Source organism: Aquitalea aquatica, from assembly GCF_013911085.1.
Lineage (GTDB): Bacteria > Pseudomonadota > Gammaproteobacteria > Burkholderiales > Chromobacteriaceae > Aquitalea > Aquitalea aquatica.
In genome coordinates, this window is record NZ_JACERN010000024.1 from 112027 (window position 1) to 203066 (window position 91040).

A 91040-nucleotide genomic window follows, 5' to 3' on the forward strand; every position below is an offset into this window, starting at 1 on the left:
ATGGCCGCCCGCTGGAAACCCTGCTGGCTACCTGGGGCATCAGCCTGATGCTGATCCAGGCAGTACGCATGTTGTTTGGTGCGCAAAACGTGGAAGTGGCCAACCCGTCCTGGTTGTCCGGTGGCTGGGTCATCACCCCGGCACTGACCTTGCCGTACAACCGGCTGGCCATCATTGCCTTTGTCGCGGGCGTACTGCTGCTGACCTGGCTGGCGCTCAACAAGACCCGGCTGGGCCTGTTTGTGCGCGCGGTCACGCAAAACCGCCGCATGGCCGATAGCGTGGGCGTGCCCACCGGCAAGGTGGACATGCTGGCCTTCGGCCTGGGCTCCGGCATTGCCGGGCTGGGCGGGGTGGCACTAAGCCAGATCGGCAACGTCGGCCCCGAACTGGGCCAGGGCTATATCGTGGACAGTTTCATGGTGGTGGTGCTGGGCGGGGTGGGCCAGCTGGCCGGTACCGTGACCGGGGCCATGGGCCTGGGCATCGTCAACAAGATTCTGGAGCCGTCGCTGGGGGCGGTGCTGGGCAAGATCCTCATTCTCGGCTTCATCATCCTGTTCATCCAGAAGCGTCCGCAAGGCCTGTTTGCCCTCAAGGGCCGGGTGCTGGACTAGGAGCACTATCATGCAATCCGCACTTTCCCTGCGGCTGGCCCACCGTATCGGGCCACTGCCGCTGAAACTGGCAGGTGCTGCGGCACTGGCCGTGTTGCTGGCCATGCCCGCCCTGCATTTATGGACCGACCCGGCCAGCAGCCTGCATGTGTCGGCCTATACCCTGACGCTGGTGGGCAAGATCCTCTGCTACGCCATCGTGGCGCTGGCCATGGACCTGGTCTGGGGCTACACCGGCCTGCTCAGCCTGGGCCACGGCCTGTTCTTTGCCTTGGGCGGCTACGGCATGGGCATGTATCTGATGCGCGCCATCGGCCATGACGGCAATTACCAGAGCGACCTGCCCGACTTCATGGTGTTTCTCGACTGGAAAACCCTGCCCTGGTTCTGGCAGGGCAGCGAGCACCTGGCCTGGGCGCTGTGTCTGGCGGTGGGCGTTCCCGGCCTGCTGGCACTGGTGTTCGGCTGGCTGGCTTTCCGTTCGCGTATCAAGGGTGTGTACTTTTCCATCATGACCCAGGCGCTCACCTATGCCGCCATGTTGCTGTTCTTCCGCAATGAAACCGGCTTTGGCGGTAACAACGGCTTTACCGACTTCAAGCGCATCCTCGGCTATGGCATTGCCGAGCCAGCCACCCGCGCCACGCTGTTCCTGCTGACCGTGCTGCTGCTGGTGGCAGCGCTGGCTGCCGGTTTCTGGCTGGTCAACAGCAAGTTCGGCCGCATCCTCACTGCCATTCGCGATGCCGAGTCGCGGCTGATGTTCTGTGGTTACAACCCGCTGTATTACAAGCTGTTCATCTGGGTGGCCTCGGCCATGCTGTGCGGCCTGGCCGGCGCACTCTACGTGCCGCAGGTGGGCATTATCAATCCGGGGGAAATGTCACCGGCCAACTCCATTGAAATCGCCATCTGGGTGGCGGTGGGCGGGCGTGGCAGCCTGATTGGCCCGGTATTGGGCGCGGGTTTCATCAATGCAGCCAAGAGCTGGTTCACCGTGGCCTTTCCCGAGTACTGGCTGTTTTTCCTGGGGGCGCTGTTCATTGCCACCACGCTGTTTTTGCCGCGCGGCCTGCTGGGCCTGCTGCGCCGTCACAAGGAGAATGCATGATGTCCGCCACTACTTCGCAATCGGTACAGCGCGAAAGCTGGGACGGCGATACCGCTGCCAGCGGCCGGCTGTTGCAACCGGGGCTGGATGTCACCCATGGGCAGATCCTGTATCTGGACGACATCAGCGTCAGCTTTGATGGTTTTCGCGCGCTCAACCGCCTGTCGCTGTCGATAGCCGTGGGCGAACTGCGCTGCATCATCGGCCCCAATGGCGCGGGCAAGACCACCATGATGGACGTGATTACCGGCAAAACCCGTGCCGATAGCGGCTCGGCCTTTTTCGGCCAGACCATCAATCTGGCCCAGCATTCCGAGGCGGAAATCGCCCAGCTGGGCATAGGCCGCAAATTCCAGAAGCCCACCGTGTTCGAGGCGATGACGGTGCAGGAAAACCTGGAACTGGCGCTGGCCGGACCGCGTTCGGTGTGGGCCAGCCTGCGCGCCCGCCTGACCGGTCAGCAGCGCGACCGTATCGACGAATTGCTGACGCTGATCCGCCTGGGCGAGCAGCGGCAGCGGCTGGCCGGGCTGCTGTCGCATGGCCAGAAACAGTGGCTGGAAATCGGCATGCTGCTGGCGCAGGAGCCGCAACTGCTGCTGCTGGACGAGCCGGTGGCCGGCATGACCGATGCCGAAACCGAAAAGACCGCCGAGCTGCTGCTCACCCTCAAGGGCCGGCATTCGCTGATGGTGGTGGAACACGATATGGATTTCATCGCCAGCATTGCCGGCAAGGTGACGGTGCTGGCCGAGGGCGCGGTACTGGCCGAGGGCAGCCTGCAGCAAGTGCAGGCGGATGAACGGGTGATCGAAGTCTATCTGGGGCGCTGACATGCTGGACATACAAGAAGTGGAACAATACTACGGCGGCAGCCACATTCTGCGCCGTGTCAGCCTGCAGGCCGAAATCGGCCAGGTTACCTGCCTGCTCGGCCGCAATGGCGTGGGCAAATCCACCTTGCTGCGCTGTCTGATGGGGCAGCTGCCAGTCAAAAGCGGCAGCATCCGCTGGCAGGGTGAGGACATCAGCCGCTGCGCGCCGCACCAGCGCGTGGCGCGTGGTATTGCCTATGTGCCACAGGGCAGGGAAATCTTTGGCCGGCTGACGGTGGAAGAAAACCTGCGCATGGGGCTGGCGCGATTTGGCGGCAAGGCCGGGCGCGAGATTCCGGCCTCGGTGTACGAGATGTTCCCGGTGCTGTACGACATGCGCCAGCGCCGTGGCGGCGATTTGTCCGGCGGCCAGCAGCAGCAACTGGCCATCGGCCGGGCGCTGGTCAGCCAGCCCTCGCTCTTGGTGCTGGACGAGCCGACCGAGGGCATCCAGCCCTCCATCATCAAGCAGATCGGCGAAGTCATCCGCAGCCTGGCGGCGCAGCGCGACATGGCCATCCTGCTGGTGGAGCAGTACTACGACTTTGCCGAAGCGCTGGCCGACCGCTACCTGGTGATGTCGCGCGGCGAGGTGATCTGCAGCGGGCAGGGCAGCCAGATGGCCAGCGATGGCGTGCGCGAACTATTGGCCATCTGATGACGGCCCCGGCATGGTAATTGCTGATTCAAGTGCATTCGCCTTGCTGGTTGACTGCTGATGAACATGAACGAGCTGCCCTCTGCCAGCCCCTTGCCGAGCGAACTGCTGGCCGGCTGGCCGGCTGCACTGGAATTGGGCTATGCCGTGGTGCAAGGGCGCACCGTGCCGGTGCATCGCCGCCATCAGGGGCCACTGCGGGTGCAGAAACACTTTATCGATGGCCACGGCCAGTGCCAGCACATTGTGGTGCATCCGCCCGGCGGCATGGCCGGGGGCGACCGGCTGACGCTGGACATTCATCTGGCCGAGGGCAGTGCAGTGTTGTTGACCAGCCCCGGTGCGGCCAAATGGTACGACGGCTTCGGCCGTGCATCCTCCCAGCAGCTGCGGGTGGAGCAGCTGCCGGGCAGCCTGCTGGAATGGCTGCCACAGGAAACCATTCTGTATGCCGGCAGCGTGGTGGCGCTGGACAATCACTTTCGGCTGCAGGGCGATGCCCGCCTGCTGGCCGGCGAGGTGATGTGCCTGGGCCGGCCGGCCAGTGCCGAGCGCTTTGATCGCGGCTGCTGGCAGCAAAGCGGCGAAGTGTGGCGCAACGAACAGCTACTGTGGTGCGAACACAGCCATGTGCCGGGTGACAGCCCCTTGCTGGCCTCGCCGGTGGGCATGGGCGGCCACAGCGTGCTGGCCACCTTGCTGTGGGCCGGGCCGGACTTGCCGCCCGAGCTGCATCAGGCTTGTCTTGATCTGCCCTGTGCCGGGCGTGCTGCGGCCAGCCAGTTGCCTGGCGTGTGGCTGGCCCGTTTCATCGGCGACAGTGCCGAGGCAGGCCATCACTGGCTGCGTGCCTGTCGCGACCTGATCTATCCCTTCAGCCACGGACGTGCGGCCAGCCAGCCGCGCATCTGGGCAAGCTGACACGAAAGCATTCCATGGAACTGACCCCCCGCGAAAAAGACAAGCTGCTGATCTTCACCGCCGGACTGGTAGCCGAACGCCGGCTGGCGCGTGGCCTGCAACTGAATTACCCCGAGGCCGTGGCCTATATCAGCGCCGCCATTCTGGAAGGCGCGCGTGATGGCCGCAGTGTGGCCGAATTGATGCACTACGGCACCACGCTGCTCAGCCGTGCGCAGGTGATGGAGGGCGTGCCGGAGATGATTCCGGACATCCAGGTGGAAGCCACTTTCCCGGACGGCACCAAGCTGGTCACCGTGCACCAGCCGATAGTCTGAATTCGCCGCTTACCTGACAGGAGCAACACATGATTCCAGGAGAAATCCGCGTGCAGGACGGCGAGATCGATCTGAATGCCGGCCGCGCCACCATCAGTCTGGTAGTGGCCAATCGTGGTGACCGGCCGATACAGGTGGGTTCGCATTATCACTTTGCCGAAACCAATGACGCACTGCTGTTTGACCGTGCCGCTGCGCGTGGCTTCCGGCTGAATATTGCCGCCGGCACCGCCGTGCGTTTCGAGCCGGGCCAGACGCGCACGGTAGAGCTGGTGGCGCTGGCGGGGGCGCGCCGGGTGTTCGGCTTTCAGGGCCGGGTGATGGGGGACTTATGAAAATCAGCAGACAAGCCTATGCCGAAATGTTCGGCCCCACCACGGGCGATGCGGTGCGCCTGGCCGATACCGGCTTGTGGGCGCAGGTGGAGCGCGACTACACCGTTTACGGTGAGGAAGTGAAATTCGGCGGTGGCAAGGTAATCCGCGACGGCATGGGCCAGGGCCAGGCGTTGGCGGCCGAGGTGGCCGATACCGTGATCACCAATGCGCTGATCATCGACCACTGGGGCGTGGTCAAGGCGGATATCGGTCTGAAAGCCGGCCGTATCGCTGCCATCGGCAAGGCTGGCAACCCGGACATCCAGCCCGGCGTGGACATCGTCATCGGCGCGGCAACGGAAATCATCGCCGGTGAAGGCATGATCGTCACCGCCGGCGGCATCGATACCCATATCCATTTCATCTGCCCGCAGCAAATCGAAGAAGCGCTGGCCTCCGGCATCACCAGCATGATAGGTGGTGGCACCGGCCCGGCCACCGGCACCAATGCCACCACCTGCACGCCAGGGCCGTGGCATATGGCCAATATGCTCAAGGCGGCGGAAGGCTTTGCCATGAACCTGGGCTTTACCGGCAAGGGCAATGCCAGCCTGCCGGAAGCACTGCGCGAACAGGTACGTGCCGGGGCCATCGGCCTGAAGCTGCATGAAGACTGGGGCAGCACCCCGGCCGCCATCGACAACTGCCTGAGCGTGGCCGACGAGATGGACGTGCAGGTGGCCATTCACACCGACACCCTGAATGAATCCGGTTTTGTCGAGGCCACGCTGGCGGCGTTCAAGGGCCGCACCATCCACACCTATCACACCGAGGGGGCCGGTGGCGGCCACGCGCCGGACATCATCAAGGCCTGCGGCTTTGCCAATGTGTTGCCCAGCTCCACCAATCCCACGCGGCCGTTTACCGTCAACACCATCGACGAGCATCTGGACATGCTGATGGTGTGCCACCACCTGGACCCGGCCATTGCCGAGGATGTGGCTTTTGCCGAAAGCCGCATCCGCCGCGAAACCATTGCCGCCGAGGACATCCTGCATGATCTGGGTGCGTTTGCCATGATGTCTTCCGACAGCCAGGCCATGGGTCGGGTGGGGGAAACCATCCTGCGTTGCTGGCAGACGGCGGACAAGATGAAGCAGCAGCGCGGCCCGCTGGCAGGCGATGGCGAGGGCTGCGACAACGCCCGCATCAAGCGCTATATCGCCAAGTACACCATCAACCCGGCCATCACCCATGGCATCAGCCACGAGGTGGGCAGTATCGAGGTGGGCAAGCTGGCCGACCTGGTGCTGTGGAAGCCGATGTTCTTTGGCGTCAAACCTTCGCTCATCCTCAAGGGCGGCATCATCGCCATGGCGGCCATGGGCGATGCCAATGCCAGCATTCCCACCCCGCAGCCGGTGCATAGCCGGCCGATGTTCGGCAGCTTTGGCAAGGCCATTGCCGATGGCAGCGTCACCTTTGTCTCCCAGGCTGCGCTGGATGCCGGCATCGGCCAGGCGCTGGGGCTGAGCAAGCGGCTGGTGGCTGTGCAAAACTGCCGCAGCGTGCAAAAGACCGACCTGATCCACAACGACTATCTGCCGCAGATCGAGGTGGACCCGCAAAACTATCAGGTGAAGGCCGATGGCCAGCTGCTGTGGTGCGAACCGGCCACCAGCCTGCCCATGGCGCAGCGCTATTTCCTGTTCTGAGCGTGGAGCAATCAGGACGTGGCAAGTAGTGTTTCTTTGGATGGAAAAGAAGAAAGAGAGGCAGGAAAATGCTGATCATCAATCAACGGTTGGAACAGGCCGCCGGCTGGGATGCCGAGCTGCGGCTGACCTTCGAGCTGCGCAGCAAAACCCGCTTGCGTACCCGCGCCAGTAATGGCGAAGAAGTTGGCCTGTTTCTGTCGGCAGGCGCGCCACTGGCCGATGGTCAGCTGCTGCTGGCCGAAGACGGGCGGGTGCTGCGGGTGCTGGCGGCCGACGAGCCGCTCATGCATGTGCGCTGTGCCAATGCCCAGGAGCTGTGCCGTGCTGCCTACCATCTGGGCAATCGCCATGTGCATCTGCAGGTGGGCGATGGCTGGCTGCGGCTGCTGGACGACAGCGTGCTGGAACAGATGCTGCAACAGCTGGGTGCCGAAGTGAGCCGCCTGCAGGCACCATTCCACCCGGAAAGTGGTGCCTACGGTGGCGGCCATCATCATTCGCACGGCAAGGATGCGGCCTTCCAGTACGCGCCGAAGCTGCATCTGTTTGGCCAGCCGGCATGACGGCACTGCTGCCCCTGTTGCAACTGCTGCGGCTGGCTAGCCCCGGCCTGCCGATTGGCGGCTTCAGCTATTCGCAAGGGCTGGAAAGTGCGCTGGAGCTGGGCTTGGTGCACGATGCCGCCAGCGCCCGCCGCTGGCTGGGGGATGTCTTGCAAGGCCCGGTGTGCGAGTTTGATGCCACCGTGTTGGTGCAGTCGCTACGGGCGCTGGCTGCCGCTGATGCAGTGGAACTGGCCCGGCTCAACCAGCGCTATCTGGCCAGCCGCGACAGCCGCGAACAGCGACAGGAAACCGTGCAGATGGGCTATTCCCTGCGCCAGCTGCTGGCCAGCCTGCCGGAAAACCAGGCCATGTGCTGGCCTGCGGGCTTGGCGGGCGAGGAAATCTGCCTGCCCACGGCCTGGGCCGTGGCGGCGCAGATGCTGGGTATTGCCGAGCGCGAAGCGGTCACCGCTCTCTTGTGGAGCTGGCTGGAAAACCAGGTCATGGTGCTGCTCAAGGCCATGCCCATGGGACAGACTGCCGGCCAGCAACTGCTGTCTGCGCTGTTGCCGGCGCTGGCCACTGCGGTAGAGCGCGCCATCAGCCTGCCCGCAGCACAACACAGCAATTTTGCCCCCGGCCTGATGTGGGCGGCGATGAAACACGAAACCCAATACAGCAGGTTGTTCCGATCATGAGCCAGTGCACGGCCTGCTTTCCTGTTACGCGGTTGTGGCAAGGTCTTGGCCCTGTGTTTCCGCATTCTGAAAAAGCCTGACACCATGCAAATCATCATCGATGACCTGACCGACCCGCGCGTGCATGCGCTGCTGCAAGAGCATCTGGCCGGCATGTATGCCAACTCGCCAGCGGAAAGCGTACACGCGCTCGACCTGTCCGGCCTGAAGGCCGCAGCGCTCACCTTCTGGACCGCGTGGGAGGGCGAGGAGGTGCTGGGTTGCGGCGCGCTCAAACAGCTGGACCCCACGCATGGCGAAATCAAATCCATGCGCACCGCTGCTGCCCATCTGCGCAAGGGCGTGGCGCAGTGCATTCTGGCGCAGATCCTGCACACGGCGCAGCAGCGTGGCTATCAGCGGCTCAGCCTGGAAACCGGCAGCACTACGGCATTCCTGCCCGCCCTGGCGCTGTATGAAAGCTTTGGCTTTAGCCGCTGTGGGCCGTTTGCCCATTACCGTGAAGATCCCTTCAGCATCTTCATGAGCCTGCAAATCCAGGCTCCCTTATCCGCCACCGTATCACCACAACAAAAAGGACATCCGGCATGAAACAGAGCGCACTTCGCGTGGGCATTGGCGGGCCGGTCGGCTCGGGCAAGACCCATCTCACCTGGGCGTTGTGCAGCGCCCTGCGCGACATCTACAACGTGGCCGTGGTCACCAACGACATCTACACCCAGGAAGACGCGCAGTTCCTGGTGAAGAATGAAGCCCTGTCACCAGACCGCATCATCGGTGTGGAAACCGGCGGCTGTCCGCATACTGCCATCCGCGAGGATGCGTCCATCAATCTGGAGGCCGTGGCACGGCTGAATGCGCGCCATCCGGGGCTGGACGTGATCTTCATCGAAAGCGGCGGCGACAATCTGGCGGCCACCTTCAGCCCGGAGCTGTCCGATTTCACCATCTACGTGATCGATGTGTCCGCCGGCGACAAGATCCCGCGCAAGGGCGGACCGGGTATTTGCAAGTCGGACCTGTTGGTGATCAACAAGATCGACCTGGCACCGCTGGTGGGTGCCTCGCTGGACGTGATGGAGCGTGATGCGCGCAAGATGCGCGGCGAGCGGCCGTTTGTGTTCAGTAATCTGAAAAGCGGGCAGGGGCTGGCCGACATCATCGCCATCATCGAAGAGAAGGGCATGCTTAAGCTGTAAGCCAGCCGGGCAGGGCGACGTGTTGGCGAGTTAAGCGCCGCTGACAAAAACCTGCGGCTGCGTTGCGCCTCCTTGCCGTACACCTTGTACTGTCTGCGTCGGCGCGCCTTGCATCAGGGAAACAGCGCTATTTTGTTTGCAGTCCTAAACGTAACAAGGCCGGGCAAAGCCCGGCCTTGTTACGTTTACTGGGAACTCACTTGGTAGCGTGTGGCCCGTCTTCCGGCGGTGCCAGCGGGCGCAGCGGCTTGGCCAATAGCATGCCATCGTAGGGTTGGCAGATGGCGGGAATACTGTCGCCATGCAGATACACGGTGGTTTTGGCTCCCACTTTTTTGCCAAGGCAAGCTTTTACCGCGGCCAGCGGTGGTTCGTGCGGCGGCGGGGGCGGTTGGTGGCCGTGCTCATCCGCGGCATGCGGACCATGTTGGGCGCAGTGCGGGTGTTCGGCGGCCGAGGCATCACGGTGTTCGGCCGGGCAGTGATGAGGAGAGGGCGCATCGAACGGTGCGGATGTCTCGGCGGCTTGGCTGGTGCTGCTCAGCAGCAGGGCGAGGCTGGCGCTGGCAAACAAAAACAGGGAGGGGCGCATGATGGACCTGCATTCATGGTGAACAATGTGCTCACCTTAGTCAGGCCGGCCTGGCGCTACAAGCCGGCCGCTGCCGGCTTTACACCGCTTTGAGTGAAGTGAAGCCAATTAGCCCCGTTTTACATGCTTTACATGCCATTCGCCGGGGCCGACTGCCTGTCATGGGCAGGCAGTTGGTATGAGGTGTTAGCGGCTTTGTTGCACACATCAGCTGCAGGTCGAACTACCCCAATCCCCAGACGGATTTATCCCATGCGGACCGTTTGCGGCGTACCCAGTGCTGTGAAGCGATTTAGAATCGCTGCACAGATTTGAAGCTCCACACCTGCCGGTCAAAGTCCCGTGACTTAACTCGGTCTGCCAGCAATTTGAAACAGTACATCTTCGTTTCGACTAGACTGCGGCGATGGTAGCCGCTCCACTTTTTCCAGAGTGTGCGCCCTAGATACTTCACTGAGCGTAGTGACTCATGGCGAGCCTGATTGCCCCGTGAATTCCCTTTCCAGAATTGGCCGTTTCGGCGCGGGGGAATGATGGCAGCTGCTCCGCATTCCGCAATCGCTGTGTGACATAGACGTGTCTCGTGCGCCCCATCTGTGATCACGGTCACCAGTCCCTCCGTCGCCGGAATTTGCGATAGCAGCTCTGGCAGCATCGTGGCATCACCGGTGTGATTGTCGGTCACATCCATGGCACGGATTTCCAGAGTTTGCGCATCTATGCCCAGATGCAGCTTACGCCATTGGCTACGGGTAGTCAGCACCATGCTTTTCACTTTCCACTCGCCTTCACCCATCATCTTGATGCCGGTGCTATCCGCTAGGAGATGCAGACAACTCTGCCTTTTCTGTACCGGTGTATAGACGGGCCTGTCCGAATTTTTGTGTAAACGGGGTTTGGGTTACGCCTGTGGAATGCGTTCCTCGAACTGAATGGTAAAGCGAGTCAGCGCTGCCTTCTAATCCCGAATCGGCATGGTCCACTTCTGGCTGATGTTCCTCAGCGCCAGATAGAACAGTTTCAGCAACGCCTCATCACTCGGGAACGAGCCCCGATTCTTGGTCAGTTTTCTCAAACCCATATTTACCGACTCGATGGCGTTGGTGGTGTAGATCACTTTCCTGATCTCCGGCGGGTAGTCGAAGAATGGTGTCAACCGAGCCCGGTAGCGCCGCCAGGACTGACCAATCGGCAAATACTCCTCATCCCACTTGGCCTCAAACTCACCTAGCCGCTGCTCAGCTTCATCGAGGGTCGCAGATTGGTAGATTCGCTTCAGGTCGGCGGCCACTTCAGCACGCCGCTTCCACGACACGTAGTTCAGGCTGTATCGCACCATGTGCACGATGCACAACTGCACCGCTGCTTTCGGGAAGACCGCCTCGATCGCTTCCGGGAAACCCTTCAGGCCATCGACGCAGGCGATAAAGATGTCCTGTACGCCCCGGTTACGCAACTCGGTCACGACCTGAAGCCAGAACTTGGCTCCCTCCGTCTGAGCCAGCTACATCCCCAGTACCTCCTTCTCTCCAGCCAGGGTAATGCCGATGGCGAGGTAGACGGCCTTCACGCGCACAGCCCCCTCACGCACCTTCACGTGGATACAGTCGAGGTAGATGATTGGATAAACCGAATCGAGAGGGCGAGCCTGCCAGGCTTTGACCATCCTCGCTGACAGCATCTGTGATGGAGGAAATCAGGCTGGGGGGACGTCGCATCTCTTCCAGATGGGCCTGGATTTCCCGAACAGTCATGCCCCGGGCGTAAAGCGAGATGACTTTGTCGTCGAAGCCGGTCCAGCGGGTCTGGTGTTTGGGGATGAGTTGTGGCTCGAAGCTGCCCTGGCGGTCGCGTGGTACCTCGATAGGCAATTCGCCGAACTCGCCCTTGAGGGTCTTGCGGCTCTTGCTGTTCCGGGTGTTGCCGGCGGGATTGAGCACTGGTTCGTGTTTGCTATGACCAAGGTGTGCGGCCATCTCGGCATCCAGGGCTTTCTCGACCAGCAGCTTGGTCAACTCCTTGAGTAGGCCGTTCTCGCCGATGAGGTCTTCGGGCTTCTGGTAATTAGCCAGCAAGCTGTCCAGTAGTGTCTCAGGTACGTCGTGTTTCTTCGAGCTCATTGTGTCTCCAGACTAGGTGGCAGTTTCCTGCCAAATATCCGTTTACACAAAATTCAGTACACGCCCGCCAATGTATGTGCATGTCATGAGAATTTTTAAACTCGGCATATCCATTTGTGGGATGGTGTCTTGTGGCGAATACTTATCGAACGCTATTTTAAATCAGTTTACTGACAGCCAATGGTTGCCGAGTAGACAACTCTTCTAAACTCTTTGATTGATCTTTTTTTGTAGGCATCGACTACTTTATTTTCCTCTTCAAATGAGACAGATCCTGCATTAATTTCTATATCTGATGTTTTTCCTATTATTCTTGCAATATAGCAAAGTCCAGTCCCCGATGTGCCATTTTTGTAAGTTATGCCGCATGCGTCTGTTGTCTCATAGATGGAAAAGCCATTTTCCATGGCTAGTGAGGCAGGCCCAGAGGTTCCTGCTACACCGCCTAAATACCAGACCCCTTTCTCTCCAAGCCCTTCCTGGACGTCTGATTCTGATATGGGCCTTATGGCTGGATTGTTAGGGTCGGTATTGCTAATTATAAGGCGCTGTGTAGTAAGGCTGTTTTTTCTTATTAACTGGTTGTTCTTTTTAGCCCATTTTTTATCCGTATATGTGAATTGCACATTGCCAATGCATATTGCCCCCTTGGCGAAGGAAAGTCCAGGGAGAAGAATTAATAATGTAATAAATTTATTTACTTGTTGCATTCAGAAGCTCCCTTGAGATTCGAGTGGTTTGCTTAATTCTATCGTCAAGGTCCATGCTGCCGCCATTTAGGGAAAAGAGACGGAGGTAATAGTCTGCGCTGATATGTCATTTTCTTTTATTATTTTATTTATTGATTTATATCCTGCTTGAGATGTCCGTGGTTGTGCGCGTAAATCATGAGTTGCTCTATATTGGAAAGACGTCATTCCTGATGCCAGTCGCATCTTTAGTATTTCATAACGACCCTGCAGGCTTTATGCTTGGACTGCTGAGGTCCTTTTATAAGATCTATTGGAGTAATGGCTACTTACTTTGCTCGAATATTTTAATTTTATATTCTTTTAAAAATCTCGAAATAAATGAAAATCTTTCTTTGGCGAGTTTCTGCCAGCACATGCTATCTGGCCTGCACTTTGAGGCGCGACCTAAGTAGGAATTGTAAACAAACTTCTTATTTTCATTTTGACCCGTTATAGTTAGACACTGTCCCCCCATGGAAACCTCTCCCCCTGCATTACTTATTTGGCACAGATTGAATGCCGTGTAAATATTATTCCCATCCAATTTTGTGGTATTTACTTCAGAGTAAAGTGAGCTGTTAAAGTAATCAGCTCTGCCGATTAGAGTCCAGTCATCTTTTGCACACTTTTCAGCAGATACGCAGATTTGCATGGAATCTGTTTCATAACCATCACGGCTTCTTGCTAAAAATAAGTCAATATAAATCGCCCCGTCATCTTTGCTAAATTTTATATTGCGATACAAATTACTACTTGTTTTGCTTACTTGCTGCTTGTTTTTTAATGTAATGGACTCTGCCAGTGATGTGGAGTTGACATAAAAAAGGGCAAGGAAAATTACAAATAATGATTTTTTATTCATTAAACTAAGTCCGTTAGTATTTTTGCAATTCTGATGGTATGGTATTGTCTATTCTCCAATCCATTAGTTCCACCATTAATTTCTACACAAACCGTCCTTGCAATCGAACTAAGATCACCTTGGAATTCGTCAATAATTTTATTAATTGTACTGCTCTTCCTTGGCTCACCTCTTCTTGGTCCTGACTCCCAATACCATGCCCCTGCATCTATTGTTGCATAATTGTCATTGATTAAGAAGTCAGGGTTGTTGATTTCGGGTTTTCTAGCATTTTTTTTAGACCACCACGCAGGGTCAAATGAATTCCTTGTTATCTTTCCTCGATAAACCCAATAACCAGCATAGTTGGATTTTCCTGTAAGCTGCTTAATTCCCCTGCCCCTGTATTTATAACCATCGCCAGGAAGATCATTGCCAAGTTTGCCACCATACAGATCGTTGCATGATTTTTCAGATCGTGACTCACTCATCCATGTAAGCGTACGGGATTCTTCCGCTGCTTGCGCAAAAAAATTAGTCATTCGCAAGCCAGTTTTATTAATTAGATGCTTTCTGATTGCGATGCAAATCTGTTTCCTATACTTTTCTCGAATGGAGTCGTTCAATCCATTTTTAGCAGTCTGAATTTTTCCTTTATCCATCTTCTGGATGTCATCAGGATAGATTCTTTTTAATTCACTCTTATCTATCCAGTTGCATTGTCTGAAGTGCTCAATAAACACCATGGGGTGAAAATGCCAGTGAGCACTAGGAATCTCCAACCCAGCCTCTTCCCAAAACGATAAAGATTCAATATGCCCCTTGAATTCAGCATATTTCTTCTCATCCATTGGATCGTCCAATACGTCACTTTTACTTTTTAGCCAAGCATATTGCGTATCGATTTGGGATTTTTGCCACTCGGTTGGAAATTTACAAATCGCTCGCGAAAGTCGTGACTGAACTTTGATATCGCTCAGTGCGGCTGCTAGTACGTCTTTATCCAACTTCTTCCCGCTATTTCCAGTAAGCCATTTCTCAAGTGTTGGGGAGTTACATTGGCTATCCGGTGTAGGATCATCGTCAACCAACGTACACCCTAGCCAATGAGGAAAATCAGCATCGCTGAATTTCTTGATGCCTACTGCATTCAGATTTACCCAGCCTTGGCCGCCTGGGTAATTGACTTTGTGCCAATGCGGGACTGAGCCAGCAGGGATAGGGGTTTCATTTTCGGTATTAATGACCCGACCAAATCGAAGCAGTTCGTAAGCAGCGCTCGGGGCAATATGAAAAGCATCTCCCAGAGTGGTCGCTTTGCTGTAAAGACTGTACTCATACTTGTCGTCGCTATCTGCTAGTGCTGAGCCGACCTCAACGAATACACCCTCTTGTTGAGTATCTTCTTGCCGAGTTGTTAGCAGGCATTTACCGCGTTCAAAACGCATCGTCACAAACAGAGGAACCGTGGAGGTATGAACGGCTGTGCCACTTCCTGCGGGAGCTTGCGCTGATGCAATAGAAGCAAAAAATGGTGTGCCTGGCGGTAGATGGAAATGCATATCACCATAGACGATCTTGTCCCGCCCATCCTTGCTGATATCGAGCTTGCCTGAGCTTCTACCGACGATTTTTTTCAGATTGGCATCGTCACAGATTATTTCCAGATGCATCGCATTGTTACCGTTGCAGCTACCTACGCTGCCCAAGCTATCCTTGCGATTGACTGGCTGCTTCTTTTTGACAAAAACCTGTTTGAGATGCATATAAATCGAGTAGTACTCGATCTGCCCATCCGGACCTTCACCAATTTCAGTGCTGTGCTTGATGACTACACAGCCGTTGTCAGTTGTTCCCTGATAGGCCAAAGGTTTTTTGTCTGCATTAGGAGATGGGTCGCGCTTATATATCACCATACCGTCGGCGATTGCACGCACCGGCTCCCCCTGTGCTCCGGTATCGGTATACTCGATATGCTGTCCACCGTGCCAAGCCATACGACTGGCAATTGGAAAACTTCCACGAGTGGTAAAGGGCATCAAAGCAGCTAGCCACTGTTCATCACTGGCATTACCCTGAGGTGTTTTGAGAATAGGTGGACTGATAATCATGTTATTACCCGCTTATTCTGAGAAAGGATGGGTATTGGGTGGGGTGTATTTGTCTTTTGGCAGGTTGGGTAGTGGGACATTCATGCTATCCGGCCCGCTCAAGTCATGGCTTGCCCCTTTTACCGTTACCGTACCCGGGCAATGCACCTCGATATTGCCGCCAGCAATGCGGATATAGCCGCCACCTGCCGTCAGTAATATTTCCTGCTTGGCATTGACCACAATCTTCTCCTTGCAGGAGGTGATGGTCACATCTTTGTCTGCGGTGATCTCCATCGCATCGCTCTGCGCTTGCACCTGCACCTTGCCCTTCGCCGCAATCAGTTTCAGCGCGATCTGGTCTTTTACTCCCGCCACAAACAGGCTGATGTGCTGGCCGACGTTGTGCAGCCAGCGGCGGCCTGTGGTGTGGTTAGCGTCGCGCTGGGCGATGAGGTTGAGGTTGCTGCCGGCAGAGAGGGTCTGGCTTTGTTCGGTGAGGCTGGCGATACCGGCCGGGGCGGACAGGATGAGTAGCGGCTGCTGGCCGGCCTGGTCTTTGGCTGTCTTGCCGTCCTTGTCGGTATTGCTGCCGGCTTCCCAGGCTTTCACGGCGGCGGCGTGGTGTTGCAGGTGGTCGCTGTCTTTCTTGCCGTCTTTGCTGTTGTCCGGCTTGATGCCATCCGGCCCGGTTTCCATGGTGTCGGCCAGTTGTCCGCTGGCCACTTCCGCCAGGCTCTGGCTGAGGCTGAGGGCAGCATCGAGCTGGCTTTGCGCATGCTCGCGTGCCAGTTGTTTGCCACCAGCGCCGTTTTGCGCTTCGGTACTGATCAGCAGGCCGTGGCCGGCGCGGATGGCGCCGTGCTGGTCGGTGCGCAGTTCGAACCCGTCGCCGCGTGCTTGAGCTTTGCCATTGCTGCGCGGGTGGGTGAGGTAGCCCTGGTTGAGCTGGGTCTTGCCGGGTTCGCTACTGAGCTTGGCCCGTACTTCGCCGGGGGTGTCGTCGAACAGCAGTTCGTTGTATTGGCCGCCCTGGTGCTCTTTGGATTTGATACCGGACAGGGTCTTGTTGGCCGGTAGTGCGCCCGCGCCGCTGAAAGCCGGAGTGGCGTGGCTGCCGTTATAGAGCACACCGACGATGACCGGGCGGTCGATATCGCCTTCGATGAAGTCGACCAGCACTTCCTGGCCGATGCGCGGGATGAACTGGTGGCCCCAGCCCGCGCCAGCGCTGGGCATGGCCACACGCAGCCAGCAGGAGGATTTATCGTCCAGATTGGCACCGATGCTGGGGTGTTCGTCCGGCCGTTGCCAGTGGAACTGCACCTTGATGCGGCCCAGTTCGTCGGTGTGGACTTCCTCGCCGGCCGGGCCAACTACAGTGGCGGTCTGTACACCTTTAGATGTCGGCTTGGCCTGCGTGCTGTGGGCATAAGCCGGCGTCAGCGGAATACCACGACGCTGGGCGGTGATCTGGGTCTGGAAGGGGCTGCTGTTCTGGCTATCAGTTGTTGTGGAGTCAGCACCGTTTGCCAATAAATTACGCAGGCTGCTGGCCAGATCGCCCGGCAGATTGTTGTTGGCACGGAAGGTTTGGCCGGTGACGACAAATTCACGCTGTTCGCTGCTGTCGCCTTCGTGTGCCGGGTGTTCATCCAGCCGGAACCATTGGCCAGCGAGCAGGCTGCGCACACTGCCGCTACCAGAGAACTGCTTGGCCTGCACATCGTGCGCCTGCTGACGCAGCTGGGCGTACTGGCTCAGCTGCTCGGCATCGCTGGCGTAGTACAGCGACTGCGGGTCGTAATCCTGCAGGGTGGATTGCAAAGCATCGCCACTGCGGCCTTGCTGGATGCGGGTCTGGTCGCCGGTGTGCTGGGTGGACACCGGCTGGTAATCAAAGCTGGCCAGCGCCACAGTACCGGACACTACCTGCCGCGCGGCCGACCAATCGGTGAGGCCGTCCTCTTCCTCGGTGGCATCGCTACGGTGAAAGCGCACCCGTTCGCTGGCGGCCGGCGGCAGGCTGAAGGCATCGTCGAACACCACCAGCTTGACCTGCGGATGTTCGCCATCGATATGTTCAAATCTCCATGCATAACCCTCTTCGTGCAGCAGGTGCACGATGAAATCGAAATCGCTCTCGCGATACTGCAGACAGTAACTGCGCGGGCTGGCCGTGGCGGTGTGGAATTCCAGCGTCTGCACCTGGGCGAACACCGGATTATTGGCCTGATGCTCGGCCAGGATCTGCTTGACGATGTCGGGGACGGACAGGTCCTGAAACACCCGCGAAGTGCGGCGCAGCCGCAGCAGGGCAAACGGCGGCTCGATGGTCAGGCCGTACTTGGCAAAGCCGCCATCAGAACCCAACAGCTCGGCGCGCGACACCACGCCACAGCGCACTACCTCGTTGCCATCGGCATCCAGCACGCCAAGGCGGGCGGCGACGCCCAGCAGCGATTTGAGTTCGATATTGCCATCCGGCGACAGACAGCTCAGCTGATAGCGATAGGCTTCCGACACGCCCTCGCTGCCGTCCAGGGTGTGGGGCAGCAGCTGCTCGGTGGCGATCTGCCCGCCATCCAGCTGCAGGGTAAGCAGGCGCTGGTGCTGGGAAAAGGCGGCGGCGAAGCTGGCGAGCAGAGCGGAAAAGTCCATGGCGCTTCATCACGTGGCTGGGCGTGATGCCGATAAACTATTGAAAGCTAAAGAGACTATGCTTTTAACATGGTTTGGGCAAGGCAAGGTGGCGTGAATGCCTCGTTCTACTGGGCTTTTGAATTGCTTGTGATGTTCGCAGCGGAGTGCTGCCTGTCATGGGCAGGCAGCCAGTGCGGAGTATTGCTTGCTCAGAAGTTGTAATGCGCGAAGGTAAACAGCACATTGCCATTGCCCTTGCCGCCGGGGATGTAGGTACTGTTGATGGTGAACTTGCCATAGCTGATGCCAACCAGAGGCAGTACGCCGGGGAAGGGGAAGGAGTGCAGGGTATCGGTGCGCGAGGTGATGAAGGCGGTATAGCCGATTTCGGCACGCCATTCTCCGGCACGGGCAAAGGGGTGGGTATAGGCGTAGCCGACGATGGGCTCTACTTTTTTGTGTGAGTCCAGAAAGGCCATGGCATACAGCGCATGCCAGTTGTCCTTGTCGTCGCGCAGGCTGCGACCCAAACCAAAGCCCCAGGGGTTTTCGTTGAACTCGGCAATTTTCTCCTGGGTATAGGCCCAGCGCATGTGGTAGGTGTTCAGCGGCAGGTAGGCATCCAGCGTGCCGTTATCCCAGATATGCTGTACTTCGTTGCGGGCGCTGTCCCACAGCGAGTCGGCGTGCGCCTGGGTGGGCAGGCTACAGGACAGCACGCTGCCAAGGGCAAGTGCGGTGGTCAGGCGGATGTGTGAAAGCATGTGATTCGGCTAGCAGCAAGCCGCACTGGGCGACATTGCGATTTCAGGAGTTGGGAGGGTGTGGATGTTACCTGTCCGATAGTACAGGTCAAGTCAGGACGGCAGACTCGTTGATCACATGAGAAGTTCCCGTGCGGCCCGGTCAGCTGCGCGCATATCGCCAGTTAGCCGCTGCAGGCCGGCGGCGGCGCTGGGTGAATGGGCATGCAAGCGCTGGGCTGCGGCTTCCAGCAGGTTCAGCGCCTTCTGCCATTGGCCAAACTCCAGATACAGGCAAGCGCGTTCGTAAAGATTCATGCTGTCTTCGTTGCGGGATGACAGCATGTTTGCCGGATTGCCTTGCCATGCGTCCAGCCGCTGGCGGCACTGGGCCTGCAGTACGGGCAGAAACTGTGCACACAGGCGGCTTTCGCTGGCGCGGTCCAGTTCGGCTGGAGCCTGACGACGGGATAGCAGGCGGACAATCAACTGGCGCATGAAACAGGAACTCCTTGCCGGTACTGCCACCGGGTATCCGGCAGCTCTGGGCGGCAGAATACTCCGGCGGGCTGTCAACTTGCGGCAAGAAACATCAATTCCTGTAATGGCCTGCGGCAGCGCACGTTGCGTGGCTGGGCAAGCCTGGCGGGCCGGTGCCGTCGTGGAGAGGGGTGACCGGCCCTAGTCCTGCATGGCCGGGCTGAGTGCACTGCGCACCGTGCTTTCATCCAGTGCGGCCGAGCACAACTCGATAAAGCGGTAGGCATAGCTGCGCAGGTAGTGGCCACGGCGGATGGCGATGCGGGTGGTCTGCTGGCCGAACAGCGGTTCGCCGGCCACCACTTTGACTGCCTGGTCGCGCAGCGGGTCCACCGCCATCGAAGCGACGATGCCCACCGCCAGCTCCAGCTCGACATAGGTCTTGATCACGTCGGCATCCAGTGCCGACATCACGATGTCCGGTACCAGCCCGGCGCGGGCAAAGGCACGGTCGATCTGGGCGCGGCCGGTAAAGCCCTGGTGGTAGGTGACGATGGGGTATTCGGCCAGCGTGTCCAGCGACAGCGTCTGCTGGTGCAAGGGGTGGTGGGGTGGGGCAATCACGCTGTGATACCAGCCGTAGTAGGGAAAGGACACCAGTTCCGGCACTTCGGCCACGGCCTCGGTGGCGATGCCGATGTCGGCGTCACCCGATTGCAGCAGGCGTACCAGCTCTTCCGGGCTGGCCTGATGCAGCACCAGGTGCACCTTGGGGAAGGCCTTCTTGAAGGCGGTGACCACTTGCGGCAGCGCATAGCGTGCCTGGGTATGGGTGGTGGCGATGGTGAGCTGGCCTTCGTCGCGCTGGCTGAATTGTTCTGCCAAGCGCTTGATGTTGCCGGCGTCCAGCAGCATGCGTTCGACGATGATGAGCAATTCCTTGCCCGGATCGGTCAGGCCGAGAAAACGTTTGCCCTTGCGCACGAACAGCTCCACGCCCAGTTCGTCTTCCAGGTCCTTGATGTGTTTGCTGACCCCGGATTGCGAGGTGTACAGCGCATTGGCCACTTCGGTCAGGTTGAAATTCTGCCGCACGGTTTCACGGATGATGCGCAGTTGCTGGAAGTTCATGCCACGGCCTCCTTGCGAGACAGCGACAGAGTGGTGTGCGGCGGCGTGCTCGCTGAACGGAGGAAGAAACTGGCCATGATGCTATCCTGATTTATATAACTTAAAACAGGATATTTCTGTTTTTAATATAACAAAAATAATGTTTTCTTGTTTGCATATGCCATCTTGATCTCAGCGGGGCCGGCGCGATCACACCAACCAGACTTCTCCGGTCAGTGCCGCCAGTTCCAGGCAGGCCGGCATGCCGGCTGCCTTGCGGTTGCTGATCAGCAAGTCGATATCGCTGGCCGCGCAGGTGCTGATGCGGCTGCTGATGCCCAGCTTGCTGAAGTCGGCCAGCATGTATACCTGATCGGCCTGGGCGCACATGGCGCGGGCTACTTCTGCTTCGCGCGGGTCGTAATTGCTGGCCCCCATGGCCGCACTGATGCCGACTGGCGACAGCAGAGCGATGTCGGCGTGGTAGCGACCGATTTCCGCTACTGTGCTGCCCCCCACCGTGGCCGGGGCGCGTTCGCCTAGTTCACCGCCCAGCATGATGACCTGATGGCCGCCACCCAGAGCTGGCTGGCGCAGGGCCAGTGCCACGTCGAAGGCATTGGTGATGATGGTCAGGCCGCTGAGTGTGGACAGTTCGCGTGCGAGCAGGGCGGTGGTGGTACCGGCGTCGATGAACAGTGTCTGCCCCTGGCGCAGCCGGCTGCAGGCGGCGCGGGCAATGGCCTGCTTGTCCGGCACTTGCTGCTGGGCGCGCTCGGCAATCGGCGCTTCCTCGCCGCCGCGGGCAATCACGCCGCCGTGGGTGCGGCGCAGCTCGCCCATGGCTTCCAGTGCCGCCACATCACGCCGCACCGTTTCCCGCGATACCTGCAATGCACTGACCAGTTGCTCGGTGCTCAGGCGTTGTTGCGCGGACAGCAAGGCGCGTATGCGCTGGTAACGCTCCTGTTGCCACATGGGCTTCTCCTGCGGGCAGACGGTGGAAGAAAGGCAGTGCACATTGCGAGAGAGTGCGGGGCACTGTCAAGTCGTTTGCCGTGCTGGCAGGCGGCGTCGCATTTGGGCATTTTGTGTACTTTTGTGGCAAAGTTGTAATATTGGGTGTTTATTATGCTGGTCATGCTGACGGGCAGACTGCCTGCCCGTCTACCTCTATACCACCCCGGGAGAGACCATGCAGCGTCGCCAGTTCATCCACGCCCTTGCCGCCGTATCCGCCAGCAGCCCCCTGTTGCTGGCTTCTGCCACCGCCCGTGCCGCCAGCGGCAAAGTCACCGTGCCGCTGGATGCTGCGCGCTGGTCGCCGCGCAATGCACAACGGCTGCAATTGCTGCTGAGTCAGCATGGCAGCGCCAGCGCAGCTTACCGTGCCGATCGCAAGCCGTATGCGGTGTTCGATTGGGACAACACCTGCATCATGAACGATTGCGAAGAAGCGCTGCTGATGTACCAGATCAACCATCTGCAATACAAGCTGACGCCGGATGAGTTCGCCCGGGTGTTGTGGCGCGATGTGCCGGATGAAACTTTCATGGCCGATTACAAAACGGTAGATGGCAAGCCGGTGCGTATGGCGGATATTGCGGCGGATGTCGAGTCCGATTACCGCTGGCTGCATGCCAATTACCAAGGGCTGGCCGGTAGTCGCAGCCTGGAGGAGATCCAGGCCAGCGACCAGTTCAAGGATTTTCGTGCCAAGCTTTACTTCATGTATGACGCCATCTGTGACAGCTTCCCGCTGGAAATCGGCTACAAGTGGATCATCTACTTCTACAAAAACATGAGCCCGGTGGAATTACAGGCCATGGCCTTGGCTTCCAACAAGGCGGCACTGGGCGATGGCCTGCGCAAGGTGCGCTACGAAAGCCCGCGCAGCCTGCCGGGCAAGGCCGGCGTGGTGGCGGATACCCATTTTCACGGCATTCGCGTGCACGAGGAAATCCGTGGCCTGATGCATACCTTGCGTGCCAACGGGATTGATGTGTATGTCAGCACCGCGTCTATTGACGATGTGGTACGGGTGTTTGCCGGGCATGAAGATTTTGGCTACGGGGTGCCGGCGGAAAACGTCATCGGCCTGCGGCTGGACATGGCCGATGGCAAATATACCGACCGCTATCTGCCGGGCTGGCATTTCAACTGGGGCCCGGGCAAGACCGTGGGCATTCGCCAGCAGCTGCAGGCGAAAAAGGGCTATGGCCCCATCCTGGTGGCAGGCGACAGTGATGGCGATGCCTGGATGTTGCGCGATTTTGCCGATACCTCGGTGGGACTAATTGTGAACCGCATGAAGAAAGGCGAGATTGGTGCCGATAGCAAACTGGCGGCCGAGCAGCTGGGACAGGCTCAGGCTCGTTTCATTCTGCAGGGACGGGACGAAGGCACCGGCCTGATGCTGCCGGATGAAAAGTCGCTGAAATACGGCAAGAGCGAGCGCAAGCTGCTGGCCTGAGCCGCCGCTGCCTGCTGCCCATTCAGCGGCGAAGCCAGATGGCGCGGTAAGCTTGCTGATAGGGCAGGGCTGCGTCGATATCCTGATTACCCAGCTGTTGCAGCAAGTCGCGGGTGACCAGGATGGGCTTGCTGACATAAGCACTGGGCTTGGCTCCGGCAAAGGCCCGGTTCATTTCATCGGCCAGTTGCCAGCCCTGTGCACCCAGCGGTTCGGCCACGGTGGCCAGTTGCTGTGACAAGCCGGCGCGGATGCGGTGAATGGCTTTGCTGGAGCCATCGCCGGCCGACACATTGCGGATGTCTGCCCGCCCAGCATGCAGCAAGGGGTAGTTCATCTCATCAAAATAAACATCGTTGATGGCCAGGGTGTGGGTCCAGCGTCGTCCGTGACGCTGGTTCAGCTCCTTCACCACGGCATCCATGCGCTGGTCGGCATGATTGAGTGGCAGGTTTTGTACCTCCAGCATCTGGCAGCCGCTACAGTGCTGGATCAGCTGTTGCATGAAGCGGGTTTTGGCATTGGCAATGTCAAAACGCGCGTCATTGAAAATCACCACCCCCGCCTTGCCGTGGCTGTCCTGGATCACATGCTCGGCAGCGCGGCGCGCCACGGCCAGCGGGTCGCTGCTGACATTGAAAAACAGCCCCGGCACTACGCCGGGTTGGGCGGCGGCATGCCAGCCTACCAGTACGATGCGTGCACGCTGTGCTGAGGCGATTTCGGCTGCCAGATCGCTGGCCTGAAAACCACCCAGAATGATGCCATCGCTGTGCGAGGCCATGGCTTCGGCAAAACCCTTGCGCAGCAAAGCGCTGCTGCCCTGCGCATCCACCACCTTTATTTGCCAGCCCAGCAAGCCGGCCGCACTGGCAAAACCGCGATAACTGCCGGCGATGCCACCATTGCGCAAATCCTGTGCGATGAAAGTCACCTTGTGCACGCCACCCTGGCGGCCAGGGCCGTCACGCGGGCCATCCCAGCTTAGTGCCTGAGGCGGCGCTGCTTGCGCCAGTCCCAGTGCAAACAGCAATAGTAAGCCCGGTATTTTCATCGCCATGGCAACTTTCCGGCTGCAGGGCCAGTGTGTCGGTCGGAATCGGGAAGCAGGGCAGCCGTGGCTACCCGATCAGTTGATGCTGATCTGCTGTCATTTTATACAGTAATCCAGCATTGAAAGCCTTTATGTTGATTGCATTTGCGTCAGCGCAGGAAGCTGCAATGCAAAACCGCCCGGCAAGCGGGCGGTGTGCAGGCGGCGAAAGGGGAGGATTTACAGTCGTTCGAAAATGACTGCAATACCCTGGCCACCGCCGATGCACATGGTGGCGAGGGCATAGCGGCCCTTGATGCGCTGCAGCTCGTACAGGGCCTTGGTGGCGATCACGCCGCCGCTGGCACCCACCGGATGGCCCAGTGCGATGGCTCCGCCATTGGGGTTGGTCTTGTCGGCGTGCAGGCCCAGCGCCTTGCTCACTGCCAGCGACTGTGCGGCAAAGGCTTCGTTCGATTCGATCACGTCGATCTGGTCCAGGCTCAGCCCGGCACGCTGCAGTGCTGCCTGGGTGGCCGGAATCGGGCCTTCACCCATGATGTGGTTGGGTACGCCACACACGGCATAGGACACGATGCGGGCCAGCGGCTGGTGGCCGGCGGCTGCGGCGGCATCTGCGGCAGCCAGTACCAGGAAGGCGGCACCGTCATTGATGCCTGAGGCATTGCCGGCGGTGACCGAGCCGTCTTTCTTGAAGGCCGGTTTCATCTTGGCCAGTGCGTCCAGCGTGGTGGCGCGCGGATGTTCATCGGTATCGAATACCACTTCGCCTTTGCGGGTCTGGGTGACGATGGGGACGATCTGAGACGCGAAACGGCCATCCGCGATGGCGGCAGCGGCACGCTGCTGCGAGGTCAGCGCGAAGGCATCCTGTTCTTCGCGGGTCAGCTGCCATTTGTCGACCAGGTTTTCTGCGGTGATGCCCATGTGGCCGACGCCGAAGGGGTCGGTCAGTGCGGCGGTCATCATGTCGATTGCCGTGGCATTGCCCATGCGCGCACCGCTGCGCAGTTGCGGCAGCAGATAACCGGCGCGCGACATGACTTCGACCCCGCCGCCAATGGCGTAATCACAGTCGCCCAGCATGATGGCCTGGGCGCTGGACACCACGGCTTGCAGGCCAGAACCACACAGGCGGTTTACCGCCATGGCAACCGATTCCATCGGCAGGCCGGCTGCAATCGAGGCCAGGCGGGCTACGTAGGCGTAACGCGCTTCGGTGGGAATGCAGTTGCCCACGGTAACGTGGTGGATGCGCTCGGCCGCCACGCCGGAGCGGGCAATGGCTTCCTTCATGACCAGACCACCCAGTTCGGCCGGCTCCAGGTGGCTGAGCGCACCGCCAAAGGTACCAATGGCAGAGCGCACCGCACTCAGTACCACGATTTCGCGTTGTTTCATCTTCTGTTTCTCCCGTTTTGTGCTGCTTGTGCAGTGCATCAAATGTGCCTGCCAACGATACCAGCGTCCCCCGGGCTTTGCCAGCCGTCCTAGCTACCCGCAGCCGTGGCCAGGCGCTGGATTGCCTCGCGTGGCGGCAGCCCGAACAGGCGCTTGAATTCGCGGCTGAACTGCGATGGGCTGGCATAACCCACGGCATAAGCCGCCTGGCTGATGTTGTGACCATCTTGCAGCAATAAATGGCGTGCCTGATGCAGGCGGGTGTTTTTCAGGTACTGGATGGGCGCATAGCCAGTGACGGCCTTGAAGCTTTCATGAAAAGCACTGCTGCTCATGCCGGCCAGTTCGGCCAGCAGGGCCACGCTGAGCGGCAAGGCGTAATGGCGGTGAATGTGCTCGATGCTGCGTTGGATCTGGCGCAGCCGTCCATGACGGGCAAACAGCGCCCGTAGGGTTTGTCCGGCATCTGCCAGCAGGATGCGGTAGAGGATTTCCCGCACGATGTCCGGCCCCAGAACCCGGCTTTCCTGCTCCTGCTGCAGGCTGTGCAGCAAACGCAGCGCCGCCTCCTGTAGTTCTGCAGTCATGGCGCAAAGCAGCATACCTTGTGGCTTGCCGCTGGTTCTGGGCTGGGGTGGGTCGTCCATCAGCCGCAGTAGCTGATCTAGCAGGCTGGGATCGATGCGTATCACCAGTGCCAGCAGGTGCTCGCCTTGCCGCAGGCTGGTATCGCATTCGAACTGCATGGGGGTGGCCACCACCAGGCAATGCGCGGGGTCGACACTGAGCACCTGTTCGCCCAGATAGCCACGCTGGCAGCCCTGGCCCACGATGACCACGCTGGCCTCATGCAATACCGGGGTAGGGGGGCTGTCGCTGTCCTGGCGTAGCAGGCTGACACCGTCCAGCCGGCTGGGGTGCCAGCCTGGCTGCGCTGCCAGTTGCAAAATACGGCTGGCCAGATCGATTGCCTTGTTCGCAGTCATCATCATTCCCCTTCTCTCACGGCCAGCACGATAGCGGCGCTGTACGGCACCTTATGGCTACCCGGCTCGCTCGTCCGCGACATGGCTTTGCGTGCGGTGCCTGCCGGGAACTGCCGTCGCCGGTAGTGGCTGCTGTTCAGTGGCAAAACGCGTAGGAATAGGCAAGGGTGGCGGAGTTTGTGTACTTGTTCTGCTCTGCCCGATCTTCTACATTGCCTGCATTGGGTATTTTATTTACTACAGTTTAAATCGATTGCGAAGTCAATACCGGTGTGCAGGGCAGCTGGCAAGCCGATAAAGGGTCCGGGCATGAAAAAAATACTGATGGTGGTGACCAGCTTTGAAAAATATCCGCAAACAGCCAGGGCCTGTGGGCTATGGCTGGGGGAAGCCGTCCATTTTGTCAGTCGGGTAGAAGCGGCGCGCTATGAAGTGGACATTGTCAGTCCGCGTGGTGGTTATACGCCGATTGATCCGCTCAGCCTGGCCCTGGCCGACGAGCTGGATTGGGAGTGGTATCAGAACAAGAGCTTCATGAACCGGCTGGGCAGCACGCTGAAACCCGCTGCGGTGAATCCGCAAGACTATGCCGCCATCTATTACGCCGGCGGTCACGGTGCGGTGTGGGATTTTCCGGACAATACCGCGCTGCAAGCCATTGGCCGGCAGATCTACCAGCAAGGTGGGGTGGTCAGCGCGGTGTGTCACGGTGTGGCTGGCTTGCTGAATATCCGTCTGGACGATGGCAGCCTGCTGGTCGAAGGCAAGCAGATGAGCTGTTTTTCCAATACCGAGGAGCGGCTTTCCGGGTTGGCGGGGCAGCTACCCTTTCTGCCAGAAAGTGAACTGGTCAAGCGTGGTGCCAGCTACCACAAGGCGGTGGAACCATGGGAGCCATGTGCGTTGGTCGACCAGCGTGTTCTCAGCGGGCAGAACCCGGCTTCAACCGCGAGGCTGGCCGAACTATTACTGGAGGCATTGCGCACGCATTCCTGGCCGTGATGCCCGACCGGTGCTGTGTCGGCGTAAGATAGGTCTGTTCCGGCCCGTGGCCGCAGTCAGCACAAGGAATCGTCATGAGTGTATTCATCTTTGCCACCCTGCAATGCCAACCAGAAACCACTGCCGCAGTGTGCGCGGCCATGCGTGACATGCAGCAAGCCAGTCGGCAGGAGCCCGGCTGCCTGCAATACCAGGTATTGCAGGCGACTGATCAGCCCCATGTGCTGCATGTGTTCGAGGCCTATCAGGATATGGCGGCAGTCGAGGCACACCGGGCGGCGGCACACTATCTGGCTTATCGCGAGTGGGTGGCGGACAAGCTGGCCGCGCCGGTTGAGATAAAGCTGTTGCAGCCGCTGGACTGACCAATGGCTCAGCTGTGACAAGGCCCGCTTACCGCGGGCCTTGTCATTGGTGTTGCGCTTGCTTCATCAGCGACGAGCGGGCGCTACTGGCGGTTCTGCAATGGCTTCGATCCGTCCCAGCAGGAAGACAAAGGCCAGCATGCCAATAATCAGCATCACCCCGGCCACCAGGAAAGCATTGGTAAAGGAGTGGGTGCTGCCCACGATATAGCCGGTGACGATGGGGGCTACCGCGCCCATCATGTTGTTGGCGAAGTTCATGATGCCGCCCACCGTGCCGGTGCCGCCATGCGGTGCAATCAGCGAGGGCAGCGACCATCCCACCGGTGCAGCAGCCGCCAGCCCGCTGAGCGCGATGGTGATCCAGATGATGGCGATGACCGGGTCGCTGGTGGTGGTCGCACCGAAAACTGCCAGTCCCAGCAGCATGCCGCTCAGCAGCACGCCTTTGCGCACAAGCGTTTCATCGTGACCACGGGCAATCAGGTGGTCGATCAGCCAGCCGCCTACCAGCAGGTCGGACAGGGTGGCGAATATCCACGGGATGGCGGCATAGCTGGCTGATTTCAGAATACTCATATGCATGGTCTGCACCAGATAGCCGGGCAGCCAGGTCAGAAACAGGTAGAACACATAGCCATACGCAGCGAAACCGATGGACAGCCCCCACACCTTGCGCTGCCGCAACAGGTAAGCCAGCATGGCCAGCGATCCGCTCTGGCCCACGCCCTCGGGCGTGGCTCCGCCGTCCACGATATGGCGGTATTCCTCTGCCGACAGCTTGCTGTCCTGGCTTGGATCACGATAGATCAGGGTGAAGGCGACGAAGTAGGCCACGCTGAGCAGGGCCGTGAGGCCAAAGCCCCAGCGCCAGCCCAGATGGACCACGGTGAGCGCCACCAGCGGCACGCCGATTACATTGGAAAACTTGGCGGCAGCATCAAAAATCGCCGTTGCCATGGCCCGTTCGCGACGCGGGAACCAATAGCCGGTGGCCTTGGCGCTGACCGGAAAGCCTGGTGCTTCCGCCACACCCAGCAGGGCGCGTGCCAGGAAAATACCGCCAAAGCCGCCGGCACAGGCGGTCAGCGTAGAGGCCACTCCCCACAGCAATGCTCCCCAGCGTCCCACCCGGGTAACACCGAAGCGATCCAGAATCATGCCTGTTGGAATCTGCAGTAGCGCATAAGTCCAGAAAAAGGCACTGAACAACAGGCCCAGATCGCTGTTGGACAGATGAAATTCCTGTTGCAGCTGCGGGGCGGCCACCGACAGGCTGATGCGGTCGAAATAATTGACCAGTACGCCAATGCCCAGCAGGCCACCAATGCGCCAGCGCCGTTGCGGCATGGTCGTGGAGTGGAGTGTTGTCACCTGAATTCTCCTTGTTAAGGATGTGTTGTTATTTGTCTTGAACCAGCTGTGGCAGCAGCTGCTGCAACAGGCTGTCTACTGGCTGGCTGACATCGCAGCGGATGCAGCTTTCATCGGCAGCCGGCTCTTCCAGATCGTGGAACTGGCTGTCCAGCAGAGTGCCGGGCATGAAATGGGCGCTGCGTGCAGCCATGCGCTCGGCAATCAGCGCTTTGCTGCCGGCAAGATGAACGAACAGCAAATTCGCATCGCCACGGCGCAAGGTGTCGCGGTAGCGACGCTTGAGTGCCGAGCAGGCCAACACCATGGGTTGGCCCTGGGCCACACCTGTGGCCAACCGTTGTGCCAGCAGCTCCAGCCAGCTCGCACGGTCGGCATCGGTCAGCGGAATGCCGGCTGCCATGCGTGCAATATTCTCAGCCGGGTGATAGCTGTCGCCTTCGATGTAGCTGGCGTTGAGTGCATTGGCCAGGGCCAGGCCCAGGCTGCTTTTGCCGCAGCCTGCTACCCCCATGACCACAATATTGGGAATATTCATGTTAGCGCTAACATATTGCAGTGAAAGAAAGCCGCCGAAGCGGTGAGTGCGGGATGTTAGCGCTAACAAATTCATGGCAGCAACGTCTTTTCATGCTGCATGGCAGCAGAGCATGCTGGTTCAGTCTGCAGATGGTGGGGCGCTTAGCCTACGGCGGGTGGTTTGTACGGTTTTTTGTAGATGAAAGCACATTGGAATCAATGGCTTGACTTGTAGGTGCGGCTAGCCTGGGTTGGCTGGTGGACGGGAAAAGGACTGTGGCGCAGGCCACCACAGCCGCTGTGCTCAGGTACTGCCGCGCTGTTGCAGCTGGAAGCCCAGATCAAGGCAATGGCTGGCGCTGGCGTCCTGCTGCCCCTGTAGCTGTTGCAGCAGCAGGCGGGCTGCGGCTGCGCCAATGGCAAAGCGCGGGGTGGCGATGGTGCTCAGTGCCGGTGTGGTCCAGGCCGCAGCCTGCAAATCGTTGAAACCGGCAATGGCCAGTTGCGTGGGAACAGCAATGCCGCGCTGCTGGCAGCGGGCAATGGCGCCGATGGCCAGGTCGTCATTACAGCAGAATACGGCGTCGCAGTCGGGGTGGGCGGCCAGCAGCTGATCGAGCAGGTCCGCCCCCAGCTGCATGCTGGACGGGGCCGGGTTCAGCCACTCCAGCGCCGGGTCATGACAGCCGGCAGCGGACAGTGCCTGGCGGTAGCCTTGCAGCCGTTTCAGCACTCGTTCGTCCAGCTGGGCGGCCAGATAGGCGATGCGCCGTCGGCCACGCTCCAGCAGATGGCGGGTCATGGCTGCGCCGGCCGCTTCCTGTGACAGCCCGACGCAGGGCCTGCCGTCATCACTCAGATCCATCATGTATACCGCCGGCAGCTGTCGCTCCTGCAGGATGCGGCTGAATGCCTCGGCCTGCTGCAGCCCGGTCACCAGCAAACCGTCCGGGCTGTGTTGCAGGTAGGCCCGTAACAGCGCCAGTTCCTCGCTATCGCTGTAATGGGTATTGCCGATCAACATCTGGTAACCGGCCGGCTGCAGCACCGATTCGATGCCGGCCAAGGCGTCGATGAACACGGTGTTGCTCAGTGAGGGGATCAGCACCAGTACGGTGTGCGAGCGGGCTGATGCCAGCTGGCGTGCCGAGCGATTGGGTACATAGCCGAGTTGTTCGACTACCTGCAGGATTTTTTCACGCAGGGCCGGTGTGACCCGCTCTGGCGAGTGCAAGGCGCGGGACACGGTAATGGCGCTGACACCGGCCGCCTGGCCGACATCATGCATGGTGACGCCGGTGCCGGAACGAAGGCGCGGTTTTCTCGACATGCTCTACCTGCTGTGAAAGCCGGGCGACGCTGCCCGGTGGCGGAATTGTAACGCAGTCAGGCCCGCTCACGCTGTTTGCCGCTTGCTCTGCCCTGTTTGAAAATGCGGCGGCGGCGGTTATAGTGCCCCTCCCCAAAGTACAGGAGTCGACCAAGCGCGATGACCCGCGGTGGTGGCACGGTAGAAATGCAAAAACTGTTTTATGGCTTGTTGTTGCTGGCATTGTGCGGCTGCGACAAAGACGGTGGCGTCAAGCTGCCGCGTGAAGTGAAAACGCTGGCCCAACTGGGCGAAACCGTAATGCGGCAGCTGCAAGCGGCCAGTGGCCAGGGGCCAGGGCCGGTGGGCGGGCAAAGCGACAAGGTGGTGCTGTCTGCACTGGTGCGGGGTGACAAGGCGGTGGGCCACCGCGATTTCAATGGGGCCAAGCGGGTACTGCCCAAGATATTTGCCGGCATGCAGGAGGATTTTTATTGCGGCTGTGCTTACGAGGGCAAGGCGGTGGACTGGCTATCCTGCGGTTATGTGCCGCGCAAGAACGCGGAACGCGCCCGACGCATCGAGTGGGAGCATGTGGTGCCGGCCTGGGTGCTGGGCCATCAGCGCCAGTGCTGGCAGCAGGGCGGACGCAAGAATTGTTCGAGCAATGACGACGTTTACCGGCTGGCTGAAGGTGACCTGAACAATCTGGTGCCGGCGGTGGGCGAGGTGAATGCCGATCGCAGCAATCTGTCTTACGGTGCCTGGGCCAAGCAGCCAACGCGCATTTACGGCCAGTGTGGCACGGTCGTCGATTTTGCTGGCAAGCGGGTTCAGCCGCGTGAAGAGGTGCGCGGCCGTGCAGCCCGCATCACCTTGTACATGCATCAGCGTTACGGGCTGAACATGAGCCGGCAGGACCGGCAGCTAATGTGTGCCTGGGCAAGACAATACCCGGTGGACAGCTGGGAGGCGCAGCGCAATGCCCGCATTGTCGGTTTGCAGGGGGAGGGTAACTTCCTGGTCAGTCAGCCGGCGCGGCTGGCGGATGTCTGCGGTTAAGACCGGCTGACACAAGCCCCGCTCCGGCGATGCGCCTCCTTGCCGTACTGCTGATACTGTTGTCAGTGGTGCCAGGAGCTGCTGTTCAGGCAGCGGGGGTGTTCTTGCGCCGGCTGCGAGCCGGTTTGGCTACGCTCTCGGCCGCAGGCTGTTCTGCCGCGGCCGGGGAGGACGGGCTGTCAGTGCTGGCCAGGGGTGAGGTGCTGTCTTCCGCCACGCGCAGATCGGGGGCGATTTCGGTGAGCAGTTGTTCCAGCAACTTGCTACGGGCCGCGATGTGATGATCGAAGCGCCAGTCTTTCAACAGATCCAGAGCCACTTCGAAATAGCGCATATCGATCTGGTATAGCGCCCCCAAGTCAAAGGGCCGTCCCATTTCCAGTGCGGCGGCCAGGTCCTTCAATACCTGGACTTGCTCATGATCCTTATTTTCTTCGATAAAACGGCGGATTTTCTTGGCGGCGTTCATGATGGCATTCCTCGGTGTCGCAGCGCTGACTTAATCATGTCAAGTAACAACAGCTGAACTTAAGTATTGTAAAAACCGGGTACAGTCTGCCACAGGCTTTGTTTGAAAATGATGACCAATTTATGACAGTGAGTGAAGCTGTCATCTGCGCTCAGGGTTAATACTGCCACCTGGCAGTCCGCAAGCGCCCTGAACAGGCGGGCGGCTTGCTGGCTTTTTGCTATGCGGCTAAGCGCCGTGATTGGCGTCGAAGCGCACATTCAGCACACCTTCCTGCACATCCAGGCAGTACTGTGGCCAGCGCATGTCTGGCCACAGTAGTTCTGCCATCAGGGTTTGCGGATGGTAGGCCGCCGTATACAGCGTGCCATAGCCACGGCCATAGGCGGTCTGGAATAGCGGCGGCCGTAGCAGCGTGCGCAGTACGCTATCCGCTGTTTCTGCCTTGCGTACCCCCTGGTTCAGCATCCATTCCCGTTCTTCAGACAGTGTGGCACGAGCATGCGCCTGCCATTCCACGCCGTGCTGATGGTTGGCCACAGCCGGGCGGTAGACCACTTCGGTCGGCCGGTCTGGTGCCACGAAGACGGTTGCCCACTGGCAATGGCGATCCAGCAGGGTGATGTTGTAGGTCATGTGCACCGGTAGGCGTTGCAAGATGGCCACGGCTTCGCTGGTATTGCCAGCCGTTTCCAGCACATAGCGCATCACCAGCGGGATACCGAAGCCCTCGCCAACGGCGGTGCGGCCACCAAAGGATAGCGAAGCGGCCAGGCCGTCTTCGTTGATGCCGTCCAGCGCGCCCCACAGGCAGTCGCTCATGGCCAGCACCTGGCGGCCCAGCCAGCGGGTGGACAGCCAGCTCCCTTCCAGCAGTAGCGGAGCGTAGTCGTAATTGCGTGCCAGCAAGGGGCCTTCTACGCCGTAGGGGTCGATCCATACCGCTTGCGAGCAGCCGGAAATATACGATGGCGGACACCATTGCGACAGAAAACGCGCTTCCAGATCGCCGCCCCCGGCCAGTTCGCATAGTTGTAGATACAGCCCAGCCAGCTCAGGCATGTGCTGGCGCAGCGCACGTCGCCCAGCCAGATAAGAGGGCCGGGCACGATAGCCATCGCGCAGAAACCATTGCTGATAGGCCGGCCACCGTAGCTGGAACAGCGCCTGCCAGCGTGCTCCCGGCGTGTCTTCCCGGATTGCTTCGAATGTACAGCGCATGTGACTCACTAGGTTGATGGCCGCCACCGTCTTGCCGGCGGCGACCTGGGGTGGCGCTGAGGAGATTATAGAATCTTGAAGGCGCCGGGGGCGGGAACTTGCTCTTCGTGCACGGCCATGATCGGCTTGGCGGCATAGTATTTCTTGATGCCGGCTATCCAGTTGCGTGCACGCTCGTTGAGGGCGAAATCATCGGTCATCGAACGGCCGCGCGTGATCAGGATACCCAGGTCGGCACCTTCGTAGCGGTAGTCGCCCGGCCCGCCGATGCGCAGGAAGAACGCCTCGTTTTCCGATTCGATATCCTGACGCTTGTAGTCGAAGCGGTGGTAGGACACCGAGCCATCGTCTGCCATGCGGTAGATGCCGGTGGCCGGGGCGTGGGTGATGATGTCCACATTGTTGGCGGTGTGCTTGATCACCAGCTGGCTCCAGCTGTCGATGAAGGCCGGGTTGGCCCAGCGCGCGTTGAGTTCTTCCACGTCCAGTTCGAACTCGATGCCGGAGAATTCCAGCAGGTGGAACAGGAACAAGGGCACATCGGCATAGGCGAAGGCAGCGTGATTGGTCATCGGGCTGGCACCGCAGATGCGCGGGTTCAGTTCGCCCAGATAGACTTCATCGGTGTCCTTGTCGATGAGGAAATCCAGGTCGAAGTAGCCGCGATAGCCTTCGGCCATCAGCTGGTTGCCGAAGCGGTAAGCCATGTCACGTGCCTTGGCGCGGACTTCTTCGCTGAAGGCTCCGGGGAAGATCTCGTTGCCGCACCAGCCGCCGCGATAGGGGGTCAGTTCTGCTTCGCCGACAACTTCGGTCAGCAGTGGGCCGACCAGTGTGCCGCTGCGGGTGGCACAGGCTTCCAGGGTGGCGCCGCGGCAGTTGATGCGCTTCATGATCTTGACTTCCGGGTCCTGGATGATTTCCTCGGCATGCCGGTCGAAGTCTGTTTCGCTGGAAATGAAGAAGGTGGTATGGCCGGAGTCGCCGAAGGCGGTCTGTACTACCAGTTGTTCGCCCAGACCATGTGTTTCGGCAATCTCGCGCAGATGGGCATAGCTGTCCACCTTGCACAGGGCATTGGGGACCGAAGGCACGCCAGCCTTGTTGCCGATGCGCACGGTTTCCATCTTGTTGTCACAGCGTTCACGTAAGGCCGCGCTGGGGAACCACACCTCAATGCCCAGTTCTTCGCACAGCCGTTCGGTTTCGGCATCGAACATCAGGAATACTGCCACCGGGCGGCCGCCGGCGCGCTCGACATAATCCACCACATCCTTGTGTTGCAGCAGATAGTTGTTGATGTCTTCGATGGACTGGAACTCTTCATGCGGCAGTTGCGGCGGCACGAACACATTGGGGTGGCGGCCATCGAGGCAGTCGATGTAGTTGATGTATTTGAAGCGATTGACCCACTGGTCTATGCCCAACAGGTTGAAGTTGGTGGCACTGATGAAGTAGATCGGCCGTTCATTGCGGTGAAACAGCAGGCGTAGATCGGAAATATTGCTGACTTTTTGCATGGGGTGCTCTCCCTGAGCGGCTCGCGGTGGGGTCTGGGGTTTCTGTGGCTGCAAGGTGGCTTGCCGCCAGCTCTGCAGCCATTGCCGGCAATAGCGCAGCCAGCCTATTGCCAGGATGCTGGTCATGACTGGCTCTGGCTGGCGGCCAGTGCATCGCTGTCAGCCTTGATTTCAGCCATCGGGCCGCCGGGGCCGGACAATTCACCCTGATGGTGGTCTTCTGGTTTGGTCAGCGGGCCCAGCTGGTACAGATAACTGTCGAGGCCGCTGTCACGCTGATACACCGGGAAGTCGCAGCGCCGGTCGCGGAAGCTCTTCAGTGGCTGGCCCAGGCCACGCAGGCCGCGTTCGCGTTCGTGCCGGACACGCTCAAAGTCGATTTCCACCGGAATGATTTCCGGGCCATTGCCCGCCTGGTGCAGCACGTAGCCCGCAGGGTCCACCACGATGGAGCGGCCGACGCCGCCATCACCCACCCCGTTGATGTCGAGGAAATACACCTGGTTGGTGACGGCGGAGGCCCGGGCAATGGCCAGTTCCACTTCGCGGTCTATGGTGTCGGTCATGGTCGGGTGCAGGATGACCTCCGCACCCATGGCTGCCAGCGTGCGGGTGGTTTCCGGGAACCACATGTCGTAGCAAATGGAGATGCCGATACGTCCGGCATCGGGCACGTCGAACACCACGAACTGGTCGCCGGCGGTAATGCCTTTTTCGTAGGGCAGGAAGGGGAACAGCTTGCTGAAGCGAGCGATGACCTCGCCTTGCGGATTGATCACCGGGCTGGTGTTGAAAACCTGGCCATCGCGCAGTTCGAACAAGGAACCGGGGATCAGCCAGATACCGTGCTGGGCGGCGATCTGGCACAGCCGCTGTTCGGCATCGCCCGGCATGGTTTCCGCTTTCAGCGGGCTGGGGCCGTAAGCGGCCAGCTCGGAAAACAGCACCATGTCGACCCAGGGAAAGCGGTGTTTGACATGGGCGACGTAATGCCCCATGCGCGTGATGTTTTCTTCGAAGGCAGAAACCGACATCTGGATGCCGGCAATGGCGAAGCGTTTCAAGGTCTCTCCCGTATGGATGCACGCGCTGCTGAGTGGCCAGGCGTGAAGCACAAGCCAAGCGTGCAATGCAGCGCGAGGCGATGTTGGTGGGAGAGCAGTCTACAAATGTGGGAAGGCGGCCAGAAATAGCCGATTTCTGATTCAGTAGCCAGGAAATGGACTATCCATTTGACTGGAAATTTCCAGGTTATGCCGGATGGGAGGGAGGGGCTGCCGCAAAATGCGTTTTGCGGCGTGTGGCCGGGAGGGGGCGGCGCTACGGGCCTGGGATGGGGGCTGGCTGCCGCGACCTGCTAGGCGGCAAATCCGCCAGCGGGATCAGCCTTCCAGCAGGCGGTAGCCGACGCCGGTTTCGGTAAGAATATGCTGCGGCATGGCCGGATTGTCTTCCAGCTTTTGCCGCAGATGGCCCATGTAGACGCGCAGGTACTGGTTATGCTCGGAGAAGGATGGCCCCCATACCGCCAGCAGCAGTTCGCGGTGGGTGATGACCTTGCCGGCATTGCGGATCAGCGTGGTGAGCAGACGGTATTCGATCGGGGTGAGGTGCACCGTGGCCTCGCCCTTGTGCACGCTGCGCGCTACCAGATCGACCCTGATGTCACCAAAGGCAAAGGTCTGGGCCGGGGCGGCACTGCCATTGCCACGCCGGCGCAGCAGTACGCGGATGCGCGCCATGCATTCGGCCACGCCAAACGGCTTGGTCAGGTAGTCATCGGCACCGGCATCCAGTGCCTGCACTTTTTCCGCTTCCTGGGTGCGAGCGGACAGCACCAGGATGGGCAGGTCGGTCCATTCGCGCAGCTGGCGAATGACCTCGATGCCGTTCATGTCTGGCAGGCCCAGGTCCAGTATCACCAAATCCGGTTTGCGGGTGGCCACTTCGATCAGGCCCTGCTTGCCGTTTTCTGCCTGGTGTACCACCCAGTTGTCGCCATCCAGCGCCGAGGCCAGAAAGCGGCGGATCGGTTTTTCGTCCTCGATGACGACCAGCTTGACTGGGTTGTCGCTCATGGCTTGATCTCCTCTTCGCAGGGCAGGGCCGGCATGGCGCGTACCGGCAGGGTGAAGCTGAAGGCAGCACCATGTGGCCGGAGATTGGCCGCCCGGATGACGCCGCCGTGGGCTTCGACGATGCTGCGGCAGATGGCCAGCCCCAGTCCCACGCCCGGTGTGGTGGATTCGCTGTTGCCACGGCTGAACTTGTCGAACAGCTTTTGTTCCTGGCCTGCCGGCAGGCCAGGCCCGTCGTCCTGCACGCAAACACGCATTGTAGCGCCCTCGCAGCTGGCACTGAGCGTGATATGACTGCCGGGCGGGGTGTATTTGGCGGCATTTTCCAGCAAGTTCACCAATACCCGTTCGATCAGCACGGCGTCGTACTCCAGCACGGGCAGTCCGGCGGGCAGTTCGATCTGCAGTTGGTGCTGCACCAGGCTGCGCTGGCAGGCGCGCACCGCGCTGCCTACCACATCGTCCAGCAGCTGCCATTCGCGGTTGAGCTGCACGCCGGACTGCAGCTTGGCCATGTCGAGCAGATTGGTGACCAGATGATTCATGCGCAGTGATTCTTCCTGGATAGACTGGGCAATATCAGCCTGCTTGGCGGCATTCACCTGGCCGGTGGCCAGGATGCTGGACAGCCCGACCAGGGTGGTGAGCGGGGTGCGCAAATCGTGCGAGATCACCGCCAGCACGCTGTTGCGCAGGCGCTCCGATTCCATGGCGACGATGGCGTCTTGCGCTACCTCGACATAATGCACGCGCTCCAGTGCCAGGGCGATCTGGGCGGCGCAGGTTTCCAGCAGGCGTTGCTGTTCGGGCAGGAAAACCTGATCAAGCTGCTCGGGCAATACGGCGAGTACGCCGCGATTGCGCATGGGTGCTTTCAGCGGCAAATAGAGCATGGCATTGGCCGGCAGGGTCTGGGTGCCCAGGCCTGCTGGCTGTTGCTTGTCATACACCCACTGCGCCACGCCGGGATCGGCCTGGGCATGGCTGTCGTTTTCAGCGCGCAGTTCTTCATTACTGTTGGGGGTGAATAGCACGATGCTGGCATTGAATAGCGGCTGCAGGCGGCTGACCGCGGTGTCGATGATCTGGTTGGCGGTGAGCGCACCGGCCAGCTCACGGCCCAGATCATACAGGGCGCGGGTGCGGCGCTCGCGATAGGTGGCAATGGTGGCCTCAAAGCGCAGGCGGGCGGTGAGCTGGCTAATGATGAGGGCCACGGCAAACATCACGGCAAAGGTCAGCAGGTATTGGGTATCTGATACCGAAAACGACATGCGCGGCGGCACGAAAAAGAAATCGAAGGTGGCCACTGCCAGCAAGGACGCCAGCACCCCGGGGCCACGGCCAAAGCGCACGGCAACCAGTACCACCGCCAGCAGATACACCATCACCACATTGGAGAGCTCAAAAAACGGCGCCAGCAGGCTGGCCAAGCCCGTGGTCAGCAAGCAGGCCAGCAGCGCCGCCAGATAGCCGTGCCGCTGTTGCTGACGGCGGGCTTCGCCAAACAGCAGGCTGTTGAAGCCGTCACGTGTCTGCGGCTGTTGATCTTCCAGCTCGTGGGCCACCACGTAGACATCGACATCATTGGCCTGCAGCGACAGTTGCTCCAGCAGTGGCCGTCGCCACAGCCGCTGTAGCTTGCTGCCGGCGGATTTGCCCACCACCAGCTTGGACACATTGCGAGTACGGGCATAGGCCAGCAGGGTAGCGGCCAGGTCGCTGCCGCCGAGTACGGTGGTTTCCGCGCCCAGTTCCTGCGCCAGCTTCAGGCCTTTCATGATGCGGCTGCGCTTGGTTTCCGACAGGCCTTGCAGCTCGGGTGTTTCCACGAAGACGGCAATCCAGTCGGCATCCAGGCTGGCGGCCAGCCGTTTGCCGCTGCGTACCAGCTTTTCGGTGCCGGGGCCATGCCCCACGCAGATCAGCAAGCGTTCGCGGGCATGCCATACCGGCTTGATCGACTGGTCGGCGCGGTAGGCGCGCATTTGCGCGTCCACCCGGTCGGCGGTGCGGCGCAGGGCCAGCTCGCGCAGGGCCAGCAGATTGCCCTTGCGAAAGAAGTTTTTCACCGCGCGTTCGGCCTGATGGGAGATATATACCTTGCCGGCTGCCAGGCGGGCCAGCAGCTCGTCCGGCGGCAGGTCGACCAGCGACACTTCTTCAGCCTGATCGAATACATGATCCGGCAGGGTTTCCCGTACCACGATGCCGGTGATCTGGCCCACTACATCATTCAGGCTTTCCAGATGCTGCACATTCAGCGTGGTATAGACATCGATGCCGGCGGCCAGCAGCTCTTCCACGTCCTGCCAGCGTTTGCTGTGACGCGAACCGGGCACATTGGAATGGGCGAATTCGTCCATCAGGATCAACTGCGGATGGCGGGCCAGCGCAGCATCCAGATCAAACTCGGCCAGACTGCGGCCCTTGTACTCGATGCGGGTGGCTGGCAGCACTTCCAGGTCTTGCAGCTGGGCCTCGGTTTCCTTGCGGCCATGGGTTTCCACCACGCCCACCAGTACCTTGCAGCCTTCCTGCTGGCGCACGCGGGCGGCACTGAGCATGGCATAGGTCTTGCCCACGCCAGCGCAGGCACCAAAGAAAATTTTCAGCCGGCCGCGTTGTGCGGCCAGCTCTTCCTGCTTCAGTTCATCCAGCAGGGCATCGGGATCGGGGCGGGTATCCGTCATGTTCAGTCCATCAGCGCGTATGGCGGTACAGCATAATGCCCTGCCGGTAAGGGCAGGGCGTCAGGGGGGCGCATCCGGCCGGGGCCGGACGCGCAGATCAAACGGCTAGCGGGTTTACTTCACCGCATCCAGTGCCAGATTCAGCTCCAGCACATTGACCCGAGGTTCTCCCAGCAGGCCGAAGGTTTCGCCAATGATATGATCATCCACCAGTTGGTGCAGGCGTGCCAGCGGCATGCCGCGTGCCTGGGCGACACGCTCCAGCTGGTAATAGGCGGCAGCCAGCGATATTTCCGGGTCCAGCCCGCTGGCGGATGCGGTGACCAGATCAACCGGCACTGTGGCGGTTTGCGTGGGGTGAGCCTGGCGCAGGTGGTCGAGATTAGCCTTCACCGCATCCAGCTGGGCCTGGTTGGTGGGGCCGAGGTTGGAGCCGCCGGAGCTGCCGGCATTGTAGGCCATGGGGCTGGTGGCCGACGGCCGGCCCCAGAAATACTTGTCGCCGGAAAACTGCTGACCAATCAGGCGGGAGCCGATGATCTGGCCGTTTTTCTCGATCAGGCTGCCATTGGCCTGTTGCGGAAACAGCGCCTGGGCTAGCGCCGTGGTCAGCAGCGGATAGGCCAGGCCGGTCAGCAGGGACAACATGGCGAACAACAGCAGTGCCGGACGTAGGGTTTTAAGCATGTTGATTTCCTTCAGGTGAGGGCGCGGTTCAGACCAAGCCCACGCTGCCCAGCAGCATGTCGATCAGCTTGATGCCGGCAAAAGGCAGCAGCAGGCCGCCCAGGCCGTAGATCAGCAGGTTGCCGCGCAGCAGTTCGGCTGCGCTTCTGGCGTGGTATTTCACCCCCTTGAGGGCCAGCGGAATCAGCACCACGATGATCAGCGCATTGAACACCACCGCCGACATGATGGCCGAGGCCGGGCTGTTCAGGCCCATCACGTTCAGCGCATTCAGCTGCGGATAGGTGCTGGCAAAGGCCGCCGGGATGATGGCGAAGTACTTGGCCACGTCGTTGGCGATGGAGAAGGTGGTGAGCGAGCCGCGGGTCATCAGCATCTGTTTGCCGATTTCCACGATCTCGATCAGCTTGGTGGGGTTGGAATCCAGATCCACCATATTGCCGGCCTCTTTCGCCGCCTGGGTGCCGGTGTTCATCGCCACCGCCACATCGGCCTGGGCCAGCGCCGGTGCGTCGTTGGTGCCATCGCCGGTCATGGCCACCAGCTTGCCTTCGGCCTGATGGCTGCGGATCAGCTTGAGCTTGGCTTCCGGCGTGGCTTCGGCCAGGAAGTCGTCCACGCCGGCCTCTGCTGCAATGGCGGCGGCGGTTAGCGGGTTGTCGCCGGTGATCATGATGGTTTTGATGCCCATCTGGCGCAGCTCGGCAAAGCGCTCCTTGATGCCACCCTTGACAATGTCCTTGAGCTCGATCACTCCCAGCGCGCGGTTGCCTTCGGCCACCAAGAGCGGGGTGGAACCACGCCGCGCCACTTCATCGGCGCTCTTGCTCAGCGCATCGGGGAAGACCCCGCCTTGCTCGGCGATATGACGGCGAATGGCGTCGATGGCCCCCTTGCGGATTTGCCGGCCATCGTAGTCGATGCCGCTCATGCGGGTTTGCGCGGTAAACGGGATGAAGGTGGCTTCGTGGCTGGCAAGCTCGCGTTCGCGCAGGGCGAATTTCTGCTTGGCCAGTACCACGATGCTGCGCCCTTCCGGGGTTTCATCCGCCAGTGAAGCCAGCTGTGCGGTATCGGCCAGCTGTTGTTCGCTGATGCCCGGTGCCGGCACGAATTGCGAAGCCTGACGATTGCCCAGGGTGATGGTGCCGGTCTTGTCCAGCAGCAGCACGTCCACGTCGCCTGCCGCTTCCACGGCACGGCCGGAAGTGGCAATCACATTGGCCCCCATCATGCGGCTCATGCCCGCCACGCCAATGGCCGACAGCAGGCCGCCGATGGTGGTGGGAATCAGGCAGACCAGCAGCGCCACCAGGGTGGTGATGCTGATGGGCGAGCCGGCCTTGGCCGCCTCCACGCTGAACAGCGAGTAGGGCAGCAGGGTGACGGTGACGATCAGGAAGACAATGGTCAGCGCCACCAGCAGGATGGTGAGGGCGATTTCATTGGGCGTTTTCTGGCGCTTGGCGCCTTCCACCATGGCGATCATGCGGTCGAGGAAGGTTTCGCCGGGATTGGCGGTGATTTTCACCACGATCCAGTCCGACAGCACGCGGGTGCCGCCGGTGACCGAGGAGAAGTCGCCGCCGGATTCCCGGATTACCGGCGCGGATTCGCCGGTAATGGCCGATTCGTCCACCGAGGCCACGCCATCGATGACTTCACCATCTACCGGGATGACATCGCCGGCTTCCACCAGCACGATGTCGCCCTTTTTCAGGCTGTGGCCATCGACAATGGTGACGCCAGCGTCGCGGCGCGGGCCGGACAGCTTTTTGGCCACCACGTTTTTCTTGGCCGAGCGCAGGCTGGCGGCCTGGGCCTTGCTGCGGCCTTCGGCCAGTGCTTCGGCAAAGTTGGCAAACAGCACGGTAAACCACAGCCATAGGGCAATGGCCAGGATGAAGCCGGGCGCGGCCTCGCCCTTGCCGGCCAGCGCCTGCAGCCACAAGGCGCTGGTGAGGATGCTGCCTACATAGACGACAAACATCACCGGATTGCGCCACTGGGTACGTGGCGACAGCTTCTTGAAAGAGTCGATGATGGCCGGTTTGATCAGGGCCGGGTCAAACATGCCCTTGCCCGGTTTGCTGTGCTGGCTGGCTGTGTTGTTTGTTGCCGCCGACAGATTGGAATGATTGCGATCGTTCATCTTGTTTTCCTTGATCCTGTTGCGTATCCACGCCCAGGATTAATGTCCGCTCACCATGTGCAGATGCTCCACCACCGGCCCCAGCGCCAGTGCCGGAACGTAGTTGAGCGCCCCTACCAGCAATACCGTGCCGATCAGTAGCACCACGAACAGCGGGCCGTGAGTGGGCAGGGTGCCAGCGTTAACGGCCAGGCGTTTCTTGGCTGACAGCGAACCGGCAATGGCCAGAATGGGCACAATCATCAGAAAGCGGCCAAAGAACATGGCGATGCCGGTCATGATGTTGTAGAACGGCGTATTGGCAGACAGGCCGGCAAAGGCGCTGCCGTTATTGTTGGCAGCGGAGGTAAAGGCATAGAGGATTTCACTGAAGCCATGCGCGCCGGGGTTGGCAATGCCAGCCTTGCCGGCATCTACGCTCACCGCAATGGCGGTCAGCACCAGCACCAGGATCGGCGTCACCAGAATGGTGATGGCCGTCATCTTCATTTCATAGGTTTCAATCTTCTTGCCCAGATACTCCGGCGTGCGCCCCACCATCAGGCCGGCAATGAACACCGCCAGAATGGCGAATACCAGCATGCCGTACAGGCCGGAGCCCACACCGCCGAAGACCACTTCCCCCAGCTGCATCAGGAAGGTCGGTACCATGCCGCCAATAGGGGTGAGCGAGTCATGCATGGCGTTGACGGCACCGCAGGAAGCCGAGGTGGTGACCACGGTAAACAGCGCAGTGTCGATGATGCCGAAGCGGCTTTCCTTGCCTTCCATATTGCCGCCGGACTGCAGGCTGCTGGCCTGCTGGTCCACGCCCATGGCGCTCAATTGCGGCACACCGGCCTGCTCGGCGCTGGTTTCCACCACCACGGCGGTGGCAAACATCAGCAGCATCGCGGCCAGAATGGCCCAGCCCTGACGGCGATCACCCACCATGCGGCCAAAGACAAAGCACAAGGCTGCCGGAATCAGGAAGATGGCCAGGTCTTGCAGGAAGTTGGACAGCGGTGTCGGGTTTTCAAAAGGATGGGCCGAGTTGGCGTTAAAGAAACCGCCACCATTGGTCCCCAGCATCTTGATCGCTTCTTGTGAGGCAACCGGGCCCATGGGCAGGGTTTGCTGCTGGGTTTGGCTATCCACCATGATGGGTTTGCCGTCCTTGTCCTTTAGCGGATTGCCTTGCGCATCCAGCTTGGCCTGTTGGAAGTGGGTGGCTTCCACGGTATGCGCTGTCTGGTAGGGCAGCAGGTTCTGGATGACGCCCTGTTGGGTCAGTGCCAGCGCGAATACCAGCGACAGCGGCAGCAGGATATATGCGGTAAAGCGGGTCACATCAACCCAGAAATTGCCTATCCGGGCCGAGCTGTGACGGGCAAAGCCGCGAATCAGCGCAATCACCACGGCTGCACCTGTTGCGGCGGACAGGAAGTTCTGTACCGTCAGCCCCAGCATCTGGGTTAGGTAGCTCATGGTGGTTTCGCCGCCATAGCCTTGCCAGTTGGTATTGGTGACAAAGGAAATGGCGGTGTTGAAGGACGAATCAGGCGTCACCGCCGCCATGGCTTGCGGGTTGAACGGCAGCGCGCCTTGCAGGCGCTGCAGCCCGTACACGGCCAGCACGCCCAGCAGATTGAATACCAGCAGGGAAATGGCATAGGACTTCCAGCCCATTTCCTCGTCCTGGCGAATGCCCGCCAGGCGATAGAGCAGTTTTTCCAAGGGCGCGACAAAACGTAGCGGGCCGGGATTTTCACCCTGCATGATGCGGGTGATCCAGCTGGACAAGGGCCAGGCCAGCGCCAGCAAAACCAGCAGGAACAAACCGAGTTGGAGAATGGCAGGTGTGCTCATGTCAGAAATTCTCCGGTTTGAACAGGGCGTACAGCAGATAGGCCAGCAGCCCCAGGGCCAGCAGGGCGCTGATGACGTAGAACAGGTTCATGGCTATTTGCCCTCCGCGTGTTGGCAGAGCTGCACGAACGTGAGCGTCAGCGCAGTGAATCCCAGAGTCAGGCCCAGATAGACCAAATCCATTTTGCATTTCCTTTACGAGGCGATATGTGCCAGTGAAAGGTACGCAATCGGACGTCAAAAACCTGATAAAAAGCCGAGAGGGGGGATAAAGAAACTATAAAGACGCTGCCAAGGACGCCTGCGCAGGGGCAGTGGCCAGCAGAAATGGGGGATTTTTGACGACAGAAAAGGCAGCAAGCGCCAAGAAAGTGGCGCTTTGACAGAGTGAGGTGATACTGCGCGGCAGCGCTAGAACAGATCGTCTTCGCTGCGCTCCGCCATGAAGCGGGCGTCATCACGGTCATGGGCACGCTGGCGGACTTTTTGTTGCCGGCAGCGTTCGGTGTCGCTCAATTGCGGCTTTGCTACCGCGTACAGAAAACTTTCATGCTGATCGCGTGCCTGCTTGCGGCGGACACTGAGAGGAATACGGGAAATCATCCTTGCACCTCCAGATTGGGTACATCACATGCGGTCGGTTGTGCCAACCATTAAAACTTGACTGTATTTCAAACATTTGTAAAGTCTGAAACGTCGCGCAATACGCAAAATGTTGTGTGTTTGCCGCGACAGTCTTCACTAGCTATGGTTATTTTTAGCAGATTTGTTGCTGGATTGCCGGCCAGCATTGGCTATGGCACGTCATAGATTTATATCGAATATTGATTAAATCAAACAATCTAGTTGGTTATATATTGTGTGCAGTAGGATAGCGCCAGAACTTAGTTTGGAGCTGTCATGGAGTTGGGATACGCAGTGGCTGGCCTGGTGGTGGGCTTTATCGTCGGGCTGACCGGGGTAGGGGGTGGTTCCCTGATGACCCCAATCTTGCTGTGGTTCGGCATTTCGCCGGCCACCGCAGTCGGTACCGATCTGCTATACGCTGCCCTGACCAAGGCCGGTGGCGTGTTCGTCCATCACAAGCAGAAACATGTCGACTGGAAGCTGACTGCCTGGCTGGCTGCCGGCAGTGTGCCGGCATCGCTGCTGACGCTGGGTATGTTGTCCTGGCTGCATTTGTCCAGCCACGCGCTGGACTCTGTGTTCAAACTGGTGCTGGGTGTGGCGCTGCTGTTGACTGCCGCTTCCATTCTGCTCAAACCCCGCCTGATCAAGCTGATCAATCCGCAGGGCCATCCGCCGGCCGAATTTGTATTGAAACCGCTGCCTACCGTACTGATTGGCGTTGGCCTGGGGGTGCTGGTTACGCTTAGTTCCATCGGTGCCGGCGCGCTGGGTACGCTGGCCTTGTTCCTGCTTTATCCGGCCCTGCCCACCACCCGCCTGGTCGGTACGGAAATCGCCCATGCCGTCCCGCTGACCCTGGTTGCCGGCTTGGGCCATGCCAGCATGGGCAACCTCAACTACATGCTGCTGCTGAATCTGCTGATGGGCTCCTTGCCGGGCATCTGGCTGGGCAGCAAGCTGACCCGTCGCCTGACCGATGCCTGGCTACGGCCGGCGCTGGCGGTGATGTTGGCGGTAGTGGGAGCCAAGCTGGTGATGTAATGCCCTGTTTGCCGCAATGAAAAAGAGCCGCTGCTGCGGCTCTTTTTCATTATCACCCGCCCGACTCAGTCCGGGCTTGCTGGGCGTGGCTTGCGCCCACGTTTGCTGCTGGGGGGGCTCTGGTGGGCCAGATACCAGGCTTCCAGTGCTTCTTCGGCATGCATGATGTGCTGCTTGAGAAAGGCGGCGGCAGTGATGGCGTCTTTCTGGCGGCATAATTCCAGTAGGTGGTTGTGCTCCAGATGCGCGCGGTCGTTGAAGCCGGTCAGCAGAATCTGCATGCGGGTGTAGCGGTCGGTGCGGTTATGTAATTGTTCGATCAGTGCCAGGGTTTGTGGTCGTCCTGCTGCCTGATACAGCGCCAGGTGAAAACTGGCATTCAACAGGCCCCAGGTGGCGACATCCTGATTGTTCAGCGCAACCTCAAAGCGCGCCAGCAGCGCTTCGGCGACCGCGATGTCCGCAGCAGTCTGGCGCGGTATGGCTTCCAACAGCATGTCGCATTCCAGCAGCACCCGTACGCGTAGCAGTTCGACGATTTCCGGCAGGGATAATTGGCTGACCACGGCACCGCGCCGTTCGATGATCCGTACCAGTCCTTCGGCTTCCAGCTGGCGCAAGGCCTCGCGTACCGGTACCCGGCTGACGCCCAGTTCGCGTGACAGCGCTTCCTGACGCAACTGGGTGCCATCCGGCCATTCGCCGGACAGAATACGCTGGCGTAGGGTATCGGTTGCCGTGGCAGTGAGGGTTTGTTGTGGGGATTCTGTTTTTCTGGCTGGCATGTTGTGGCTCCCGTCTGGCGCTACAGTAGCACAAGCGGCAAGTTCACCACAAAAACGCCGTGGGTGGTCTTTGCCCTATCCGGCGGGGAGGCAGAAAAAATGAGCCCCGCCTTGGGGGACGGGGCTCCAGCTTGCACCTTCGCTCAGGTGACTGGCAGCCAGGCAGTAGGGGGGGATCCACCCGCGCTGGCGGACAGTCATGCTGCCGCTGTATTCAAACAATACCGGGGCAGCCGTGGCAGTATGTCGGGTTCTGATTGCCTGGTTTGACGTGATTGCATGGTTTTTTTGTGACGGACTTTGACGGCAGCGTTATGATGCAATACAACATGACGTTAACGTAAGGAGTGCTGTCTTGGAAAAGTCCTATCCCATCATCGACCGCCAGACCATCACCATGCGCTGGGGCGATATGGATGCGGTCGGTCATCTCAACAATACCTATTATTTCCGCTATCTGGAGCAGATTCGCCTGAATTGGCTGGAGGCGCTGGGGCATGGTATCGACCCGCAGAGCACCGGTCCGGTGCTGGCCAGTACCTCTTGCACCTTTCGCAAGCAACTGACTTATCCCGCAGTGGTGGAAATCACCATCGAGCTGGAAAAGCTGGGCCGCAGCAGCCTGCAGCTACGCCATCATTTCTATCGCCTGGGCGATCCGGACACCGTGTACGCCTATGCCGACGTGACGCTGGTGTGGGTGGATTATCAGGCGGGTGTGCCGGTGGCCATTCCGGATGACATCCGTCAGGCCATCGAGCGCGCCATCGCGGCTTGAGTATTGCTTGTGGCGGGGCTGATCAGTCCTGCTTGCGGATCAGCTTGCGCAGCAGGAAACGGCTGGGATGCACCGCCTGCATCAGCGCCTGCGGTAGCGGTGCCGCTTCATTGTCCAGATAGGCCGCCAGGATTTCGCCAGAAAGCGGAGCGGTAATCATGCCGCGTGAGCCGTGGGCGGTATTGACATACAGGCCGCTGATCCAGGGTGAGGCAGTATCCAGCTTGAGCGTGGCATCGTTGGCCAGTTCGCGATAGCACTCGGCAAACTGGCGGCGATCGGTCACCGGGCCGATCAGCGGCAGGTAGTCCGGGCTGGTGCAGCGGTAGGCGGCGCGGCCGCCAATGGCTTGCAGCTTGAGTTCTGCCGCACCCACCGCCTGATGCATGGCCGGAGCAAGCCCCGCCAGCATGTCCAGGTTTTCCTGGTGCTCCGCTTCATTGGGTAACAGGTTGTCTGCCTCGAACTTGAAGGTGGCACCCAGGCAGTGTTGCTGCTGCCGTACCGGCGAAATATAGCCTTCGCCACACAATACGGTTTGCAACTGGCTGCTGGCGGCGGTAGCCGCTACCGTGCTGACCTGGCCGCGAATCGCCTTTAGTGGCAGGTGGCTGGTGCTGTCGAAGCGTGCCGTGTCGGCCGCCGCCGCCAGGATGACGGCACTACCCATGGCCAGTGGGCCTTCTTCATTGCTGGCCAGCCAGCATTGTTCTAGCGGGTTCCAGTCCAGCTCCAGTACCGTGCTGGAGGTCCGTAGCTGGATATTGGGATGGCTGCACAGTGCATGGACCAGGCTGGGTGGATTCAGCCAGCCGCCCTGCGGGAAAAACAGTCCGCCTGCCGGTAGTGGCAAACCAGCGATCGTGCTGGCCTCCTGCTGGCTGACCAGGCGTAGCAGGCCGTCGGGCAAGCCGGCGCCTGCCAGCTGTGCTTGACGCGTGGCTTCCTTGTCATCCTGTGCCAGTTGCAGCACGCCACAGGCGCGCCAGCTCTCGTCCCCTTGTTCCAGCAACTGGTGCAGCAAGCGCAGCGAGTAGGCATAGCCGGACAATACCAGCCGGGTCAGCGGGGTGAAGTGGGGGGAGAGCTTGGTATACAGCACGCCTTGTGGATTGCCCGAGGCGGCCTGCGCCAGCTGTGGCAGCCGTTCCACCAGTGTCACCTGCCAGCCGCGCTGGGCCAGGCTGTAGGCGGTGGAGGCACCGGCGATGCCGCCCCCCACCACGATGGCTGAACGTTCCTGCCCCGGCTGTGCTGCCGGGCGGGCATACCAGGGAGGCGTCCATGGCTGGGCCGGAGCGGTGACCAGCTGACCGCAGCTCATCTCACGCTTCTGGCCGTGGCCGGCTACCTTGCTTACGCGGAAACCTGCTTCTTTCAGACCGCGCCGGACAGCACCAGCACAGGTGAAGGTGGCGAAGGTGGCGTCTGCTGCCGACAAGCTGGCCATGGCCTGAAACAGCGCTGGCTGCCACATGTCCGGGTTTTTCGATGGGGCGAAGCCATCCAGAAACCAGGCATCAATGCGAGCGTCCAGCTGTGGCAGCACCTCGAGCACATCGCCTACCAGCAGGGTGAGGATGATGCGGCCACCCTCCAGCACAAAGCGGTGCCAGCCACTACTCAGCACATCGTATTGGCGTAGCAGCTGCTGCGCCTGGCTGGCCAGCTCCGGCCACAAGGCCAGCGCTTGGCCAAGATCCTGCGCGGTCAGCGGGTATTTTTCAGCACTGATGAAGTGCAGCCGGGCGGTGGCAGGGGCATGTTGCAGGAAGTATTGCCAGGCACAGAGAAAGTTGAGGCCAGTGCCGAAACCGGTTTCGCCTATGCTGAACTGGCCGTCGGGCGGCAGGGCGGCAAACCGCTCGGCCAGCTGATTGTGCTGGAGAAAAACATGGCGGGTTTCTTCCAGCCCGCTGCTGCGGGAGAAATAGACATCACCAAAGGCGACCGAGACGGGCTGGCCGTCCAGCCAATCGAGTTGTGCGTATGAGCTCATGCCAGCTGCGAGATGAATGCGATAAGGAAGGCTGTCATTCTACTCTGTCTGCGGCTGCACTAGCGCCGGATTGCATGGAAAAGATTGCAGCTGTTGCTGGTAAAACTTGTAAGGAGTGGTCTTATTCGCGAATCACGCTGGCTACAGCATCCAAGAGGGCTGGGCTGAGGCCGGGCACCCTCAGCAACTGTGATTGTTGCAAATGAGTGTAGTGGCGGTTCATCGAACGGAAATACAAAGGGTCGTAATGCTGGATCAGCAGTTGTTCCACCAGGCTGGCAAACTGGCCCTGTTCAATCATGTCCTGCCATTGCTGTAGCTGCTCACGTGAGTGGACCGCCTTGAGAAAGCCTAGCTGGGTAACCAGTCTGTCTGGTTGCTGCAGATAGAAATCATAGTCTTCCAGCAAGAAGCGCACGCGTTCCGCCAGGGCAACCTCCATGCTCAGGCATTCGCTGGCGTGCATGCGCGAAAACAGGCTGTCCGGCAGGCTGAGTGTGCCGATTTTGCGGCTTTCGGATTCGATGAACACCGGGCGCGCCGGGTCCAGCTGCAATATGGCCAGGCGCAGCATGCTGTCGAACCACTTCTGCGAGGGTTGGGGTTGATCGGGCAGGCGCCCCAGCACCGAGCCACGATGCACGGCCAGGGCTTCCAGATCCAGCACCTGTTTGCCGTTGCGCTGCAGGGCATGCAGCAAGCGGCTCTTGCCCGAGCCGGTGGGGCCGCAGATGACCTTGAGCCGCAGCGTGGCCGGCAGGCTGGCCAGATCGGCCAGCACCTGATGGCGATAGCTTTTGTAGCCGCCTTCTAGCTGGTGGGTATTCCAGCCGATCTGGCTGAAAATGATGGCCATCGAGGCCGAGCGTTGACCGCCGCGCCAGCAGTAAATCAGCGGCTTCCAGGCTTTCGGCTTGGCATGGAAATGCTGCTGTAAGTGACGGGCGATATTCTGTGCCACCAGTGCAGCGCCCAGCTTGCGTGCCTCGAAAGGGCTGACCTGCTTGTAGAGAGTGCCTACCCGGATACGTTCTTCATCATCCAGTACCGGGCAATTAATGGCGCCAGGCAGGTGATCTTCGGTGAATTCGGCTGGCGAGCGCACGTCGATGATCTCGTCAAATTCAGCCAGCTGTGATAGTTTCGCGACCTTGAAAAGCATGGTGGGAGTTGCCCTGAAATGGCTGAAATCAAACTGACGCAATTATCCCACGGCGGTGGCTGTGGCTGCAAAATTGCTCCTGCGGTACTGGAATCCATCCTCTCCACGGCACGGGAGAAAATGGTGTTCCCGCAACTCATGGTCGGCACGGAAACCAGCGACGACGCCGCAGTGTACCGCCTCAACGATCAGCAGGCGATTGTTGCCACCACAGATTTCTTCATGCCCATCGTGGATGATGCCTTCGATTTTGGCCGCATCGCCGCCACCAATGCGCTGTCCGACATCTACGCCATGGGTGCCACGCCCATCATGGCGCTAGCCATTGTCGGCATGCCAGTCAATGTGCTGCCGGTGGAGACCATACGCGCCATTCTGGATGGCGGGCAGGCGGTGTGCGCGGACGCTGGCATTCCCATTGCTGGCGGCCATTCCATTGACTCGCCCGAGCCGATTTACGGTCTGGTGGCGCTGGGGGTAGTTCATCCCGACCAGCTCAAGCGTAATTGCGATGCCCGCGCCGGCGATGTGCTGATCATGGGCAAGGCGCTGGGCGTGGGCATTCTGGCGCAGGCGATGAAAAAAGGCGTGCTGGATGAGGCCGGCTATCAGGCGCTGATTGCCACCACCACCCAGTTGAACAAGGTGGGTGCCACGCTGGCCAGCATGGACGGCGTGCATGCGCTGACCGATGTTACCGGCTTTGGTTTGCTCGGCCATCTGCTGGAGATCTGCAAGGGAGCTGGCTTGCAGGCCCAAGTTGAGATGGCGGCGGTGCCGCTGATCCCCGCAGCGCGCCCGTTTGCCGAGCAAGGCTACGGCCCTGGCGCCATTGAGCGTAATCAGGCCAGCTTTGGTCAGCATGTCCGCTTTGCCGCTGGCCTGCCCGACTGGCAACAGCGCGTGCTGGCTGATCCGCAAACCAGTGGTGGCCTGCTGGTTGCCGTGGCGGCAGAGCAGGCGCCTGCCGTATTGGCCGCTTTCCAGGCAGCAGGTTTTGACCACGCCGCGGTCATCGGCCAGTTACAGGCTGGTGAGGCCGAGATAGTCGTCCGCTGAGTGCTGCTGTAGGCGGCAAGCAATATGTCCAACCCGGCTCCGGCCGGGTTTTTTCATGGCCAGTGCTTTGGCTTGGCGCGGTGGCGGTAGGTAGCAGGTTCTCGTAGCAAAAGCGGTCTATGCTGTGAATGCAGCCAGTCATGCTGCCACGCATAAAGCAGGGTTGATCTGGCGTTGTTCTTGCTTTGACATCGTGACATGGGCGCGAGTGATTGCATTGACAAGTGCATGTTTCTCGCGCATTTTGCTGGTTCGCATCTATAAAGCCAGCATTTCAAAAAGACGCTGAATTATAAATAAACAATCCCGTACAGCGGGTGCTGCAGTGGAGAGGGTGAAGCGAATGAAGCGAGGCATGAGCATCGGGTCGCGACTGGTGTCGACCCAGGTAGTGTTGATGATCGTGGTGGCCATGAGCTTGGCGCTGCCACTGTACGTCTTCACCGGACGGGTCATGCAGGAACGCACCGAAAAGGTCCAGTCACAGTTGCTGACCCAGTCCATCAACATGATTGACGCGTTCAACGAATCGCTGAAAATCACCACCCGCCAGTTTGAAAAAGTGCTGCTGGGTGAGATCGGCGGCGCCTTTGCCCTCAATCCGGCCAGCAAGATCGACGTCTCCGGCACCCCGACACCGGCCCTGCTGCTGGGCAGCACGGCAGTCAATGGCAATAACGATATTGTCGATCGCTTTTCTTCCAAGACCGGTAACGTGGCCACGCTGTTCGTCAAGGATGGCGACGATTTTGTCCGTATTGCCACCTCGGTGCTAAAAGAGGATGGTGGCCGGGCATTGGGCACCAAGCTGGATCATGCCAGCCCGGCCTATGCCCAGCTGATGAATGGCGAAAACTATGCCGGCCGGGTCGACCTCTACGGCCGTGACTACATCACCAGTTACAGCCCGATCAAGGACGCCAGCCAGAATGTGATCGGCGCCACTTTTGTCGGTGTCGGCGCTACCGAAGGCATTGCCGGCCTGCTGGTGCGCCTGTCCAAGGTGAAACTGGCCGAGGGTGGACATATCGACATTGTCGATATCAACAAAAACTCCAAATCATTTGGCCAATACGTGCAGCACCCGAAACTTTCCGGCAGACCGGTCAGCAAGGACCTGGATGCAAGCGGCAAGGCCTATGTCAACGATCTGCTTGCCTCCGGGCAGGGTGCGCTAACCGTCAAGCTGCCGGGTGAAAACGGCGCGGCCGAGCATATGTTGTCCTATGCCACCTACAAGCCGTGGGGCTGGATGATCATCAGCAACGAGACCCGCAGCGAGTTGGAAAAGGAAAATCACCAACTGCTGTTGTGGTTGGCTGGCGGTGCCGGTTTGCTATTGCTGATCCTGGCGCTGGCCCTGCTGCTGTTTACCAACCGTCTGGTGGCGCGCCCGGTGCGACAACTGGTGGAGGAAGTGGGCGGCATTCGCGACAGTCGGGATTTGACACGGCGGCTGGCCATCAAGCGCAAGGATGAGGTGGGGCAGGTGGCCGATGCCATGAACAGCCTGCTGGACAGCTTTCAGCAGGCGCTCAATCGCACCAGCTCGCATGCCATCGACCTGGACCATGCTGCGCAGGAACTGTCGGACAAGGCCTGCTCTGCTGCTGCCAGTTCGGGCGAGCAGCGTACCAGCGCCCAGGCCATGTCTGAGCACACCGGCATGCTGATTGCCGGGGTGCAGCAGATTGAAAAGGTCGCCAGCGAAGCCAGCGATGCCGCACGAGCCTCCAGCGAAGCGGCCCAGGCCGGTAGTGAAAGCCTGGTGGCGGCGGTAGATGGCGTCAGCCATATTTCGGCGACACTCAGCCAGGCGGCCGACAGCCTGAAGGCGCTGGAAAGCAGTGCGCAGCAGATTACCGCCATCGTCAACGTGATTCACGATATTGCCGACCAGACCAATTTGCTGGCGCTCAATGCTGCCATCGAGGCTGCCCGGGCGGGCGAAATGGGCCGTGGCTTTGCCGTGGTGGCCGATGAAGTGCGCAAGCTGGCCGAGCGCACCAGCGTGTCCACCCAGGAAATCAGTGGCATGATCGGCAAGATCCAGTCCGCCACCGATGATGCAGTCAAATCGATGCGCCAGTCAGTCGTACAGGCGTCGGAAGGCGCTGCCATTACCTCCGGTGCTCGCGTGGCTATTGCCTCGATTGTGGAGGACTCACGCCGCGCCATGGAAGTGGTGCAGCGCATCAACCGCGAACTGTCGCAGCAGCGCGATATCGTGCAGCAGATGGCCGAGCGGGTGAATTCGGTGGCCAGCCAGGCAGAAAGCAGCAATCAGGCGGCCGAGCGTTCGGCCGAAACCGCCCGCCACATGGCGGGACTGGCCGACTCGCTGAAAGAAGAAGTGCGCGCCTTCCGTACCTGAGTCGGTGGCAGTGACATAAACAAGGGGATGCTAAGAGCGTCCCCTTGTTTATTGGTATGAGCGATTCAGAAGCTCCAGCGCAGGCTGAAAGTGGTGACATTCACTCGCTTATGCTGGCCGACGGTGTTGGTTTTGGGGGCATAACCGATTTCTAGTGCCACGTTCTTGCTCCCCAAACTGATGATGGGCAGCGCGGCCAAACCCTTTATGCCAGAGCCATCCAGATAACCGGTTTGCACCCCGGCTCCCAGGTAAACCGGGCCTATGATCTGCCATTCTTTGCGATAGCCTACCGACACATACCAGGCCTGCTGCTCGAATGAGTCGCGGTAAGTTGCTGCCCGAGTGAACCAGCGGCCATTGTCCTCATTTCCGGCAAAAGCCCACTCCAGTCCAAGCCCTGGGTTGTTGTTATTGAACTCACAACTTTTCGCTTTCTCCCCCTTGCCCTGCTGACAGCCACTGTGGATGGACGCACCGCTGAGCAGTAGGGAAAAACTGCTGTCGGCATAGACTCCGACACAGCCTAACAGCCCAGCAAACATCATGATGAGTTTGTGCATACCTGGCTCCTTGTCTGGATTTCATCACATGTTTGGCGTGATGAAGTGATATGGAAAGTTCACTTGGCATGGCTGGAAAAATGAAAATAAATGCCAAGAAATTTCCATAAGACTAGGTGATAGTCATCGGGAATATTCTGTTCCAAAGGCGGGTTGCATTACTTGCTGTTCCGACCGGCCAGCCGGTATTGGCCTACCGCAATAAACGTGTAGGTTCTGCGCGGATTGTTCAGATATTTATCTTGTAGTGCTCAAATCCGCCCACATATCTTGGTTAACACCGTCGCGTATTCCGATAGGACGGCACGGCGGATCATTATTGAAAATGCAAAAGAAATCAGAGTCATATTCTTGAAGGAGCTTCTCTATGCGATTTGAAAAGCTGACCACGAAATTCCAGCAGGCCCTGGGCGATGCACAAAGCATGGCCTTGTCTGAAGACAATGCCTATATCGAAGCACAGCACCTGCTGCTGGTGATGATGGATGACAACGACAGCGGTATCGGTGGCCTGCTGGCCCGTGCCGGTGTCAATGTGCCGGGCCTGAAGCTGGCACTCAAAAGCGCCATCCAGCGCCTGCCGAAAGTGCAGGGCACCAATGGCGAGATCACCGTATCGCGCGACCTGGGCAACCTGCTCAATGTCACCGACAAGATCGCCAGCAAGCAGGGCGATGAATATATTTCCAGCGAGTCTTTCTTGTCCGCACTGTCGCAGGACAAGGGTGAAACCGGCCGCCTGCTGAAAGAGCATGGCGGCAACCACAATGCCATCCAGGCCGCCATCCAGGCGGTGCGTGGCGGTCAGACCGTGGGTAGTCAGGATGCGGAAAGCCAGCGTGAGGCGCTGAAAAAATATACGACCGACCTGACCGAACGCGCCCGTAATGGCAAGCTGGACCCGGTGATTGGCCGCGATGACGAAATCCGCCGGGCCATCCAGGTGCTGCTGCGCCGTACCAAGAATAATCCGGTGCTGATCGGCGAACCGGGCGTGGGCAAGACCGCCATTGTGGAAGGCCTGGCACAGCGCATCGTCAATGGTGAAGTGCCGGAAAGCCTGAAGAACAAACGCCTGCTGGTGCTGGACCTGGCCGCGCTGATTGCTGGTGCCAAATTTCGTGGCGAATTCGAAGAGCGCCTGAAAGCGGTGTTGAATGATCTGGCCAAGGATGATGGCCAGACGCTGATCTTCATCGACGAAATCCACACCCTGGTGGGGGCGGGCAAGGCCGAAGGTGCCATGGACGCCGGTAATATGCTCAAGCCGGCGCTGGCGCGCGGCGAGCTGCATTGCATCGGTGCCACCACGCTGGACGAATACCGCAAGTACATCGAAAAGGACGCCGCACTGGAACGCCGCTTCCAGAAAGTGCTGGTCAGCGAACCGACGGTGGAAGACACCATCGCCATTCTGCGCGGCCTGCAGGAAAAATATGAAATCCACCATGGCGTGGACATTACCGACCCGGCCATCGTGGCGGCGGCTGAGCTATCCAACCGCTACATCACCGACCGCTTCCTGCCAGACAAGGCCATCGACCTGATCGACGAGGCAGCCAGTCGCATCAAGATGGAGCTGGATTCCAAGCCAGAATCCATGGACAAGCTGGATCGCCGGCTGATCCAGCTGAAGATTGAGCGCGAGGCCGTCAATAAGGAAACCGACGAAGCCAGCCAGAAGCGTTTGCAACTGATCGAAGAGGAAATCCAGCGACTGCAGCGCGAATACGCCGACCTGGAAGAAATCTGGAAGGCCGAAAAAGCTGCGGCACAGGGCAGCCAAACCATCAAGGAGGAAATCGACCGCCTCAAGGTGGATATGGAAGACCTCAAGCGCAAGGGCGACTGGCAAAAGCTGGCCGAACTGCAATACGGCAAGCTGCCGCAGCTGGAAGCACAGCTGCGCGAAGCGGAAGCCGCCGATGCTGGCACTGACAACAAGCCCAATCGTCTGCTGCGTACCCAGGTGGGTGCTGAGGAAATTGCCGAAGTCATCAGCCGGGCGACGGGTATTCCGGTGTCGAAAATGCTGACTGGCGAGCGGGAAAAGCTGCTGCACATGGAAGACGTGCTGCACCAGCGTGTGGTGGGGCAGGACGAAGCGGTACGTGCGGTAGCCGATGCCATTCGTCGTTCCCGTTCCGGCCTGGCCGACCCCAATAAGCCTTATGGTTCCTTCCTGTTTCTCGGGCCGACCGGCGTGGGCAAGACCGAACTGTGCAAGACGCTGGCTGGTTTCATGTTCGACAGCGAGGATCACCTGATCCGCATCGACATGTCCGAATACATGGAGAAGCACTCGGTGGCACGGCTGATTGGCGCGCCTCCCGGCTATGTCGGCTATGAGGAGGGCGGTTATCTCACCGAGCAGGTGCGCCGCAAGCCTTACAGTGTGATTCTGCTGGACGAGGTGGAAAAGGCGCATCCGGATGTGTTCAACATCCTGCTGCAGGTGCTGGATGATGGCCGCCTGACCGATGGCCAGGGCCGCACCGTGGACTTCAAGAACACGGTAGTGGTGATGACCTCGAACATGGGCAGCCAGCAGATCCAGGCCATGGCCACCGATGACTATCAGGTGATCAAGCTGGCAGTGATGGCTGAGGTGAAGACGCACTTCCGCCCCGAATTCATCAACCGTATCGATGAGGTGGTGGTGTTCCACGGGCTGGACGAGAAGAACATCAAGGCGATTGCCCGTATTCAGCTCAAGGGTCTGGAAGGCCGGCTGGCCAAGCTGGAGCTGAATTTGCAAATCAGCGAAGAGGCCTTGTCCTTGTTGTCCGAAGCAGGCTTCGATCCGGTATATGGGGCGCGTCCGCTCAAGCGTGCCATCCAGAACGAGCTGGAAAACCCGCTGGCCAAGAGCATTCTGGCCGGCAAGTATCCGCCCAAGGCCACCATTCTGGTGGAGGCGCGCAACGGGCAGCTGGTGTTCGCCTGATCACCGTGCAGTCAATAAAAACCGGCCCGCGTGGCCGGTTTTTATTGGGCGCTAGGTAGTTTCAGTAATGGAGCTACTGACAGAGGCGGCAGGATAATCAGGTTTTCATCCTGGAGCACCCGCCATGTCGAATGCCCTGCCTCAGGCTGTGGATTACCCGTTTCGCGACCAGCATCAGCAACACTGCCAGAACGCAGAAGTGGGCGCAGAGCAGCTGCTGGTGGCGTTCTCTAGTGCCGCACCCGCTTGGGCGGTCACGCTGATGGCATGGCGTAACCGCTTGGCGGCCCGTTTTGGTCTCAAGACCGGCCCCATGCAGCAAGCCGGAACGCTGTCCTTGCAACCAGGCAGCCATATCGGCATGTTTCGCATCATGCATCTTGGACCGCAACTGGCGGTGCTGGGCGAGGATGACCGCCATCTGGATTTTCGCATTCTGCTGTCGGTCAGCCCCGAGGCCGGTGGCAGTCGCCTGCAGGTGGAAACCTGGGTAAGGCCGCATCACTGGGGTGGCTGGCTGTATCTGGCCTTGGTGATGCCAGTGCACTGGTTGCTGAGCAAGCTGATGCTGCGCACTATGGCGCAGCGGCTGGGCAAGTCTGGCCCCGATGCTTAGCTGCGGCGATAATGGCCGCTTTCATCTGCAGGAAATGAACTGTCATGGCTGCCATTACCCATTTTTCCCAAAGCGTTATGCCGGTGGCCGACCAGCCGCGTGCGGATCGTCTGCTGGAGGGCAATCCGCAACGCCATACCTGGACCCATTACGAAACCGCCGATGAGGCGCTCAGTTGCGGCATCTGGGCTTGTGAGCCAGGAGCGTGGCGCATTCACTTTGCCGCTGACAAACACGAGTTTTTCTGTGTGATGGAAGGCTTGGTGCGCCTGCATGACGAGGCTGGCAAGGTCGTGGAAGTGCAGGCTGGCGAGGCCGCCGTGATCCCGGCCGGCTTTGTCGGGGTGTTCGAGGTGGTGCAGGCAGTGCGCAAATACTTTGTGGTGTGTCAGACAGCGGCTAGCTGATGGCGTGATATCCGGGATGTCATCATGAGAAAGGGCGACTTTGGTCGCCCTTTTGTTTGCCCTTTAGTTGCGTAGTGGGTCTTCAGTGTCATCCATGGGCTGGACCGGTGGCGGTGTAAAGCCGTTGATGTCGCGCGAGGACTTTTCCAGTACCAGCACGATGGCGGTGTTCAGTGCGCCAAAAGCCCAGCTGATCAGGAAAAATACCGAATAGGCTGATAACTTGTCGGCAAACAGAGCATTGCCATGCAGCGTGAGTTCGGCAGGGTCGAAAATCGAGAAAAACACGCTGGTGGCCAGTACGGCGATGATAAAGGACGGCCAGAACAGCAAAATGCCTTTTTTCATGAGCGCTCTCCGGTGTATGCGTTTGTGCTTGAAGTAGGACTGGGCAAGTTGCCACATGGTTCAGCCCCTGGCACGGATGCCTGCCTGCTCTTGCAGGATATGCCATTTGTCTCCTCAGTGTCGCTGCGAGTGGCAGCTTGTTGTTTTGTCGGGTTTGCAGCGCAGCAAGCTGGCAGATGGTGGTAAACTTTGTCCCGGACAAAGATTTTCATCAATCAGCCGCGGCCCGCTGCATGTGCCAGCGCCCCGGTTGCGGCTGTTCTGCAAAGCAAATGGAGCCCCTGCATGACCTCTTCGATCTTCGCCGCGGTAGAACTGGCCCCGCGCGACCCGATTCTTGGCCTGAACGAAGCTTTCAACGCCGATACCCGTCCCTTCAAGGTGAACCTGGGTGTGGGTGTATACAGCGACGATAATGGCAAGATTCCGCTGCTGGCTGCGGTCAAGGCTGCGGAAAAGGCCCGTGTTGATGCCATGCTGCCGCGTGGTTATCAGCCGATCGAAGGCCCGGCCGCTTACGACAGCGCCGTGCAAAACCTGCTATTTGGTGCCGACAGCTCGCTGATCAGCAATGGTCAGGTGGTGACTGCCCAGGCGCTGGGCGGTACTGGTGCACTGAAAATCGGTGCCGATTTCCTCAAGCGTCTGAACCCGGAATCCAAGGTTTATATCAGCAACCCGTCGTGGGAAAACCACCGCGCGCTGTTCGAATCTGCCGGTTTCGAAGTAGAAAATTATCCGTACTACGACGCAGCCACCCGTGGTGTCGACTTTGCCGGCATGAAGTCCTTCCTGCAAAGTCTGGCTGCTGGTTCCGTGATCGTGCTGCACGCCTGCTGCCACAACCCGACCGGTGCCGATCTGTCCGACGCCCAGTGGGCTGAAGTCGTAGAAGTGTGCCGCGCCCAGGGCCTGGTTCCTTTCCTGGACATGGCTTATCAGGGTTTTGCCGATGGTATCGATGCCGATGCCGTGGCAGTACGCCTGTTCTCTGCTTCTGGCCTGCAGTTCTTCGTGTCCAGCTCTTTCTCCAAGAGCTTCTCGCTGTACGGCGAGCGTGTTGGCGCGCTGTCCATCGTGACCGCCAGCAAGGAAGAAACCGGCCGCGTGCTGTCGCAGCTGAAGCGTGTGATCCGCACCAACTACTCCAACCCGCCTATCCATGGTGCGGCCATGGTGGCTGCAGTGCTGTCCAGCCCTGAGCTGCGCCAGCAGTGGGAAGACGAGCTGGCCGGCATGCGTGACCGCATCCGCGCTATGCGTACTGGTCTGGTTGATGCCATCAAGGCGCAGGGCGTGGAGCAGGACTTCTCCTTCGTGGCGCAGCAGCGCGGTATGTTCTCCTACACCGGCCTGACCGCCGCTCAGGTGGAAGTGCTGCGCAGCGAATTCGGTATCTATGCTGTTTCCACCGGCCGTATCTGCTTGGCCGCACTGAACAGCAAGAACCTGCCGTATGTGGCCGAAGCCATTGCCAAAGTCGTCAAGGGCTGATTTTTTAGCCTTGATACGAAAAACCCCGCTACGGCGGGGTTTTTTCATGGCTGTCAGTCGGGGGCAGGCTCGGCCGGAGGGGGCTGGCTACGCCCCAAGCGGATACGCAATTGACCGGGGCTGGTTTCGATGGCCTTGATGATCAAGTGCTCACCCAGTGGCTTGCCCAGCAGCGGGTAGTCCAGCCATGGTTGCAGGGCTGGCAGCCGGGTGAGGTCTATCATGGCGATATCCTGCTCCAGCGTCAGCCAGTCCAGCGGCTTGGCCAGTTGCTGCAATGCCTTGTGGCCAAACGCACCTTCCAGCACGCCCAGTAGCAGCCCGCCCAGCAAACGGAGAGTGGTGGAAGGCGCGATGGCCTCGCCCTGTACGTGATAACGCAAGCAGATCTGCCGGCTGTTCCAGTCTATGGGCAAAAAATCGAAATGCAGGGTCAGCCGGGCGGCCAAGGGTTGATGTGCAGTCAGATGCAGGGTGCTGTCGCGACTGAGCAGCGACAGGCCGTCAATTTGCAGGCTGTCACCATTCAGGGTTTGCTGCAGCTTGCGTAGCAGCCAAGCCTCCTGCAGGGAGACGCCATCCCGATGCAGGTTGGGGCGCTGCTGCCAGCTGCGTTGCAGCCGGCTGGCCCAGGAACTGGCCATGCTCAGGCAAACAGCGTGCGTGCGCCCTCAAAGCGGGCGGCGAAGTAGCTGTTGTCCAGCCGGTCGATGCGGATGGCGCTATTGGTGCGCGGGGCATGGACGAACTTGCTGTCGCCGATATAAATGCCCATGTGCGAGAAGGAGCGATTCATTGTGTTGAAAAACACCAGGTCGCCCACCTGCATCTGGCTATTGCTGATGGGGCGGGCCAGGCCGGCGATCTGGGCGGCATTGTGCGGCAGGCGTACACCTACGGCATTCTGGTAGATGTAGCTGACCATGCCACTGCAATCCAGCCCGGCTTCCGGGTTGGCCCCGCCAAACTTGTAGTCCAGATCAAGCAAGCCCAGCGTGTACATGAGAATCTCCCGGCCCGCCCCGTCCGCCTTCAATGCGGACAGCGTCTTGTCCTGTGAAGGACGGGGGCGCACCTGGCTGGTTTTGCGGGGAGGTGTGCCGCAGGCACTCAGCCACAGGGCCAGTGAACTCAGCATGGCACCGCCAAGAAAACGGCGACGTTCGGGCGAGGTGGGCCGGTGGATACTCATTTCTGTTTTGCCTCCAGTTCTTCCCAGCGGGCCAGCTTGTCCAGCAGCAGTTCATCGATGGCCTCGATGCGCTGCTGCCAGGCAATGGCGTCCTTGGGGTGGTCGCGATAGCAATTCGGGTCCAGCAATTGCTGGTTCAGGCTGGCCTGCTCGGTTTCCAGTGCGGAGATTTCGTCCGGCAAGGCCGCCAGCTCACGACCTTCATTGTAGGAAAGCTTGCTGCGAGCCGGTTTGGCTTTGTCCTGACGCGCCGGTGCGGCGCTGGGGGCTGCGGCAGGCTTGCTGCTTTCCGCCGGTTTCATCGCGGCCATGCGGGCACGGGTGTCGATCCAGTCCTGATAGCCGCCCGGATATTCTTCCAGTTGGCCTGCGCCTTCAAAGGCAATCACCTGGGTGACCACATTGTCGAGGAAGGCGCGGTCGTGGCTGACCAGGAAGACAGTGCCGCTGTATTGGGCGATCACATCTTCCAGGAGTTCCAGCGTATCGATATCCAGATCGTTGGTGGGTTCATCCAGCACCAGTACATTGGCCGGACGGGTAAACAGCCGGGCCAGCAGCAGGCGGTTGCGTTCGCCACCAGACAGCGAGCGGACCGGGCTGCGCGCACGCTGTGGCGAGAACAGGAAGTCTTCCAGATAGCTCATCACATGCTTCTTGACGCCGCCGATCTCGACGAAGTCGTTACCCTGGCTGATGATGTCGGCCACGCTGGTGTCTTCATCCAGCTGCTCGCGGAACTGGTCGAAGTAGGCGATATCCAGCTTGCTGCCTTGCTTGATGCTACCGCTGTCAGCCTCCAGCTGGCCGAGGATCAGCTTGAGCAAGGTGGTTTTGCCGGCACCATTGGGGCCGATCAGTCCGATCTTGTCGCCACGCAGGATGCGGGTGGTGAAGTTTTTGATCAGCGTGCGCCCTTCGAAGCCCTTGCTCACGCCTTCCAGTTCGGCCACCAGCTTGCCGGAGCGTTCGCCCGGGTCCAGCTGGAAATTGACCTGGCCTACGCGCTCGCGGCGGGAGCTGCGCTCACGGCGGATGGCCTCCAGCCGGCGTACCCGGCCTTCATTACGGGTGCGGCGCGCCTCGATGCCCTTGCGGATCCACACCTCTTCCTGAGCGTGGAATTTGTCGAAGATGCGGTTCTGTTCTTCTTCGATGGCAATTTCTTCGGTCTTGCGTACTTGATAAGCAGTGAAGCTGCCCGGGTAGCTGCGCAGAATGCCACGGTCCAGTTCGATGATGCGGGTGGCTACGTTATCCAGAAAGCGCCGGTCGTGGGTAATCAGCAATACGCTGCCGGCAAAGTTCTTGATCAGGCCTTCCAGCCATTCGATGGCGGAAACGTCCAGGTGGTTGGTCGGTTCGTCCAGCAGCAGCACTTCCGGTTTGGCTGCCAGTGCGCGGGCCAGCGCCACCCGTTTTTTCCAGCCGCCGGACAACTCGCTGATCAGCGTGTCCGGGTTCAGGTTCAGGTGGGACAGGGTGGTGGCAATCAGGGCGTCGAACTGCCAGCCGTCGCGGGCTTCCAGCTCATGCTGCAGGGTTTCCAGGCGTGCCAGCGCAGCGGTATGGTCGGCATCGGCCAGGGTCAGTTGCTGGGTGATGTGATGATATTCGCTCAGCAGCGCTTGCAGATCACCCAGGCCTTCGGCAACCGCTTCGAATACGGTTTGCTCCGGATTGAATTCCGGCTCCTGCGCCACGTAGGCCACGCGCACATCGCCCTTGATGTTGATGCGCCCGTCGTCCAGGGTAATGGCACCGGCAATGCCCTTGAGCAGGGACGACTTGCCCGCGCCGTTGCGGCCGATCAGGCCGACCACTTCGCCAGGCTCCAGTGCAAAATCCACATTATCCAGCAGGGCGTGGTGGCCAAAAGCCAGGCAGGCCTTTTCAACAGAAATCAATGACATTGAGGCATCTTGTAATCGGGTGACAATGGCCGCAATTGTAGCATGCGGCGTGCTGGCCCTTGCCGACTTGGGTTACAATGCGCGCCAACTCGGAATGGAAAGGATTGCCATGTATTTTGTTGACCGCTCGGTGGCTGTGATCAAGCCCAAGCAAGCGTTTCTGGACTGGCTGAATGCCGTGCCCGGCAACGATATGGTGGATTTGACTCTGGACAGCCTGCGCAGCGACTGCACGGTGATCCTGCTGCCGGAATTCAACGAGCCGGAAGAGGCGGTTGCCCATATCGACGAGCAGTACGAGCAGCTGTTCAAGATTGAAGTGGCTTCGTGGTATGACGACGAAGACCTGTGGCCCAAGGATATGTCGCTGAAGGCCTTCTGGGAGTGGTTTGACGTGGAGATCCACTCCACCGTGCTGGATACCGTCGACGCCGACATCAGCAATACCCCGACCAGCGAGCTGTAAGCGCGCCGGCCATGCGCGCGCGCCAGTTGCTGCCGCCTTTTGCCCTGATCATCCGCCCGTCGCGCTACTGGCTGGGCTTGTTGTCCGGCCTGTTGTTGCTGTCTGCGGTGCTGGTGTTGGGGTATGTCGAGAATTTGTGGTGGCTGCTGCCCTTGCAGTGGGTGCTTGGCTGGCTGGCCTTGCGCGCCAATGGCTGGTGGTGGCGCGGCCGATTGCAAGGTATCGCGGTGGATGGCGTGGGGCGCATGCATTGGCACTATGCTGATCGCACGCTTGAGGTATTACCCAGGGACGACTGCTTCATCTCGCCGTTGTTCATTATTGTCAATGTGATGGCCGCAGGCCGTCGTCACAGCTGCCTGTTGTTGCCAGATAGTGCTGAAGCAAAAGCATTGCGGCAGTTGCGGGTTTATCTGCTGTGGTTTCATGCAGGCGCGGAGACTGACCCGCCTGCTGTCGTAGAGCATCCATGACGCAAAAAACAACTCTGAACGAATGGCTGAACTGGCTCGAGGGCCTGCACGCCAGCGCCATCGACATGGGGCTGGAGCGGGTACGCCAGGTGTGGGATGCCATGCAACTCAAGCCGGCCTTTCCCGTCATCATGGTGGCAGGTACCAATGGCAAGGGTTCGGTCTGTGCCATGCTTTCCACCATGTACCAGCGCGCCGGTTTCAAGGTGGGTTGCTACACTTCCCCGCACATCCACCGCTATAACGAGCGGGTGGCCATCGACCTGCAGCCGGTGAGTGACGAGCGAATCATGCAAAGCTTCGCTGCCATCGATGCCGCCCGTGGTGATACCTCGCTGACCTATTTCGAATTCGGCACGCTGGGCGCCATGCACAGCTTCATCGAAGAAAAGGTCGATGTGGCCATCATGGAGGTCGGTCTGGGCGGGCGGCTGGATGCGGTCAATATATTTGAACCGGATGTGTCGGTGGTGGTCAGTGTGGATATCGATCACGCGGCCATTCTGGGAGACAACCGCGAAGACATCGGCTATGAAAAAGCCGGTATCTATCGCCCAGGCAAGCCAGCCATCTGTGCGGATCCACAGCCGCCGCAGCGCTTGCTGGAGCATGCCGCGGCCATCGGTGCCGATCTCAAGCTGGTCGGGCGGGATTACAGTTACCAGCGCATGGAGAACCAGTGGTCTTTCCAGATGGGTACTTCACGGCGACATGCCTTGCCGATGCCGGCCCTGCGCGGCGGCTATCAGCTGGGTAATGCCGCAGCGGCGCTGGCGGTGCTCGACTGCCTGCATGAGCGCCTGCCGGTCGGAATCGGTGCGCTCAAGCAAGGTTTGGTCGAGGTGGACTGGCCGGGGCGTTTCCAGGTATTGCCAGGCCGTCCGCTGGTGGTGCTGGATGTCGGCCACAATCCGCATGCGGTCAAGGCCATGGTGGCCAGCCTGCACCAGCTGCCGTTTGCCGAAAACCGCTATGCAGTGTTTTCCATGCTGGCCGACAAGGATCTGTCGGCTGTGGCAGAACTGGCGCGTGGCGAATTTGACGGCTGGTTCGTTGCCGGGCTGGATATGCCGCGCGGGCAGAGTGGGGCGGATATTGCCGCACGCCTGCAAGCACTGGGTATTGGCAAGGTGCAGGCTTTCGTCGATGTGGCCTCGGCCTGGCAAGCTGCCTTATCGGCAGCGGGTGAGAATGATAGAATTACCGTTTTCGGCTCTTTCCACACCGTGGCCGAGGTGATGGAAGCCCGTCAGCAACGAATTTGAGGATTGCATGGCTCTGTCTGCTCACGATGAACTGATTCTGTTGCGCAAGCGCGCCAGGCGTCGCCTGGTGGGGGCGGTTGTGCTGGTCACGGTTTCCACCGGCGTACTGTGGAATGTCGTTGGCCACCTGCCCGAGCAGCAAATGCGCCCCGAGTCGGTGGAGATCGCCAGCGAGGCCTCCGGCACACCGGCGGATGCAGCCCTGCCGCCGGCAGAAACGGTAGCAGGTGCCAGCTCGGCGCCGCTTGCCAGCAAGGTGCAAGCTTCGGCGGCGCATCTGGCGGCAGCCTCTGCCCCTGCGGCCAAGCCGGCGGGGACACAGTTGCCGGCAGATCTGGCTTCGGTCGAGCCCGACAGGCCTGCCGCTGCCGCCAGTCATGCCGCACCGGCAGTGGCGGCAGTCGCTGCTGTCGGCGCCGTGGCCGCAGTACAAGCCAGCAAGCCCAAGCCGGCTGAAACAGCCAGCCAGCCGACTGTACATGAGCCGGTGAAGAAAAAGATTGCCAGCAAACCTGCGGAGTCCAAGCCTGTGGTGGCGCATGCGGAAAAACCGCCCAAGGCTGACAGCAAACCACTGAGCAAGCCGGAGCAGCCCAAGCGCAAGCAGGCTGACCCTGCCGCCATTCTGGCTGGGCATTTCGACGAAGAGCCGGCTGCCAAGACCAGTCCGGCCAAGACTAGCCCGACAAAGAAAAGTGAGTCCAAGCCGGAAAAAGTGGATAATGTCGCCAGCGGCAAGTCGAGCATTCAGTTGGCAGCCCTGTCTGACCCAGCCAAAGCCGATGCACTCAAGAGCAAACTGGCCGGCCTGGGGATAGCAGCCCACTTCAGCAAGGTGGAAACCAGCAAGGGCGAAGTGACCCGGGTGCGGGTGGGGCCGTTTGCCTCGCGTGCCGAAGCGGAAGCCGCATTGCACAAGCTCTCACAAGCTGGCGTGTCCGGCATCATCGTCAACAAGTAAGCGCCGATGACCGTCTTCGACTACATTGTGATAGCCATCGTGCTGGGTTCGGTGCTAGTGGCGCTGGTACGTGGCCTGGTGGCCGAAGTGCTGTCGCTGGGTTCCTGGTTGCTGGCCTTCTGGTGTGCCAAGGAGTTGTCGCCCCTGCTGGCAACTTTCATGCCGAACGAGCTGCCCAGCCAGGGCTTGCGTCTGGTGGCCTCGTTCGTGCTGCTGTTTTTCCTGTCGTGGCTGGCCACGGCTTTATTGCGCATCACCCTGACCAGTTTGCTTGACTCGACCGGCCTGGGTGGTTTGAATCGATTGATGGGTGCTGTGTTCGGTCTGGCTCGCGGGCTGGTGCTGGTCACGGTGCTGGTGCTGGTGGGCGGTCTGAGTGATCTGCCGCGCCAGCCTATGTGGAGGAATGCGGTATTGGCCGCTCCATTTGAATCATTGGCCTTGTCATTAAGGCCCTGGCTGCCGGCAATGCTGGCAGACAACCTGCATTACACGGGATAGTGTGATGAAACAGGCGGAATATCTTGATATCTTCACTTCAAGATTTCCGCCTTTTTCTTTGGCTGTATGTTTTGTTTGAAAATCCAGGTAGTTGGGAAGAGAGAGTAGAGCAATGTGTGGAATCCTAGGCGTGGTAGGGCAGTCTCCCGTCAACCAGTTGTTGTATGACGGACTGCAAGTGCTGCAGCACCGTGGACAGGATGCGGCGGGTATTGTCACTTCCAGTGGCAAGACCTTTCACATGCACAAGGGCAGCGGCATGGTGCGCGACGTGTTCCGCACCCGCAATATGCGTTCGCTGATGGGCAATGCCGGTATCGCTCATGTGCGTTACCCCACGGCAGGCTCTGCTTCCAGTCTGGCGGAAGCCCAGCCTTTCTATGTCAACTCGCCGTTTGGCATCGTGCTGGCGCATAACGGCAACCTGACCAATACCGAAGAGTTGAAGGCGGACATGTTCCGTCACGACCTGCGCCATATCAACACCAACTCTGACTCGGAAGTCCTGCTCAACGTGTTTGCTCATGAGCTGGCAGCGCGGGTGGAAGGTTTCGAGCTGAGCGTGGAGGCCATCTTTGGTGCCATCGAGGCCGTACACCGCCGTGTGCGTGGTGCCTATGCCGTGGTGGCGCTGATCGCCGGTTATGGCTTGGTAGCCTTCCGTGACCCTAATGGCATCCGCCCGCTGGTGATCGGCAGCACCCATGTGACGGGTAAAGCCGAATACATGTTTGCGTCTGAATCCGTGGCGCTGGATTGTTCCGGCTTCAGCATCTTGCGCGATGTCGAGCCGGGCGAAGGGGTGTTCGTCAGCTTCGATGGCGATTTCCACGCCCGCCCGTGCGCCAAGGAAGTGCGTCATGCGCCCTGCCTGTTCGAGTATGTTTACTTTGCCCGCCCGGATTCGGTGATCGATGGCGCTTCGGTTTATCAGGCACGTATCGTGATGGGCGAGAAGCTGGGCGAGAAAATTCGCCGGGTGTTGCCGGAGCTTGATATCGACGTGGTAATGCCGATTCCGGATACCAGCCGCCCCAGTGCGCTGGCACTTGCTAATAGCCTGGGTCTGCCGTACCGCGAAGGCTTCATCAAGAACCGCTACATTGGCCGCACCTTTATCATGCCGGGCCAGGCAGTGCGCAAGAAATCGGTACGTCAGAAGCTGAACCCGGTGGCCTGCGAATTCAAGGACCGTAATGTGCTGCTGGTGGATGACTCCATCGTGCGTGGTACTACTTCCAAGGAAATCGTGCAGATGGCACGCGATGCCGGTGCGCGCAAGGTGTACTTCGCCTCGGCAGCCCCGGCCGTGCGTTTCCCCAATGTTTACGGTATCGACATGCCCACCCGTGCCGAACTGCTGGCTACCGGGCGTACCGAACAGGAAATCGCCGAAGAAATCGGTGCCGATGCCGTGATCTACCAGGATCTGGCAGCCCTGCAAGAAGCTGTGCACTCGGTTAATCCCGCGCTGCATGAGTTTGAAACTTCCTGCTTTGACGGCCAGTACATCACCGGCGACATTACTGCAGCCTATCTGGATGCTATCGAGTGCGCGCGCGGTGCCGACAAGAAAGAGGAAAATCCGGTCAGTACCCAGATGATCGATTTGAACCTGAATGTAGCTGAACAAAACCTGATGTAAATCAGGCTTAGTAAAAAACCGGCTGCGGCCGGTTTTTTCTTTGCGGCTGCCGTACATAGCGCTGGCAGCTGACATCCATATGCCGCAATTTCATTTAAATAATGCCGGGTGATCAGGCAATATAGGCAGCACAAGGCGGTGGCTGGTCATGGTGACCCGCAGCCGACAACAAGACCCGAGAATCATCATGTCAGTTGAAAATACCCCGGAGCAATATCACGCCGAGACGCTGGCGATCCGTGGCGGTCGTGAAAGCAGCGACTATCGCGAGCACAGCCAGGCGCTGCACCTTACTTCCAGCTTTTGCTATGAATCGGCCGAGCAGGCTGCCGCCATGTTCATGGGCGAAATCGAAGGCTATACCTATTCCCGCTTCACCAATCCCACGGTGACTGCCTTTCAGCAGCGTCTGGCGCTGATGGAGGGTGGCGAGCGCGCCATTGCCACCGCCACCGGCATGGCAGCCATCCAGGCCATCATGATGAGCCTGCTGAAGGCGGGCGATCATATTGTCTCCTCGCAAAGCCTGTTTGGTTCCACTACCAATCTGTTTGCCGGTTTGCTGGCGAAGTTCGGCGTGGAAACCACCTTTGTCAATGCGACCGATCTGGCGGCCTGGGAGGCTGCGGTCAAACCGAACAGCAAGCTGTTTTTTCTGGAAACACCCTCTAATCCGCTGACCGAAATTGCCGATATTGCAGCTGTGGCCGCCATCGCTCACTGCCATGATGCCTTGCTGGTGGTGGATAACAGTTTCTGTTCCCCGGCGCTGCAGCAGCCGCTCAAACTAGGGGCTGATCTGGTCATGCATTCGGCCACCAAGTATCTGGATGGACATGGCCGGGTGATGGGTGGTGCGGTGGTGGGTGGCCATGCGCTGGTCGAGCAAGTCTATCTGCATGTGCGTACCGCAGGCCCGACCTTGGCGCCGTTCAATGCCTGGGTATTGCTGTCCGGTCTGGAGACGCTGTCGCTGCGCATGGAAAAGCACAGCGCCAACGCCCTGCAGCTGGCGCAGTGGCTGGAAGCGCACCCGGCGGTTGAGCGCGTGTATTACCCCGGTCTGGCCAGCCATCCCCAGCATGAGCTGGCTGCCCGTCAGCAGCAGGGCGGCGGGGCTGTGGTGTCCTTCGTGGTAAAAGGAGGGCGTGCCGGTGCATGGAAACTGGTGGATGGTGTTCAACTGATCTCGCGCACTGCCAACCTGGGCGATGTAAAGAGTACAATTACCCACCCGGCATCGACCACCCATGCGCGTGTCGCCCCCGAAGTCAGGCTGAAAGCCGGTATCGAGGAAGGTTTGATCCGCGTTGCGGTCGGGCTGGAGAACGTTGCCGACCTGCAGGCCGATCTGGCACGTGGGCTTGACTAAACATTAAACCCTGCGTTTCATTCAAACGAACGGCAGTCTAGACTTAGACTGCCGTTTTCGCGATGGTAGCAAGGAAATCCGCCATGGTATGGAGGATGATTTTCTTGACACTGATCAAATTAAAACGTAAGTTTGAAACGCTTGTTCGAAAGCTGAGATGGACAAGACCAAATACCCTGCAAGTACAAAAAAGGCACAAGAGAACATGGAAGCCAGCCGCCCGGATACGGCAACGCGAATTCTTGACGTTTCCGAGCGGCTGTTCGTGGAGCACGGTTTCGAGGCTACCTCGCTTCGCATGATTACTCAGCAGGCCGAAGTCAACCTGGCCGCAGTGAATTATCACTTCGGCTCAAAGGATGCGCTGTTCGAATCCGTGTTCATGCGCAGGCTGGCGCCCTTGATTGCGTCCTGCCTGGCGGAGCTGGATGAGCTGGAGGCAAGAGAAGAGAAGCTGTCGGTGGAAAGCCTGGTCACGACGTTCATCCGTCCATGTCTGGCGCTGTCCAAGGATCCTGCGAGGGGCGGGGCCCTGTTTGTCAGACTTCTGTCACGCACGCTGGTGGAAAACCACCGCCTGCTGCGCGAAACCATCTCACAGCAATACAGTGTGTTCGTGCAACGCTACTCGCGCGCTTTTCATCATGCGCTGCCCGAGCTCGGTGTTGAGGAATTAGCCTGGCGTATGCATTTCGCGTTCAGCGTCATGTTCAACGCCTTTGCCGGAAACGATGTGCTGAAGATATTCACGCGCAGCCAGATCGTTTCCGCGAGGGATCCTGACATGATCGTGAAATATCTTGTGCCGTTTGTGGTTGCCGGGTTGGTCTCGCCTGTCGAAGGTTAAGCAGGGTCAACACGAGGGTAAATCACAATGTTTGCTGCTGTTCTTCTCATCGCACTGATTGGTGCCTTGGCGTATTATCGCGCGCCGGTGCTGGCGTGGACTGTAGTGTTGGCGGCCTGGTTCGCTGCGCTGCAATTTGCGTTTGGCTGCCCGGTTTCTGTTGCCGTCTGGAGTGTCGCCGCTGTCTTTGCGGCTGTATTGAATATCCTGCCTTTGCGCCGTGCCGTGTTCACCGGTCCGGTGTTTGGTATTTTCAAGAAAATCACTCCGGCGATGTCCCAAACCGAGCAAGAGGCGATCAATGCCGGCACGGTGTGGTGGGATCGGGATCTGTTCTCCGGCAAGCCGGATTATCAGCGCCTGCTGTCCTTTCCTGATGCCAAGCTGAATGCAGAAGAGCAGGCCTTCCTGGATGGCCCGACCGAGCAGCTTTGCTCGATGATCGATGATTGGAAAATCACCCACGAACTAAAGGATCTGCCGCCCGAAGTGTGGCAGTTCATCAAGGACAATGGCTTCCTGGGCATGATCGTCAAAAAGAAATATGGCGGTCTGGAGTTTTCCAACTATGCCCACGCCAAGGTGGTGACCAAGATCGCCACCCGTGGGGGTACGGCAGCAGTATCGGTGATGGTGCCTAACTCGCTCGGCCCGGGCGAGTTGCTACAGCACTACGGCACCGAAGCACAAAAAGACTACTACCTGCCGCGCCTGGCCAAAGGTGTTGAGGTGCCATGCTTTGCCCTGACCAGCCCGTATGCGGGTTCGGATGCCGGCAGCATCCCGGATTACGGCATTGTGTGTCGGGGTAGCTATACCGATCCGCGTAGCGGCGAGCATCATGAAAATGTGCTGGGCTTGCGCGTCAGTTGGGAAAAACGCTGGATCACCCTGGCACCGGTGGCCACCATCCTGGGGCTGGCATTCAAGATGTACGACCCGGACCACCTGCTGGGCGACAAAGAAGAAATCGGCATCACCTGCGCATTGGTGCCCACCGAGCATGAGGGCGTATGCATCGGCCGTCGTCACTTCCCTGGCGGTGCCGCATTCATGAACGGCCCCACCTGGGGCAAGGATGTGTTCATTCCGCTGGAGTGGATCATCGGTGGTCGCGAGTTTGCCGGTCAGGGCTGGCGCATGCTGGTGGAGTGCTTGTCGGTGGGGCGTTGTATTTCCCTGCCGGCCATGTCGGTGGCATGCGGCAAGGTTACCACTTTCACTACCGGTGCCTATGCGCGCATCCGCGACCAGTTCGGCCTGCCTATCGGCAAGTTCGAGGGGGTGGACGAGGCCATGGCACGCATTGGTGGCTACACCTACCAGATGGAAGCCTCGCAAGATCTGGCGCTGACCGGGTTGGATATGGGTGAGAAGCCGTCGGTACTGTCCGCGGTGCTGAAATATCACAACACCGAGCGCATGCGCAAAACCATCAACGACGCAATGGACATCCATGGTGGCAAGGCGGTGGTGCTCGGCCCGCGCAATTATTTGGCTCGCGCCTATCAGTCCATTCCCATCGGTATTACCGTGGAAGGCGCCAATATCCTGACGCGTTCCATGATTATTTATGGTCAGGGTGCTATTCGCTGCCATCCCTTTGTGCTGCGTGAAATGAAGGCTGCGATGGCCAATGATGGCGCCGAGTTTGATCGTGCCATTACCGGTCACATCAACTTCGTCATCAGCAATATTTTCCGTTCATTGTGGCTGGGCCTGACCGGGGCACGCTTTGCCGGCGCGCCTCGTGGTGGCGAAACCGCACGCTATTACAAGCAGATCACCCGCTTCTCCAGCGCGTTTGCCCTGCTGTCTGACATGGCCATGTTCAGCCTGGGTGGCTCGCTGAAATTCCGCGAGAAGTTGTCGGCCCGTCTGGGTGACATGCTGTCAAATCTGTATATCGCTACCGCCTGCCTCAAGCGTTTTGAGCGCGAAGGCGCGCAGAAGGAAGATCTGGCCGTACTGCGCTGGGCAGTTGAAAACGCGCTGTTCGACTTGCAGGCGGCCATGGATGGCTTTCTTGCCAATCTGCCGAGCCGTGGTCTGGCCGTGGTGCTGCGCAAGATCATCTTCCCGTGGGGTCTGACCCTGAAGCCTGCGTCCGACCGCATCGGCACCAAGGTGGCCCGCGCCATGATGGAACCGGGCGGTATGCGTGAGCGACTGACGCGTGGCATGTATGTACCGCCTTCCGAAGAGGATGCAGTTGGCGTCCTGCAGCATGCGCTGACGGCGATTCTGGCTACTGAGCCGGTTGAGCAGAAGCTGCGTAAACTGGCGCGCGATGGCAAGTTCCAGGCCATTACCGCCAAAGAGCGTCTGGAAGAGGCCTTGCGTGCCGGTCTGGTGACGCAAGCCGAATTCGATGCGGTAGCGCGTGCGCGCAAGCTGAAGCGTGATGTCATCATGGTCGATGATTTCGACATGGCACTGGAACGCCATGATGATGCACTACTGCAGCGTCACATTTTCTGAAGCAATTCTCTACACTGAATGAAGTGCCGGATGGAAGCATCCGGCCGTTCAGTCAAGAAGCTGCCGTGCGGCTTCTTTGCTGAGCGATCACCAGGAGCGCCACATGGATAGTAATGCACAGCGTTTTCCCACTTTGCGGGTGCGTGCCCTGCCGACGGCTACCAATGCCTATGGCAAGGTTCAAGCCGGCTGGTTGATGGGGCAGATCGATCTGGCTGGTAGTCTGGATGCCGAGCGTCTGGCGCGTGGCCCGGTGGCGACAGTGGCGGTGAATGCTTTCCAGTTTACCCACCCCATTTTATTGGGGGATGTGGTCAATCTATACGTAGAAAGGCTGCGTGTGGGGCAGAAGTCAGTCACGCTGAAGATTGCAGTGGAGGCAGAAAGACTGGATGGTGAACTGGTGTTTGTGACTGAGGTGATTGCAACATTTGTGGCTGTAGATATGGATGGTAAATCGCGTAATTTGGCTGAAGTTTGCTGATTTTGTGCGCTGTTGTTGTCTTGATGCGAATTGAAACGGACGTTTGGAACAAACGCTCTTATTTTAGTAGACATGCTCTAATTCTCTGGTAGTATCCAAAATGATCCGTAGCAATACGGACATAAAAAGCGACTAGGACTACATACAGATATATTCGCAGAGAGGGATAACATGAAACTCAAGCACCTCAGCCAATCCGTGATGCTCATGGGAGTTGCCGTCGGGGCGTTCTCTTCCACAGCACTGGCTTCCGGTTACCACTTCGGCTCGCAAAGCGTCTCCGCCCAGGGCACGGCATTTGCCAACGGCGCAGAAGCAGCTGATGCATCGACCATCTTTTATAACCCGGCTGGCATGTCTCGCCTGACTGGCACCAATTTCTCCGGTGGCCTGACCTTGGTGGTGCCGGATTCGGAATACACTGACAAAGGCTCGAAAACCGTAATTGGTTCGGCTACTGGTGGTGGCAATGGCGGTAATTTCGCCCCAGATTATGTTGTTGCACCTTCGTTTTATGCCACGCATCAGCTGAATGATAAGTGGACGGTTGGTTTGGGTATTTTTGTGCCGTTCGGCGCACAGCTGGATTATGGCAATACCTGGGCTGGTCGTTATGCTTTGGAAAACATCAAACTGGAAACGCTGAACTTTAATCCTTCCGTTTCTTTCAAACTTGATGAGCACCATTCCTTTGGTGCCGGTATCTCTGCTCAATATATGAAGGCTAGCCTGGCCAAGGCGGTAGATATCGCCAGCGGCCTGCGCGAAAGTGGTTACCCGGCAACTACTATTGCTGCAATCAAAGCCGCTTATGGTTTGAATGACGGGCAAGCATCATTGGATGCCGATGGCTGGGGTTTTGGTTTTAACTTGGGCTATATGTACCAGCTGAATGACGATACCCGTTTTGGCCTGGCATATCGCTCCAATATCCACCACAAGCTGGATGGAACGGCTACCTGGAGTTATGCAGGTGTCACCTCCAATACTACGGTGATGAATGCGATTCTGAACTCGGCTAAAAATCTTGGACATGTCAGTTCCGGTGGTTCGGTGACAGTAGATACACCAGAGTCCATTTCTGCCAATACTTTCCACAAGCTGAATGACAAAGTCGATTTGATGGCGGACCTGACCTGGACGCGTCACTCGCGCATGGACAGTATCGACATCAAGTTCAGTCAGCCGGGTGAGGGCGATCTGGTCATCAAACAAGGCTGGCGCGATACCTTTAAACTGTCGCTGGGTGCCAATTACCATTACAGCGATAACCTGTTGCTGCGTAGTGGTATCGCCTGGGATCAGTCCCCGGTAAAGAATGATGACCTGCGCCACCCGGCGCTGCCGGATAGTGACCGCTACTGGTTGTCTTTCGGTGCTAACTACAAGCTCAGCAAGCAATCGTCGATTGATTTTGCCTATTCTTATGTGTTCTTCAAGAATGCCAATATCAATTACACCGATAGCTGCACCCCGGTTTCCACTACCTGCACGGGTAATGGTGAAAACACCACGGGCAGCTACAAGACCAATCTGCAATTCCTTGGTCTGCAGTACAACTACAGCTTCTAAACGGATAATCAAGGTTTAGAGGCGTGGCAGGTTGATGGCGGTGCAAGCCGCCATCAACCGACAGCAAGGCAGGCATGAGGGGCCTGCCCCATGATTGATGAGTTTCAACATAACGAGGAAACCATGTCTCAAACCAAGTTCAACGTACGCAAAGTGGCGGTACTGGGTGCTGGCGTGATGGGCGCGCAGATTGCCGCTCATCTGGTCAATGCCAAGGTGCCGACCATTCTGTTCGACCTGCCGGCCAAAGAAGGTAATAAAAACGGCATCGTGCTCAAGGCACTGGAAGGCCTGAAAAAGCTCAAGCCGTCGCCACTATCCAACAAGGATGCCGTTGGCTATATCGAGCCGGCCAATTACGAAGATCATCTGCATCTGCTGAAGGATTGCGATATCGTCATCGAGGCCATTGCCGAGCGCATGGACTGGAAGGCGGATCTGTACCACAAAGTGGCGCCTCATCTGGGCGAACACACCATTTTCGCTACCAACACTTCCGGTCTGTCGATCAACAAGCTGGCCGAGAGCTGTCCTGATTCGGTGCGCCCGCGTTTTTGCGGTGTACACTTCTTCAACCCGCCGCGTTACATGCATCTGGTCGAGATCATCCCGTGCGTAACGTCGGATGCGGGCATTCTGGATAATCTGGAGCGCTTCCTGGTGACCACCCTGGGTAAGGGCGTGGTACGTGCCAAGGATACCCCGAACTTTGTCGCCAACCGCATCGGTGTGTTCTCCATGCTGGCGACTATTGCCAATGCCGAAAAATTCGGCATCCGCTTTGATATTGTCGACGACCTGACCGGCCCGCGCCTCGGTCGTCCCAAATCCGCCACCTTCCGCACGGCCGACGTCGTGGGTTTGGATACTTTCTCGCATGTGGTGAAAACCATGGACGACACCCTGCCGGGTGATCCGTGGCATGGCCTGTTCAAGTCGCCGGAATGGTTGCAGAAGCTGATTGCCGCCGGTGCACTGGGTGCCAAGAGCAAGGTGGGCATCTACAAGAAAGACGGCAAGAAAATGTTCGTCTTTGATGCTGCCGCGGGCGATTATATTGGTGCCGGTCAGAAGGGTGATGATGCCGTCAAGGACATCCTGAAGATTGCCGATCCGGCGGAAAAATTCCGTCAGCTGCGCGCCAGCGAACATCCGCAAGCACAGTTCCTGTGGGCCTGCTTCCGCGATGTATTCCATTACATCTCCTACCATCTGGCTGATATTGCCAACTGCGCCCGTGATGTGGACTTTGCCATTCGCTGGGGCTTTGGCTGGTCGGTAGGTCCCTTCGAAACCTGGCAGTCTGCCGGCTGGCAGCAGGTGGCACAGTGGATTGATGAAGACATCAAGGCCGGCAAGACGCTGTCCTCGGCCGCACTGCCGGATTGGGCCTTGCAGGCCGATCGCGCTGGCGTGCACTTTGCCAATGGTTCCTACAATGCTGCCGGACAGAGTCTGGTAGGCCGCTCGACACTGGACGTGTACCAGCGTCAACTGGCACCTGCCCGTGTACTGGGCGAAGTTTCGGCCCCGTTGGGTGAAACTGTATTCGAGAATGATGGCGTGCGTGCCTTCACTACCGGTGATGAAATTCTGGTGGTGTCGTTCAAATCCAAGGCACACGCGATTGGTCCGGATGTGATTGATGGCCTGAACAAGTCGCTGGATATCGCCGAAGACCGTTTCAAGGGCCTGGTGATCTGGCAGACCGAAGAGCCGTTCTCGGTTGGTGCCGATCTGCAATCCATGCTGCCGGCTTTCATGACGGGCGACTGGGCAGCTATCGATACCACGGTGCGCCGTTTCCAGGACACCTCGATGCGCCTGCGCTATAGCCAGGTGCCGACTGTCGCTGCAACCCAGGGTTATGTATTCGGTGGTGGCTGCGAGTTTGCCATGCACTGCGACAAGACTGTGGCGGCGCTTGAGTCTTATGTTGGTCTGGTCGAAGTGGGTGTTGGCCTGCTGCCGGGTGGTGGTGGTTGCAAGGAATTCGCTCTGCGCGCGGCGCAGGAAGCCAAGGGTGACGTACTAGCCGCATTGAAGGATTACTTCATGGCGATTGCCACGGCCAAGGTGGCGACCAGTGGTCAGGAAGCACAGGAGATCGGCTTCTTCCGCAAGGGCGATCCGGTGGTATTCAATGCCTACGAGCTGCTGCATGTCGCCAAACAGCAAGCGCTGGCCATGGCCGAATCGGGCTATCGTCCGCCGCTGAAGGTGAAGGGCTTCCCGGTAGCGGGTCGTTCAGGTGCCGCTTCGATCAAGGGTTCTCTGGTGAATATGCTGGAAGGTCATTTCATTTCCCAGCATGACTTCTTCATTGCTTCGCAAATCGCCGATGTCATGACCGGCGGTGATGTTGAGGCCGGTACGCTGGTCAACGAGCAGTGGATTCTGGATCTGGAACGCAAGGCATTCATGACCTTGCTGCAAAACGCCAAGACTCAGGATCGCATTGCCAATATGTTGACCACTGGCAAACCGCTGCGCAACTAAACGAAACAATGCATCAGTCCGACGGCCGCGAGGGGCGGAGCCGTCGGCTGCAAGGAGATTGAAAAAATGGTTAAGCAAGTACAGGAAGCCTATATCGTCGCAGCCACCCGTACTCCGGTGGGCAAAGCACCGCGTGGCATGATGCGTCATGTGCGTCCGGATGACATGCTGGCGCATGTGATTAGCGGCGCGCTGGCACAGGTGCCGACGCTGGATCCGAAGCTGATTTCTGACTGCGTTGTCGGTTGTGCCTTCCCGGAAGCGGAGCAGGGCCTGAACATGGCGCGTATCGGCGTATTGCTGGCCGGTCTGCCCAATACCGTGGGCGGTATTACCATCAACCGTTACTGCTCGTCCGGCATCAATGCGGTGCAGATGGCTGCGGACCGCATCCGTTTGGGTGAGGCTGACGTGGTGATTGCTGCTGGTGCCGAGTCGATGTCGCTGGTGCCGATGATGGGTAATAAGGTGTCGCTGAACCCGGAAATCTTTGCCAAAGATGAAAACTACGCCATTGCCTATGGCATGGGTCTGACAGCAGAAAAAGTGGCGCAGCAGTGGGGCGTATCGCGGGAAGATCAAGACGCCTTCGCGGTGGAATCTCATCGTCGTGCGCTGGCCGCTATTGATTCCGGTGCCTTCAAGAGCGAAATCACCCCGTTGGAAGTGACCTATCGCACACCGAATCTAGAGACTGGCGAAGTCATCAGCAAGACTCGTGTACTGGATACCGACGAAGGTCCGCGTCGCGAAACCACGCTGGAAGGCCTGGCCAAGCTGAAAACCGTGTTTGATGCCAAGGGCTCGGTGACTGCAGGTAACTCTTCGCAGATGTCCGATGGTGCTGGCGCGGTGATCCTGGTGTCCGAGCGTGTGCTCAAAGAGTTCAACCTGGTGCCGCTGGCGCGCTACGTGACCTTTGCGGTCAAGGGTGTACCGCCGGAAATCATGGGTATTGGTCCCAAGGAAGCCATCCCTGCCGCTTGCCAGCAGGCTGGCATCACCCAGGATGAGCTGAAGTGGATCGAACTGAATGAAGCCTTTGCCGCACAGGCCTTGGCAGTGACCCGTGATCTGGAGCTGGATACCAGCAAGATCAACCCGCATGGCGGTGCCATTGCGCTGGGCCATCCGTTGGGGGCTACCGGTGCCATCCGTACCGCCACGCTGGTACATGGCATGCGCAATGCCGGTCAGCAAGGCTATGGCATGGTGACCATGTGTATTGGTACGGGTATGGGTGCCGCAGGCATTATCGAAGTGCTGTAAGGCTGTGTAGTCTGCTCGTCAAAACGCCCGCGATTGCGGGCGTTTTGTTTGCTTTACCTTATGCTGCTCTTTAAGCGCTGGCCAGTATGAACAGCATGACTGTGCTGTCAGTCCACTTTGGACAAGGTGTCGAAATCGCTATTGCAGCAATCTTCAAATTCTTGCTGCGGATTTTTCAGGCGAATCAGATAGGACTTGCCCTGTGCGGTGAGGACCTGCTCACGGCCCGGCTCGGCGAGTGGCTTGGGCATCAGGAACCAGCGCTGGCTCTTGCGTGAGTTGGGCTGGGTAATGTAAATCGCGGTGACGGGCTGGTCGCGATTGCCTGCCGGGTCACTCAGCGATACGCCGACTGGACTCTGTCCCAGAATTTCTATGCCAACCTTGGTGCCATTTTGCTGGCGCAGAATCCGACGGATGGCTCCCAGCAGTAAGGGGTGGCTTTCAGTCTTTACCAGTACCAGCCGGCCGATGGCCAGTTGCTCCACGCTCTTGCCGACGAAGGTCAGCCCCATGCCACTGCTGCTGATGTCGTTGACTTTCCAGTCCTGAGTTGGCGTGGTCTGGCTGCTTTCAATATCCTGAATTTTGATGGTAAATGCTGCGCGCTCGAAGCCGATGGTGACTTGGGCATTGGAGCTGTGCAAGGAGCGTTCGGATTTGCGTAGCGATTTGCCGCCATCATCAGACCAGCGAACGGCCAGCTTTTCACACAAGGCCAGCCACTCTTCCCGCTCCAGTTTGGCATCCAGCGCTCTGAGCGAGGCTGGGATGGTACGGTCGAGGTCGAACATCAGGTCAGCCAGGCGACTGGTTAGATCGCCGGTTGACCAGTAGCGCAGCCATTTGCCGGCCATGCCGCGCAGCAGGGGCTGCGGGTGCTCTGGCATGCTCAGGTTGATGACAAATACCGGCTCTTGTGCCGGAGCCTGTTTTTCCAGGCGTATGCCCTGGCTTAGCGGCATCATCATCTGGTCGACTGCGATGATCTCGCGGTGCAGCATATTGTCAGTCTGTGCCAGATACAACATGCAGCCCTGCAATAGCAGTTGTTCACAGCTGACTTCGACAGAGGAGTCGGGGTACAGCATGAGCGGAGTGCGGGCAACGCCGGCATCCTCCGCCTGCATGTAGAACCGGAAACCCTGCTGCCAGACAGAGCCTTCCGGCTTCAGATAACGCAGCGAGTTCCAGGCAATCAGCCGCATCTGGTGATGCAGGCCACGCGCCGTGATCAGCCGGATGTCGGCTTCCATGGCATTGTTGGGAGAGGCCTGATACAGGCGCAGGCAAATCTGGTAGGCGTTGGCCAGCTCATGCCAGAAAGCCAGAATGGTGGGCAGGTAGTTTTTGCTGCCGGGGGCGGCAGCCAGAAAGTCCTGGCACAACTGGTGATGAATGTTGTGGGCCTTGTCATCGACATAGACCAGGGTCTTGATGCGCTCCTTCAACGGGATATCGGTATCCGCGTTGATCTTGGAGACGGCCTTGATGATTTCAACCAGGGCAGTAAAGTATTCTGCCTGCGGCAAATCTCTCACCAGCATGGTCGCAGATTGAGCGATACCGGATGCCAGGGAGTTTTTAGTGAGCAGGGAACTGACCAGAGATTTAAAATCGAACATTGTGCCTTAAGCTTTATTGGGCTCTATGTTTTGTCGAATGTATGTCACTATATCTTACGTCACCGTGCAGCTTAGGTGAAATAGTAAATTTCCGTTTTTTACTGAATATGCATCCTTGTACAAAAAGAATTTTGAAATTTTCGCTCAAATTGCTGATTCTGGCGCTGCCACTATTCGTCGCCGTGCCGCAGGCTCGTGCTTTCGAACTGGCCGATGACGAAGGGGTGGGGGTGGTGCTGGGCGGCGGAGGCGCGCGCGGCTTTGCGCATCTGGGGGTGCTGCGCGAATTGCAGCGCCTGCATATTCCCATTCGCTGTATTGCTGGTACCAGTGCGGGTGCGCTGGTGGGTGGCATGTATGCCAACGGCTTGGATCTGGATCAGATGGCTGCAGATTTTCGCGATGCCAATTGGGATCAGATGCTGTCCGGGCGCCTCCCACGCACCGATATTCCCTATGACAAGAAGCGTGATGATTACAAAAACTATCTTGATGTGACCTTTGGCCTGCAGGATGGGCAGTTGCGTGTACCGCGCAGTGCCATCAATTCGCAGGAAATCGAGATGTTCATCCGCAAACTCACTCGTGATCGTCAGCTTGATACCTTCGAAAAGCTGCCCATTCCTTTCCGGGCGGTGGCCACAGATTTGGTCAATGGCGAGGCAGTGGTGTTCGACAAGGGCCCGTTGGCTGAGGCTTTACGGGCTAGCATGGCGGTGCCAGGCTTGTTTGATTTGGTGGAAATCGATGGCCGGCTGCTGATTGATGGCGGCTTGGCGCGCAACCTGCCGATTCAGGATGCGCGGCAATGTGCACGGCATCTGATTGTGGTGGATGTCGGCACACCGCCGTTGAAAAAGGACCAGATCAACAGTCTGTTTGATGTGGTGGCGCAAACGTCAAATCTGATGGTCAGTCGTAATGTCAGGGAGCAGATGGCTTTGCTGCACGCTGATGATGTGTTGATCCGCCCGGATTTGAAAGGCTATAACGCTGCCGATTTTGTGGAAAACCAGGGCATCATGCAGCGTGGCAAAGCAGCCGCGCTGGCTCAGGAGCAGGCGCTGAAGCGTTTTTCTGTCAGTGCCGAGCGTTATGCGGCATGGCGTGAGCGCTTGAAGTTGCCGGCCTATCCCGTGGTGGACGATGTCCAGGTTAAATCGGACAGCCGCTTTGTCAATGCCAATGGCTTGGCAAACAGTGTGGCGGGCATGAAGGGTGAGCAGGCGGTTGATGATGTCCGTGAAAAGCTGCGCGAGTTGTTTGCTGCTGGCGATTATGATCAGCTGAGTTATGCCATCGACTCCCGCAATGGGCGGAACATCATGACCGTCATGCCGTTGGAAAAGAATATTGGCCCCAATACGGTACATTTCGGGCTGAGCCTCAATAGTTCGACGCCTGGGGATTCCAACTTCAGCTTTCTGGCGGCGCACCAGCGTAACTGGCTGAATCCAGCTGGTGGTTCGTGGCGTAACGAGATGGTCATTGGTAAGGATAAGCTGTTCAAGACCGAGCTGTATCAGCCATGGTCGTATGACAGCCCCTTGTTTGCGGCGGTTTCCCTCAGCTACCACCAACAGCCTTTGTCATTTTATGATGACAATCACATAAAATATGCTGAAGTGAGCAACGATATCACCATGTTCAATGCCGATGTCGGTACCGTGCTGGGGCGGTATGGTGAGCTGCGTCTTGGGCTGTTTGATTCGCGGGTAGGGAGCTATCTGTCATTGGGCGATTCCGCATTGCTGAGTGGTACGGTCAATCACAGCTATGCTGGGGTGCGTGGCAAATTGGTGATTGACCAGTTTGACAATCCGCGTTGGCCGCGATCTGGGTATTTCATGAATGCCGTACTGACCTCGTCCTTGCCAGCCATGGGTAGCTATACCGCCAGTCGCGACTATGATGCGGTGGTGGAGGGGGTGAAAACCTTTGGCGACCTGACATTCCGGCTCACTGGCAAGGCACGTGGCATTGTCAATCGCAAGCCGGATGACTACCGCTTGGAGTCGCTGGGGGGCTTTTTGAACCTGACTGGTTATCAGGCTGGTGAGTTGCTGGGCGAGAAAGTGGCCTTGTCACGGCTGATGGTGTACTGGCGCGCATCGTCGCTGCCATCGGCCTTGGGTAGCGGCCTGTATGCCGGGGTGTCGGGCGAGGTGGGGCGCGTGTGGGGTAATCCCTTCGATGGCCACACAACCCAATGGATCCCTGCTGGGTCGGTGTTCCTGGCGGCAGATACCATTTTTGGCCCATTCTTCCTGGGTGTGGGCAATGCCAAGAATGGCAAACTCAGCGGCTATGTCTATCTGGGTGCGGATTATTGAAATTGCAGATGTGAATACAAAACGGCCACCGCTTCGGTGGCCGTTTTGCTGTGGCGGTCTACGGGGAAGGCCAGCTTTAGTCTTGCGGAAAGAATAGCCCGGCTAGTGCTGCGCCCGGGTCGTCTTGGCGCATGAAGGCTTCACCCACCAGAAAGCTGTGAACCTGATGGCTGCGCATCAGGCGCACGTCATCGGCGGTGAGGATGCCACTTTCAGTCACTGCGATACGGCCGTTGCTGATACCAGGCAGCAGTTTGAGCGTGGTGGTCAGGCTGACTTCAAAAGTGCGCAGATTGCGGTTATTGACGCCGATCAGCTCGGTATCCAGCTGCAGGGCCTGTTCCAGCTCTTCCTCATTGTGGACTTCGACCAGTACTGCCATGCCCAGCTCGCGTGACAGGGCTTCAAAATCGCGCATCTGCGCCAGCGGCAGGGCGGCGGCAATCAGCAGGATGCAGTCGGCACCCATGGCGCGGGCTTCGTACAGCTGATACTCGTCGACCATGAAATCCTTGCGCAGCACCGGCAAATGGCAGGCGGCACGGGCAGCTTCCAGATAGGCGGCATCGCCCTGGAAATACTGTTTGTCAGTCAGTACCGACAGGCAGGCTGCACCTGCTGTTGCATAGCTGGCGGCGATGGCGGCCGGGTCGAAGTCGGCACGAATCACGCCCTTGCTCGGGCTGGCTTTCTTGATTTCGGCAATCACCGCCGGCTGGCCCAACACATGCTTGGCACGGATGGCGGCGACAAAGTCGCGTTTGTCGGTAGCACGCAGTTCGGCCGCACGGCGTACTTCAGCCAGTGGGCGGGTTTGCAGGGCAGCAGACACTTCCTGATGCTTGGTGGCGACGATGGTATTGAGGATGTCGGACATTCTGTAAGCCTGTGGTAATGCGTTCAGCCAAAACGGACATCATGCAGAACTGTGCCGGCTTTGGCAATCTTGCCGCAGTTGCCTGGTTTAGCGGAGTCGTCTCGATGGGCGGCTGACGCTAAGGTTTGGCTAGCGGGTTTGTTGCCTGGCTGCTGCTGTTTTGCAGATGGGGCAGGAAGAAGTCGAGCAGACGCTGTGGCAGCCAGTGGATATGGCCGGGAAAACGCCCGCTGACAAAGCCGACATGGCCACCATGCGGCGGGAAGTCCAGCTCCACGGCCGGACTTACGTCGGCTAGAGTGGGCAGGGCAGATGCGGGCAGGAAGGGGTCATTGCGGGCATTCAGTATCAGCGTCGGGCAGCTGATTTGCCGCAGACGTGGCTTGCTGCTGGCGCGTTGCCAGTAATTGAGTGCCGAACCATAGCCGTGCAGCGGCGCGGTGACGACATCATCAAATTCGACAAAGGTGCGCGCGCGGCGCACCCGCTTGGCGTCAAAGAGTCCCGGATGCTGGCGCAAGGTGGCCAGTGCCTTGGGCTTGAGGGTATTCATGAACATGCGGGTATAGAGCAGCTTGCCCAGCCCCCGGTCCAGTCGGGTGCTGGCAGCTACCAGATCCAGCGGGGCAGAGATGGCGGCTGCGGCACGGGGAAGGGCGGATGGGCCTTCTTCAGCCAGGTAGTTCAGCAGCATGCTGCCCCCGAGTGACACCGCCGCTGCCGCCATTGCCGGATAACTGAGTGCCAAGCGTTGCAGTATCCAGCGGATTTCTGCCGCATCGCCGGCGTGATAGGCGCGTGGCAAAGGATTGTCCATGCCGCCGCAGCCGCGAAAGTGCGGTACGACGCCATGCCAGCCACGTGCAGCTACTGCTTGCATCAAGGCGCGGGCGTAATGGCTGTCACTGCTGCCTTCCAGGCCATGAAACAGTACGACCAGCGGGCTGCCTGGGCTGCCATCGACAAAATCCAGCGCAATGCTGGCACCATCCGGGGTCGGCCACTGCTCGCGACGATAGCGTGGTCGTGGCGTGCGTAGCATCAAGGCTGGCCAGATGGTTTGGCTATGACCGTCTGGCAGCCATGCCGGAGCGCGGTAGGACATCAGGCCGAGGCGGGTTTCTGTGCCGACTTGGGGCGGAAAGCCTTGACTACCTGCGGCACGGTTTCGACATATGGGCCGCCGATCAGGTCGAGGCAGTAGGGGACCGCAGCGAAGATGCCGGAAACCAGAGTTTCACCCTGTTCGCTTTTCAGTCCTTCCAGTGTTTCCTTGATCGCCTTGGGCTGGCCGGGCAGGTTGAGGATTAGCGTGCTTTTGCGAATGACGCCGACCTGGCGCGACAGGATGGCCGTCGGCACAAAGCGCAGGCTGATCTGGCGCATTTGCTCGCCAAAGCCAGGCATTTCGCGGTCAGCCACGGCCAGGGTGGCATCCGGGGTGACATCGCGCGGAGCCGGGCCGGTGCCGCCTGTCGTCAGCACCAGATGGCAGCCTTCTTCGTCCACCAGCTGGCGCAGGGTTGCCTCGATTTCGGCCTGTTCGTCCGGAATCAGCCGGGTGACGGTGGCAAACTGGCTGGCCAGCGCTTGGCTCAGCCAGTCTTGCAGGGCAGGAATGCCCTGGTCCTGGTATATGCCGCTACTGGCGCGATCAGATACCGATACCAGACCGATTTTCAGCATTACTCATCTTCTCCATAAGCATCATCCTCGGCGCTATCTGCCTGTTGGCGAGGTTTGCCAGGCTCCGGGATGGCTTGCTTGATCAGCTGGAACAGCAGGCGGAAGGATTTGGGCGGCTTGTTCTCGGCCTGTTCCTTACGCGCATTACGAATCAGTGTGCGCAACTGCTGCGGGTCGGTGCCGGGGAAGTCGTTGATGAAGGCGGCCGACATCTTGTCATCGCTCATCAGGCGTTCGCGCCAGCGCTCTAGCAAATGTTGCCAGGCGATGTGCTCGGATGATTCGCCCTTGATCACCAGCAGATACTGGCGGATCGGTTCTGCATCGATGTCGCGCATCAGCTTGCCGATATACTGCAACTGGCGGCGCAGTGCGCCATGGGCGGTAAAGCGTTTGTAGTCCAGAATGGCAGTCAGCAAATCCTCCGGCAGCTGCATTTTCTTCAGCGTATCCTTGGAGAGTTCGACCAGCTCCTTGCCCAGATCCTGCAGCGCGTCCATGTCGCGTTTGCGCTGGGACTTGCTGATCATGCCGTCAGGCAGGCTGTCGTCCTGGTAATCAGTCATCGTTCAAAAGTCTCTACGGTTTTCAAGGCTGGTATGATACCGGAAAAGACGTGTCGCTTCCCGTGCAAACACGTCTGAGGCGGTGGTGGTGGGCTGCATCGCCGCATCGGCAAGGCAAAATACATCATGGTAGATAAGACATTGGCAGACAACACATTCAGTTTCAGCAAAGACGTATTAGCAGGCATCGCCAGTCGTGTACTGGAACTGGCGCAGCAGCATGGGGCTTCTGCCGCCGAGACCGATGTTTCCGAAGGGCTGGGCCAGACGGTCAGCGTGCGCCTGGGCGAGGTGGAAACCATCGAGTACAACCAGGACAAGGGTGTATCGGTCACCGTGTATCTGGGGCAGAAAAAAGGCCATGCCAGTACCTCTGATTTTTCCGATGTGGCGCTGCAGGATACGGTGAAGGCTGCGCTGGATATTGCGCGCTTTACCGCTGAGGACGAGTGCTCCGGGCTGGCGGACCGGCAATTGCTGGCTACTGATTTTCCCGATCTTGACCTGTTCCATCCCTGGAGTCTGCCCGTTGAACAGGCGATTGAGCTGGCGCTCCAGTGTGAAGACGCAGCCAGGGCTGTGGATGCGCGCATCCGCAATTCGGAAGGCGCTTCGGTGTCGGCTCAGGCCAGTCATTTCATCTATGCCAACAGCCATGGTTTTCTTGCCGGCTATCCCGGCAGTCGTCACAGCATTTCTGCTGCGGTAGTGGCAGAAGAGGGCGGCTCGATGCAGCGCGATTACTGGTATTCGGCTGCGCGTCACCCTGCAGATCTGGACGACCCGCTCAAGATCGGCCGTATCGCCGGTGAGCGGGCAGTGCGTCGGTTGTCTGCTCGCAGAGTGAAGACCGGGCAGTACCCGGTGCTGTTCGAGGCACCGGTGGCTGCATCCTTGTTGGGTCACCTGGTATCGGCCATCAGTGGTGGCAATTTGTATCGCAAGTCTTCTTTCTTGCTGGATTGTCAGGGGCAGCAGATTTTCCATCCCAATATCACGGTTGATGAGGATCCGTTTGTATTGCGTGGTATGTCGAGCGGTGCTTTTGATGGCGAGGGGGTGGAAACCTCTGCGCGCCGACTGATTGATCAGGGGGTGTTGCAGGGCTATATGCTGGCCAGTTACTCGGCACGCAAGCTGGGTTTGCAAACTACCGGCAATGCTGGCGGTCCGCATAATCTGCTGGTGCATAGTACGGGCGAAAGTTTCGACGAGTTGCTACAGCAGGTCGGAACCGGCCTGCTGGTTACTGAGCTACTGGGGCATGGCATCAATACCGTCACCGGCGATTATTCGCGTGGGGCGGCCGGCTTCTGGGTGGAAAATGGCGTGATCGCCTACCCTGTGGAAGAAATCACCATTGCCGGTAATCTGCGCGAAATGTTCCAGCACATGGTGGCAGTGGGTACGGATACGCTGGCGCGTGGTGGCAAGGTGATGGGCTCGGTGTTGATCGAGACGATGACGGTGGCGGGCGAAGGCTGAGAGCCGGTTTACGACCTGCTGAACGATAGGTCGGGCAAGGCGAAAGGGCATGAAAAAGCGTAATGGACACGGTGTCCATGAGCATGTTGAATGACTTTTCACAGGGTCGCCCGAGCCGCGCAGAGCGTAAACAAGTTATTAGGCCAATGTGGTGTGGCTGCTTGTCAGAGCAGCCGTTTTCCGACTATGCCTATAACAACAGATAATGCATCCACAGCGAGGTGCAAGATGGCGGGGAAGAGCAAGATCGGACTGGTACTGTCGGGAGGCGGTGCCCGCGCTGCTTATCAGGCAGGCGTATTGCTGGCTATTTCGCGCCTGCTGCCGGAGCCGGAGCGCAATCCCTTTCCCATTATCTGCGGCACTTCGGCTGGTGCGATCAATGCTGTGGCAGTGGCTGCCGGTGCGGGGAATTATCGTCAGGCGGTGCGCTATCTGGCGCAGATGTGGAAGCAGTTGCACATCAATAACGTTTACGATGCCAGCCTAAGTTATTTTCTCAAGACCTTTTTCCATTTCGGCATTTCCATCGCTACCGGTGGGCGGGGCTGGCGTAATCCGCGCAGCTTTCTGGATAATGCGCCATTGCGCGATTTTCTGGCCCGTACCATGCCACTGGATGGTATTCAGGATTCGCTGGAGCAGAATGCCCTGCAGGCGCTGGCCCTGACCGCATCCTGCTTCAGTACCGGCATGTCGGTAACCTTTTTTGAGGGGCAGGCCGGCATTAATGAATGGTCCCGCCATCAGCGTTTGGGCGTACGTGAGAAAATCTCGCTGGATCATCTGATGGCCACTTCTGCCATTCCGCTGATCTTTCCCTCGACCCAGATTGGCAAGCTGCACTATTGCGATGGGGCGATTCGGCAGATGACGCCCTTGTCGCCGGCCTTGCATTTGGGCGCACAAAAGCTGTTTATTGTTGGCCTGAGTAGTCAACGACCGACAGGGGTTGAGCGCCGCACGACTGGTGCGGCACCCAGTCCGGCGCAAATATTCGGCCATCTGCTCAATAGTGTCTTCACCGATAGCATGTCAATGGATATGGAGCGCTTGTTGCGGGTGAATCACACGGTTTCTTTGCTGGAGGGGAATCAGGAGCTGTGTACGCAAACCAGCCTCAAGCAGGTGGATATTTTCATGCTGAATCCCAGCAAGTCGCTGGAAAGCATCGCCTACCAGTACGCGCACGAATTCCCGCCAGTATTGCGCTTTCTGATGAAGGGGGCGGGCGGTACGCGCCAACGCGGCATGACACTGGCGACATATTTGCTGTTTGAGCCGGGTTATTGCCGCGCGCTGATTGCGCTGGGTTACAAGGATGCGCTGAATCAGCGCGAAGCCATTAAGCAATTTCTGGAACTTTGAGTCTGTAGCAAAATCTCAGAGCTTTTGTATTTCAGCCTAAAACATAAACAAGGGGATGTTGTGAGTATTCGTTTATCGCGCCGACAAGGGTTCTTTCTGGTGGCAGCCGGCTGCGCCGCCGCCATGGGTTTTGCCCTGTATTCGCAGTATGTCTTGCAGTTGGAGCCTTGTCCGCTGTGTATTTTCCAGCGCGTTGGTGTCATTGCGGTTGGTCTGATTGCCCTGCTGGCAGCTCTGCATAATCCAGGTCGTGGTGGCTATCGCGTGTGGGCCGGCCTTGGTGTGTTGGCTGCGCTGGCGGGAGGTGCGGTTTCTGTGCGGCAGTTGTGGTTGCAGAGCTTGCCGGAGGATCAGGTACCAGCGTGTGGGCCTGGGCTGGATTATCTGATGGAAACTTCGCCGCTATGGGATGTGCTTTCCAAGGTGTTCAAGGGGAGTGGTGAGTGCGCCAAGGTGGATTGGACTTTCCTGGGGCAGGCGATGCCTTTCTGGGTGGCGGTGTTTTTTGTCGGCGTTATTGTCATGCAGCTCTGGCTGGCCATGCGCAAGGATTGAGCTGAGCCAACAATAGCAGCCCGTTTGGCTGGATTGTAGTGCCAGTAGTCAAGCTTCTGTAATGCGGCGTGACGCAATAGAACCCGACACTGTCGGGTTTTTTTGTGTCAATGGCTGATTGGGCCTCTCTGTGTGAATCTCGTGCTCCTGCTGGGGAAGGGGGCCCGCTCATGGTATTGCGATGGATGGCGCGCATCAAAATGGGTGTCTGGTCTTGGTGGGGGCGTTGTGGGAGGTAGTGAATGCAAATGCAAAAAAGCAGCCTATGGCTGCTTTTTTTGATATTGGCGGAGTGGACGGGACTCGAACCCGCGACCCCCGGCGTGACAGGCCGGTATTCTAACCAACTGAACTACCACTCCAACCTTGGTGGGCGTTGACGGAGTCGAACCGCCGACATTCTGCTTGTAAGGCAGACGCTCTACCAACTGAGCTAAACGCCCGAAAAGGGTTACTACTTTTAAACTGTTGGCGGAGTGGACGGGACTCGAACCCGCGACCCCCGGCGTGACAGGCCGGTATTCTAACCAACTGAACTACCACTCCAAACCTTGGTGGGCGTTGACGGAGTCGAACCGCCGACATTCTGCTTGTAAGGCAGACGCTCTACCAACTGAGCTAAACGCCCGAAAAGGGTTACTGCTTTGTAAACTGTTGGCGGAGTGGACGGGACTCGAACCCGCGACCCCCGGCGTGACAGGCCGGTATTCTAACCAACTGAACTACCACTCCAACCTGGTGGGCGTTGACGGAGTCGAACCGCCGACATTCTGCTTGTAAGGCAGACGCTCTACCAACTGAGCTAAACGCCCGAAAAGGGTTACTACTTTTAAACTGTTGGCGGAGTGGACGGGACTCGAACC

At 59.1% G+C, this 91040-nt stretch carries 80 protein-coding genes, 6 tRNA genes and 2 pseudogenes (1 of these 88 running past the window's edge); 41 read left to right on the forward strand and 47 right to left on the reverse strand.

Features of this window, described 5'->3' with window-relative positions:
- From urtB to ureG, 12 genes are all read left to right on the forward strand, one after another.
- A protein-coding gene (urtB, locus tag H2Z84_RS09115; RefSeq protein WP_181835715.1) for an urea ABC transporter permease subunit UrtB crosses the window boundary here: on the forward strand, window positions 1–617 show its final stretch. 964 nt of this gene lie to the left of the window's left edge; 617 of the gene's 1581 nt are visible here — the last part of the coding sequence; the start codon falls outside the window, past its left edge; its stop codon occupies window positions 615–617.
- A gap of 10 nt (window positions 618–627) precedes the next feature.
- The gene (gene urtC / locus H2Z84_RS09120; RefSeq protein ID WP_181835716.1) at window positions 628–1728 is read left to right on the forward strand and encodes an urea ABC transporter permease subunit UrtC; all 1101 of its coding nucleotides are present in this window, start codon (window positions 628–630) and stop codon (window positions 1726–1728) included.
- Window positions 1725–2561, forward strand: coding sequence for an urea ABC transporter ATP-binding protein UrtD (urtD, locus tag H2Z84_RS09125; protein ID WP_181835717.1), 837 nt, complete (start codon window positions 1725–1727; stop codon window positions 2559–2561). Before urtC ends, urtD begins: the two co-directional genes overlap by 4 nt.
- A gap of 1 nt (window position 2562) precedes the next feature.
- Window positions 2563–3261 (forward strand): urea ABC transporter ATP-binding subunit UrtE, encoded by a 699-nt coding sequence (urtE, locus tag H2Z84_RS09130; RefSeq protein WP_181835718.1) that lies wholly within the window; start codon window positions 2563–2565, stop codon window positions 3259–3261.
- Between the two features lie 60 nt (window positions 3262–3321).
- The gene (locus H2Z84_RS09135) at window positions 3322–4182 is read left to right on the forward strand and encodes an urease accessory protein UreD (RefSeq protein WP_258869349.1); all 861 of its coding nucleotides are present in this window, start codon (window positions 3322–3324) and stop codon (window positions 4180–4182) included.
- A 14-nt stretch (window positions 4183–4196) separates the two neighbouring features.
- On the forward strand, window positions 4197–4499 hold the full coding sequence (gene ureA / locus H2Z84_RS09140) for an urease subunit gamma (protein WP_103524023.1): 303 nt from the start codon (window positions 4197–4199) through the stop codon (window positions 4497–4499).
- Between the two features lie 29 nt (window positions 4500–4528).
- Window positions 4529–4834: an urease subunit beta gene (locus H2Z84_RS09145; RefSeq protein WP_103524024.1), complete on the forward strand. Its 306-nt coding sequence runs from the start codon at window positions 4529–4531 to the stop codon at window positions 4832–4834.
- Window positions 4831–6531: an urease subunit alpha gene (ureC, locus tag H2Z84_RS09150; protein ID WP_181835719.1), complete on the forward strand. Its 1701-nt coding sequence runs from the start codon at window positions 4831–4833 to the stop codon at window positions 6529–6531. Before H2Z84_RS09145 ends, ureC begins: the two co-directional genes overlap by 4 nt.
- 68 nt (window positions 6532–6599) lie before the next feature.
- Window positions 6600–7097 (forward strand): urease accessory protein UreE, encoded by a 498-nt coding sequence (ureE, locus tag H2Z84_RS09155; protein WP_181835720.1) that lies wholly within the window; start codon window positions 6600–6602, stop codon window positions 7095–7097.
- Window positions 7094–7777, forward strand: coding sequence for an urease accessory protein UreF (locus H2Z84_RS09160; RefSeq protein WP_181835721.1), 684 nt, complete (start codon window positions 7094–7096; stop codon window positions 7775–7777). Before ureE ends, H2Z84_RS09160 begins: the two co-directional genes overlap by 4 nt.
- An 84-nt stretch (window positions 7778–7861) precedes the next feature.
- Entirely contained in the window at window positions 7862–8368 is a 507-nt protein-coding gene (locus tag H2Z84_RS09165) for a GNAT family N-acetyltransferase (RefSeq protein ID WP_181835722.1), read from the forward strand.
- A complete protein-coding gene (ureG, locus tag H2Z84_RS09170; RefSeq protein WP_181835723.1) occupies window positions 8365–8976 on the forward strand; it encodes an urease accessory protein UreG in 612 nt (203 codons plus the stop codon). The genes H2Z84_RS09165 and ureG overlap by 4 nt, the downstream gene beginning before the upstream one ends.
- Window positions 8977–9172: 196 nt before the next feature.
- Here ureG and H2Z84_RS09175 read toward each other — a convergent pair whose 3' ends face one another.
- From H2Z84_RS09175 to H2Z84_RS09225, 11 genes and pseudogenes are all read right to left on the reverse strand, one after another.
- The gene (locus H2Z84_RS09175) at window positions 9173–9568 is read right to left on the reverse strand and encodes a hypothetical protein (protein WP_181835724.1); all 396 of its coding nucleotides are present in this window, start codon (window positions 9566–9568) and stop codon (window positions 9173–9175) included.
- Between the two features lie 245 nt (window positions 9569–9813).
- Window positions 9814–10433: pseudogene (locus H2Z84_RS09180) on the reverse strand (IS5 family transposase); the annotation flags it as partial.
- 93 nt (window positions 10434–10526) lie between these two features.
- Window positions 10527–11688: pseudogene (locus tag H2Z84_RS09185) on the reverse strand (IS256 family transposase).
- Window positions 11689–11855: 167 nt separating this feature from the next.
- The gene (locus H2Z84_RS09190; protein WP_181835725.1) at window positions 11856–12398 is read right to left on the reverse strand and encodes a hypothetical protein; all 543 of its coding nucleotides are present in this window, start codon (window positions 12396–12398) and stop codon (window positions 11856–11858) included.
- A gap of 304 nt (window positions 12399–12702) precedes the next feature.
- Window positions 12703–13281 (reverse strand): hypothetical protein, encoded by a 579-nt coding sequence (locus tag H2Z84_RS09195; RefSeq protein WP_181835726.1) that lies wholly within the window; start codon window positions 13279–13281, stop codon window positions 12703–12705.
- A complete protein-coding gene (locus tag H2Z84_RS09200; protein WP_181835727.1) occupies window positions 13281–15371 on the reverse strand; it encodes a peptidoglycan DD-metalloendopeptidase family protein in 2091 nt (696 codons plus the stop codon). Before H2Z84_RS09200 ends, H2Z84_RS09195 begins: the two co-directional genes overlap by 1 nt.
- 12 nt (window positions 15372–15383) lie before the next feature.
- Window positions 15384–18011 (reverse strand): type VI secretion system Vgr family protein, encoded by a 2628-nt coding sequence (locus H2Z84_RS09205; protein WP_181835728.1) that lies wholly within the window; start codon window positions 18009–18011, stop codon window positions 15384–15386.
- A gap of 191 nt (window positions 18012–18202) precedes the next feature.
- Window positions 18203–18757, reverse strand: a complete 555-nt coding sequence (gene pagP, locus H2Z84_RS09210; protein ID WP_181835729.1) for a lipid IV(A) palmitoyltransferase PagP — start codon at window positions 18755–18757, stop codon at window positions 18203–18205.
- 114 nt (window positions 18758–18871) lie between these two features.
- Complete coding sequence (locus H2Z84_RS09215; RefSeq protein ID WP_181835730.1) at window positions 18872–19234, reverse strand: hypothetical protein; 363 nt, start codon at window positions 19232–19234, stop codon at window positions 18872–18874.
- Window positions 19235–19417: 183 nt separating this feature from the next.
- Window positions 19418–20347, reverse strand: a complete 930-nt coding sequence (locus tag H2Z84_RS09220; protein ID WP_181835731.1) for a CysB family HTH-type transcriptional regulator — start codon at window positions 20345–20347, stop codon at window positions 19418–19420.
- Between the two features lie 189 nt (window positions 20348–20536).
- Window positions 20537–21304 (reverse strand): DeoR/GlpR family DNA-binding transcription regulator, encoded by a 768-nt coding sequence (locus H2Z84_RS09225; RefSeq protein WP_181835732.1) that lies wholly within the window; start codon window positions 21302–21304, stop codon window positions 20537–20539.
- 217 nt (window positions 21305–21521) lie between these two features.
- On the opposite strand from H2Z84_RS09225, the gene H2Z84_RS09230 reads away from it, so the two are divergent.
- The gene (locus H2Z84_RS09230; RefSeq protein ID WP_181835733.1) at window positions 21522–22799 is read left to right on the forward strand and encodes a haloacid dehalogenase-like hydrolase; all 1278 of its coding nucleotides are present in this window, start codon (window positions 21522–21524) and stop codon (window positions 22797–22799) included.
- A 22-nt stretch (window positions 22800–22821) separates the two neighbouring features.
- Here the strand turns inward: H2Z84_RS09230 and H2Z84_RS09235 are convergent, their stop codons facing one another.
- The 3 genes from H2Z84_RS09235 to H2Z84_RS09245 form a co-directional block, all read right to left on the reverse strand.
- Window positions 22822–23859, reverse strand: coding sequence for a substrate-binding domain-containing protein (locus H2Z84_RS09235; protein ID WP_181835734.1), 1038 nt, complete (start codon window positions 23857–23859; stop codon window positions 22822–22824).
- Window positions 23860–24072: 213 nt separating this feature from the next.
- A complete protein-coding gene (locus H2Z84_RS09240; protein WP_181835735.1) occupies window positions 24073–25254 on the reverse strand; it encodes an acetyl-CoA C-acyltransferase family protein in 1182 nt (393 codons plus the stop codon).
- An 89-nt stretch (window positions 25255–25343) separates the two neighbouring features.
- Complete coding sequence (locus H2Z84_RS09245) at window positions 25344–26246, reverse strand: AraC family transcriptional regulator (RefSeq protein WP_181835736.1); 903 nt, start codon at window positions 26244–26246, stop codon at window positions 25344–25346.
- Window positions 26247–26549: 303 nt separating this feature from the next.
- On the opposite strand from H2Z84_RS09245, the gene H2Z84_RS09250 reads away from it, so the two are divergent.
- Together H2Z84_RS09250 and H2Z84_RS09255 are read left to right on the forward strand one after the other, a co-directional pair.
- Entirely contained in the window at window positions 26550–27242 is a 693-nt protein-coding gene (locus tag H2Z84_RS09250; protein WP_181835737.1) for a type 1 glutamine amidotransferase domain-containing protein, read from the forward strand.
- A gap of 74 nt (window positions 27243–27316) precedes the next feature.
- Entirely contained in the window at window positions 27317–27607 is a 291-nt protein-coding gene (locus H2Z84_RS09255; RefSeq protein ID WP_181835738.1) for a putative quinol monooxygenase, read from the forward strand.
- Window positions 27608–27673: 66 nt separating this feature from the next.
- On the opposite strand, the gene H2Z84_RS09260 is transcribed toward H2Z84_RS09255, so the two are convergent.
- From H2Z84_RS09260 to gntR, 3 genes are all read right to left on the reverse strand, one after another.
- Window positions 27674–28981: an MFS transporter gene (locus H2Z84_RS09260; RefSeq protein ID WP_309545463.1), complete on the reverse strand. Its 1308-nt coding sequence runs from the start codon at window positions 28979–28981 to the stop codon at window positions 27674–27676.
- Window positions 28982–29009: 28 nt separating this feature from the next.
- Window positions 29010–29519 (reverse strand): gluconokinase, encoded by a 510-nt coding sequence (locus H2Z84_RS09265; RefSeq protein WP_181835739.1) that lies wholly within the window; start codon window positions 29517–29519, stop codon window positions 29010–29012.
- Between the two features lie 285 nt (window positions 29520–29804).
- Window positions 29805–30830 carry an HTH-type transcriptional regulator GntR gene (gntR, locus tag H2Z84_RS09270; RefSeq protein ID WP_181835740.1) on the reverse strand — a complete coding sequence of 342 codons (1026 nt, stop codon included), beginning with the start codon at window positions 30828–30830 and terminating at the stop codon, window positions 29805–29807.
- 159 nt (window positions 30831–30989) lie between these two features.
- On the opposite strand from gntR, the gene H2Z84_RS09275 reads away from it, so the two are divergent.
- Entirely contained in the window at window positions 30990–31871 is an 882-nt protein-coding gene (locus H2Z84_RS09275; RefSeq protein WP_258869350.1) for an endonuclease, read from the forward strand.
- Between the two features lie 85 nt (window positions 31872–31956).
- On the opposite strand, the gene H2Z84_RS09280 is transcribed toward H2Z84_RS09275, so the two are convergent.
- The 11 genes from H2Z84_RS09280 to H2Z84_RS09330 form a co-directional block, all read right to left on the reverse strand.
- A complete protein-coding gene (locus H2Z84_RS09280) occupies window positions 31957–32340 on the reverse strand; it encodes a hypothetical protein (RefSeq protein WP_181835741.1) in 384 nt (127 codons plus the stop codon).
- 228 nt (window positions 32341–32568) lie between these two features.
- Entirely contained in the window at window positions 32569–33561 is a 993-nt protein-coding gene (locus H2Z84_RS09285) for a C45 family autoproteolytic acyltransferase/hydrolase (protein WP_181835742.1), read from the reverse strand.
- A gap of 65 nt (window positions 33562–33626) precedes the next feature.
- Complete coding sequence (locus H2Z84_RS09290) at window positions 33627–35081, reverse strand: biotin carboxylase (RefSeq protein ID WP_181835743.1); 1455 nt, start codon at window positions 35079–35081, stop codon at window positions 33627–33629.
- 122 nt (window positions 35082–35203) lie between these two features.
- Window positions 35204–36145: a carbon-nitrogen hydrolase family protein gene (locus H2Z84_RS09295; RefSeq protein ID WP_220272767.1), complete on the reverse strand. Its 942-nt coding sequence runs from the start codon at window positions 36143–36145 to the stop codon at window positions 35204–35206.
- A gap of 318 nt (window positions 36146–36463) precedes the next feature.
- Window positions 36464–37159, reverse strand: a complete 696-nt coding sequence (kdpE, locus tag H2Z84_RS09300; RefSeq protein ID WP_181835744.1) for a two-component system response regulator KdpE — start codon at window positions 37157–37159, stop codon at window positions 36464–36466.
- Complete coding sequence (locus tag H2Z84_RS09305; RefSeq protein WP_181835745.1) at window positions 37156–39852, reverse strand: DUF4118 domain-containing protein; 2697 nt, start codon at window positions 39850–39852, stop codon at window positions 37156–37158. The genes kdpE and H2Z84_RS09305 overlap by 4 nt, the downstream gene beginning before the upstream one ends.
- 114 nt (window positions 39853–39966) lie before the next feature.
- The gene (kdpC, locus tag H2Z84_RS09310) at window positions 39967–40539 is read right to left on the reverse strand and encodes a potassium-transporting ATPase subunit KdpC (protein ID WP_181835746.1); all 573 of its coding nucleotides are present in this window, start codon (window positions 40537–40539) and stop codon (window positions 39967–39969) included.
- A 28-nt stretch (window positions 40540–40567) separates the two neighbouring features.
- On the reverse strand, window positions 40568–42691 hold the full coding sequence (kdpB, locus tag H2Z84_RS09315) for a potassium-transporting ATPase subunit KdpB (RefSeq protein WP_439823300.1): 2124 nt from the start codon (window positions 42689–42691) through the stop codon (window positions 40568–40570).
- Window positions 42692–42730: 39 nt separating this feature from the next.
- Entirely contained in the window at window positions 42731–44539 is a 1809-nt protein-coding gene (gene kdpA, locus H2Z84_RS09320) for a potassium-transporting ATPase subunit KdpA (protein WP_181835747.1), read from the reverse strand.
- A 1-nt stretch (window position 44540) separates the two neighbouring features.
- Window positions 44541–44630: a K(+)-transporting ATPase subunit F gene (kdpF, locus tag H2Z84_RS09325; protein ID WP_103523108.1), complete on the reverse strand. Its 90-nt coding sequence runs from the start codon at window positions 44628–44630 to the stop codon at window positions 44541–44543.
- Window positions 44631–44950: 320 nt separating this feature from the next.
- On the reverse strand, window positions 44951–45142 hold the full coding sequence (locus H2Z84_RS09330; RefSeq protein WP_059285177.1) for a hypothetical protein: 192 nt from the start codon (window positions 45140–45142) through the stop codon (window positions 44951–44953).
- A 297-nt stretch (window positions 45143–45439) separates the two neighbouring features.
- Here H2Z84_RS09330 and H2Z84_RS09335 point away from each other — a divergent pair, with 297 nt between their 5' ends.
- On the forward strand, window positions 45440–46210 hold the full coding sequence (locus tag H2Z84_RS09335; protein ID WP_181835748.1) for a sulfite exporter TauE/SafE family protein: 771 nt from the start codon (window positions 45440–45442) through the stop codon (window positions 46208–46210).
- A gap of 65 nt (window positions 46211–46275) precedes the next feature.
- Here H2Z84_RS09335 and H2Z84_RS09340 read toward each other — a convergent pair whose 3' ends face one another.
- Window positions 46276–46995 carry a GntR family transcriptional regulator gene (locus tag H2Z84_RS09340; protein WP_181835749.1) on the reverse strand — a complete coding sequence of 240 codons (720 nt, stop codon included), beginning with the start codon at window positions 46993–46995 and terminating at the stop codon, window positions 46276–46278.
- A gap of 355 nt (window positions 46996–47350) precedes the next feature.
- Between H2Z84_RS09340 and H2Z84_RS09345 the strand changes: the two genes are divergently transcribed.
- Window positions 47351–47773, forward strand: a complete 423-nt coding sequence (locus tag H2Z84_RS09345) for an acyl-CoA thioesterase (RefSeq protein WP_181835750.1) — start codon at window positions 47351–47353, stop codon at window positions 47771–47773.
- Between the two features lie 22 nt (window positions 47774–47795).
- Here the strand turns inward: H2Z84_RS09345 and mnmC are convergent, their stop codons facing one another.
- Together mnmC and mnmH are read right to left on the reverse strand one after the other, a co-directional pair.
- Window positions 47796–49772, reverse strand: a complete 1977-nt coding sequence (gene mnmC / locus H2Z84_RS09350; RefSeq protein WP_181835751.1) for a bifunctional tRNA (5-methylaminomethyl-2-thiouridine)(34)-methyltransferase MnmC2/FAD-dependent 5-carboxymethylaminomethyl-2-thiouridine(34) oxidoreductase MnmC1 — start codon at window positions 49770–49772, stop codon at window positions 47796–47798.
- 121 nt (window positions 49773–49893) lie between these two features.
- On the reverse strand, window positions 49894–50934 hold the full coding sequence (mnmH, locus tag H2Z84_RS09355) for a tRNA 2-selenouridine(34) synthase MnmH (RefSeq protein WP_181835752.1): 1041 nt from the start codon (window positions 50932–50934) through the stop codon (window positions 49894–49896).
- An 18-nt stretch (window positions 50935–50952) separates the two neighbouring features.
- Between mnmH and selD the strand changes: the two genes are divergently transcribed.
- Together selD and H2Z84_RS09365 are read left to right on the forward strand one after the other, a co-directional pair.
- Entirely contained in the window at window positions 50953–51993 is a 1041-nt protein-coding gene (gene selD / locus H2Z84_RS09360) for a selenide, water dikinase SelD (protein WP_181835753.1), read from the forward strand.
- 355 nt (window positions 51994–52348) lie between these two features.
- Window positions 52349–54367: a methyl-accepting chemotaxis protein gene (locus tag H2Z84_RS09365; protein ID WP_181835754.1), complete on the forward strand. Its 2019-nt coding sequence runs from the start codon at window positions 52349–52351 to the stop codon at window positions 54365–54367.
- 65 nt (window positions 54368–54432) lie between these two features.
- Here the strand turns inward: H2Z84_RS09365 and H2Z84_RS09370 are convergent, their stop codons facing one another.
- On the reverse strand, window positions 54433–54930 hold the full coding sequence (locus tag H2Z84_RS09370; protein WP_181835755.1) for a hypothetical protein: 498 nt from the start codon (window positions 54928–54930) through the stop codon (window positions 54433–54435).
- 367 nt (window positions 54931–55297) lie between these two features.
- Between H2Z84_RS09370 and clpB the strand changes: the two genes are divergently transcribed.
- From clpB to H2Z84_RS09385, 3 genes are all read left to right on the forward strand, one after another.
- A complete protein-coding gene (gene clpB, locus H2Z84_RS09375) occupies window positions 55298–57877 on the forward strand; it encodes an ATP-dependent chaperone ClpB (protein ID WP_181835756.1) in 2580 nt (859 codons plus the stop codon).
- A gap of 124 nt (window positions 57878–58001) precedes the next feature.
- Window positions 58002–58493 carry a DUF2867 domain-containing protein gene (locus H2Z84_RS09380; protein WP_181835757.1) on the forward strand — a complete coding sequence of 164 codons (492 nt, stop codon included), beginning with the start codon at window positions 58002–58004 and terminating at the stop codon, window positions 58491–58493.
- Between the two features lie 44 nt (window positions 58494–58537).
- Window positions 58538–58900 carry a cupin domain-containing protein gene (locus H2Z84_RS09385; protein WP_181835758.1) on the forward strand — a complete coding sequence of 121 codons (363 nt, stop codon included), beginning with the start codon at window positions 58538–58540 and terminating at the stop codon, window positions 58898–58900.
- A 63-nt stretch (window positions 58901–58963) separates the two neighbouring features.
- On the opposite strand, the gene H2Z84_RS09390 is transcribed toward H2Z84_RS09385, so the two are convergent.
- Window positions 58964–59248: a hypothetical protein gene (locus tag H2Z84_RS09390; RefSeq protein WP_181835759.1), complete on the reverse strand. Its 285-nt coding sequence runs from the start codon at window positions 59246–59248 to the stop codon at window positions 58964–58966.
- A gap of 297 nt (window positions 59249–59545) precedes the next feature.
- On the opposite strand from H2Z84_RS09390, the gene H2Z84_RS09395 reads away from it, so the two are divergent.
- Window positions 59546–60742: an amino acid aminotransferase gene (locus H2Z84_RS09395; protein WP_439823301.1), complete on the forward strand. Its 1197-nt coding sequence runs from the start codon at window positions 59546–59548 to the stop codon at window positions 60740–60742.
- Window positions 60743–60795: 53 nt separating this feature from the next.
- On the opposite strand, the gene H2Z84_RS09400 is transcribed toward H2Z84_RS09395, so the two are convergent.
- Genes H2Z84_RS09400 through H2Z84_RS09410 form a run of 3 tightly spaced genes read right to left on the reverse strand, consistent with a single transcriptional unit; the run spans window position 60796 to window position 63847 of the window.
- Window positions 60796–61386 carry a hypothetical protein gene (locus H2Z84_RS09400; RefSeq protein ID WP_181835761.1) on the reverse strand — a complete coding sequence of 197 codons (591 nt, stop codon included), beginning with the start codon at window positions 61384–61386 and terminating at the stop codon, window positions 60796–60798.
- Between the two features lie 2 nt (window positions 61387–61388).
- Window positions 61389–61934 (reverse strand): C40 family peptidase, encoded by a 546-nt coding sequence (locus H2Z84_RS09405; RefSeq protein ID WP_258869351.1) that lies wholly within the window; start codon window positions 61932–61934, stop codon window positions 61389–61391.
- A complete protein-coding gene (locus tag H2Z84_RS09410; RefSeq protein WP_181835762.1) occupies window positions 61931–63847 on the reverse strand; it encodes an ATP-binding cassette domain-containing protein in 1917 nt (638 codons plus the stop codon). Before H2Z84_RS09410 ends, H2Z84_RS09405 begins: the two co-directional genes overlap by 4 nt.
- Before the next feature lie 109 nt (window positions 63848–63956).
- Here H2Z84_RS09410 and H2Z84_RS09415 point away from each other — a divergent pair, with 109 nt between their 5' ends.
- The 13 genes from H2Z84_RS09415 (at window position 63957) to H2Z84_RS09475 (ending at window position 79682) form a co-directional block, all read left to right on the forward strand.
- A complete protein-coding gene (locus H2Z84_RS09415; protein WP_103526324.1) occupies window positions 63957–64313 on the forward strand; it encodes a hypothetical protein in 357 nt (118 codons plus the stop codon).
- A gap of 11 nt (window positions 64314–64324) precedes the next feature.
- Entirely contained in the window at window positions 64325–64786 is a 462-nt protein-coding gene (locus H2Z84_RS09420) for a protein YgfX (protein ID WP_181835763.1), read from the forward strand.
- Window positions 64783–66051 carry a bifunctional tetrahydrofolate synthase/dihydrofolate synthase gene (folC, locus tag H2Z84_RS09425; RefSeq protein WP_181835764.1) on the forward strand — a complete coding sequence of 423 codons (1269 nt, stop codon included), beginning with the start codon at window positions 64783–64785 and terminating at the stop codon, window positions 66049–66051. The genes H2Z84_RS09420 and folC overlap by 4 nt, the downstream gene beginning before the upstream one ends.
- Window positions 66052–66058: 7 nt before the next feature.
- Window positions 66059–67012, forward strand: a complete 954-nt coding sequence (locus tag H2Z84_RS09430) for an SPOR domain-containing protein (RefSeq protein ID WP_181835765.1) — start codon at window positions 66059–66061, stop codon at window positions 67010–67012.
- 6 nt (window positions 67013–67018) lie between these two features.
- Window positions 67019–67513 carry a CvpA family protein gene (locus H2Z84_RS09435; protein WP_059286098.1) on the forward strand — a complete coding sequence of 165 codons (495 nt, stop codon included), beginning with the start codon at window positions 67019–67021 and terminating at the stop codon, window positions 67511–67513.
- A gap of 112 nt (window positions 67514–67625) precedes the next feature.
- Window positions 67626–69158, forward strand: a complete 1533-nt coding sequence (gene purF / locus H2Z84_RS09440) for an amidophosphoribosyltransferase (RefSeq protein WP_181835766.1) — start codon at window positions 67626–67628, stop codon at window positions 69156–69158.
- A 187-nt stretch (window positions 69159–69345) separates the two neighbouring features.
- Window positions 69346–70530: an O-succinylhomoserine sulfhydrylase gene (locus H2Z84_RS09445; RefSeq protein ID WP_181835767.1), complete on the forward strand. Its 1185-nt coding sequence runs from the start codon at window positions 69346–69348 to the stop codon at window positions 70528–70530.
- Between the two features lie 205 nt (window positions 70531–70735).
- On the forward strand, window positions 70736–71377 hold the full coding sequence (locus H2Z84_RS09450) for a TetR/AcrR family transcriptional regulator (protein ID WP_181835793.1): 642 nt from the start codon (window positions 70736–70738) through the stop codon (window positions 71375–71377).
- A 27-nt stretch (window positions 71378–71404) separates the two neighbouring features.
- Complete coding sequence (locus tag H2Z84_RS09455) at window positions 71405–73858, forward strand: acyl-CoA dehydrogenase (protein WP_181835768.1); 2454 nt, start codon at window positions 71405–71407, stop codon at window positions 73856–73858.
- A 103-nt stretch (window positions 73859–73961) separates the two neighbouring features.
- On the forward strand, window positions 73962–74342 hold the full coding sequence (locus H2Z84_RS09460; RefSeq protein ID WP_181835769.1) for an acyl-CoA thioesterase: 381 nt from the start codon (window positions 73962–73964) through the stop codon (window positions 74340–74342).
- 171 nt (window positions 74343–74513) lie between these two features.
- The gene (locus H2Z84_RS09465) at window positions 74514–75914 is read left to right on the forward strand and encodes an OmpP1/FadL family transporter (protein WP_181835770.1); all 1401 of its coding nucleotides are present in this window, start codon (window positions 74514–74516) and stop codon (window positions 75912–75914) included.
- Window positions 75915–76037: 123 nt separating this feature from the next.
- On the forward strand, window positions 76038–78413 hold the full coding sequence (locus tag H2Z84_RS09470) for a 3-hydroxyacyl-CoA dehydrogenase/enoyl-CoA hydratase family protein (protein ID WP_181835771.1): 2376 nt from the start codon (window positions 76038–76040) through the stop codon (window positions 78411–78413).
- 66 nt (window positions 78414–78479) lie between these two features.
- Window positions 78480–79682, forward strand: a complete 1203-nt coding sequence (locus H2Z84_RS09475) for an acetyl-CoA C-acyltransferase (protein WP_181835772.1) — start codon at window positions 78480–78482, stop codon at window positions 79680–79682.
- Between the two features lie 107 nt (window positions 79683–79789).
- Here H2Z84_RS09475 and H2Z84_RS09480 read toward each other — a convergent pair whose 3' ends face one another.
- Window positions 79790–81229: a cyclic-di-GMP receptor FimW-related protein gene (locus H2Z84_RS09480; RefSeq protein WP_258869352.1), complete on the reverse strand. Its 1440-nt coding sequence runs from the start codon at window positions 81227–81229 to the stop codon at window positions 79790–79792.
- Window positions 81230–81438: 209 nt separating this feature from the next.
- Here H2Z84_RS09480 and H2Z84_RS09485 point away from each other — a divergent pair, with 209 nt between their 5' ends.
- Window positions 81439–83640 (forward strand): patatin-like phospholipase family protein, encoded by a 2202-nt coding sequence (locus H2Z84_RS09485; RefSeq protein ID WP_181835774.1) that lies wholly within the window; start codon window positions 81439–81441, stop codon window positions 83638–83640.
- Window positions 83641–83716: 76 nt separating this feature from the next.
- Here H2Z84_RS09485 and trpC read toward each other — a convergent pair whose 3' ends face one another.
- The 4 genes from trpC to yjgA all read right to left on the reverse strand — a co-directional run bounded on the left by trpC (window position 83717) and on the right by yjgA (window position 86769).
- Window positions 83717–84517 carry an indole-3-glycerol phosphate synthase TrpC gene (gene trpC / locus H2Z84_RS09490; protein ID WP_181835775.1) on the reverse strand — a complete coding sequence of 267 codons (801 nt, stop codon included), beginning with the start codon at window positions 84515–84517 and terminating at the stop codon, window positions 83717–83719.
- 118 nt (window positions 84518–84635) lie between these two features.
- Window positions 84636–85622 carry a YheT family hydrolase gene (locus tag H2Z84_RS09495; RefSeq protein ID WP_181835776.1) on the reverse strand — a complete coding sequence of 329 codons (987 nt, stop codon included), beginning with the start codon at window positions 85620–85622 and terminating at the stop codon, window positions 84636–84638.
- A complete protein-coding gene (mog, locus tag H2Z84_RS09500) occupies window positions 85622–86203 on the reverse strand; it encodes a molybdopterin adenylyltransferase (RefSeq protein ID WP_181835777.1) in 582 nt (193 codons plus the stop codon). Before mog ends, H2Z84_RS09495 begins: the two co-directional genes overlap by 1 nt.
- Window positions 86203–86769, reverse strand: a complete 567-nt coding sequence (gene yjgA, locus H2Z84_RS09505; protein WP_181835778.1) for a ribosome biogenesis factor YjgA — start codon at window positions 86767–86769, stop codon at window positions 86203–86205. Before yjgA ends, mog begins: the two co-directional genes overlap by 1 nt.
- Before the next feature lie 126 nt (window positions 86770–86895).
- On the opposite strand from yjgA, the gene pmbA reads away from it, so the two are divergent.
- From pmbA to H2Z84_RS09520, 3 genes are all read left to right on the forward strand, one after another.
- Window positions 86896–88254, forward strand: a complete 1359-nt coding sequence (pmbA, locus tag H2Z84_RS09510; RefSeq protein ID WP_181835779.1) for a metalloprotease PmbA — start codon at window positions 86896–86898, stop codon at window positions 88252–88254.
- Window positions 88255–88482: 228 nt separating this feature from the next.
- A complete protein-coding gene (locus tag H2Z84_RS09515; RefSeq protein WP_181835780.1) occupies window positions 88483–89622 on the forward strand; it encodes a patatin-like phospholipase family protein in 1140 nt (379 codons plus the stop codon).
- 60 nt (window positions 89623–89682) lie between these two features.
- Window positions 89683–90177, forward strand: coding sequence for a disulfide bond formation protein B (locus H2Z84_RS09520; RefSeq protein WP_309545464.1), 495 nt, complete (start codon window positions 89683–89685; stop codon window positions 90175–90177).
- A gap of 285 nt (window positions 90178–90462) precedes the next feature.
- Here the strand turns inward: H2Z84_RS09520 and H2Z84_RS09525 are convergent.
- The 6 genes from H2Z84_RS09525 to H2Z84_RS09550 all read right to left on the reverse strand — a co-directional run bounded on the left by H2Z84_RS09525 (window position 90463) and on the right by H2Z84_RS09550 (window position 90989).
- Window positions 90463–90539 (reverse strand) — tRNA-Asp (locus H2Z84_RS09525).
- A 5-nt stretch (window positions 90540–90544) separates the two neighbouring features.
- A tRNA-Val gene (locus H2Z84_RS09530) sits at window positions 90545–90620 on the reverse strand.
- Window positions 90621–90646: 26 nt separating this feature from the next.
- Window positions 90647–90723 (reverse strand) — tRNA-Asp (locus tag H2Z84_RS09535).
- A 6-nt stretch (window positions 90724–90729) separates the two neighbouring features.
- Window positions 90730–90805, reverse strand: a tRNA-Val gene (locus tag H2Z84_RS09540).
- A gap of 27 nt (window positions 90806–90832) precedes the next feature.
- Window positions 90833–90909 (reverse strand) — tRNA-Asp (locus H2Z84_RS09545).
- Window positions 90910–90913: 4 nt separating this feature from the next.
- Window positions 90914–90989, reverse strand: a tRNA-Val gene (locus H2Z84_RS09550).
- Window positions 90990–91040 lie beyond the last annotated feature (51 nt).

What these genes read in the sequence shown, in the direction of transcription:
- urtC (WP_181835716.1), top strand. Translation starts at nt 628, where the DNA reads ATGCAATCCGCACTTTCCCTGCGGCTGGCCCACCGTATCGGGCCACTG.
- urtD (WP_181835717.1), top strand. Translation starts at nt 1,725, where the DNA reads ATGATGTCCGCCACTACTTCGCAATCGGTACAGCGCGAAAGCTGGGAC.
- urtE (WP_181835718.1), top strand. Translation starts at nt 2,563, where the DNA reads ATGCTGGACATACAAGAAGTGGAACAATACTACGGCGGCAGCCACATT.
- H2Z84_RS09135 (WP_258869349.1), top strand. Translation starts at nt 3,322, where the DNA reads ATGAACATGAACGAGCTGCCCTCTGCCAGCCCCTTGCCGAGCGAACTG.
- ureA (WP_103524023.1), top strand. Translation starts at nt 4,197, where the DNA reads ATGGAACTGACCCCCCGCGAAAAAGACAAGCTGCTGATCTTCACCGCC.
- H2Z84_RS09145 (WP_103524024.1), top strand. Translation starts at nt 4,529, where the DNA reads ATGATTCCAGGAGAAATCCGCGTGCAGGACGGCGAGATCGATCTGAAT.
- ureC (WP_181835719.1), top strand. Translation starts at nt 4,831, where the DNA reads ATGAAAATCAGCAGACAAGCCTATGCCGAAATGTTCGGCCCCACCACG.
- ureE (WP_181835720.1), top strand. Translation starts at nt 6,600, where the DNA reads ATGCTGATCATCAATCAACGGTTGGAACAGGCCGCCGGCTGGGATGCC.
- H2Z84_RS09160 (WP_181835721.1), top strand. Translation starts at nt 7,094, where the DNA reads ATGACGGCACTGCTGCCCCTGTTGCAACTGCTGCGGCTGGCTAGCCCC.
- H2Z84_RS09165 (WP_181835722.1), top strand. Translation starts at nt 7,862, where the DNA reads ATGCAAATCATCATCGATGACCTGACCGACCCGCGCGTGCATGCGCTG.
- ureG (WP_181835723.1), top strand. Translation starts at nt 8,365, where the DNA reads ATGAAACAGAGCGCACTTCGCGTGGGCATTGGCGGGCCGGTCGGCTCG.
- H2Z84_RS09175 (WP_181835724.1), bottom strand. Translation starts at nt 9,568, where the DNA reads ATGCGCCCCTCCCTGTTTTTGTTTGCCAGCGCCAGCCTCGCCCTGCTG.
- H2Z84_RS09190 (WP_181835725.1), bottom strand. Translation starts at nt 12,398, where the DNA reads ATGCAACAAGTAAATAAATTTATTACATTATTAATTCTTCTCCCTGGA.
- H2Z84_RS09195 (WP_181835726.1), bottom strand. Translation starts at nt 13,281, where the DNA reads ATGAATAAAAAATCATTATTTGTAATTTTCCTTGCCCTTTTTTATGTC.
- H2Z84_RS09200 (WP_181835727.1), bottom strand. Translation starts at nt 15,371, where the DNA reads ATGATTATCAGTCCACCTATTCTCAAAACACCTCAGGGTAATGCCAGT.
- H2Z84_RS09205 (WP_181835728.1), bottom strand. Translation starts at nt 18,011, where the DNA reads ATGGACTTTTCCGCTCTGCTCGCCAGCTTCGCCGCCGCCTTTTCCCAG.
- pagP (WP_181835729.1), bottom strand. Translation starts at nt 18,757, where the DNA reads ATGCTTTCACACATCCGCCTGACCACCGCACTTGCCCTTGGCAGCGTG.
- H2Z84_RS09215 (WP_181835730.1), bottom strand. Translation starts at nt 19,234, where the DNA reads ATGCGCCAGTTGATTGTCCGCCTGCTATCCCGTCGTCAGGCTCCAGCC.
- H2Z84_RS09220 (WP_181835731.1), bottom strand. Translation starts at nt 20,347, where the DNA reads ATGAACTTCCAGCAACTGCGCATCATCCGTGAAACCGTGCGGCAGAAT.
- H2Z84_RS09225 (WP_181835732.1), bottom strand. Translation starts at nt 21,304, where the DNA reads ATGTGGCAACAGGAGCGTTACCAGCGCATACGCGCCTTGCTGTCCGCG.
- H2Z84_RS09230 (WP_181835733.1), top strand. Translation starts at nt 21,522, where the DNA reads ATGCAGCGTCGCCAGTTCATCCACGCCCTTGCCGCCGTATCCGCCAGC.
- H2Z84_RS09235 (WP_181835734.1), bottom strand. Translation starts at nt 23,859, where the DNA reads ATGGCGATGAAAATACCGGGCTTACTATTGCTGTTTGCACTGGGACTG.
- H2Z84_RS09240 (WP_181835735.1), bottom strand. Translation starts at nt 25,254, where the DNA reads ATGAAACAACGCGAAATCGTGGTACTGAGTGCGGTGCGCTCTGCCATT.
- H2Z84_RS09245 (WP_181835736.1), bottom strand. Translation starts at nt 26,246, where the DNA reads ATGATGATGACTGCGAACAAGGCAATCGATCTGGCCAGCCGTATTTTG.
- H2Z84_RS09250 (WP_181835737.1), top strand. Translation starts at nt 26,550, where the DNA reads ATGAAAAAAATACTGATGGTGGTGACCAGCTTTGAAAAATATCCGCAA.
- H2Z84_RS09255 (WP_181835738.1), top strand. Translation starts at nt 27,317, where the DNA reads ATGAGTGTATTCATCTTTGCCACCCTGCAATGCCAACCAGAAACCACT.
- H2Z84_RS09265 (WP_181835739.1), bottom strand. Translation starts at nt 29,519, where the DNA reads ATGAATATTCCCAATATTGTGGTCATGGGGGTAGCAGGCTGCGGCAAA.
- gntR (WP_181835740.1), bottom strand. Translation starts at nt 30,830, where the DNA reads ATGTCGAGAAAACCGCGCCTTCGTTCCGGCACCGGCGTCACCATGCAT.
- H2Z84_RS09275 (WP_258869350.1), top strand. Translation starts at nt 30,990, where the DNA reads ATGACCCGCGGTGGTGGCACGGTAGAAATGCAAAAACTGTTTTATGGC.
- H2Z84_RS09280 (WP_181835741.1), bottom strand. Translation starts at nt 32,340, where the DNA reads ATGAACGCCGCCAAGAAAATCCGCCGTTTTATCGAAGAAAATAAGGAT.
- H2Z84_RS09285 (WP_181835742.1), bottom strand. Translation starts at nt 33,561, where the DNA reads ATGCGCTGTACATTCGAAGCAATCCGGGAAGACACGCCGGGAGCACGC.
- H2Z84_RS09290 (WP_181835743.1), bottom strand. Translation starts at nt 35,081, where the DNA reads ATGCAAAAAGTCAGCAATATTTCCGATCTACGCCTGCTGTTTCACCGC.
- kdpE (WP_181835744.1), bottom strand. Translation starts at nt 37,159, where the DNA reads ATGAGCGACAACCCAGTCAAGCTGGTCGTCATCGAGGACGAAAAACCG.
- H2Z84_RS09305 (WP_181835745.1), bottom strand. Translation starts at nt 39,852, where the DNA reads ATGACGGATACCCGCCCCGATCCCGATGCCCTGCTGGATGAACTGAAG.
- kdpC (WP_181835746.1), bottom strand. Translation starts at nt 40,539, where the DNA reads ATGCTTAAAACCCTACGTCCGGCACTGCTGTTGTTCGCCATGTTGTCC.
- kdpB (WP_439823300.1), bottom strand. Translation starts at nt 42,691, where the DNA reads ATGAACGATCGCAATCATTCCAATCTGTCGGCGGCAACAAACAACACA.
- kdpA (WP_181835747.1), bottom strand. Translation starts at nt 44,539, where the DNA reads ATGAGCACACCTGCCATTCTCCAACTCGGTTTGTTCCTGCTGGTTTTG.
- kdpF (WP_103523108.1), bottom strand. Translation starts at nt 44,630, where the DNA reads ATGAACCTGTTCTACGTCATCAGCGCCCTGCTGGCCCTGGGGCTGCTG.
- H2Z84_RS09330 (WP_059285177.1), bottom strand. Translation starts at nt 45,142, where the DNA reads ATGATTTCCCGTATTCCTCTCAGTGTCCGCCGCAAGCAGGCACGCGAT.
- H2Z84_RS09335 (WP_181835748.1), top strand. Translation starts at nt 45,440, where the DNA reads ATGGAGTTGGGATACGCAGTGGCTGGCCTGGTGGTGGGCTTTATCGTC.
- H2Z84_RS09340 (WP_181835749.1), bottom strand. Translation starts at nt 46,995, where the DNA reads ATGCCAGCCAGAAAAACAGAATCCCCACAACAAACCCTCACTGCCACG.
- mnmC (WP_181835751.1), bottom strand. Translation starts at nt 49,772, where the DNA reads ATGAGCTCATACGCACAACTCGATTGGCTGGACGGCCAGCCCGTCTCG.
- mnmH (WP_181835752.1), bottom strand. Translation starts at nt 50,934, where the DNA reads ATGCTTTTCAAGGTCGCGAAACTATCACAGCTGGCTGAATTTGACGAG.
- selD (WP_181835753.1), top strand. Translation starts at nt 50,953, where the DNA reads ATGGCTGAAATCAAACTGACGCAATTATCCCACGGCGGTGGCTGTGGC.
- H2Z84_RS09365 (WP_181835754.1), top strand. Translation starts at nt 52,349, where the DNA reads ATGAGCATCGGGTCGCGACTGGTGTCGACCCAGGTAGTGTTGATGATC.
- H2Z84_RS09370 (WP_181835755.1), bottom strand. Translation starts at nt 54,930, where the DNA reads ATGCACAAACTCATCATGATGTTTGCTGGGCTGTTAGGCTGTGTCGGA.
- clpB (WP_181835756.1), top strand. Translation starts at nt 55,298, where the DNA reads ATGCGATTTGAAAAGCTGACCACGAAATTCCAGCAGGCCCTGGGCGAT.
- H2Z84_RS09380 (WP_181835757.1), top strand. Translation starts at nt 58,002, where the DNA reads ATGTCGAATGCCCTGCCTCAGGCTGTGGATTACCCGTTTCGCGACCAG.
- H2Z84_RS09385 (WP_181835758.1), top strand. Translation starts at nt 58,538, where the DNA reads ATGGCTGCCATTACCCATTTTTCCCAAAGCGTTATGCCGGTGGCCGAC.
- H2Z84_RS09390 (WP_181835759.1), bottom strand. Translation starts at nt 59,248, where the DNA reads ATGAAAAAAGGCATTTTGCTGTTCTGGCCGTCCTTTATCATCGCCGTA.
- H2Z84_RS09400 (WP_181835761.1), bottom strand. Translation starts at nt 61,386, where the DNA reads ATGGCCAGTTCCTGGGCCAGCCGGCTGCAACGCAGCTGGCAGCAGCGC.
- H2Z84_RS09405 (WP_258869351.1), bottom strand. Translation starts at nt 61,934, where the DNA reads ATGAGTATCCACCGGCCCACCTCGCCCGAACGTCGCCGTTTTCTTGGC.
- H2Z84_RS09410 (WP_181835762.1), bottom strand. Translation starts at nt 63,847, where the DNA reads ATGTCATTGATTTCTGTTGAAAAGGCCTGCCTGGCTTTTGGCCACCAC.
- H2Z84_RS09415 (WP_103526324.1), top strand. Translation starts at nt 63,957, where the DNA reads ATGTATTTTGTTGACCGCTCGGTGGCTGTGATCAAGCCCAAGCAAGCG.
- H2Z84_RS09420 (WP_181835763.1), top strand. Translation starts at nt 64,325, where the DNA reads ATGCGCGCGCGCCAGTTGCTGCCGCCTTTTGCCCTGATCATCCGCCCG.
- folC (WP_181835764.1), top strand. Translation starts at nt 64,783, where the DNA reads ATGACGCAAAAAACAACTCTGAACGAATGGCTGAACTGGCTCGAGGGC.
- H2Z84_RS09430 (WP_181835765.1), top strand. Translation starts at nt 66,059, where the DNA reads ATGGCTCTGTCTGCTCACGATGAACTGATTCTGTTGCGCAAGCGCGCC.
- H2Z84_RS09435 (WP_059286098.1), top strand. Translation starts at nt 67,019, where the DNA reads ATGACCGTCTTCGACTACATTGTGATAGCCATCGTGCTGGGTTCGGTG.
- purF (WP_181835766.1), top strand. Translation starts at nt 67,626, where the DNA reads ATGTGTGGAATCCTAGGCGTGGTAGGGCAGTCTCCCGTCAACCAGTTG.
- H2Z84_RS09445 (WP_181835767.1), top strand. Translation starts at nt 69,346, where the DNA reads ATGTCAGTTGAAAATACCCCGGAGCAATATCACGCCGAGACGCTGGCG.
- H2Z84_RS09450 (WP_181835793.1), top strand. Translation starts at nt 70,736, where the DNA reads ATGGAAGCCAGCCGCCCGGATACGGCAACGCGAATTCTTGACGTTTCC.
- H2Z84_RS09455 (WP_181835768.1), top strand. Translation starts at nt 71,405, where the DNA reads ATGTTTGCTGCTGTTCTTCTCATCGCACTGATTGGTGCCTTGGCGTAT.
- H2Z84_RS09460 (WP_181835769.1), top strand. Translation starts at nt 73,962, where the DNA reads ATGGATAGTAATGCACAGCGTTTTCCCACTTTGCGGGTGCGTGCCCTG.
- H2Z84_RS09465 (WP_181835770.1), top strand. Translation starts at nt 74,514, where the DNA reads ATGAAACTCAAGCACCTCAGCCAATCCGTGATGCTCATGGGAGTTGCC.
- H2Z84_RS09470 (WP_181835771.1), top strand. Translation starts at nt 76,038, where the DNA reads ATGTCTCAAACCAAGTTCAACGTACGCAAAGTGGCGGTACTGGGTGCT.
- H2Z84_RS09475 (WP_181835772.1), top strand. Translation starts at nt 78,480, where the DNA reads ATGGTTAAGCAAGTACAGGAAGCCTATATCGTCGCAGCCACCCGTACT.
- H2Z84_RS09480 (WP_258869352.1), bottom strand. Translation starts at nt 81,229, where the DNA reads ATGCTGGTGAGAGATTTGCCGCAGGCAGAATACTTTACTGCCCTGGTT.
- trpC (WP_181835775.1), bottom strand. Translation starts at nt 84,517, where the DNA reads ATGTCCGACATCCTCAATACCATCGTCGCCACCAAGCATCAGGAAGTG.
- H2Z84_RS09495 (WP_181835776.1), bottom strand. Translation starts at nt 85,622, where the DNA reads ATGTCCTACCGCGCTCCGGCATGGCTGCCAGACGGTCATAGCCAAACC.
- mog (WP_181835777.1), bottom strand. Translation starts at nt 86,203, where the DNA reads ATGCTGAAAATCGGTCTGGTATCGGTATCTGATCGCGCCAGTAGCGGC.
- yjgA (WP_181835778.1), bottom strand. Translation starts at nt 86,769, where the DNA reads ATGACTGATTACCAGGACGACAGCCTGCCTGACGGCATGATCAGCAAG.
- pmbA (WP_181835779.1), top strand. Translation starts at nt 86,896, where the DNA reads ATGGTAGATAAGACATTGGCAGACAACACATTCAGTTTCAGCAAAGAC.
- H2Z84_RS09515 (WP_181835780.1), top strand. Translation starts at nt 88,483, where the DNA reads ATGGCGGGGAAGAGCAAGATCGGACTGGTACTGTCGGGAGGCGGTGCC.